General features: G+C 50.0%; 134 protein-coding genes (1 of these 134 cut by a window edge). 47 read left to right on the plus strand and 87 right to left on the minus strand.

The genetic code is table 11. The annotated features are described in order from the left end of the window. Positions 1-272: 272 nt before the first annotated feature. From DXD78_RS21090 to DXD78_RS14875, 8 genes are all read right to left on the minus strand, one after another. Positions 273-500, minus strand: coding sequence for a hypothetical protein (locus DXD78_RS21090; protein ID WP_158561372.1), 228 nt, complete (start codon positions 498-500; stop codon positions 273-275). A gap of 305 nt (positions 501-805) precedes the next feature. Beyond that, a complete protein-coding gene (locus DXD78_RS14845; protein WP_005831100.1) occupies positions 806-1,279 on the minus strand; it encodes an N-acetylmuramoyl-L-alanine amidase in 474 nt (157 codons plus the stop codon). Between the two features lie 46 nt (positions 1,280-1,325). Beyond that, positions 1,326-1,427, minus strand: coding sequence for a smalltalk protein (locus tag DXD78_RS21095; protein WP_005837396.1), 102 nt, complete (start codon positions 1,425-1,427; stop codon positions 1,326-1,328). Between the two features lie 184 nt (positions 1,428-1,611). Further along, positions 1,612-2,124 carry an HU family DNA-binding protein gene (locus tag DXD78_RS14850; protein ID WP_005837397.1) on the minus strand — a complete coding sequence of 171 codons (513 nt, stop codon included), beginning with the start codon at positions 2,122-2,124 and terminating at the stop codon, positions 1,612-1,614. Between the two features lie 252 nt (positions 2,125-2,376). After that, positions 2,377-3,756, minus strand: coding sequence for a replicative DNA helicase (gene dnaB / locus DXD78_RS14855; RefSeq protein ID WP_005837398.1), 1,380 nt, complete (start codon positions 3,754-3,756; stop codon positions 2,377-2,379). Beyond that, positions 3,746-4,402, minus strand: a complete 657-nt coding sequence (locus DXD78_RS14860; RefSeq protein WP_005831106.1) for a hypothetical protein — start codon at positions 4,400-4,402, stop codon at positions 3,746-3,748. The genes dnaB and DXD78_RS14860 overlap by 11 nt, the downstream gene beginning before the upstream one ends. Before the next feature lie 187 nt (positions 4,403-4,589). Continuing rightward, positions 4,590-4,892, minus strand: coding sequence for a DUF4248 domain-containing protein (locus DXD78_RS14865; protein ID WP_005831107.1), 303 nt, complete (start codon positions 4,890-4,892; stop codon positions 4,590-4,592). Positions 4,893-5,212: 320 nt separating this feature from the next. Continuing rightward, a complete protein-coding gene (locus tag DXD78_RS14875; RefSeq protein ID WP_005837401.1) occupies positions 5,213-5,650 on the minus strand; it encodes a hypothetical protein in 438 nt (145 codons plus the stop codon). Positions 5,651-6,120: 470 nt separating this feature from the next. Between DXD78_RS14875 and DXD78_RS14880 the strand changes: the two genes are divergently transcribed. After that, a complete protein-coding gene (locus DXD78_RS14880; RefSeq protein ID WP_101602827.1) occupies positions 6,121-7,404 on the plus strand; it encodes a phage integrase SAM-like domain-containing protein in 1,284 nt (427 codons plus the stop codon). Positions 7,405-7,737: 333 nt separating this feature from the next. Further along, positions 7,738-8,223: a dihydrofolate reductase family protein gene (locus DXD78_RS14885; protein ID WP_057279686.1), complete on the plus strand. Its 486-nt coding sequence runs from the start codon at positions 7,738-7,740 to the stop codon at positions 8,221-8,223. A gap of 228 nt (positions 8,224-8,451) precedes the next feature. Here the strand turns inward: DXD78_RS14885 and DXD78_RS14890 are convergent, their stop codons facing one another. The 50 genes from DXD78_RS14890 to DXD78_RS15135 form a co-directional block, all read right to left on the minus strand. Beyond that, positions 8,452-8,655: a hypothetical protein gene (locus DXD78_RS14890; protein WP_101602826.1), complete on the minus strand. Its 204-nt coding sequence runs from the start codon at positions 8,653-8,655 to the stop codon at positions 8,452-8,454. A 17-nt stretch (positions 8,656-8,672) separates the two neighbouring features. After that, a complete protein-coding gene (locus DXD78_RS14895) occupies positions 8,673-9,071 on the minus strand; it encodes a ribonuclease H (RefSeq protein WP_032532837.1) in 399 nt (132 codons plus the stop codon). After that, entirely contained in the window at positions 9,068-9,598 is a 531-nt protein-coding gene (locus DXD78_RS14900) for a hypothetical protein (protein ID WP_057279688.1), read from the minus strand. Before DXD78_RS14900 ends, DXD78_RS14895 begins: the two co-directional genes overlap by 4 nt. A 160-nt stretch (positions 9,599-9,758) precedes the next feature. Further along, the gene (locus DXD78_RS14905; RefSeq protein ID WP_101602825.1) at positions 9,759-10,415 is read right to left on the minus strand and encodes a hypothetical protein; all 657 of its coding nucleotides are present in this window, start codon (positions 10,413-10,415) and stop codon (positions 9,759-9,761) included. Next, entirely contained in the window at positions 10,412-10,711 is a 300-nt protein-coding gene (locus DXD78_RS14910; protein WP_057279731.1) for a hypothetical protein, read from the minus strand. The genes DXD78_RS14905 and DXD78_RS14910 overlap by 4 nt, the downstream gene beginning before the upstream one ends. Before the next feature lie 222 nt (positions 10,712-10,933). Next, positions 10,934-11,278 carry a hypothetical protein gene (locus DXD78_RS14915; protein WP_229093117.1) on the minus strand — a complete coding sequence of 115 codons (345 nt, stop codon included), beginning with the start codon at positions 11,276-11,278 and terminating at the stop codon, positions 10,934-10,936. Positions 11,279-11,282: 4 nt separating this feature from the next. Beyond that, positions 11,283-11,591, minus strand: a complete 309-nt coding sequence (locus DXD78_RS14920; protein WP_101602824.1) for an LPD28 domain-containing protein — start codon at positions 11,589-11,591, stop codon at positions 11,283-11,285. A gap of 20 nt (positions 11,592-11,611) precedes the next feature. Beyond that, positions 11,612-12,268, minus strand: coding sequence for a hypothetical protein (locus DXD78_RS14925; RefSeq protein WP_101602823.1), 657 nt, complete (start codon positions 12,266-12,268; stop codon positions 11,612-11,614). After that, positions 12,265-12,606, minus strand: a complete 342-nt coding sequence (locus tag DXD78_RS14930) for a hypothetical protein (RefSeq protein WP_101602822.1) — start codon at positions 12,604-12,606, stop codon at positions 12,265-12,267. Before DXD78_RS14930 ends, DXD78_RS14925 begins: the two co-directional genes overlap by 4 nt. Positions 12,607-12,665: 59 nt before the next feature. Beyond that, a complete protein-coding gene (locus tag DXD78_RS14935) occupies positions 12,666-13,022 on the minus strand; it encodes a hypothetical protein (protein WP_101602821.1) in 357 nt (118 codons plus the stop codon). A gap of 19 nt (positions 13,023-13,041) precedes the next feature. Beyond that, positions 13,042-13,344 (minus strand): hypothetical protein, encoded by a 303-nt coding sequence (locus tag DXD78_RS14940; RefSeq protein ID WP_101602820.1) that lies wholly within the window; start codon positions 13,342-13,344, stop codon positions 13,042-13,044. Between the two features lie 147 nt (positions 13,345-13,491). Continuing rightward, positions 13,492-13,716, minus strand: coding sequence for a sulfate transporter (locus tag DXD78_RS14945; RefSeq protein WP_101602819.1), 225 nt, complete (start codon positions 13,714-13,716; stop codon positions 13,492-13,494). Positions 13,717-13,738: 22 nt separating this feature from the next. Then, positions 13,739-14,206 (minus strand): hypothetical protein, encoded by a 468-nt coding sequence (locus DXD78_RS14950; protein ID WP_101602818.1) that lies wholly within the window; start codon positions 14,204-14,206, stop codon positions 13,739-13,741. Between the two features lie 18 nt (positions 14,207-14,224). Further along, positions 14,225-14,680: a hypothetical protein gene (locus DXD78_RS14955; protein ID WP_101602817.1), complete on the minus strand. Its 456-nt coding sequence runs from the start codon at positions 14,678-14,680 to the stop codon at positions 14,225-14,227. 22 nt (positions 14,681-14,702) lie between these two features. Further along, on the minus strand, positions 14,703-15,407 hold the full coding sequence (locus tag DXD78_RS14960; RefSeq protein WP_101602816.1) for a radical SAM protein: 705 nt from the start codon (positions 15,405-15,407) through the stop codon (positions 14,703-14,705). Positions 15,408-15,415: 8 nt separating this feature from the next. Next, positions 15,416-15,898 (minus strand): hypothetical protein, encoded by a 483-nt coding sequence (locus DXD78_RS14965; RefSeq protein WP_101602815.1) that lies wholly within the window; start codon positions 15,896-15,898, stop codon positions 15,416-15,418. A 37-nt stretch (positions 15,899-15,935) separates the two neighbouring features. After that, positions 15,936-16,151 carry a hypothetical protein gene (locus DXD78_RS14970; protein ID WP_101602814.1) on the minus strand — a complete coding sequence of 72 codons (216 nt, stop codon included), beginning with the start codon at positions 16,149-16,151 and terminating at the stop codon, positions 15,936-15,938. Between the two features lie 12 nt (positions 16,152-16,163). Then, positions 16,164-16,538 carry a hypothetical protein gene (locus DXD78_RS14975; RefSeq protein ID WP_117652803.1) on the minus strand — a complete coding sequence of 125 codons (375 nt, stop codon included), beginning with the start codon at positions 16,536-16,538 and terminating at the stop codon, positions 16,164-16,166. Further along, positions 16,525-16,791: a hypothetical protein gene (locus DXD78_RS14980; RefSeq protein WP_317126586.1), complete on the minus strand. Its 267-nt coding sequence runs from the start codon at positions 16,789-16,791 to the stop codon at positions 16,525-16,527. Before DXD78_RS14980 ends, DXD78_RS14975 begins: the two co-directional genes overlap by 14 nt. Further along, a complete protein-coding gene (locus DXD78_RS14985; protein WP_101602811.1) occupies positions 16,772-16,951 on the minus strand; it encodes a hypothetical protein in 180 nt (59 codons plus the stop codon). The genes DXD78_RS14980 and DXD78_RS14985 overlap by 20 nt, the downstream gene beginning before the upstream one ends. A gap of 33 nt (positions 16,952-16,984) precedes the next feature. Further along, positions 16,985-17,503: a hypothetical protein gene (locus tag DXD78_RS14990; RefSeq protein WP_101602810.1), complete on the minus strand. Its 519-nt coding sequence runs from the start codon at positions 17,501-17,503 to the stop codon at positions 16,985-16,987. Between the two features lie 33 nt (positions 17,504-17,536). Then, entirely contained in the window at positions 17,537-17,953 is a 417-nt protein-coding gene (locus DXD78_RS14995; RefSeq protein WP_229093118.1) for a hypothetical protein, read from the minus strand. Positions 17,954-17,972: 19 nt separating this feature from the next. Then, positions 17,973-18,293: a hypothetical protein gene (locus DXD78_RS15000; protein WP_101602808.1), complete on the minus strand. Its 321-nt coding sequence runs from the start codon at positions 18,291-18,293 to the stop codon at positions 17,973-17,975. Then, the gene (locus DXD78_RS15005; protein WP_101602807.1) at positions 18,294-18,644 is read right to left on the minus strand and encodes a thrombopoietin receptor; all 351 of its coding nucleotides are present in this window, start codon (positions 18,642-18,644) and stop codon (positions 18,294-18,296) included. Beyond that, complete coding sequence (locus DXD78_RS15010) at positions 18,641-19,312, minus strand: tyrosine protein kinase (protein ID WP_101602806.1); 672 nt, start codon at positions 19,310-19,312, stop codon at positions 18,641-18,643. The genes DXD78_RS15005 and DXD78_RS15010 overlap by 4 nt, the downstream gene beginning before the upstream one ends. Positions 19,313-19,452: 140 nt before the next feature. After that, positions 19,453-20,325 (minus strand): DpnD/PcfM family protein, encoded by an 873-nt coding sequence (locus tag DXD78_RS15015; protein WP_117652805.1) that lies wholly within the window; start codon positions 20,323-20,325, stop codon positions 19,453-19,455. Between the two features lies 1 nt (position 20,326). Next, positions 20,327-22,228, minus strand: a complete 1,902-nt coding sequence (locus tag DXD78_RS15020; protein ID WP_101602804.1) for a hypothetical protein — start codon at positions 22,226-22,228, stop codon at positions 20,327-20,329. Further along, complete coding sequence (locus tag DXD78_RS15025) at positions 22,215-22,802, minus strand: hypothetical protein (protein WP_101602803.1); 588 nt, start codon at positions 22,800-22,802, stop codon at positions 22,215-22,217. The genes DXD78_RS15020 and DXD78_RS15025 overlap by 14 nt, the downstream gene beginning before the upstream one ends. A gap of 162 nt (positions 22,803-22,964) precedes the next feature. Then, positions 22,965-23,621 (minus strand): hypothetical protein, encoded by a 657-nt coding sequence (locus tag DXD78_RS15030; RefSeq protein ID WP_101602802.1) that lies wholly within the window; start codon positions 23,619-23,621, stop codon positions 22,965-22,967. An 87-nt stretch (positions 23,622-23,708) separates the two neighbouring features. Continuing rightward, positions 23,709-24,299, minus strand: a complete 591-nt coding sequence (locus DXD78_RS15035) for a tyrosine-type recombinase/integrase (RefSeq protein ID WP_101602801.1) — start codon at positions 24,297-24,299, stop codon at positions 23,709-23,711. A gap of 2 nt (positions 24,300-24,301) precedes the next feature. Further along, complete coding sequence (locus DXD78_RS15040; RefSeq protein WP_101602800.1) at positions 24,302-25,201, minus strand: DUF932 domain-containing protein; 900 nt, start codon at positions 25,199-25,201, stop codon at positions 24,302-24,304. A gap of 67 nt (positions 25,202-25,268) precedes the next feature. Continuing rightward, a complete protein-coding gene (locus tag DXD78_RS15045; protein ID WP_229093119.1) occupies positions 25,269-26,027 on the minus strand; it encodes a hypothetical protein in 759 nt (252 codons plus the stop codon). A gap of 15 nt (positions 26,028-26,042) precedes the next feature. After that, on the minus strand, positions 26,043-26,855 hold the full coding sequence (locus DXD78_RS15050; RefSeq protein ID WP_101602798.1) for a hypothetical protein: 813 nt from the start codon (positions 26,853-26,855) through the stop codon (positions 26,043-26,045). Positions 26,856-26,876: 21 nt separating this feature from the next. Then, entirely contained in the window at positions 26,877-27,092 is a 216-nt protein-coding gene (locus DXD78_RS15055; protein WP_101602797.1) for a hypothetical protein, read from the minus strand. Between the two features lie 14 nt (positions 27,093-27,106). Beyond that, positions 27,107-27,643: a hypothetical protein gene (locus tag DXD78_RS15060; protein ID WP_101602796.1), complete on the minus strand. Its 537-nt coding sequence runs from the start codon at positions 27,641-27,643 to the stop codon at positions 27,107-27,109. 3 nt (positions 27,644-27,646) lie between these two features. Then, positions 27,647-28,651, minus strand: coding sequence for a hypothetical protein (locus DXD78_RS15065; protein WP_101602795.1), 1,005 nt, complete (start codon positions 28,649-28,651; stop codon positions 27,647-27,649). A 58-nt stretch (positions 28,652-28,709) separates the two neighbouring features. Beyond that, a complete protein-coding gene (locus tag DXD78_RS15070; RefSeq protein ID WP_057279715.1) occupies positions 28,710-28,919 on the minus strand; it encodes a hypothetical protein in 210 nt (69 codons plus the stop codon). Beyond that, the gene (locus tag DXD78_RS15075) at positions 28,916-29,230 is read right to left on the minus strand and encodes a hypothetical protein (protein ID WP_101602794.1); all 315 of its coding nucleotides are present in this window, start codon (positions 29,228-29,230) and stop codon (positions 28,916-28,918) included. The genes DXD78_RS15070 and DXD78_RS15075 overlap by 4 nt, the downstream gene beginning before the upstream one ends. 8 nt (positions 29,231-29,238) lie before the next feature. Continuing rightward, positions 29,239-29,460 carry a hypothetical protein gene (locus DXD78_RS15080; RefSeq protein ID WP_057279717.1) on the minus strand — a complete coding sequence of 74 codons (222 nt, stop codon included), beginning with the start codon at positions 29,458-29,460 and terminating at the stop codon, positions 29,239-29,241. Between the two features lie 11 nt (positions 29,461-29,471). Next, the gene (locus tag DXD78_RS15085) at positions 29,472-29,735 is read right to left on the minus strand and encodes a hypothetical protein (protein WP_101602793.1); all 264 of its coding nucleotides are present in this window, start codon (positions 29,733-29,735) and stop codon (positions 29,472-29,474) included. Positions 29,736-29,743: 8 nt separating this feature from the next. Beyond that, positions 29,744-30,685 (minus strand): hypothetical protein, encoded by a 942-nt coding sequence (locus DXD78_RS15090; RefSeq protein ID WP_229093120.1) that lies wholly within the window; start codon positions 30,683-30,685, stop codon positions 29,744-29,746. Beyond that, the gene (locus DXD78_RS15095; protein WP_101602792.1) at positions 30,682-31,527 is read right to left on the minus strand and encodes a DUF4313 domain-containing protein; all 846 of its coding nucleotides are present in this window, start codon (positions 31,525-31,527) and stop codon (positions 30,682-30,684) included. Before DXD78_RS15095 ends, DXD78_RS15090 begins: the two co-directional genes overlap by 4 nt. Positions 31,528-31,575: 48 nt before the next feature. Further along, positions 31,576-32,484 carry a hypothetical protein gene (locus DXD78_RS15100; RefSeq protein ID WP_101604281.1) on the minus strand — a complete coding sequence of 303 codons (909 nt, stop codon included), beginning with the start codon at positions 32,482-32,484 and terminating at the stop codon, positions 31,576-31,578. A gap of 19 nt (positions 32,485-32,503) precedes the next feature. Next, positions 32,504-33,088 carry a hypothetical protein gene (locus DXD78_RS15105; RefSeq protein WP_048697822.1) on the minus strand — a complete coding sequence of 195 codons (585 nt, stop codon included), beginning with the start codon at positions 33,086-33,088 and terminating at the stop codon, positions 32,504-32,506. After that, positions 33,075-33,593 carry a hypothetical protein gene (locus DXD78_RS15110; protein ID WP_101602791.1) on the minus strand — a complete coding sequence of 173 codons (519 nt, stop codon included), beginning with the start codon at positions 33,591-33,593 and terminating at the stop codon, positions 33,075-33,077. The genes DXD78_RS15105 and DXD78_RS15110 overlap by 14 nt, the downstream gene beginning before the upstream one ends. 1 nt (position 33,594) lies before the next feature. Continuing rightward, entirely contained in the window at positions 33,595-34,320 is a 726-nt protein-coding gene (locus DXD78_RS15115) for a hypothetical protein (RefSeq protein ID WP_101602790.1), read from the minus strand. 13 nt (positions 34,321-34,333) lie between these two features. Beyond that, positions 34,334-34,621, minus strand: coding sequence for a hypothetical protein (locus DXD78_RS15120; protein WP_101602789.1), 288 nt, complete (start codon positions 34,619-34,621; stop codon positions 34,334-34,336). A gap of 12 nt (positions 34,622-34,633) precedes the next feature. Next, the gene (locus tag DXD78_RS21205; RefSeq protein ID WP_162838072.1) at positions 34,634-34,786 is read right to left on the minus strand and encodes a hypothetical protein; all 153 of its coding nucleotides are present in this window, start codon (positions 34,784-34,786) and stop codon (positions 34,634-34,636) included. Positions 34,787-35,175: 389 nt separating this feature from the next. Next, entirely contained in the window at positions 35,176-36,264 is a 1,089-nt protein-coding gene (locus DXD78_RS15130; protein WP_101602787.1) for a ubiquitin carboxyl-hydrolase, read from the minus strand. After that, entirely contained in the window at positions 36,261-36,740 is a 480-nt protein-coding gene (locus DXD78_RS15135; RefSeq protein ID WP_101602786.1) for a hypothetical protein, read from the minus strand. The genes DXD78_RS15130 and DXD78_RS15135 overlap by 4 nt, the downstream gene beginning before the upstream one ends. Before the next feature lie 257 nt (positions 36,741-36,997). Between DXD78_RS15135 and DXD78_RS21210 the strand changes: the two genes are divergently transcribed. Then, a complete protein-coding gene (locus tag DXD78_RS21210; protein ID WP_182424289.1) occupies positions 36,998-37,264 on the plus strand; it encodes a hypothetical protein in 267 nt (88 codons plus the stop codon). 345 nt (positions 37,265-37,609) lie between these two features. Here DXD78_RS21210 and DXD78_RS15145 read toward each other — a convergent pair whose 3' ends face one another. From DXD78_RS15145 to DXD78_RS15220, 16 genes are all read right to left on the minus strand, one after another. Continuing rightward, positions 37,610-38,875 (minus strand): reverse transcriptase domain-containing protein, encoded by a 1,266-nt coding sequence (locus DXD78_RS15145; protein ID WP_101602784.1) that lies wholly within the window; start codon positions 38,873-38,875, stop codon positions 37,610-37,612. Between the two features lie 17 nt (positions 38,876-38,892). Then, positions 38,893-39,519, minus strand: a complete 627-nt coding sequence (locus tag DXD78_RS15150; protein ID WP_101602783.1) for a hypothetical protein — start codon at positions 39,517-39,519, stop codon at positions 38,893-38,895. Between the two features lie 43 nt (positions 39,520-39,562). Beyond that, the gene (locus tag DXD78_RS15155) at positions 39,563-40,219 is read right to left on the minus strand and encodes a hypothetical protein (RefSeq protein ID WP_117652806.1); all 657 of its coding nucleotides are present in this window, start codon (positions 40,217-40,219) and stop codon (positions 39,563-39,565) included. Between the two features lie 30 nt (positions 40,220-40,249). Then, positions 40,250-40,495: a hypothetical protein gene (locus DXD78_RS15160; protein WP_057279729.1), complete on the minus strand. Its 246-nt coding sequence runs from the start codon at positions 40,493-40,495 to the stop codon at positions 40,250-40,252. A gap of 12 nt (positions 40,496-40,507) precedes the next feature. Further along, entirely contained in the window at positions 40,508-40,687 is a 180-nt protein-coding gene (locus tag DXD78_RS15165) for a hypothetical protein (RefSeq protein WP_032534373.1), read from the minus strand. A 13-nt stretch (positions 40,688-40,700) separates the two neighbouring features. Then, complete coding sequence (locus tag DXD78_RS15170; protein ID WP_230372782.1) at positions 40,701-40,919, minus strand: hypothetical protein; 219 nt, start codon at positions 40,917-40,919, stop codon at positions 40,701-40,703. Between the two features lie 105 nt (positions 40,920-41,024). Then, entirely contained in the window at positions 41,025-41,504 is a 480-nt protein-coding gene (locus DXD78_RS15175; RefSeq protein WP_101602781.1) for a hypothetical protein, read from the minus strand. A gap of 5 nt (positions 41,505-41,509) precedes the next feature. Next, positions 41,510-41,785 (minus strand): DUF3846 domain-containing protein, encoded by a 276-nt coding sequence (locus DXD78_RS15180; RefSeq protein WP_055205401.1) that lies wholly within the window; start codon positions 41,783-41,785, stop codon positions 41,510-41,512. 15 nt (positions 41,786-41,800) lie between these two features. Continuing rightward, positions 41,801-42,259, minus strand: coding sequence for a hypothetical protein (locus DXD78_RS15185; RefSeq protein ID WP_101602780.1), 459 nt, complete (start codon positions 42,257-42,259; stop codon positions 41,801-41,803). Between the two features lie 20 nt (positions 42,260-42,279). Beyond that, complete coding sequence (locus tag DXD78_RS15190) at positions 42,280-43,146, minus strand: hypothetical protein (RefSeq protein WP_101602779.1); 867 nt, start codon at positions 43,144-43,146, stop codon at positions 42,280-42,282. A 12-nt stretch (positions 43,147-43,158) separates the two neighbouring features. Then, positions 43,159-44,256, minus strand: a complete 1,098-nt coding sequence (locus DXD78_RS15195; RefSeq protein WP_101602778.1) for a hypothetical protein — start codon at positions 44,254-44,256, stop codon at positions 43,159-43,161. A 35-nt stretch (positions 44,257-44,291) separates the two neighbouring features. Further along, positions 44,292-44,819, minus strand: coding sequence for a hypothetical protein (locus tag DXD78_RS15200; RefSeq protein WP_101602777.1), 528 nt, complete (start codon positions 44,817-44,819; stop codon positions 44,292-44,294). Beyond that, the gene (locus DXD78_RS15205; RefSeq protein ID WP_032534429.1) at positions 44,816-45,064 is read right to left on the minus strand and encodes a hypothetical protein; all 249 of its coding nucleotides are present in this window, start codon (positions 45,062-45,064) and stop codon (positions 44,816-44,818) included. Before DXD78_RS15205 ends, DXD78_RS15200 begins: the two co-directional genes overlap by 4 nt. A 101-nt stretch (positions 45,065-45,165) precedes the next feature. Continuing rightward, positions 45,166-45,447, minus strand: a complete 282-nt coding sequence (locus DXD78_RS15210) for a hypothetical protein (protein WP_032534365.1) — start codon at positions 45,445-45,447, stop codon at positions 45,166-45,168. A 28-nt stretch (positions 45,448-45,475) separates the two neighbouring features. Continuing rightward, complete coding sequence (locus DXD78_RS15215) at positions 45,476-45,871, minus strand: hypothetical protein (RefSeq protein ID WP_101602776.1); 396 nt, start codon at positions 45,869-45,871, stop codon at positions 45,476-45,478. A gap of 523 nt (positions 45,872-46,394) precedes the next feature. After that, positions 46,395-47,120 (minus strand): molecular chaperone DnaJ, encoded by a 726-nt coding sequence (locus tag DXD78_RS15220; protein WP_101602775.1) that lies wholly within the window; start codon positions 47,118-47,120, stop codon positions 46,395-46,397. 1,880 nt (positions 47,121-49,000) lie between these two features. Between DXD78_RS15220 and DXD78_RS15235 the strand changes: the two genes are divergently transcribed. Then, on the plus strand, positions 49,001-49,780 hold the full coding sequence (locus DXD78_RS15235; RefSeq protein WP_101602773.1) for a hypothetical protein: 780 nt from the start codon (positions 49,001-49,003) through the stop codon (positions 49,778-49,780). A 427-nt stretch (positions 49,781-50,207) separates the two neighbouring features. Here the strand turns inward: DXD78_RS15235 and DXD78_RS15240 are convergent, their stop codons facing one another. The 6 genes from DXD78_RS15240 to DXD78_RS15265 form a co-directional block, all read right to left on the minus strand. Continuing rightward, positions 50,208-50,666 (minus strand): hypothetical protein, encoded by a 459-nt coding sequence (locus DXD78_RS15240; RefSeq protein WP_101602772.1) that lies wholly within the window; start codon positions 50,664-50,666, stop codon positions 50,208-50,210. A gap of 6 nt (positions 50,667-50,672) precedes the next feature. Further along, positions 50,673-50,894, minus strand: coding sequence for a hypothetical protein (locus tag DXD78_RS15245; RefSeq protein ID WP_101604280.1), 222 nt, complete (start codon positions 50,892-50,894; stop codon positions 50,673-50,675). A gap of 151 nt (positions 50,895-51,045) precedes the next feature. Continuing rightward, positions 51,046-51,483 carry a hypothetical protein gene (locus DXD78_RS15250; protein WP_101602771.1) on the minus strand — a complete coding sequence of 146 codons (438 nt, stop codon included), beginning with the start codon at positions 51,481-51,483 and terminating at the stop codon, positions 51,046-51,048. 2 nt (positions 51,484-51,485) lie between these two features. Next, a complete protein-coding gene (locus DXD78_RS15255; protein WP_101604279.1) occupies positions 51,486-52,622 on the minus strand; it encodes a phage antirepressor KilAC domain-containing protein in 1,137 nt (378 codons plus the stop codon). Beyond that, positions 52,609-52,947 (minus strand): hypothetical protein, encoded by a 339-nt coding sequence (locus DXD78_RS15260; protein WP_032534423.1) that lies wholly within the window; start codon positions 52,945-52,947, stop codon positions 52,609-52,611. The genes DXD78_RS15255 and DXD78_RS15260 overlap by 14 nt, the downstream gene beginning before the upstream one ends. A 19-nt stretch (positions 52,948-52,966) precedes the next feature. After that, the gene (locus DXD78_RS15265) at positions 52,967-53,410 is read right to left on the minus strand and encodes a hypothetical protein (RefSeq protein WP_178285200.1); all 444 of its coding nucleotides are present in this window, start codon (positions 53,408-53,410) and stop codon (positions 52,967-52,969) included. A gap of 287 nt (positions 53,411-53,697) precedes the next feature. On the opposite strand from DXD78_RS15265, the gene DXD78_RS15270 reads away from it, so the two are divergent. The 10 genes from DXD78_RS15270 (at position 53,698) to DXD78_RS15315 (ending at position 62,549) form a co-directional block, all read left to right on the plus strand. Then, positions 53,698-55,020 carry a DUF935 family protein gene (locus DXD78_RS15270; RefSeq protein ID WP_117652808.1) on the plus strand — a complete coding sequence of 441 codons (1,323 nt, stop codon included), beginning with the start codon at positions 53,698-53,700 and terminating at the stop codon, positions 55,018-55,020. Positions 55,021-55,244: 224 nt separating this feature from the next. Beyond that, positions 55,245-55,880, plus strand: coding sequence for a phage minor head protein (locus DXD78_RS15275; RefSeq protein ID WP_101604278.1), 636 nt, complete (start codon positions 55,245-55,247; stop codon positions 55,878-55,880). Then, positions 55,858-56,442 carry a hypothetical protein gene (locus DXD78_RS15280; RefSeq protein WP_101602769.1) on the plus strand — a complete coding sequence of 195 codons (585 nt, stop codon included), beginning with the start codon at positions 55,858-55,860 and terminating at the stop codon, positions 56,440-56,442. Before DXD78_RS15275 ends, DXD78_RS15280 begins: the two co-directional genes overlap by 23 nt. Continuing rightward, positions 56,439-57,179, plus strand: coding sequence for a hypothetical protein (locus DXD78_RS15285; RefSeq protein WP_101602768.1), 741 nt, complete (start codon positions 56,439-56,441; stop codon positions 57,177-57,179). Before DXD78_RS15280 ends, DXD78_RS15285 begins: the two co-directional genes overlap by 4 nt. A 245-nt stretch (positions 57,180-57,424) precedes the next feature. Further along, positions 57,425-58,663, plus strand: coding sequence for an ATP-dependent Clp protease proteolytic subunit (locus tag DXD78_RS15290; protein ID WP_101602767.1), 1,239 nt, complete (start codon positions 57,425-57,427; stop codon positions 58,661-58,663). A gap of 114 nt (positions 58,664-58,777) precedes the next feature. Further along, the gene (locus DXD78_RS15295; protein WP_101602766.1) at positions 58,778-59,827 is read left to right on the plus strand and encodes a hypothetical protein; all 1,050 of its coding nucleotides are present in this window, start codon (positions 58,778-58,780) and stop codon (positions 59,825-59,827) included. A gap of 77 nt (positions 59,828-59,904) precedes the next feature. Continuing rightward, positions 59,905-60,240, plus strand: a complete 336-nt coding sequence (locus tag DXD78_RS15300; protein WP_101602765.1) for a hypothetical protein — start codon at positions 59,905-59,907, stop codon at positions 60,238-60,240. Next, a complete protein-coding gene (locus DXD78_RS15305) occupies positions 60,240-61,592 on the plus strand; it encodes a DUF2586 family protein (RefSeq protein ID WP_101602764.1) in 1,353 nt (450 codons plus the stop codon). The genes DXD78_RS15300 and DXD78_RS15305 overlap by 1 nt, the downstream gene beginning before the upstream one ends. A gap of 3 nt (positions 61,593-61,595) precedes the next feature. Then, entirely contained in the window at positions 61,596-62,051 is a 456-nt protein-coding gene (locus DXD78_RS15310) for a hypothetical protein (RefSeq protein ID WP_032534349.1), read from the plus strand. Positions 62,052-62,057: 6 nt separating this feature from the next. After that, a complete protein-coding gene (locus tag DXD78_RS15315) occupies positions 62,058-62,549 on the plus strand; it encodes a DNA N-6-adenine-methyltransferase (protein ID WP_101602763.1) in 492 nt (163 codons plus the stop codon). A 98-nt stretch (positions 62,550-62,647) separates the two neighbouring features. Here the strand turns inward: DXD78_RS15315 and DXD78_RS15320 are convergent, their stop codons facing one another. Genes DXD78_RS15320 through DXD78_RS15330 form a run of 3 tightly spaced genes read right to left on the minus strand, consistent with a single transcriptional unit; the run spans position 62,648 to position 65,159 of the window. Next, positions 62,648-63,412, minus strand: coding sequence for a metallophosphoesterase (locus DXD78_RS15320; RefSeq protein ID WP_101604277.1), 765 nt, complete (start codon positions 63,410-63,412; stop codon positions 62,648-62,650). After that, positions 63,412-64,191, minus strand: a complete 780-nt coding sequence (locus DXD78_RS15325; protein ID WP_101602762.1) for a hypothetical protein — start codon at positions 64,189-64,191, stop codon at positions 63,412-63,414. Before DXD78_RS15325 ends, DXD78_RS15320 begins: the two co-directional genes overlap by 1 nt. Beyond that, positions 64,185-65,159, minus strand: coding sequence for a hypothetical protein (locus DXD78_RS15330; protein ID WP_178285199.1), 975 nt, complete (start codon positions 65,157-65,159; stop codon positions 64,185-64,187). The genes DXD78_RS15325 and DXD78_RS15330 overlap by 7 nt, the downstream gene beginning before the upstream one ends. Positions 65,160-65,428: 269 nt before the next feature. Between DXD78_RS15330 and DXD78_RS15335 the strand changes: the two genes are divergently transcribed. From DXD78_RS15335 to DXD78_RS15355, 5 genes are all read left to right on the plus strand, one after another. Continuing rightward, positions 65,429-65,785, plus strand: coding sequence for a hypothetical protein (locus DXD78_RS15335; protein ID WP_032534345.1), 357 nt, complete (start codon positions 65,429-65,431; stop codon positions 65,783-65,785). A gap of 8 nt (positions 65,786-65,793) precedes the next feature. Next, the gene (locus DXD78_RS15340) at positions 65,794-65,982 is read left to right on the plus strand and encodes a hypothetical protein (protein ID WP_226789690.1); all 189 of its coding nucleotides are present in this window, start codon (positions 65,794-65,796) and stop codon (positions 65,980-65,982) included. A 95-nt stretch (positions 65,983-66,077) separates the two neighbouring features. Next, positions 66,078-69,920, plus strand: coding sequence for a phage tail tape measure protein (locus tag DXD78_RS15345; RefSeq protein WP_101602761.1), 3,843 nt, complete (start codon positions 66,078-66,080; stop codon positions 69,918-69,920). Between the two features lie 14 nt (positions 69,921-69,934). Continuing rightward, positions 69,935-70,912 (plus strand): DUF6046 domain-containing protein, encoded by a 978-nt coding sequence (locus DXD78_RS15350; protein ID WP_117652809.1) that lies wholly within the window; start codon positions 69,935-69,937, stop codon positions 70,910-70,912. Beyond that, the gene (locus DXD78_RS15355; RefSeq protein WP_101602760.1) at positions 70,903-72,228 is read left to right on the plus strand and encodes a hypothetical protein; all 1,326 of its coding nucleotides are present in this window, start codon (positions 70,903-70,905) and stop codon (positions 72,226-72,228) included. The genes DXD78_RS15350 and DXD78_RS15355 overlap by 10 nt, the downstream gene beginning before the upstream one ends. Before the next feature lie 207 nt (positions 72,229-72,435). On the opposite strand, the gene DXD78_RS15360 is transcribed toward DXD78_RS15355, so the two are convergent. Continuing rightward, positions 72,436-74,178 (minus strand): DUF262 domain-containing protein, encoded by a 1,743-nt coding sequence (locus DXD78_RS15360; protein WP_101602759.1) that lies wholly within the window; start codon positions 74,176-74,178, stop codon positions 72,436-72,438. A gap of 120 nt (positions 74,179-74,298) precedes the next feature. Here DXD78_RS15360 and DXD78_RS15365 point away from each other — a divergent pair, with 120 nt between their 5' ends. The 20 genes from DXD78_RS15365 (at position 74,299) to DXD78_RS15460 (ending at position 100,518) form a co-directional block, all read left to right on the plus strand. Continuing rightward, positions 74,299-75,189 carry a hypothetical protein gene (locus DXD78_RS15365; RefSeq protein WP_101602758.1) on the plus strand — a complete coding sequence of 297 codons (891 nt, stop codon included), beginning with the start codon at positions 74,299-74,301 and terminating at the stop codon, positions 75,187-75,189. Further along, entirely contained in the window at positions 75,186-76,874 is a 1,689-nt protein-coding gene (locus DXD78_RS15370; RefSeq protein WP_101602757.1) for a hypothetical protein, read from the plus strand. The genes DXD78_RS15365 and DXD78_RS15370 overlap by 4 nt, the downstream gene beginning before the upstream one ends. A 3-nt stretch (positions 76,875-76,877) precedes the next feature. Then, a complete protein-coding gene (locus tag DXD78_RS15375) occupies positions 76,878-79,148 on the plus strand; it encodes a hypothetical protein (protein WP_101602756.1) in 2,271 nt (756 codons plus the stop codon). Between the two features lie 4 nt (positions 79,149-79,152). After that, on the plus strand, positions 79,153-80,463 hold the full coding sequence (locus tag DXD78_RS15380; protein ID WP_032577743.1) for a hypothetical protein: 1,311 nt from the start codon (positions 79,153-79,155) through the stop codon (positions 80,461-80,463). Between the two features lie 138 nt (positions 80,464-80,601). Continuing rightward, positions 80,602-85,368, plus strand: a complete 4,767-nt coding sequence (locus DXD78_RS15385) for a hypothetical protein (protein WP_117652810.1) — start codon at positions 80,602-80,604, stop codon at positions 85,366-85,368. A gap of 49 nt (positions 85,369-85,417) precedes the next feature. Beyond that, entirely contained in the window at positions 85,418-85,711 is a 294-nt protein-coding gene (locus DXD78_RS15390) for a hypothetical protein (RefSeq protein ID WP_101602755.1), read from the plus strand. Then, complete coding sequence (locus DXD78_RS15395; protein WP_101602754.1) at positions 85,711-86,037, plus strand: RNA-binding protein; 327 nt, start codon at positions 85,711-85,713, stop codon at positions 86,035-86,037. Before DXD78_RS15390 ends, DXD78_RS15395 begins: the two co-directional genes overlap by 1 nt. Before the next feature lie 86 nt (positions 86,038-86,123). Then, positions 86,124-86,825, plus strand: coding sequence for a hypothetical protein (locus tag DXD78_RS15400; RefSeq protein WP_229093123.1), 702 nt, complete (start codon positions 86,124-86,126; stop codon positions 86,823-86,825). Continuing rightward, positions 86,818-87,747 (plus strand): hypothetical protein, encoded by a 930-nt coding sequence (locus DXD78_RS15405; protein WP_101602753.1) that lies wholly within the window; start codon positions 86,818-86,820, stop codon positions 87,745-87,747. The genes DXD78_RS15400 and DXD78_RS15405 overlap by 8 nt, the downstream gene beginning before the upstream one ends. Beyond that, positions 87,747-88,640 (plus strand): hypothetical protein, encoded by an 894-nt coding sequence (locus DXD78_RS15410; protein WP_117652811.1) that lies wholly within the window; start codon positions 87,747-87,749, stop codon positions 88,638-88,640. The genes DXD78_RS15405 and DXD78_RS15410 overlap by 1 nt, the downstream gene beginning before the upstream one ends. Then, entirely contained in the window at positions 88,630-89,196 is a 567-nt protein-coding gene (locus tag DXD78_RS15415; protein WP_101602752.1) for a hypothetical protein, read from the plus strand. The genes DXD78_RS15410 and DXD78_RS15415 overlap by 11 nt, the downstream gene beginning before the upstream one ends. Continuing rightward, on the plus strand, positions 89,193-91,775 hold the full coding sequence (locus tag DXD78_RS15420) for a hypothetical protein (protein WP_101602751.1): 2,583 nt from the start codon (positions 89,193-89,195) through the stop codon (positions 91,773-91,775). Before DXD78_RS15415 ends, DXD78_RS15420 begins: the two co-directional genes overlap by 4 nt. Positions 91,776-91,889: 114 nt before the next feature. Next, entirely contained in the window at positions 91,890-92,384 is a 495-nt protein-coding gene (locus DXD78_RS15425; protein WP_101602750.1) for a hypothetical protein, read from the plus strand. 278 nt (positions 92,385-92,662) lie between these two features. Further along, positions 92,663-93,922 carry a hypothetical protein gene (locus DXD78_RS15430; protein ID WP_101602749.1) on the plus strand — a complete coding sequence of 420 codons (1,260 nt, stop codon included), beginning with the start codon at positions 92,663-92,665 and terminating at the stop codon, positions 93,920-93,922. A 72-nt stretch (positions 93,923-93,994) separates the two neighbouring features. Further along, a complete protein-coding gene (locus tag DXD78_RS15435) occupies positions 93,995-95,062 on the plus strand; it encodes a metallophosphoesterase (protein ID WP_032577333.1) in 1,068 nt (355 codons plus the stop codon). After that, positions 95,050-97,374, plus strand: a complete 2,325-nt coding sequence (locus tag DXD78_RS15440) for an AAA family ATPase (RefSeq protein ID WP_101602748.1) — start codon at positions 95,050-95,052, stop codon at positions 97,372-97,374. Before DXD78_RS15435 ends, DXD78_RS15440 begins: the two co-directional genes overlap by 13 nt. Beyond that, a complete protein-coding gene (locus tag DXD78_RS15445; protein ID WP_101602747.1) occupies positions 97,349-97,834 on the plus strand; it encodes a crossover junction endodeoxyribonuclease RuvC in 486 nt (161 codons plus the stop codon). The genes DXD78_RS15440 and DXD78_RS15445 overlap by 26 nt, the downstream gene beginning before the upstream one ends. A gap of 83 nt (positions 97,835-97,917) precedes the next feature. After that, positions 97,918-98,574, plus strand: a complete 657-nt coding sequence (locus DXD78_RS15450; protein ID WP_229093126.1) for an RNA polymerase sigma factor — start codon at positions 97,918-97,920, stop codon at positions 98,572-98,574. Then, positions 98,552-99,169 (plus strand): hypothetical protein, encoded by a 618-nt coding sequence (locus tag DXD78_RS15455; protein ID WP_101602746.1) that lies wholly within the window; start codon positions 98,552-98,554, stop codon positions 99,167-99,169. The genes DXD78_RS15450 and DXD78_RS15455 overlap by 23 nt, the downstream gene beginning before the upstream one ends. Next, positions 99,166-100,518, plus strand: a complete 1,353-nt coding sequence (locus tag DXD78_RS15460) for a DnaB-like helicase C-terminal domain-containing protein (RefSeq protein WP_101602745.1) — start codon at positions 99,166-99,168, stop codon at positions 100,516-100,518. Before DXD78_RS15455 ends, DXD78_RS15460 begins: the two co-directional genes overlap by 4 nt. Here the strand turns inward: DXD78_RS15460 and DXD78_RS15465 are convergent. The 3 genes from DXD78_RS15465 to DXD78_RS15475 form a co-directional block, all read right to left on the minus strand. Beyond that, positions 100,510-101,829, minus strand: coding sequence for a hypothetical protein (locus DXD78_RS15465; RefSeq protein ID WP_147328005.1), 1,320 nt, complete (start codon positions 101,827-101,829; stop codon positions 100,510-100,512). The genes DXD78_RS15460 and DXD78_RS15465 overlap by 9 nt on opposite strands. Positions 101,830-101,939: 110 nt before the next feature. Next, a complete protein-coding gene (locus tag DXD78_RS15470) occupies positions 101,940-102,902 on the minus strand; it encodes a hypothetical protein (RefSeq protein ID WP_147328006.1) in 963 nt (320 codons plus the stop codon). A gap of 73 nt (positions 102,903-102,975) precedes the next feature. Beyond that, positions 102,976-103,590 carry a hypothetical protein gene (locus tag DXD78_RS15475; protein ID WP_101602743.1) on the minus strand — a complete coding sequence of 205 codons (615 nt, stop codon included), beginning with the start codon at positions 103,588-103,590 and terminating at the stop codon, positions 102,976-102,978. A 297-nt stretch (positions 103,591-103,887) separates the two neighbouring features. Here DXD78_RS15475 and DXD78_RS15480 point away from each other — a divergent pair, with 297 nt between their 5' ends. The 8 genes in view from DXD78_RS15480 to DXD78_RS15515 are tightly spaced (at most 3 nt apart) and all read left to right on the plus strand, a layout consistent with a single transcriptional unit that may run on beyond the window. After that, a complete protein-coding gene (locus DXD78_RS15480; RefSeq protein ID WP_101602742.1) occupies positions 103,888-104,928 on the plus strand; it encodes a toprim domain-containing protein in 1,041 nt (346 codons plus the stop codon). Then, entirely contained in the window at positions 104,925-106,676 is a 1,752-nt protein-coding gene (locus tag DXD78_RS15485; protein ID WP_101602741.1) for a PHP domain-containing protein, read from the plus strand. Before DXD78_RS15480 ends, DXD78_RS15485 begins: the two co-directional genes overlap by 4 nt. Further along, positions 106,642-107,409, plus strand: coding sequence for a site-specific DNA-methyltransferase (locus DXD78_RS15490; protein ID WP_101602740.1), 768 nt, complete (start codon positions 106,642-106,644; stop codon positions 107,407-107,409). Before DXD78_RS15485 ends, DXD78_RS15490 begins: the two co-directional genes overlap by 35 nt. Beyond that, complete coding sequence (locus DXD78_RS15495) at positions 107,402-107,944, plus strand: HNH endonuclease (protein ID WP_101602739.1); 543 nt, start codon at positions 107,402-107,404, stop codon at positions 107,942-107,944. The genes DXD78_RS15490 and DXD78_RS15495 overlap by 8 nt, the downstream gene beginning before the upstream one ends. Then, positions 107,941-110,118 carry a DNA polymerase III subunit alpha gene (locus DXD78_RS15500; RefSeq protein WP_101602738.1) on the plus strand — a complete coding sequence of 726 codons (2,178 nt, stop codon included), beginning with the start codon at positions 107,941-107,943 and terminating at the stop codon, positions 110,116-110,118. Before DXD78_RS15495 ends, DXD78_RS15500 begins: the two co-directional genes overlap by 4 nt. Before the next feature lie 3 nt (positions 110,119-110,121). After that, positions 110,122-110,889, plus strand: a complete 768-nt coding sequence (locus tag DXD78_RS15505) for a PolC-type DNA polymerase III (protein ID WP_101602737.1) — start codon at positions 110,122-110,124, stop codon at positions 110,887-110,889. Beyond that, positions 110,886-111,245, plus strand: coding sequence for a hypothetical protein (locus tag DXD78_RS15510; RefSeq protein ID WP_229093127.1), 360 nt, complete (start codon positions 110,886-110,888; stop codon positions 111,243-111,245). The genes DXD78_RS15505 and DXD78_RS15510 overlap by 4 nt, the downstream gene beginning before the upstream one ends. Beyond that, positions 111,211-111,514: the 5' portion of a hypothetical protein gene (locus tag DXD78_RS15515; protein WP_101602736.1), read on the plus strand. Its footprint extends 221 nt past the window's final position; the window shows 304 of its 525 coding nt (coding positions 1-304); its start codon is at positions 111,211-111,213; the stop codon falls past the right edge of the window. The genes DXD78_RS15510 and DXD78_RS15515 overlap by 35 nt, the downstream gene beginning before the upstream one ends.

Raw genomic sequence — 111,514 nt, forward strand, 5'->3', positions numbered from 1 at the left:
TTCATCCTGAGCCAGGATCAAACTCTTCATTGTAAAAGTATCTTGACTGCGCAAATTAAAAATTAAAGTGCGACAGCTTAATTATCTGTCCAGGACGCTCGAATTCAAAAAGTTTATCTTTACCTAATCTATATAGAATAAGTATTGACGGTTCTTTTGTTTTACCCAGGTACGACGCGCCTTAATCATTAGTTTCCAATTATTAATTTGCGAAGCACCTGCTCTTGTACTACTTGTATTGTTTATGTAAATCTGTTCAAAGATCGCTCGTTTCACGAAAGATCGCTCGTTTCACGATTGCTGTTCTTTTCAGAAAGCGGATGCAAAGGTAAGAACTTTAAAGCATATCTTCCAAATATTTTCGGAAGTTTTTTTTCATTTTTTTCTTTTTCCTGTATTTTCAAATCCTTTAAACAAGGATAAGAAAAGCAAAACAAGAAAAGTTCTTTTTCTTTGCGAGTCGGACTGCAAAGATAAGGAGAATTATTAATAAGTTCCAAATGTTTTTCGAAAAATATTTTTATCTCTTTTTATTTCTCTGTGTCACCTTCCACACTTCTGTTTCAGTATTTCAATCTTACCACTTTCCTTCTCTTGGAAAGCGGGTGCAAAGGTATAGGATTTAACAATACAAGCCAAACATATCTATCATTTTTTTTAATAAAAATGAAACTTTTTTGTAACTTACTGATTCATAAATGCATTTCGCATGAACAATTTTGAAGAAAGGAAAAAGAGAGAAAATAACTATACATTATATATATACGTGCGCGCGAAGAGCACGAAGAAAGAGAATAAAAACATTTTATAAGCATGCCGGATTGGGTGGTGGCGGTTCTGTCAGTATAGTCGCCGCATCAAAGCAGGGACATTGTTTCACCCACTCTTCCGGCTCTATCTCCCCGTTATGGTTCAGGTCGGGGCTCAGGTCGCGGTGACCGCAAAGCCGGGAACCGGGATAATCCTTCAGCAGCAGCAACACAAGCACATGCAGGGAGTGCTTTTGGAAAAGGGTGCGTGTATCGGCAGGGCGACCGCACTCGTCAAGACCGCCTTCGTAACAGACACCGATGCTACCTGCATTCCAACCCCGGACATGGGCACCAGGCAGGGACAAGGGACGCAGGGACTTGATGTCACCGTTCTTGCGGATATAAAAATGATAACCTGCGCCGGAGAAGCCCCGGCGCAGGTGGTCTGTCGTCAAGTCGTGCTCCGTATAGCAGCGGTCGCAGCGGGTGGCGGAACAATGGACGACGATAAGATTGATGAATCTCATGAGAATTAAAAATTAGAAATTAAAAATTAAAAGTGAAGGAAACCCGCTACACTGTCATGGCATGGGCGCTCAGGGCACCAATAAGCGCGGAGGCTACAGCGATTATCACTTTCAGAATCTTATCCCAAACAGATGATTTTGTACTCATAAAATTAAGGATTAATAGTTAAGAATTAATGGTTAAGGATTAGTGATTAAGGATTAGTGATTAAGGATTAGTGATTAAGGATTAAGGGCTAATGATTAATGGTTAATCATTAGGGATTGATTAGCGATAAGCGATTTGCTTGTGTTCATTAACCATTAATCACTAACCCTTAATCATTCCTTCTTTATCCCAGCGGATTTTCGCCCTGGTCGCCGTCGTCGCCGGAGCCGCCTCCGGAACCACCGCCTTGATTGCCGCCGCCGGAGCCGCCCTCCTCGGGCTTGTCGAGCACAAAGCCCACATTCGCCGGGCTGCGGGTCACGGCGGTACTGCCGTTCACCAGCTTCAGCTCCTTGTCGGGGATAAAGCGGATATTCACCTTCGAGATATTGCGCACCGTACATTTGTCCGAGGCCTCCATGCCGGGACAGCGGAACGTCATGTGGAAAGTGCCCAGCTGGTTCAGCTTCACCTTGTCGCCATTGGCAAGGTTGCCTTGAATCTCCTCCACCAGGGCTTCGATGACGTGCTTCACGTCGCCCTTCGTCATGGCACAGTTTTTCTGAATGGAGGCGGCAAGGACATCGATGTCCACGGTGCCGCAGGTCTTGGGTTTCTGACGGAGATAGTACAACATGGGCGAAGCCGGGTTGCTCACGATTTTACGGCGCTGGAAGCGCTCTACAATTACATCCATAAATTTAAAAAGTTAAGGTTTAAGTTAAGAAAAATGAGTTATAAGAGAGAAGTGGGTAAGGGAAGGGATAGGGCGCCCGAATCAATGATTATTCCTTTTCTTAAGCACATTACAAAGATACAACATTAAGAAGCGGAAGTCAAGTGTTTTGCCATTTTTTTTACTACAAAAAACACGGAGACACAGAGTTTTTCAAGCAATAAGAAAAATCTCCGTGTCTTTGTGTCTCTGTATTCTATAAATTTCCATCCATCACTTTGCATTCCTCGTCAGCCACTCCAATGGTGGTATGTAGTCCACCAGTTTTGTCATGCTTTGGTTATGATGGAAATAGACTTCACCGGTTTTGCCATTACGGTGCTTGGCTATGATGACGATACCCAGGCCATCGGTGGGATAAGTACTCTTCTTATCGACGGTCTTGCCGTAGAGGGCAGGGCGGCAAAGCAGCATTACCATATCCGCATCCTGCTCTATGGCGCCGCTCTCGCGCAGGTTGCTCAGGGTGGGGCGATGGTCTATGCTACCGTCGCTCGCCCGGTTCAGCTGACTCAGCAGCAGTACGGGGATATCCAGCTCCTTGGCCAGCAGCTTTGCCTTGCGGCTTGCCTGCGCCACTTCCTGCTCGCGGTTGCGGTTTTTCTGGTCACTCCTCATGTCACATAGTTGCAGATAGTCCACAATCACCATGTCACAGCGATTCTTGCTCTTCAGCAGGCGGGCGGAAGAACGCACGCGGTCCATGCTCGTCATCGGATGGTCGTCTATCAGTATGGGCAACCGCGACAACTCGGCAGACGCCTCATGCACCTGCCTCACCTCGCCGGGTGTGAGCTGGCCGCTACGCAGGTGTTGCGGGTCTACCCCCTCCGTAGCTGCAAGCAGCCAGCGGTCTCCCAGGCGCTCGCCTTGCATTTCGAGGCTGAAGACCACCACATGACGCCCCGCCATGGCAGCGGCACGGGCCAGGTGGAGGGCAAAGGCCGTCTTCCCCACCGACGGACGGGCAGCAAGGATGTTCAAGTCGCCGCGCTGCCAGCCCGCCGTAACGTGGTCCAGAGCGTCAAAACCCGTAGGGATACCCGTAATGCCGTTGCATCCGTGCTCCATACGCTGCTCCACCTCGGCCAGCGTGTCGTCCATCAGCCGGTCTATGGAGCGAAGGTGGTCGGCTACGCCGCTCTCGTCCTCCAGCCCCTCCAGCAGTCGATGGGCTTCCACCAGGATGTCGTCAATATCCATCGACTCGTCGGCACTGAACGCCAGCAGTTGCTGGAATCCCGTACGCATGATACGCCGCGTGTGCAATTGCCTAAGGATGAGCGCATGATACTCCAGATGAGCACTGGAGCTGACCTTCGAGCTGATGCGTAACAGTTCGTAAGGCCCGCCCACGGCATCGAGTTTGCCACGGGCTGCCAGTTCGTTCTTCAGCGTGATGGTGTCTATGGACTTCGCGCTGCGATACATCGATTGCAGGGCGGCAAAAATTTCCAGATTCTTCTCCTCGTAGAACATCTCGGGACGAAGTTTGTCCGCCACCAGAGGCATGGCAGCGCGCTCTATCATGCAGGCACCGATGACAGCTTCTTCGAGGTCACTGTCGTGGGAAAAAGTAGTTTCAGTCATCATATTCATTTTCAAAAGATTTGTCCGCCAGATAGGTGGCGGCTTGTTTACAATATTTTTGGTTGTTCAGATGGTCGTAATATTCGTCGATGTTGTCCAGTGCCCGCTGTTTCTCGCCTGCCGTCAATTTTTTCCATTCGCGACGGGCCCGGCCGATGTTTACCTTGGGATGCTCGGTGATGTCATGAAACTTTTCCCAGAAGATGCAGAAGTCCTCTCCCACCCCAGCCACCGGCGCTGCCTTCTTCTTCCGCGGGGCTGCTTTAGGACGGGCATTGCCAGTAAGGAAATCATAATCGGGGATACGGATGTGCATCACGTAGGGGTTGGCCACCCGCTCCACGATGCCGGCGTCGAACATCTTGTTGAAGAAGTAGCGCGTACGGTTGCGGGGCCACCCCAATATCTCCATCCAGCGGGCCAGGGAAAGTACGGACTCGCCACGTACACAGTCGAAAAGGTGTCCCCTGACGTTGCAGGTCACCGTGCTGTAGTTGACGTGTGTCAGCACAAAGACAAAGGCTTCGAAGGCATCGGCGGCTTTCTCTCCGGTTTTCATATTCATTTGTTCCTCAAACAAGGCTTTGGGGAAGAGGAGATAGCCTTTCTTCAGCATCTCCGTTGTCATGGGTCTCATTTCTTTTTCCATTTTTGTCTATTCTTAATTCGATAATGCGACAAAGGTAAGGGACCAGCCAGGGGGATACAAATAAGCAGTTAGAATCGGCTAAAAATTAATGAAATACATAAGGTGGCGAGAGAGGGGTTCACCTCATCCTCCACCACCCTATATGATAATATACTATTATAATCAGAATGTATTAGAAATACATTCTCTATTTCGCATATTTTTTAGAGACCAGAAGATACGGATTTTTCACGGTCATATCCTTCACGTGGTCGGGCATCCCCCAGTAGCTCAGGAGGATGCCTATCTGTACGGGGGTGAGGTGGGCAGTCCTGGCGGTATAGCCCTGGTCCGTCAGATCCTTCAGCAGGCAAGCGTGTTCCGCAATGGAACGGCGCAGGGCCTTTACGGCCGAGCAGGCATACGCGTAGTTTGGGTAATAGGCCACTGCCACATCTGCAATGCGATGGCATCCCTCGAGCAGCCATTCAAAACTTTGTTCTTTTATCATTTTGCATATATTTATTAATAAAACATGTTGCAAAGTTAGAATGGGAGGGAAAACTGGGAAAGTTCGAGTGGCAATAAGAAAACTTGCTCAAGAAAAATGAATGTGTCAAAACGGTTGATGACACACCCTCACTGTCTTATTGATAAAAGCAACACTTTCATACTATAATAGTAAAGCACACATTTTGTGTATTTCATGCAACTTATCGGTCAGCGATTTTTCTTTAAGAGAGACAGCCATATTATATCTCGCCTGCCTATTAACGAGAAGTTCCGCACTAATCCCTAAGGCTGCTTCTACCATAAGAGCGAAGTCACTGGTTACATCTCCCTCTCCCTCTTGAAGTACCCCAGCACCGTGGCCGGTGTAAGACAGCAGCGTTCTACGCTTTTCAGGCGGCTCTGAAAAGTATATCGGGAGCATAGCACAAGGCAGAACCAAGTATAGTTCAAGCTACGGTGCAAGCGGTGCTGAAGGTGGTCGAAAAAACGGGAAACACGGGCAAAGAAGCTAGCGATACGCTCGCGGGGAACAAAACGGGAAGGCTGTACGGCAGCATTGCGGGAGCGCTTGGCGGCACGTTCCATCTGTGCAAGGGTATACTCCAGTTGCTCGATGTCATTGCGGGTGTTCTCCATGGTTTGTTCCAATTTCTCGCGTCGTGCCTGCTGCTTGGTATATCGTTCTTTTCTGTCAGCGATTCGGTTTTTGAGGTCTTCTGCGGTGAGGTTTATTCCTTTGTTCTGGATTGATTTCATTATAAACGTCTGTTTTATAGTTGTTTGTCTGTATATAAGTTCACGAAAACACATCATCCGTCTGCACCGAATACATAATGCATAAAGGGCAAACGGATGATATATCAGGAGCAAATGTACGATGAATATTGCAGATAAAGTTCTTAATGACCATTAAGTCTTGTTATAAAACATGATATTATCTACTGCAAATTTGGAGATTATCAGAAAACACGTACATTTGCAATGTGTTTTTCATAGTATTAGATTTAAGGTTAACAAAAGATTGGCTGTCTGGGATAGATAGCCTTTTTTTTTGCCCATATATAAAGAGGAAATCTTAACATTCTGATTGTCAAACAATTAATTAAAGGTAGTAGAACGGATAAATAGCCGAAATAAACAAAAATAGCGGGTAACCTCTATTCTTATGTAGGCTGTTATGTAGGCAAAAAATTGGTCTACATGAGTACACGTAAAACCTAATTAAAATGTATTCGATCAACATTAAAGGAAAAGTGACCTCAAAAGACAAAAAACTGGTGAAACTGGAAATGATCTTCTTCCAAACAGGCTACAACAGAGTTTCTAAAGTGCTAAATATCACCGGTCCCATCAAAGACTGGGACAATGCGTCACAATCATTTATTTCCAAATCAAGCGATGCTATCAAAAAGAACAAGATGTTGCTTGATCTGAAATTAAAGTATCAGAAGATTGCGGAAGAATGGGAAGAGGAAGGACGTAAATGGAGTCCGGCCGAACTGGCACTTAGTCTTGATAAAAAGAAAGGGAAGGAAATGAAAGAGGAAGACCGTTCTCTGTCCGTTTCCCAGATGATTGATTATTTGATTAAAAAATTCTCTGAAAAGGAAAAAGAGAAAAACGGCAAGATTGTGAAAAGCCTGGCGAGTGTAAAGGACTATAAAATCATAAAGAAGGCTTTGGAAGAGTTCACACAAAAGAAATACAATAAACCATTATCCGTGTTTTATTTCAGTGACATAACAAAACAGTTCCTCTTGGATTTTGTTCTATATACACAAAAAAAAGGGATTGCCAATGGTAATAAAGCAGGCTTGAACCAGAAGTTGCGTAAACTAAGAGCCATAGTCAACTATGCCAAAGGGCTGAATATGCACGGTGCTGATCCGGAAATATTCGGCTGTGTGGAGGATAAGATGAAATGGCACAAGTTTGAACCGAGAACTGTTTCCAAGAGAGTGATACAGTTAATTGAGAATGTGGATAGAAGCTTGCTTACACTTAAAGAGGAATTTTGCTTGGATTTATTTCTTTTCAGTTATTACACAGGAGGTATGGCCAATGTGGATGTCTGCCATTTGACGTACAATATGATTCAAGGAAACCAGGTTATCTATGAACGGATGAAATTCCCGAAAATTGGAAAACCCTTGTTGATAGAGAAATCAAAACAAATTATTGAGAAATATGAAGGTCAAGGCATTGACAACTATGTATTCCCTGTATTCACAAAAAAACATACCACGGAGGCCAAAATGCGTAATAGAGTCATTCAAATCTCTAATAGAGTCAGCAAAACGTTGACTAAAGTTTGCAATATTCTGGATATAAAAGAGAATATAACTTGGTATTCCGCACGAGGTACATTTATCTCCCGTATGGTAGATGCCGGTTGTTCTCCGGCTGTTACGGCAGAACAAGCAGGAAACAGTGTTGCGGTAATCTTTAAGCACTATTACAAGTTTACCGAAGGCGAAACCTTATTGACAAAAATGAATTCTGTATTCTAAAGTAGCAACCAACAAGTTAGAATTTCCGGATATTTTAATGGATGAAGCCGGATTTGACAGGGCTATTGTTTTATTATTCGGGAAGTTTCGCTATCTTTGTTGCAATGAAGACGACAGGCTGGGTATGATTCCTGCCGTCTTCATACCCAGCCCGAAAATAGACGGGGGGATATACATATTGTACGTTCGCTGAACGTCTTGGTATAGATAAACTTGCACTTTTCAAAAAGGCAAGATGTATACGCAATGTTCATGCTGTGTATGCTTATATAAAATGAGTTCACGCTGTTCTTTTGGGTACAAGGCGAACATAACCATTAAAATATTATTGATATGAAACAAATTACTTTGTACGTGTACCAATCTATCGACGGTTGTCAGGCTTCTTCGGACAAGTATTTCGATACAGCGGTGGATGCCTCCGGTTGCGTGCTGATTGATGAAGAAACTTACCTGCGCATTTATATGAATCATTTGGGCTGGCCAATTACAGCGAAAGAGACTTTGGTTGTAACGAACAATGCTATCAACCTGACTGAGAATGAACGAGTGCAGTTTATTACAGGGGATGTAGTGGCAGAACTGCAGAGAATAAAAGAGGATGGCGACGGTACGGTGGTGGCTTACGGTGAGGAGATTGGAACTCTGCTTTTGGATAACGGGTTGGCGGACGAAATCACGGTAACGACCGTACCGATACTGGTCGGAGGTGATGAGAAAGCACTGAAATGCGGATTGAGTGACGGTGGAACCTGGATTGTGCGGTCGAACAAGATGCTGGTGGATGGTAAAATACGGACAGTGTACGGAAAGGTGTGATGACGAAATACAACAGAAATGTGTCATAATTTACCACAGATTACGCAGATGTACATAGACTAAATTTAACAAACAGATGATACTCTGTAATATTTGTCTGCGTAAATCCGTGTAATCTGTGAATATAATTTTTACACATTCTCTTGGGTTTTCAATAAATAATAAATAAAATAATGGACTATATACAATTATTCCGGTATTGGGAGTATAGTATTGTCCACTTAAAGATTAGGAATATCTCCTTGAAACGGGTTTGATAAGCAAGTCGATGTGCTCGTGTTCAAGAATATGCTTCATAGCCTTGTAGATGGGCATCTTCTCAATGCCAGCAATCTTTAGAGCTTCCATTTTAATGGTATTCTCAACCAGCTGTAAGTAGTCCTCCTCTTTCAGCTCAACATATTTTTGTGACTGGGATTTCAATTTTGCCATATCATTAATTGTCTTTATTATTTATTTCCGAAATCAGCAGGAATCTCGCCCCATAAGTGCTTGTCCCAATACAATACCTCTATATCCACTATCCTTGCTTCCATTACCTTGAGAAATATCTCCGCTTTCTGTAATGCCGGGCATGTGCGTGAGGAAGCGGTCTGTCTATTATTATACCATGTAATACCCGTTATACTGTCGGAATAGATTGTGTGCGGAGTCCCCGGATGCTCTAAAATATACTTGACAGCTGTCACAATACCGAGAAACTCCCCGATATTGTTTGTCCAATTGCCAATTGATTCCGAAAAGAGTTCCATTCCGGAAGAGAGGTCGACAGCCCGGAAGCGTGTCAATCTCTCTTTTGCCTTATGGGTACCATCGGTCGCTATGCCTACCTTTGGTTTTCCTTTCATTTGCTTCTTCCCGAATGTCCGTTTTTCGTGTGGATGAATCCGTCAGATTCCATGCGTCGTACCAAAGCCTGTGCTTGGTTTAGGTAATCGTTGATTACACTCTCCTGATGCCTGATATCCTTGCGCCCTTTGAGAATTTCCAATACACCGTCTATTGTACGGCTCATAGCACTCTTTCCGTCCTTGGGATCGAAGAAAATCTTTTTGTTGCCGAATGTCACAGTTACTTGATACAATGTTTTCGGGACAATTATTGTTTCCACATGCGCTTGAAACAAGACAGGGGTAGCAGCAACCACTACATATCCTTTGGCGTTGTGCATGGGTTTCAACTCTACCGAATAGAGGATGTTTGGCTCAATAGTTCCTTTCAGATCTTCTGAAAGAACACATATTTGTTTGCCAAATCTTGAGTCTTCACGAACTCCCATCAATTTACGTGTTTTGGAGTGGCGCGAAACGAATCCGATCAGTTCGCCTGTCCGCTCCGATTTCGCAAACTTCAGTTGCGATTTTTCCGATGTCATATTACAGGTCTTTCATATTCAATCTATTACTTTCAATTAACAATATGTCTTTAATAACTCACTTTATCATGCAAATATATATCAAATAAGCGTGTTGACAAAGTATTTTAATCATTAGTTTTCAGGTAATTATGTACGAATATATAGAGAAAGACTGCACTCAGTACAGTCTTTCTTCCTCTGTAAAATGGCTGAAACGTTCATCTGTATCAGAGGTTTGCAGAAGATAACGGCATTTCCAATATCGGTAAATCCGCCCACCGTTAGGTATATAGTAATTTATATCGTCAGCGTTCAGATATTGGTTTCCCTGTTCTGTGCCGTGATGCATCCATCTGGCACATCCCGGCAGATTAGGGTTGTCCCGGACATAAAAATCCATCTTCTCTTTCCCTGTCACGAAAATGTTATGTACGCGGATATCCTTGTCAATCGGAAACCTGTAAACATATAGGGCGAAGTCGCAAATATCCGTCTCCAAAAGATTGTTTCCAAAATGTATCGGGGCTTCCTTTTCCAGACTTTCAAAACCATTCCGTACGCTTGTCCGTGTGCATATTTCCGCAAACCGTTCATCTGTTACAGGTTCGGCTGTTGCATATACCACCCGGAAGCCATTGTTCGTACTGTCCCTGACCATGACATGGGCCACTATCTCGGAAGATTTGTTGATACTGTTGTCCATTGGATCAGTCTTATCGGGAATACACATCCGTAACAGCCCTACCACAATGACAAGAAATACCAATATCGCCCGTGGACCGATTGTAGTTGTCATGAAAACAAACTCATCAGCCTGCTTTCTTAACTGTTTCATAGAATTTTGAGGATGTGGCGGCCGGATGCACCCCGGAACTCGGACACGCATACTTCATGTCCTGCATCCAACAACCGGTTTCGACATTCCTCCATGGCAGTATCTGATATCCTGACAGCAGGAATATTCGCCGCCGTCATCTTGAAAAGAGGCGCTACCATGATCCGGGAAATCGTTTCGGCGTCTTCAAAATACGCTTCGTATGAATCACCTACATGGAAAAGGGTAATGGTTTCCACGCCATGCTTTTCTTTCATACCTCCGTAACACTGACGGATAATCTGTTCCTTTTTCATATAATATATGTGTATGGTTTGGTGTCTGCCAAACATAAAAAGTACCTGCAACCAATTCAGTTGTTGGGAGTTCATCCGAAAGGTATATACAGACTTTTTTATTGGACAAATATACAATAAATTGCGGACTCGCCCCACTTTTTATAAGCGGAACTATTCTCTCATTTTCACCTCCTTTTTTCAAACTCCTCACTGATGGTTTTAACGAATTGTTCATATTGTCTATCCTATGGCTTTTACTACAGGCCTTACCATGGAACAGAGGTGTAAAAAGTAGCCCAAGTTCTCGCTTATAGAAAATCCACCAATAAGGACAGCGCCTGCTTTAATACGACAATATTTTCCGTACATAGCGTAATCACCCGTGGTTTTGATAAGGCCATATCTCGGTAACAGTTCCGGTAGCGTGTCAAGTATCGGGCGTATGACCTCTTTTAGAAAGCTCGGACTTTCTTCCGTTCTCTTCCTCCCGCTTCCTTTTCTGTCGGTATTGCTTCCTTCCGTATGATAAAAAGCCTCAAAACGTTTACGGTATTTTTCTGTCAGTTCTTTAACACCTGTTTCCATCGTTTTAATTATACTCTGCAAGCCATTCGTCCAGTGTCATGGAATCTTCAAATCCGTACTCTTCAATCCGCACGTAACCATTTTCTCCCATGACCAGCTTTTCTCTTGTAAGGATTGTTCCGGCACGGTTTACCATTACCTCCGGTTCAATGGTCGCAAAACGCCCGCCGTCATCCGACTCCCGGATATCATACGCATGCAGTCCTTCCGGCACGGCATTGCGGTCAATCTTGAAATTGGTGAACAATGCCGGTATACCGTTGACAGTCATAGAGTCAAAGTTCTCGTCTTGAATATTTCTTTGGGTAATCATATTAAATTGTTTTGTGGTTATTACTTATGCTCGGGAAGTTCAATGGCCCGAACCCAATTATCCTGGTCATTGAACATCTCGTCATTGATTCTTGCCGTGAACTCCAGCGGTGTCATCTTTTCAACCTCTGTATGCGGGTTGTTCTCGTAATCGAAAATGATCTCCTTGTCAGGAGCGTCACGCCCGAAATCATCCATAGGGAAAGAGAACACCCACACCTCTTTGACCTCATCTTTCCCGAGAAATCGTTTCAGGTTGTCCGTGTAAGCCGAACATCTGTCCCAGCCAGAGTCCACGAAAGCGGAGATCTCCGCCTCCGTTTTATCCGTGCTTTCTTTCAGGAAAGCGACGGCGTTCTGTTTCCAGAGTTTCTGCCCGACGCATAGTTCCAGATACCGTTCCCAGACGGTAACCAGCCAGTCGATATTGATTTCGTAAAGATGACGGCAGGGGAAACGCTCCCGGCTGTCGGGATTATAGAGCATGCAGCTCCCGTCCGACCTGATCTCTTCCAGCTTGTACGCGGTATATACCGGTATGCCGTGATGTTCATCGTCCTCGCCTTCCTCCTCGACATAGACCGTGTGGGGCAGCAAGCCCTCCGGCATTTTTGGAATCGCCCTGAGATTGGCGATAATCTCCTGTTCCAGTTCTTTCTGTTTTTCCTGTAATTTCATTTTCTGTCAGTATTTAATTGGATTTTGCCTTCTTTGAATAACTTCTGTTTGTAGCGCCGGTATTCACGGATAATTTCAGTGTGCTTTTTTCGGTCAGGCTTGTACAGCCCCTTCGCTTTGCGCTTATTCAGCAGCTCCCTGTTACGCTTCTCCCTTTCGGGATTCACGATGAACGTAATCAGGCGGCGGCTTACACCGTACTCGCGTGCCAGCTGGCGCTGACTGACATCTTCCGTCATGTAACGGTGGAAAATCTCTGCCCGCTGTTCGGGTGTCAGTTTTTGCCTGCGGTCATACCGTGTCCCGCAAATGGTTATTCCCGTGCTTCTGTATGGCATGGCTGTGTCTGTTTATCGTTTGCATTCCATGAATAAAAGTCGTAATAGCCTGATTTTTTTTACAGTTCATATCTATTTGATTTTGATTTAATTCTTGACCAAACAGCATTTCCGTTGTATATCAACTCATTTACGCTGAATTGCCCATTAGTGTACAGAGGAGTACTTCCAAACGCATCTATATTTCCGTCCATTTTCTTATTACCACAGATGTATATTTGAATTTTACCGGACTTCTTCGCCTCTTTAAGTAAAGCGGAAACACTTTCATCATTAACGCAGTGCCTACATTTTCCGTTTATCCATACAGATATGGAAGTTACTTCTTTTTCATAAGCACATCCCATTCCATCGGAGGCATGTGCTACTAAAACATCTTTATTCATTACTAAATTATTTATATCTTTTTCTTTCATGTCATTTGAGAGTTTCTTGTCACAAACAAGTTATCGTTGGTCCTGAGTCAATGTCAATTCCAATCGAAGCGTACTTTATAGGGAAGTAATATTCAACACCCTTACCATTAGCCATATAATAGTGGAGATTTTCCTCTTTTATCCAACACTCACGTACCGGAGAGTTATTAATACTTACTATCCTGTTGAGATTGATTTTTACCTTTTCTTTCTTGTCCTGAACGGCCAACTTAGTTTCTTCATTTTCGCCTTCGATTGCATCTTGAATTTGTGTGTCAAGGCCAATCGGCGGTAATGTGATTTTTGTAGTTTGTATTTTCATTTTTAATTCTTTTGTTGTGTATTAATCGATAAATGCAACCATTCGGGCAAATAGGATTGGGAATAATCTGTTTCTCCATGATTAAATTCATTCCTGTTTTTAATACTTCTGATTCCATACTTTATCTCCTTTTTGTTCGTATTTAAACTAAAACATTGATATATCGGCAGGCCATTTTTCCACGTCCGTATCTATAAGCATATGCGTGTATTTATCCGACGGGTATTTCTTTTGTGCCTTAAAAGTCGCTTCGATATAATTTTCCGCTTCTACAATCAAGTGTGGCATCTCATCTATATAATCTCTATAAGTATCTCCGTCCTTGTCGGTTATCCACTTATATTTAAAAATCTCAAAGGTATAATGTGCCATTCATTTCTATGTATTAGTGAACTTATACCGTTGAGAAAATTCCCAACAGATCTTCGGCGGTCAGGGGACGGAGGGAAACGGCGTTGAATTCCTGGACGTCGTCCTCGTGTATATCCCGCACCCCTACGGTCGGATTCTCGCTACTCGGCCGTAAGTATATGACTTCAAGCAGCATTTCCTTGCGGTAAGCCGCTGGTCCGTCTCCAAAACTTCGGCGTATCGAACCGACCGTCTCGTCCGTCAGGCGTACGAAATCCCCGGTGCGGAATGATGGTGCCGGACTCGTGACGGGAGCCGGCATCTGCCGGCCCCTATGTCCTTCCAGGTCTTCCACTGCCATTGCGTAGGCCCTATATTCCGCTTCAGTCCCGAATTGCCTGGTTATCACGTGACCGCCGGAGTCGGCGGTATTCTCTTCCGGCGGGATGATCCCGGTTTTCTTGTATATGCTTACGGTGTCCTTACCGGGCAAAAGTGTCACTGTTATCATGATCGTGGCAATCGTTTTTTATGACAAGTGAAAATCCATATCCTTTTCCTCGAAATCGGTCAGGTGTTCTTTATTGTATTCCTCTATGACCGTTGCGGGAATATATGTTTCACCGCTTATCTCGAACTTTCCCCGCGCCAACAGCTGCGCGAGCGTATCCACATGACCTTTCAGTATTTTTTCGATTTCCTCACGCTTGCCTGTTACCGTGGCACCAAGGCGCATCCATACTGACTCTTCACACTGGGTGTCCGTATCTTCCGGTTCGTCCTCATGACGTATGATCTGGTAATCGCTCCAGCCGTCACCGTCATTCAACCCGGCGACATAGGCGTTATATTCTTCAAGAGTTTTGAACTCTTTCTCGTCCACGACACCCCCGTTGTCCATCAGCCATTCCTCGGAAGGCAGTTCCTTGCTCTCGTCATATTTTCTTACGGCATCCTCGCCAAAAATCATGGTTATCTTTATCATATGTCTTTTTGTTTTGAATGGTTTATTTGTATAATCTTTCTTTTCTACGCTCTTTCAGGGTATTCCGGAGATATTTCATGAGCTTTCCGCAAGGACACAGGGCATGTTCCCGCTGGCGGGCATAGCTCAGGTCACCGTTGGAGAGAATCATGCCTTCGGCATTGAGACAGAGATCGCCATAAACGTAGTTCTCCTCCGTAAGGTAAATCCTATGAACGGGATTCGGATGTCCCTCCGTACTGCGACCTTCCCGGAAAAGGAAGATCCGTTCGGCCTGTCCCCTGACTCCGAAAAAGGGATACGGGGAAAGTGCCGCGAGCGTGGCGGCATGCTCTGCCGGATCATGGAAACGGTCGTCGCTCATTTCGAGCATGTGGCCGGAGTCCTGCTCCTTTTCCTCCTGGTACTCGTACAGCGCGGCACAGGCTTCTATGAATTCCTCCGAACGGGATGTGGCAGAGCCGTTGGTTACGATATAAAAGTCATTGACAGTAATGCCGTAGGCGCGTACCCGATCAAGGATATGGCGGATGGCCCGGACGTTAAGCGAAGGCTCGCCGCCCGTGATGTTGAAATGGTGGATATGCCTGACATGCCGCAGCAGGTTGCTTATATGTTTCAAAGGGATATCCACGGGCTCGGCATCTCCTCGCATGCAGTGGGCACAGCACATGTTGCAGCGCCGGGTAATCTCGATACAAAGATTTTTAATATAGAGTTCTTTCATGAGATGTTTTATAGATTTTCGACCAATTCACAGAAAGCCTCAAAGAGTGCCCCGGTGTGTAAATCCTTGGCCGGAACCTTGCGGATATCCCCGCTTTCGTAATCCAGTTCGGCATACAATTCCCCGTTGTCCACCGTAAAACCGTAAACGCAGCAGGGGTCATGGTCCTCGTCGCAAACCTGTACGGAATACCCCTCGACGGAAAACTCCCCGTCATCGAAACGGGAGACGATTTTCCGCATCAGTTCCAGCATGTCTTTTTCCAGCATACGGTAATGTTGGCCCAGTTTGTCAAGCTGCAACCGGTCTTCTTCCGATACCGGACAGGCAATCTCCACGTGTTCCGACGGCAACTCGAAAGTCTCCTTTCCGTCACCTATTTTCACGATATTTTTGACGTAATCTACGGCAAGCACATCGTACTCGCCGGATTTTTCTCGGGCGGGATCGTCCCACCACACTTTTTGTCCTTTTTTGATGGTCGTTGTCATTTGATATTCTATTATTCTTGTTCCTGAAATGAATTCCTTACAGGATTTCAAGTTCGGCTGCGTAGACTTCCGCCTCACTTACCCCGTCACCGATCAGGATGATGCGGTCGTCGAATTCCTCCAGAGCTTCCAAATCTTCGTCTGTGAGGTCCGCATATCTCTCTTCAAAGGCATCATAGACCTTGTATTCCCCGAAAGTTTCACCGGCAGGGTCATTCCAGAAGACTTTTTGTCCTTTTTCAAATTTTCTCATTGCCCCGGTATTTCAATCAAAGTAAACGGAATCCCATTCCGTCCAGTAACACTCTCCGTCCGCTTCGTCCGCGTGGCTCAGGTCTTCGTCCATCTGAGCCTTGTCCCCGTGGTAAAGGGCGAGCGCGCACTCGTCGGAACAGGCGAATTCCCCGCCCAGATAATATCCTTCTTTCATGGGTTTCCCGCAATGGTCGCAGCGGCGGACATTCTCATCGTCAGGTTCAGGTGTTGTCGCCACAATCCCGTCCGCCGTTTCCGCAGCGTTTCCAGGTCCGCGCAGGGCCGGTTCCATAGCTGTAATTTCATCTTTGCCCTGTCCCTTCCGGAAATCAAGGCTGCCTTCATAATGGCCTGCAAGTATTGTCCTTTGGTTATCTTTGTTCATAGTTCTGAATTTTTGCCCGTTTTACAATTCTCATATTGTCATAGCCGGTCTGCCTCAATTCATCCAGCAGGCCGGCATATTCCTTTTCCGTTACCGGTTTGGTCGTGGCGACGACATGGCTGTAATCCGCCGCGCCATGCTGGCCGACGTGCATGTAGGAGGTTGCCTCACCCCGCCGTCCGCTCCACGGTATGTCCGGGAACAGGGCGATGACCTGTCCGTCGGGATAGCGTCTAAAGACCATCCTCGTCATTTCGTCCGCAGATTTCCGTGTCGATTTCATAATCCCCGTATTTTTTGAATTCGTAATCTATTTCGCTGATGATTTCGTCAACCTCTTCGTCAGTTATTTCATCGACTTTCGGGTTGTCGATATCAAGCCGTACAGTCAGGTAAATGGTTCTTGTTGCCATTGTATCGTATATTATTAGTGTAACAAAGCCGGCCTATGACAGGCCGACGGTATATTTCTCTATCAGCCGTTTCCGGTACGCCTTGTCCTTTCCGGCGGCAAGGCTTGCCAGCTTGCGGATATTCCGGTTGGCTTTTTCCGCCACCTGTTCTACTGTCGGTCCGGGAATCATGAAATCACGACATCCGGTACCGCAATACCGCTGCTTCCCCTTGACCGTCCTGCCACAGGCCGGACATCGACGCTTGCCGTCACGTTCCAGTACTTCCAGAATATTGGCATGAATGCCTTCCCACCATTCAATACGGTCTATGTCATAATCGTAGACGGTTATCGTGTTCCCGAAACTACGGGCTTCGACCTCAACGGCAATGCCCTCATCTTCAAGGCAAACCTTCAATACCGGGTCTTCGTTAGGCTCACAGTGCCTGTCATACCAGATGATATAGGTGGGATCCTCCAGTTCGCCGGGTTCTCCCAGACAGAGTTCCGTAAGGCGGTTGCTCGTCAGGATATTGCGGATTGCAGTCTGTAAATTTTCAATGCTGTTCATCGATGCTTGGTTTTATGGTTATTCATTCGATTGTCAATTCATTTGGGAGGCGTAGCCGATAAACTGAAAGATATCGGCATACTGCTCACTGTATATGTAAAAACCGCTCCGTTTCTCACCGGTTTCTGCATCTATTCCGTCGGCATGAAGGTATTGCCCGTTTGTCAGGTATACGTCGGTGAGTTTAATACGGGGCGTGTCGTGCTTCCCGTACAGGGTTGTCGTGACAGGGAAGTTGTTGTCATCGAGTTCCTCCTCTTCCGTGAGGCCGAGCGATACGCGGCCGTATCGTTTTAGAAATTCGAGCATGAATTTCAGCATGGCCTGCCCGGCCTCGTGCAGCCGTTCGTCGATAAAGGCGTACTGGACGGCGAACAGGTGCAGCTCGTCGGCACTCATTTTGTCCGGGGCTTTACCCGGCTCCGCATTGTCTTTCTGTATTTTATCCATATCTGTCATGTTATTGGTTTCATGTTTCCAGCAGGGTAAAGGAGACGGTCAGTATCACTTTCCCGTCACCCAGGCTGAAGACTTCCAGGCAGTCGTTCCGGATAGTCCTTTTCAGGATATTGCCCCGGTATCGGGAATTGCGTACCTTGAAGGTAAAATCATCAATGAACGAGCTGATGCAATGAAGCACGTGGTCGAATTCTTCCTTGCCGTACCGTTCCGTTTCAGGGAAGACGCCTTTCAGATGCGCCCGCAGGCCCAATATATAGCTTGGGGTCTTGTTCGTGATCTTCCTCGAGTATGTAATTCTGTATTTCCTGTCCATGATGTACCGTTCCATTTAACCGTTATCGTCATACCAGCCCCCGATATCATCGAAATAGCCGTTCGAGTCCCATTCTTCCAGCAAGGTGGTCGGATACGTCCATTCAAGGCTGTAAAACAGGTCCTGGCACACCTCTTCATTACCCTTGCACAGGGCGAGCAGTGAGTTATGCGTGAAACAGCCGTTACTGCTCTCCGGTACACGCCAGCCCTCATGGTCTTCTGCCGCGTATTCAGGTATATAGCACACTTCATCGGGGCGGTAGAGAAAGGCATCCTCGTTCTTGTAGATGTTTCCTTCCCCTCCGTATTCCAGTTCATAGAATACACCTTCCGGCGTTTCTATCCTTTTGCCAATTTCTATCATAGCGTTATCGTTTCGTGGGTATATATAATCACCATCCGGGAGGACAGCACCTTGTCGCGTACCGTGGGGTTGGCGATTGCCCAATCGGAATGGAAGCGCATGTCCGGAATGGATGCGGTGTCCACAATATCGCCCTCGTTTTCCAAATGGAGGTAATCCGGCTGGTACAGGTCGCAAAGATATTTACCGTCCGTGTCGCTGACGGCGTATATCCTGCCGTCGAGTGCAGCCGCCATTTCCTCCTCGCTGCGGTAGACCAGCAGGTATTTACAGCCGGCCTTCATCTCTTCCGCAATCCGCTTATGCAGCTCTTCGGGGGATAATTCACGCAGTCTCGACACGACCGCCCCGATACTTTCCACGGCATCGTAGCTGTCCAGGGCATCATGGCAGGTCGTTTCAAACTCCTCTTTCGGGCGACCCGCAAAATTGATGGTACGGACTTCCTGCCTGTGCCCGCCGAGCAGGTAAAAGGGCGTGCCGTTCCATTGTTCCTTTCTGACAGAGAGCGGCCGGGAACACTCCCGTGTCTGCCGGTTCACAGTGGCATACAGTTCCAGACTTTCCCCGCATTCCATATGCAGGATATGCCGGGCGAACTCCGCGAACGTCATGATTTTGATTCCTTCCCCGTTTGCCGTGAAGAAATCCTGTCTTGTCTGTTTCATAAATCCGTTTCTTTAAGAGTAGGTAATCGTTTTGTATAAGGGGTGGAATATTCACCTCGTTGTGAAAAAAAAGACCGCCGCAGCCGTAGCCGCGACGGCCCGTCATCATTATGGCATGTGATGAACAGGTTCTGTTTCCGTTATTCGTCTTCGTAGTATGGTACACCGTGCCTAACCAGTGCTTTTTCCATTTCTTCCCACCAGATTTCACTATGGCGGTCGTTGTTAAAATCGATGGACTCGCCTTCACCGAGCCGCAGCCGGTCGCGGGTCTCCATTTCCGTTTCGTACACAATCTGTTCCATCTGTTCGTCCGTAACATGGCAGGTGTTGAACGGCTCCGGCAGGGATTCCAGCTCCCTGCGTGACAGCTCGGATTGCCCGCAAGTGAAAACCTTGTCATAGAAAGCGTCGTCTTTCGGCGGCAGTTCGGGTTCTTGTTCCGGCAGCACATCCAGATAATCCGACTCGTACAGGTAGTTCCCGTCACGTCCCTGCGTCTGCCGGTTGTTCTCGAACTCTTCCAGGTCACTTTCTGTCAGGCGGAATTCCTTTTTCTTGCGCCGCAGGTACTCCATCATGTTTTCGAGGGAGGAGAACGGGGCTATGAGTTCCATGGAAGAACGGCTGTGCCAGGCGTCGCTCCTGTACAGCAGGTAGACCTGCGGACGGTTCCGGGCCGCCTCCTTGCGGTATTCGCCGAACTCGAATAGGGCATTGTCGAAACTTCCGAACGCCAGCCTGATCTTGTCCTCGATGGATATGGATTCCCGGTATTCCTCGAACCGGCACTGCACATACTCCATGAAATCCGTATTGCCCAGTGCCTCCATGAGCGTGGTGTCATCGGCCGAGAGCGCGATATCGGCCCCAGCGAAATTGTCGGCCGACAGCACGTGTTTCTCTTCATTGTATTCGTCTTCCGCCCGGCAGACGGCCAGTCCGGGCGTTTCCGCTTCAATCTCCACGACCTTGCGGAGTGTCTCTTCGATAGCTATCCGGTATTTTTTCATATCAGATGATGTTTATTTGTTTCAGTTCACGTTTGTAGTTTCTCAATGACGGCTTGTGCCCTTTCTCCCTTACGATCTGGCGCATCTGTGCAAAGGTATACGCCTTCTCCATGTCCAGATCGTAGTCCGTGGCGAATGCCGTCATGCCGACATAGCAGAATCCGAATTTTTGGTGCAGCATGTCGGCCGTATAAGGAGTCATGTCTTCCGCCAGGGTTACGGGGACGGCCATTCCCCGGATCTTGAACTTCAGCCCCTCGATAAGGGTCCCGCAGTTGTCGCTGTGGTAGGTCAGGCTCCCGCGCCGGGCGCAGTAACCGACGGTCTCGCCCATGAAGGTGTTGCGGAAGATTTCCGTACGGTTCAGGTCCTTCAATTTCTCGACACCGTAATAACAGATTGCCTGTACGGCTTTCAGCGACTTGTCCACTCGGGGCTTGACGAAACGCGGGTCATTCTCCGCCACGTTCTTTTCCAGCCACGTGCGGTGGAAGGTTCCGACAGGCACGTCGAACACCTTCTCCGGCGTGCAGTATTTTGAATCCGACCGGGTCATCATCAGGTGTGCCGAGGACGGCTCGTATCGTTCTTTCAGGTAAAAAGCCAGACAGGTATTGCCGATTTTGCAGTAAGTATAGTCGTCACGGCTGTTTTTCAGCGACAGCATCGTGGTTTCCCTGCCGTAAAACTTCTCGGGCAGTCCGGTCTGTCGGCAGAACTCCGTGAGGAAATGTCCGGGGATGGCATGTGCATAACTGCGCTCCCGGTAGCACTCTTTCGCCATTTGCGGGGTGATGAACCGTTTGGCAAAGTCACAGATATGGTAATGACCGTAATCATACGCCGCCTGTGTGTTCGCGGAGGTCTGGAACTTTTTGGGCATCTGGCGGAACCAGCGGAAACACGTCCCGTGCTCCATGCAGTAGTCGACAAATTCCCGCGTCCATACATTTTCAGGAAATTCGGGACAGTTGCCGTTTCTTCGGACGAACGCCTTGCATACTTCCGTCGTGAGCAGGGATTGTTCAGTTTCCCCATCGATATAGCAGTTTGTCTCCCGTTTGCTGTTATCGATGGCGATGACCAGTCTTTCCGGTGTCTTGAACCGCTTCGGCAGCTCCCCGAACATGTAAGGGTGTTTCTCCATCAGCCGGTCCGCCAGCATGTCATCCAGATATGCCGACAACGGCTTGAAAAACTGGGGGTCTGTGATGAAGTTTTTCCCTTCGGTCGAGCAGACAGCCGCATGGAGAATCCCATAGGAATAGAACCGGGCGGGAACAAGCGAGAGGTCATGTTCCGCCATCTTGCGGTAATACGCCGCGTTTTTGAAGCGCGGCGGCACAACGGCGTCGGTAACCGTGCTTAATATTTTCATCTCGTCGAGCATCCCGTAATAGAACCCTTGAGTCTTTACCCCAACGGGGACATATCCGAGGATAAGACCCGTTTTCATGACGGCGTCTGTCCTGCTGTCCGTGTAATACGGATCGTAAATATAGCTGCGCAAGGCCGAGTATGCCAGCTGTGCGTCCCAGAGGCGTTCAGGTATGAAAGCGAGAATGTCAAAATCACCGCGTCCGTTTCGTATGACCGCTTCCGCCATCCCACGGGTAACCATTGCCTCGGGAACGGCGGTGATGTTCTTCGGTTTTTTGCGCGTGGCATAGTCACAGACTGCCCCCGAACGGCACGCCTCCGGGATATTGCGCAGCTCGAAGCTGTGCCAGTTGTCCGTACTGCCCGCGATGATGCGTTCAATACGTTCGGGTGTGAGGAAGCGTCCCGGAATATGGCTCAGCACCTCTATTTCCTTGCTCTCGACGGCTGCCTCCACGATCTCTTCCGTGAACAGGCAGTCCGGCAGCCATTCTATGGCCGATACGATGTTATTGTGTAGCATACAGTTTCTTTTTAAGTTTGGATGATCGTACGATTCTCACAAGACGGCTACCGCGGTAGACATAGAGTATCCGGGATTCCCGTTCGGCAAGCTCCTGAAGCTCCTGCCAATGCGGCGTTTCGATCTTCTCGAGTCTGGCACGGTTATTTACATAAACAGTTATCGGCTTCATGCTGTCATGGGAGGGCGTGTCTTCAACGGAAAGCTGCAGTTCACGTCGTTCGCCCTTGTCTATGATATACCATTTACCACTATCGAACAGGAGGCACGTGTTCTCCATGCGGCTGAAAATGTCCGTGTTGTCCGCGATGCGTGATACGGATTGCTGCCGGGTCTCCCGTCCGTCACGGATCTTTGAAAAGCAATGGACAACGTCACCGGCCCCTGTCCATTTCCCATAGGGTGACGGTCCCAGTTTATGTATGTCGCCCAGCGAAAGCAGGGCGTCCACCCGGCAGTCGTTAGGATAGAACACCCGGAGTTTCCTCACAAGGTCTTTCGAAAGCGTCTCATGGAGCGCCTTGATGTGCCGGACTCTGCCGTCCGGCAACAGTTTCCCGATTTGTATGCTCATTGTCTTGTTTTTTATTAAAGTATAATCTGGCTGCTTTCTTTCTACCTGCAGCTTTGGCTGGAAATTGATATCTGCCGGATTACTTGCATGCGGTCGCCTGAAAAGGGTTGTTTGACCGGCATGACGATGGCCGGAGAGTGCATGGCAAACGGTTCCTTCCCGTCATTTCTTTGCTTTGTCTGGCAGGATTTCCCTGTCGGTTGCCGTACGGCAGAGCATCAGTTTTCCTGAACCGGTATGCTTGTACCCTTCCACGAGCTTCCCTTCGGCCAGCATCTTTTCGTAGATCTCACGGATATAGCGCCACGCCGGGGAGGTGCTTGAATAGACGGAACTCTCACGGAACGTCTTGACCCGGAGTTTTTCGACAAGTATCTCCTGCACCTGCTCACGGCTCTTGTACAAGTTCCGGCGTCTGGTACGGAAGGCTTCGCTGAATATCCCCTCAATGCCCATGGCATGGACTTCGCGGTAATACGCCAGTTCTTCCTCTTCCGTCAGGTCGAGGACTTCCCCGTAGGTGTCGGTACGCAGGTATTGGAATGTCGTACCTTGCGTCAGAATCTTCTCGATGCGTCCGATAAGTTCTTTCCTTACGGGACCGGAGAGTTCTTGCGGGTGGCAGTAGAGCCGTGTCTTATCCAGCACGACATCCGGACAACCGCCGTATTTGCGCTCCTCGATTGTGAAGCCGTTTTGCGAGAACAGGCTTCTGATTTCGGCGAAAAATGTCTCTGTCTTTTCCTCTGACATACCACGTCCCCATTCGTAACCGGATTCGATGCGGAAGTAGGTGTCTGTATATATCGGTTTATCCATTTTTACAGTGTTGTTTTTTAGATGTTGTCATATTAAGCATAGCCCGGAAACCAACCATCCGGTTTCCGGGCGTCCTTGAAATTGTTGTCAGATATGTATGGAATTGAATACCTTGTCGATGTCCTCCTGCGCCAGCCCGATGTAGCGTCGTGTGGTCTCCAGATTGGAATGGCGGAATATCTGGTTGAGCAGGATCAGGGCTTCCGCCGAACGCCCCATCATCTCGTAGACATAGCGCCCGAAGGTCTTGCGGAAGGTATGTGTGGAAAAAGCGCGTATGGGAATCCGGTATCTGACCCGGAACACCTTAAGCAACCGGTTGATGTATTCCAGAGAGTACGGATTGCCGGTTTGCGGGTTCATGAAAATCAGGTTTTCCACATCGGGGCTGCCCTGCAGCCCGTACAGATGCCGCGTCTTTTCCTGTACATATCGGCTGAACTTCACCATGCGGCTCTTGCGGGTTTTCTTCTCCGTCTTTACCAGCTGGTTGCGGCCGAGCACGTCTTTCCATCGGAGTGTACGTACGTCCGAAGCCCGGAATGCCGTACAGAATGACAGCCAGCAGTAGGTCGCCCACAGGTATTCACCGTCTTTTTCCAATGCATCGAGCAATTTTCGGAACATATCCATGGGAAGGTAGTCCGCTGTTGTCAGTTGTCCTCTGATGCGGGTCATGGTCAGGCTTCAGGCAGGTTTTCCGAGAGCATCAGCTCGGCCAATGCCCCGTTCTGGGGAATCATGGCTGGGATGTCCGTGCGACCGGGTTTGTAGATTTCGGTTGCCACGTTATAGATGTCCCACGCTGTAAGTGTTTTCTTCTCCTCGGCAAGTTTGAGCAGATCCTCGGTAAAAATTGAAATTTGGGACTGGTTGAGCGGGTAGGTTTCCACCTTGGACGAGAGGCGTTTGTCGGAACTGTCATGTGATACGCGCAAGGCGGTCAGCAGGCCGATGTAGGCGTACATTTCCACGGGGGTAATCACTTTCGCTTTCAGACGGCGGATACGTTCCCGGTCCTCATTCATCTGCACTTCGAAGTTAGACAACCATTCATCCACGCGCTCGAAAAGCTGTTCGGTGGAGGCCTTTTCTTTCCCATAGTTCGAAACGCTGCGTTCGGGAGAGAGGATGCACTGGTTGTGGCACACTTTAACGCAGGGGCCTATTGCAGCCTGTATGCCGTCCTGATGGAACGCAACGACCAGCGTGGTGGTCAACTCGTCCGTTTCCCATTCTTTGATGCGGATGGTCGTGTAGACACGGCGCAGAATATGTGCCTCGACAGCCGATGTTCCGAACTTCTGTTCCACCTGGGGCAGGACGACCACGCCGGGCTGGGCCTTGTTCTTGTTCTGGGCGGCGAAGATTTCCTCCACCTCGTAGTTCAGGTTGTGTTTCTGGCAGAGACCCGCCATGCGCTCTATCACCTCGTAATGGTAAATTCCCTTGAGCGGGTTGCCGTAGATGTCATTCTCCTTGTGTGTGCGTCGGAGCGTGTCGAGTGTCATCACCTCGACGTTGTTGTTCTGAAAATCGAACTGCACGGGGGCAGCCGTTGTTGCTAATGCTGTTGCCATAATGATTGGTGTTAAAAAGTTATACAATAAGAAAGGCGGTGGAGCGTCGTCCACCGCCTTCCGGAATTTATTCTGTCGCGTCGGGAAGATAGCGCCGGCATATCATGTCCGTGACGCTCGGATAGTAGGAGTTCCCGTAGGTGCCGTACGGGCCGTAACGGGCCAGGAAGCGGAAGTAAAAGTCCGCCGGACGGTTGTAGCTGGTGTGTATCCGGGTCTTCCTCAGCCGGTAGGCGTAGTCCATGGACGGCACCACCGTGACTTTCCGCCCGTTGAAATAGAAGTTGCCCTCCCTGTCCGAGGAGAACAGCACCTCCTGTCTTGCCGGACGGTCGTCGGCGACCACCCGGAAGAATTCGCCGAGGGAACGGCAGTTCTGGTATTCTATCGGGATCGCATCGCCCTCTCTCAGTTTCCGGTCCAGCTTGTCAAGCAGGCTGTTGATGGCCGGCGTGTACAGGTTCTCGGACTGGAAGCAGCACGTTTCCTGCCAGTGCTTCTCGAAAAGGGAGCTGATTTCAAGGATCAGCGAGAGGGTCTCACGCGCTGTCTGCGGTCTGTCGGCCAGATAATGGATGTATTCCGTCGCCAGCGTGGAGAGCGACAGGTATTCCTCCGGTGTGGGGGCGACCTTCTGGTGCAGGTTGCAGTGCCGTCCGACCAGTCCGTCGATGTCGGTCTCCTGCAATGCGTCGTCCGTCCATGCGAGGGTCCCTTCCGAACGGCAGGCGGGACATTTGTCCGCGCCGTGCGGAAGGAGCATCACTTTGCCGCAATCGGAACAGGTGACAAAATCACCACTGATTGCATATACGTCTACTGTCATTGTTTTCTCCATCCCTTAATCCTCCACGTAAGGCCATTCAAGGTGGCAGCCGTTGCATACAGCCACGCCCTCGTCACTAAGAATGTCAATATCGGTGCCCCCGCATTCGGGGCATACCGGTGCCATTTTCTTGTCCATTCGTCGACCTGCCGCTTCTTCCGTCAGAAGTATCGGCACCCAGTATGCCGATGTGCCGAAATCCCGTATCCCGTTTTCATCCTGTATGGGGTCACAGCCCTTCGTCCCCATGTATTTCTGGGAGTCCGGCCAGCATACGGCCCGGTAACACTTGTCCCGCTCGGGAGATTTGCCGGTATGGCGGACATAGTCTTCCTCGGACACGTAAAGCGCCCCGTTGTCCCCGCTTTCCCATGCCGGGTAACCGGTTCCTTCTTCCTCGAAAGGGGCACTGTCCCCGGGAAATTCCACGAGCACATACAGTTTGTCATCCCATGCCTGAAAACACTTGTCGCAGTGGAACCGGCTTTCGTGAATATCATAACGGATATTTTCCGAATTGCATTTCGGACAGATAATGTCTTTTGTTTTTACTTTCGGGAAACCCAGGATTTCTCCGGCGATAATTTCCATGCTGAGCCAGAACAACTGTTCATAGTAATCGTTCGCCATCTTTTTCGCCAGGTTCTGCATGTCGTCATCGCTGATCTTTTTCACATCGAAACCTTTCCCTTCCAGGTCATCGCGATGGACGGACGTGATGGGGAAATACCCGGCGTTCAGCTTCCGGATAAATTGTTTTTCCTCTTCTGTCGGTTCGGGTAAGTTGTTGAAATATTCCCTGAGCCGTTGATAAAGTTCTCTTACCATAATATTATTTTTGTGTTTAATCTAATACCCACCTGCCGAGGACCAGTAGTTCCGGTCCATGGTTTTCTCAAGTTCGAGGTCGGAATGTTCTTTCCAGAGGTCGAAGTCGTCAAGCAGCTCCGTTCCATCCTCCAGAGAAAGCACCGTATCCTTATTGTCCGACAGATAGTCTTGTATGTCATATCCGGACGGATAACGGTTTTCCCGGATGATTTCTTCTGCAGTTTCCTTGTCCATTCGGTTACCATTTTTCAGTCCGCCGACATTGCGGCCGGATTCATTTGTTTTGCCTTTTTCCTGTAAAACCCGTCGATGGCAAGGAAGTAGTCCCCCGCATCCCAATCAGTGCCCGCATGTTCAGTCTCGAATTCCTCCGCCCACCGGACGATCTCGGCATTGACGGCACGGGAATCCATATCTTCCCATAGGTTGTCCGCTCCGGCATTGTAGGCAAGGTCCACGACTGCCTCCTGCAACTTGTTGTAGCCGTTACACTCCCTGCCGTTGGAACGCAGCCATAAGTCCACATCGATGGCATCCTCTTCCGTCGTCCCGTTATGCAGGCACAGGCACTGCCCGTTGCCGTCATGGCATACGAGGACCGGATGTTTGGTGTCGGGACATATCCGTACCAGCAGTTCATTGGGGGCAAGTGTTTCGGTCTCACGCCCATTGAGCATTGTAGGAAGCGCCTGGTTGACCAGACTTAGGAGTTCCAATTCCTCCTTTGTTCCGGAAGGCTTGGAAACCAACAGGTTCTGTATGCGTTTAAGAAGATTGTAAACCATGAGTCAATAATTGTTATGTTCTTTCCAGATTTTACGTTTCTCGTCGTAGTTCTTGTTGCCCCACCATATATTGCAGGCTTTTACAAATGCCTGACGCTTGTTCTGACGGTAGCCTGTAATCTTCTCCATCTGATTTGAATCCAGCGAATCCCACCATTCCTGCATACGTCCCTTAAATTCTTTAAGCGTGGTAAAGGGCAGATGATCCTCGCATTCGTCACACCAGTTGTCATCACGGTCAATGCCCGTAGTGCCAATGAATATGCGGGTATTCGGGTCCACCCATGCCTGTGTCTGGATATTGTCTGAACCGCACTCGTCGCATACGGTAATCTCGTCGTCATCAGTATCATCAGGGATAAACCCGTATTCTTCCAGCCAGTGGGTGATATTGAGCAGTCCTTCGGTCTGTACGTTTTCGGCAGGCTCATCAAAATCCTCGCCGGCCTCACCGTTGAGCGTGCAGAGCAGTTTGCCGTTCCCGTTGATGAAAAGTTCATAAACTGTCGCACCTTCGTAACCGCCGTATCCGTAAAAAACGGGATTATGGACCACCACTATCGGGGAGGTTTCATACTCCGGTGATTCCGACTCCCGGTAATGCACGCCACGGTTACGGTAAAACGTGCCGATAATATTGTTCTCTTTTTCCACGGCACGGCGAATTTTCCCCAAAAGTGATTCTCTAATGGAGATGACACTGAGTTGCATATAATCCTTACGGATACGCCTGTACACTTCCAGCTCGAAGTTGTCTTGGACGGAATCGAAAGGGGATACGCCGGCGTTTTCTTGGATATATTTGTCCTCGTCGAAGTTATAGTGCCGGCAGACAATGTTCCTGATGCGGCGAAATTCCTCCCCGGCAAATTCGTGGATGCCATCCTCGCTTAGCGAAGTCGGGAAATAACAACCGGGCATGTGCGCTGTCATTTCGCGGTAAAGCGCGTCATCATCTTCCGGAAAAATTCTGTCTGTTTCCGGTACTGTGGGATTTTCTTGTTTCATGTTGATTGTTTTTATCTGTAGTTGAACAATTTCCGGTTTGCCGCCCGTTGCGTGGCGGTCACCATATTCTTATGTCATAGTCCTTGAAACAGTCCTCCAGCTCTTTGAGGCCTTCCAGGCTGTGCAGCCCTTCCTGGGAGCTTATCTCTATGTCCACGGACATGCCGTAATCCTCCTTTACTTTCACTTCCGAGTCGGGGAATACCTCCCTGACAGCTTCCGCTATGCGGGTGTTTTCTGTTCCGTTCTTAACGATGTTGAGTATCATATGTCTTTCTTTTTCTTATGCAGTACGGTATCGCTTCGATTCTGCGGATGTTGCTTTTGACTTCTTGTTTCATAAATTCCCAGGCTCTCGTTTTTCCGTTTCCGGTACCTTTCCCTGATACTGTCGATATTGTCGATGAAAGACCGGTAGTCTTCCATTTTACCGCAGTACATGCTGAACGGGCGTTCTCCGTAAAAGACCGCTCCCGTACAAAGCGTGAATCCCAAAGGTTTCAACAGGGATCCAATCCTTTTGTATTCCTCGTTGGATTTTCTTATCCGCTCCAACAGTTCGGGCCTTATTTTATTCATTGCAGTATTTATTTGTCTGATTCTGTCTTGTTTTTACTGCGCCGGTAAACCGGGCATCGTGTCCGGTATTTGCATTCGCCCCGGGCCGCGTCGGTATGCGCCCGGTGCCATTCATCCCAGCTTTTCACTCCATTGTCCGTAAGGAATGTGATCAGTTGCATGCAGCAGAAACCGCTTTCCTCACGGTTCCGGTCGTGAAGGTTGGCCAGTCCGTTGTCCTTGAATCTCATTTGGAGGATTATTACAAGGAAATCATTTCCACGATGGCACGGATCGTGTCATCCTCGAAATATCCCAGCGGGATTACCGCACACGGAGTACAGTCTTTTGAAAGCATGATATCTGGAATATACACGTTCTTTTCCGTATCAAAGATGACGGGCTTGCCCGCATCATCGGTCAGGTCCCATTTACCACCGTTGTGTTTCAGCTGCCCCATGATATAGCCGAGCATCTCGGATGCTTCGGCATTTTCTTCTGGTTTAATAGTTTTACTTGTTTCCATATCAATATTTATTGTTTTTTCGCTTTTAGCATTTGTTTTCTCATGGCAAGCAGTATTGCCTCGATGCCTCGGACACTCACCTCGTTCTCTTTCAGTTTGTAATAGTAGGTGTTCGCCCCGTTGTAGTCTTCCCTTGCCTTGCGCAACCTGCATTCCTTGGCGTCACGGACTTGTTCATAGGACAAGTCGTAACCGATGAACTCGTCCATGAAGTAGGACATGGCAGAGTGGCCCTTCCTGTAGCGGGTCTCCACCACGGTGCTGCCGATGTCCTCGCACCGTTTGCCGAGCGTCCGGAGCACGTCGCTAATATGCCGGTCATGGAACTCGTAACCGAAAAAATGGGTGTGTCCGTAATATATTCCCTGTACTTTCCTCGCATAATATTCGTACCACCGGGCGTCGCATTCGGTATGTTTCTGGGTGACCCGGCAGATGGCGTACTTCTCACCGATCCATGTAAAATGTGCCAAAGTCTCGCTTGCCACCGTTTCATGCCGACAATATTGCCAGTTGGCCTCTTCAGTCCCGTTGAGCGGGCGGAACGATTGCTTGAGAATCCATTCCTTGAAACCGTTCCGTGTCACTCCCGGATAGTTGCCGGCAATCTTCCTCCACTCTTCGGTGTAGGTATCTTCCAATGTCGCAAAACTTTTCGCGTAACGTCTGCGGTTATTGCTGTCCCGCGTGATTTCCCGCCAGCTTTGGTCGCACACTGTTATAGCGATGTCGTTATTGATTGCGTAATCGCGTTCGCAACAGCCGGATGGGGCGTCACATAGCCAGTACCAGCAATTCTCACCGTAAGTATCGCGGCAGACGTAGCGTTTTGGTTTGCCTTCGGGTGTCTGTAGTTGCCAGACTTCCATACACTCCCCGTGTCTGATATGGTTCAAGCGTACCCTGATGCCTTTATTTTCCTGCTTTACTTCCATGGTAGTCGGTATCATTCTTCCACAAGGCTTTTTTCGTAATCGGGAAAAGTGTCCGGCGCGAGCAGCGCGAGCCGTTCCCTGTCGAACAGGTAGGCGTGCATCGTGACGAATCCGTTCTGGATATCGGGTATGACATGGGAGCGGCAGGCGATGCCGTTCCGGGTGAGAAACTCGCCCATTCCCTCGTTCTCGCTGTACTCCTTGACGAAGGCATAATACGGAGGAAGGGGGCGCATGTTTACCGTCACGTCGGTGAAGGATCCCCATGATGTCACGTTGTCATTCTCCGGTGAGAGAAGTCCCACGTAAAGGTTTCCGGGAGAATCGTAGGAAAATACTTCCAGCCGTACCGGAATGCCGTCAGGGTATGTCCTGTTTACATACCGCAGTTGCCCGGCGGGAGGGGTTTCCCATCCGGGAAGATCGAAACGGCAGCTGCCTTCCATGATTTGCTCGCCGTCAACCCTGACCGTGCTCCCGTCATTATGTGCGAGTACGAACGTGGGACAGTCGCCGATGCGGCAGTTTTTCTCCTTCAGTGTCAGGGGATTGTCCATGTCCTTCCCGTGAAGACAGGTACAGTGGATGGTGCTCCCGGGTTCCAACAGGCATAGCTCGTCAAGAAGCTGGAAGGGAGACCGGATTACCCTGGCGGCGCTTTTTTTATTCTCCTTTTCGAGAAGGCGGTAGATCTCTTCAAGGTCATATTCGTTGTCTATCGGTTGCCCGTACTCCGTATCCACGATGACCACACCGGTATTGGCCAGGTGGCATTCCGCTATTGTCTTGTCATAATCGCTCCATTCAGGATTGATTTCTGTTACCGTATTGAATTCAAGTCCGTATGATGTTCTCATTATATATGTTTTTTATATTGTAGTTATACTTTTGAATTGTATTTTTAGTTATTGTGACTGTTTTTCCTGTTCTGTGTTCTGTGGGATACCGTTCCCATTCTTTTCCAGCCAATGATAATAGGCGAGCGCCTCATCATAGTCTTCCCGTGCCTTTCGTAACCTGCATTCCTTGGCGTCACGGACTTGTTCATGGGACAGGTCGTAACCGATGATCTCGTCCATGAAATAGGAAACCGTGCGCCCGTAGTAGTGGTCCGTGCGGGTTTCCACCACAGTACGGAAGATGTCGTCACACCGCCTGCCGAGTGTTCCGATTACGTCGCTGACATGTCGGTCATGGAACTCGTATCCGAAAAAACGGACGTAACTTTCGTGTTCCTGCCGGTTTGTCTTGCCCGCGTAATACTCGTACCACCGTGCATCGCATTTGGTGTGCCGCCGGGTGACCTTGAAGATGGCGTACTCTTCACTGATCCATGTAAAACGCGAGAGAATCTCGCTTGCCTCTTCCTCACAGTAGCAATCCCGCCAGTTCAGCTCCTCGGTCTGGCTGAGCGGAAGGAATGACTGTTTGGTAATCCACTGCCCGAAACCTTTGCGTGTGACATGCGGAAGCCCTTTCACGACCTTGTCCCATGCCTCGTTGCATGCCTCGTCCAATGAAGGGAAACTTTCGGGAAAGCGTTCCCTGTCCATTCCGTCACGCAGTACCTCGTTCCATTTCTTGTCACATATGACAAGGATGAGGTCCGTCCTTACGTGGCAGTCCCTCTCGCAATATCCGTAGGGGGCATCGCAGAGCGTGTACCACTCCTTCGGACCATAACCGTCATCACGTCCCAGATAGCGCCCGGGCTTGCCTTCCTCCGTCTGTACTTCCCAGACTTCCGTGCAGTTCCCGCGATCTATATGATGCAGGCGTACCTTAATCTCCTTATAATCTTGTTTTTCTTCCATGTCAATCATTTTTTCTATTTTATGCTGCCGCCTTGTCCAGTCCGTCGATGATATGCCTGCATTCGGCTTCCATCTCTTTCAGACTGTCCGTTCCGTAGAATCCCCAACAGCTGTCCAGTTCGTTGGAGTCGTCATCCTCCGGTGTTATGCAATATCCGAAGACCTCTCCGGTGTAGTAGTCGTCAAGGGTTTTGATTTCACCTTGCAGGTATTCCTCGATCCGCTTCCTGCGTTCCACGGTGATGTTCTTCCACCCGTATTCCCGGCGCACCTTGTCCAACGGTACCGCGATGATGCCGAAAAATCCGGAATCCCACGGGCAGCTGAACGGCGAGGTGGATACCGTAGTGCCGCTATGCTCGTAGAGATAGACCGGCAAGGCGATATACTCCTTCAGGAACGATCCCCGGAAATTTCCGATGCGCCCGTCAAAAACCTTGTCGATATCAAAGTGCTCATCGAACTCCTTCTCCGGGCGGTAGCGACGGTGTGCCGTGTAGAGCGTACCGAGGTTGTCGAACATTTTTCGCGGGCTTCCGGCATCGTCATCATAGTAGATGTTGATGTGGTATCCGTTATATTTGATTTGATTATACAGGTTCATCCGCTTGGCTTTTAAGTTCCACTCTTTGTCCATTTACTTTTGCAACCAGTGTGTCCACACTCTCCACGGGGGCGCAGACATTGTTCATGCCGTTGATATCACCGAGCGTACCCGGAGCGAATCGGCGTGTGACTTCCCCGGTGTCATAACTGAGGACACCGCCGTCAAACGTGAAAGTCAGGCCGACGGTCCCGCCGTTTTGTGCTTCCCCGTAAACAGAACATGCTGCCCTCAGCCCATGGGTGTACAGGTTTTCGGCACTCCATGCCACCTCCGGGGTGAGGCGTGCCACTTCCCGCATGAGGGGAGCCACGATTTCCTTCGTCCACCACGGCCTTTCGATACGTTTCTGCTGTTCTGACAGCCTGATGATCCGCTTTTCATGCCAGGCAATTTTCCGGCGGGTCGCATCAATCCTTCCTTGCAGTTCATCCCGTTGCTGCCTGTACCTGTCTATCTTGTGCAGATAGTCCGCAATACATTTTCTTACTATGTCCGTTTCCATTTCAAGTTCTGTTACAGAGTTGTACAAATTGTTCCGTAATCTCATCCCGCTCGAACTCGTCGCAGTTCAGGTCGAAAAATATGCCTGAAGCCGCAAGCATGTCACGGGCTTCCCCGTAGGTGATGTCATTCCTGTACCGGTATCTCTCCACCATGTCCTGATGTTCGGCTTCCGCCCGGTCATGCAGTCTCTTTTTATACTGCCTGTACCATGTGGGGAACTGTTCCCTGAAAACCATATGTTCCAGCTGCAAGTCCCGGTATCTGCCCGGTGCCAGCAGGATGTGCCTGTCAATATAGGACTTCGCCTCGGCTATGATTCCCTCCCTGGTGAAGGGACGGTGGGAACGTGCCGTGAAATCTACCCATCCTTTGTGCAGGGGATGCTCGATTTCAATCCGCACGCCCTGCCGCCTGACGTGTACCACGATATAGGCGGTCCGGTGGGGGAACATATCGTCCTTAAGACTCACTTCCCGGCAGGTCAGCGGGTCAATATGGATGTAATGATCCTGCCTTGCGCCCCCGAGGAACCTTTCAAGCTGCCGCATTGACTGGCAGTAGATGAATGTTCCCACGCGGCACTGGCCGCGGCGAATATCGCCGTAATAGTACTTTCTTGCCTTTGCCCCGGTGATGCGGGACTCGTCCGATACTTCGAAATAGCTCCGATAGGTGTCATCCGTACGACAGAAGTCGTATATTTCCTGAAAGGTTCTTGCTCTCATACTGGTGTCTTTTTTAGTGTTCCCGTTTTTTGTCCGGAGGAAATTCCCCCGTCTTGTAAAATATCTCTCCGAGACGGTCCGCCTGTTCCGCCAGGCCTCTCTTCCAGACAGCCGACACGGCCTCGCGTGCGGCCTTCTCGTACATGCCCAGCAGCACCGCCTCGGGCAGGCGTTTCGTCCGCCACACCTCCTGTGCGGTGGCGAGCATCTCCACCCTGCAGCCCAGATGGCTGGCCGTGAGGATAATGACGGCATTACCGATGAAGTTCGGTACGCGTTCTTCCTGTTGTTCTCCTTTCATTGTTCCGTACCTTTAATCCGTTTCGAACTCGTCTTCATAGACCTCGATTTCCTTCCCGCTCTCACAGATGCGTACCAGCCAGGTGTATTGGAGCCGTTCCAGCAGCTCTATGCGGCGATAGCCCTTGTAGGGCACTTTCAATGTTGCAATGTCTCCCGGTTGCATGTCAGGCGGATATTTCAAATTGGACCAGGAAATGGAACTCGCTTATCAGGCTGCGGATGTACGGTACTGATTTCGGATCCTCCCCGTAAGGATAGAAGATGGTCCGGCAGCGCGTCAGGCATCGGATACCCTGTTTTCGTAACCGGTACAGCAGGTAAGCCCTGCGTCGTAGTTGTTTCTTGCTCATCGTATAAAGGATTATGTCGTTTTGATTAGAATAGTGGTGTGGTCGTCAAACGGGGGCATCTCTTTACGTTTTCGATGTAATGCCTCCATTGAAAGAAGCTCATCTTGTGTTAACAGGGATGAGCATCATTTCAATGGAGGGAGTACTGATTTATTCTGACCCGCCACACCGTGCCGCCTACCGGGCGGATGGAGATGACGGCCTACTTCTTACGCCATGCCGCCATCTTCTTCTTGATGTTGATATTGTTGTCCGCCAGCATTTTTTTCAGGACTGCCAGCAACCGCCATCCTTCTCCGTTTTTATACTCTTCCGCTTTTGCTGACAGGAACGCCAGTGACTGGTACTTGTCCAGCCTGCGCCCCGAATCGTCAATGGCTGTGCAGCCGTGGAAACGGATCAGGTTCTGCATGGTAAAGAACGCCCCGGCGCCCTTATAGGCGTCCATCCATGCCTTGCTTTGAGGAGTATCCCATGGCAGCCGGATACGGCGGTCATTGAACTGTCTGACCGCGTTGTAAAGCTGTGCGGCGTCCAGCGCGTGCCTGATGTGGGTTATCGCGATGGAAAGCGGGTAGTACAGTTTGGATTGCAGGTCCTCCACGAAAATATTACGGCCGTATACACGCTTGTAGGGAACTCCCTTGCATTTTCTTGTTTCCAGGTTACCCACGTGTTTTTTCAGCGCGCTGACATAGTCGCTCGCGATGGCCAGAACCACATCACGGTTGAACCAGCGGTTTCTCTCTACAAAACCTGTGATGTCCTTGTGTTCCATCTTCATCTGGGCGTGTAGCTCGTTCAGGAGCATTTTCCACTGGTAATCATAGCCTTTCCTGTGGATCATCTCGGTCACCCCTGCCGGCTCTTTCCGGCAGTGATGCGTATATGACATCATGTGGAACATCTGCGCCATGACCCACCGGCGGAAGAGGCGGTTGTTGGGAACGGTACCCTGTGCCATGATGCAGCCGAATATCGGGTCGTTGTCATCCAGGATGGTAAGTTTCCCGTCCTTGTTGGAGGCGACGTACTCGCCACCCCCGGCTCCCTGCATGGCGAACAGGCAGCTCACGTCCACACCGGCGCCTCGGAGCGCCTCGATACGCTCGCGCGCCCCTTTGGGAAGTCCGGCAGGGGGATTATGACCGGCCACCGCCGGATAGACCGTGCCCAAACCCGAATTCTTGCCGATAACGATGCCCGTGGCGGTAAATTCCTTGTCCGCGATGGCGAATTCCGTGCCGCATCCGGGGCACAGGATTTTTGTTTCTTGTTTCTTTCTGCTCATTGTGAATTTGTTAATAGTTGATTACTTCCGGGCTCCACCCATTCTCTGAGTATCACCAGGTCCTTGTCTTTTTCGCTTTGCCAGAACCATTTGCCCATCGTTTCGGGATTCCATGTGAACCCGCCCATAATCCGGCAGAGGATATAGAATTCCAGCTCGAATTGAGCGGTGTCCCGGTGTTGCCCATACAGCATGTCCCCGTCCTCGAGGTCACTTTCGGGCAATGCCATGAAATACCGGCGGGACTTGCTCTGGCTGCGCTCCGATGGTATCGAATGTTTATAGCGGCGGTACAGATCCTCCACATCCGTGAAAAAATCCCCGCAGCCGTACTTCGGCAACCACGGAGCGCCATCATGCCTGCCGTTCCGTATCATGTGTCTCCCGTTTACTTTTAAACTTCTGGACTGGAAATCAATCCGGAAATTTGCGCCGTTCTCTATGGCGGTGACGGTTTCTCGGTAAATATCTTCCATTTTCTCACCTGTTTACAATTAATGGCACTCAAACCCCTGGCGCGTATCTTTATAGTCCTGATAAATACAGTAGGACTTCGGTCCTGAACCAGGTAGTAGCCTGGCTCAGGACCAAGCTTGAATACTGTATTTTGAATTTGGGTCTCTCGTGCATATGCGGTCGCGCTACCTTCTGTTCAGGGGGCTCATCCGGACGGCACATCCCTTTAAAAACCTGATACGGGCCGCGAGTACGGCTGGACCCTGTGTCATCTGTCGTGTTAGCAGGAGATGACAAAGGTTCCAGCCGTGTAAATCGCGGCTCTGTTGAAATCCCGGCCTTGCCCCCTTTGTCCTGTGCTGTTCTTTTTGCGGTTCCCGGAATGCCGGCACGTTCCTTTACAGGTCCGATGTCTGCTGTGGCGGAAGCCGGAATGGCGCCGTCGTATGACGCTAGGGATACGACGGCGCGATACGGGCTTATCGGAGACAGCGGGCTGAATCCATTCCCCCGAACCGCACGTTCCCGTGCTGGAAAAGACTGAAAGTTCTCATAATACCGGCACATGGCTTTATGCTTCCGATGTATCCCGCGTATGGGTCTTCTGCGGAGTCCGAAGGCGACGGTCAGCCGCCTTCAGACTCGGAAAGAAGACGTCGGTACGCGGGATGCCCAAACCTATTCCTTGAACTTTCCCGGTGTGCTCCGGTAACGGGTGCGGGACAGACGGCACATGACTCTAATTTCCCGATACATTACAGGCGCAGCCAGAATCAAGGTGGGATTAACCGGCTGTTAGACCGGTTAATTCCTATATGGATTCTGGTTATAAGCCTGTAACGTTGAATAACCTGCCCGTTCACCCGTTCTGCCGTGTGCCCGGCATGCCCTATAACGATGCTACCAGCGTATTGTACACCGCCCGGCTCGTCAATAAGGCGCCGCGCATGCATCCTATGGTCAGGTAGCCCGGAATGATTCCCGGGGTCTTGCCCCGGTTCGCCTTCACGTTGCGCCCTTTGCCCCGGACAATGCAGCCGTCCTGCCCGGTACTGACATATCCCAGACCGCCTACCTTCCGCTTGCCCGTACTTACGGCCCGCAGGCAGTCCATCACGAACTTGTTCAGTTCGTCAAGGTCTCTGCGGACATTGCATACCGGAAGCACCTGGGTCGCCCAGCTGAACTCCCCGTTGCCCTTATACAGGTAGCGGTTGACTGCATTGACCGCTTTTGCCGGGGTAGTGCGGGGATTGCGGATCGTGCGGCGTTCAATCTCTTTCTGAAAAGTCTTGATACGGCTTGCCGAAGGGGAGATCATGTCCCCCTTGATGCTGAACCCGAGAAACTTGAACCAGCGGTCGGACATCAGGTATTCCACCTTCTTCGGGTTGAGCTTCATGCTTTTCTCGCCGAGCCTTTGTTCCAGCACTTGCATTGCTTTCCCGTAGTCTTTCCCGATGAACAGCATGTCGTCCGAGTATCGGATGTAGTAGCCTGTCATTCCTGAGAGTTCCCCGTCGAGATCATGGAGCAGCACGTCGGCCAGCCAGCTTGCCACGGGACAGCCCTGTTTGAGGGACTGGTACTTGGCTTGAAGGCGGTTGTCTTCATCGAAGTAAAGATCGTTGTGGTAGTACTTCCTGAGCACGTCAATTAAGGAGGAGCGTCCGTGTCTGGCCTCGACCTTGTCGAACGCCTCGTCAATGTACCGTATCGGCACACTATCGAAATATTTGCTCAGGTCCGACTTCCAGCCCAGAATGCCGCCGCCTCTCGTTTCCGCTATCCGGCGGCTGGCCTCGGTGACTACGCTGCCACAGCCGATACCGCTTTGGTAGGACTTACACGAGGGGTGTACCATTTCCGGCATGAGTTCAAAGAGCAGGTCGTTGGCAATGCCCAGCACTACCCGGTCGACGGGCTCGTTGATGTATACCGTACGGAACTCGCCGTTCTCCTTCGGTATCTGTGCGGTATGCGGGGGAGCGATTTCGTACTTCCCCTGTATCATGGCATCGGCCATGGCCATACGGGTATGCTCGTCGGTCAGCCGGATAAGCTGGTCTTTCCGGATGTCTTTCAGCACGCCTTTCTCAATGGCCTTTTTCCACCGGCCGATGTCGAAGAACATCTGTAATATCTTGTCTGACATGGTTCGTATATTTTTTATTATTTTTCCTGACAATACCGTTCAAAGTGTTGGAGGTTATAACTTTCTGTCTGCAGGTTCTCCCAGCAGTCCCGGATAAACTCCTCCCGTACCTCAACTTTTGCCTGCGGGAATTCTTCCTCCAGCATTCTTCGGGCAAATTCTTTCCAGTTCCCGTTTTCTGCCAGTTCCTTGCGGATTTCAGGCAACAGCCGTTCGTATTCTTCTACCGTTCCGCACAAGGACAGCAGGTCGTCATTTGAGAGGTACTCTTCCGCGTCGTGGATTTTTCCGGCCTCGTCGGTAGGGATGAGAATTTTTCCTTCCGCAGTCAGCTCTACCGATACGGCACTGCTGCAGGCTGCAAAACCGTACTTGTCGTATATGGTCACCGAACAGGGATAGAATCCCTTCCCGTCCAGCAGGTCACCGGCCGGATCACCCGTCGGAAGGATGAAGCGGACTTTCCGCCCGTATTTTTGCCCAAGGTATTCCTTGAGCAGGCGCATAAGTTTTTCACGGGTAGCGGCCATATATTCTTTGCCGGCATCTTTTTCCTTGACAAGTCTCGGCAGGATGTCGTCCGGCATGGGAATGCCGGTATCCGATATGCCGTTTTCTTGCGTTTTACTCGGTTCTTTTTTCATTTTCAATTGTCTTTATCTGTGTATATCGTATCATTTCCCTGTCTCATCCCCTTTCTACAAATGCGGTGAGGCCTTCTTGCGGGAGGAGGAACTCCTTTTCCTGTTCACAGTAATAATAAATACCTTCATCGATCCTTTCTGCGGCTTTTGAAACGGGTGCGCCGCTCCTGCGTCCGATGAGCTTCCTCTGCAATGCGGTGACCGATACGGTTGTTTCCATTTCCTGTTCCGTCCCCCGGAACAGTGTCAGCTTCCTTATGGGGTACTCCTTTCCCTGCCACTCAATGACGTCGAGCAGGCTTCCCTCTTCGGGATATACCCTGCAGAATGCAGCGTGCACGCTTGCCGACACCTTGCCACAAAGCAGGCATATCTGTTCTCCCAGGCCCAGACAGCTGTTTCTGATCATCGCTTCGAGCAGGTCCGTGCCTGCCCCATTGTCCGCTGCCTGTGTGAGAGCCTCCCAGTATCCCCTGCCGAAGTGGCTTATGAAGGGCACGAGCTGCGAGGCCCTGACCGTCTTTTCCGACCCGCCTCCCGATTGCAGCGCCTCTATTCCGGCGGATACCAGCTGTACCCTTGTGTCGCCCTGCACGGGAGGATATACGGGGCAGCACACCTGCATGGTTTCCATCAGGTCTTCACTTTCGTTGTACCAGCGTACCTGTTCCCCGAATCTTATGAAATCATATCTGTCCATTTTTCTTTGTCTTCATTGTTCTGTTGTTGTTTACAATTCTTCCGGTTCTCCATCGTTGATACTTCGGTAGAAACGGTCTCCGTCCGCCCATTTCTTGGCGGCGATAGCCAGCCCGAACGCTTCCTCTATGGAAAGTCCGTCGGCGGGAAGGGCATCAAGGAGTTCTCCCATGCATACATCGTTCCCGCCATACTCTTCCTGCACCTTCCCGAGTGTCATTCTGCCTTTGTCCGTCTTTTTACGGCACAAAAGCATCTGTTGTATCCAATTTATCATGCGGTTCTTTTATTAAAGGAAATTTTTGGCATAACTGCGGGCTTCATTGAAAGTGTTGAAACCGATTCCACTCACGCAAGAGATTGCCCAGTATCTCAATTTCCTGCTTTCGGCACGGGCAAGATAGATTTGCCCGATACAAATCCCGTCTTTGAGGATGCCATGCCACTTGTCTTTTTTAATCCGTATCATGTTCCGGCATTCATTAGTCCATTTTCCAAAATCCGTAATCGGAGCCGTTACCGGGGTGGGCGCCGAAATAGTAATCCTCCGGGGAGCAGCTGTCAAGCGTGTCGAACAGCGATTCCAGCAATCCGGCCGCGTCATCGCTGTTCCACCATTCAGCATCCTTGTCTTCCATGGCATGGGCGGGGACGGCATCCATCACCTGCACGTACTCCGGTGTGTCACGGATAACATCCATGAACACCGGGATCAGGTCTTGCGTACGCATCGTGCTATGGGAAATGCTCTCGCCGGGGATGGCATGGATCCGGTTCTGTGTCCTCTCGTCTATGAACATGTCCTTTTAGATGAATGGAAGTCTGGTATCCTGTAACATGGGGGCCAGCATCCGGCACATTTCGTAAGAAGCCTCGTTGCGCCCGTCGATACGGCGCGGGTCACGCTCCGCCATGGCGAGAATACCGGCTTTTACAGTTCTGAAGAATGTCTGTTCCAGTGTCTTGTGGAAATAAGGAAGCGCCTGGGCGAAACGTTCGGACTTGAATCCCAAATCGTTCATGGCGTATTCCAGCTGTTTGGCCGCCTTGTACTCGCGGCTGTTCTCCAGGCTTTCCGGAATATCACCGAACTGTGCAGCCCGAAGCTGGCGTTCCAGTTCGATGACGGCCACTGAAAGCAGGAGCTTGATGGCAGCGGCATTGCCGATACCGTGTTTCTTCCCGTCAGCGGTATGAAATTCGATCAGGTTTACACTGTCGTTCTCTTGTAATTCTTTGTAGCGCGCGAGAATTTCGCTGAGCGCTTTTGCTTTTTCTTTATCCATAATTTTTATCTGATTTGATTGTTGTTGCACACAAGTACGTCCCCGACGATGAAGTCTTTCGACGCCGGGTGATGAGCACGGAATATCCTGCTCGCTTCAAGATTGAGGGACAGAGGGATAAGTTTGCCTTCCTCGTTGACGACCATTGTCGTGTTCCCGTCCAGTTCCACCAGTTCGATGTAGCCGCCGACAATCGCCTGCATCTCCTTCAGCGTGAAGTCCGAGCCATTGGCAGGCTGCACGGGTTGGCGTGTTCCGTCCGTTTTGATGATTTCTGTCATGGCTGCTTTGAAATTTTAAGATTCATGACTCGCCAGTATATCCAAAATCTGTTGCAAAGGGAATTTTTCAGTCCAGAATCGCTCGTCGGTATGTTTGCCGTACGCCCGGTATCTGGCTTCCCCGTTTGCAAATACCGCCAAGATATGGCTGTCCAGCACATTGTCCGGCGGAACCAACCTTTCCAGTTCCGTTTCGGTAAGTTCCACGAAGCACCAGCTATTGTCTTCCGGCAAGTCCTCGCTGCCCAGTATCCCGTCCTCGTCCGGCTGGTAAAAACCAACCGATATGTCATAAAAGTTTAAAGACTGGAAACTGATGTCATCCTTGAATGGCTTGACGGCTTCCAGCCTGCCGGACTGTGTCTGTTTCCACTCTTTTGACAGGTACACGATTGCAAAGTCGCAGCAATCCCATGCACTGTAAGTTCCTGCCTTGAGCAAAAGGTATGGGGTAGGTTCATTTGAGATTTTCATCGTGTTTCCCTCCTTTTATGTCACGCGTGATACCGTTTCACGGTGCGTAGCTGGTTAATGATATGGCTGAAAAGCTCGCGTGAATAGATGCGGTAATGGAACACGGCCGAATACTCACGCACGTTGCCGTGAAAGTCCACATAGGAACGGTCCGGAGCGAAGTCGAACAAGTCGCCCTGGACTTCCAGCGTGTATTTGTTCTGCCGCAGCCAGTCGAAGAACTCGAAGAGGTCCTTCTTTTGGGAGTAGAAAGCGCAGTATTCATAATCGTTCCCGCGCAGGTTCCGGAGCAATGCCGCCAGTTCATTCCGATTACTGCGATCGTAGAATTCAACCCCCGTCCGTGTGGCGAGATTCCGGAAGAACCGTTTTTTCCCGTCCAGTATGAACGAGTACGGGATATAGGCCACGTCCGACCGATACCATGCCATGTAGCGTACCTCCGGCGTGCCCTTAACGAGGGCGGGACGGCGGTTCAGCCTCTCCGCATGTTCCCTGATCTGGCGGGAGAGTTCCCCGTCGGAAAGACGTATGGAACGTTCCGCCATGAAGAACCGCTCCTGCGAGCGGAAGCAGAACGGATACAGGTCACCGTAATAAGGTTCTCCAACGAAGAAATAACCGTTTTTCCAGCGTGCCGGAGGCAGGCATTCCCACAGGTCGTAGTAGCGTTCCTCCGTAATTTCACGGAAGGGCTTGCATAGTGCCCGGGTATAACGTTTCACAAGCTGTGTCATGCGTCCCGGTGATACGGCGACCAGATGCGGGTTCTTCTCCCTTTCGCGTAGTGCTTCCAGCGTCTCGCCGCCGTAGTCGCTGTGCATGTCATCGGACATCGACGTGAGGCATGTCCCGTCGAAATAACGTGAATCTATGATGTATTTCATGATGCCGGTATGTTAGAAGTCGATACGCAATACGTGCCGTGCGGCGGATTCTGCCGCCAGTGTCAGTTGCCGCTGCCATGCCTGGTGGCTCGGCGCCCATTTGAATGCGGTCTTTTTCAACAGTGTCCGGGTCTGCTCGTCCGGTTTCCCGTCGAAAAGTATCTGCAGTCGGTTCTCCTCGTAATTCCATACCAGTCTGCCGCCGTCAAACAGTATTTCACGGTTCTCACGACCGGCCTGTTCCTGCTGTTTCTCCCGCACCTTGCGGGCGATCTCGGGGTATTTGAAGATGGAATGACGCTCCGTGACGACGGGTTTCCCGCCCTTGCCGTTCCACTCGCGGAGGCGGGCGACGGCACGGTCGATTATTTCGACATTGCCATGGTTGGCATATGTGGAGAGCCGTCCGGCAAGATTGCTGACGAAAAGGGAGCGGCTATAACCGCGTGATGTGCCCGTATCAATGCCACGGATGGTGGCGGCCGTGTCGTCGATATCAGCCTTGACCCTCTGCCATTCCTCTTCGGCACGCTGTTCTTCGGGCTTGGCGGCTTCGAGGGCCTTGCGTATCGCTTCGAGGGCACGTTCGCGCCACTCTCTGAATGCCGTAACGCTCTTGTTGTGGCTGTTGCAGGCCTTTTCGTTACGGGCGGTGTTGAATCTCGCAGGTCCCGTGATCATCGCGCTGGCACAGCGGCTGTTGGCGGCAATCATTGCCGAGAAATAGCGTTTGTAGTTTTCCATGTAACGTTCCCGCTGCTGTTCGGGCATAGACTGCAAATCCTCGTGCAGTTCCTTTTCGTGCGAGGCGATGTCCGTTTCGCCCCGCTCTTCGGGTGAGAACGAGGTGAGGTTATAGGAGTCGCACGCCCGGCGGAAGTATTCTTCCAGATAACCCGGATGCGCCACTTCCACAACCTCCCAGTCCTTGAAATTCGCCGGGGCGAGGATTTCTTCCCCGCCCGGATTCCCGACAAGGTGGGAATAGCTGCAATACCCGTATCTCTTTCCCCTGAAAAGAAACGCCACCGGCTCGCTTTCCGGGGCATCCACACGCCGCACCATGGTCACACGGTGGGCATTTTCCTTTGTCAACAATGTTGTTTCCATACCTTTCTTCTTGATTATTTGATTGTTTCCGATTTTTATTGTTGCTTTATCCGGGCAGCATGGCCCATTACGGAGGCGAACCCCACCTCGATACCTATCTGGTATCCGCCCTCGATGGTCGATTCCAAATCCGCCTCGCTTTCGATCAGGGATTCCGAATCATCGGCATAAAGCCTGTACAGGGCAAAGACATCCGCCTCCCATAGCTTCCGGGCATTTTCCGCCGGTACAAGCAGCCACACGAAACCGTCTTCACGGGTTACCTTGACGGCGGCTTCGCCATGGCGCAGGGTCCGCCGTTCCCTTATGTCCAGTGCCGCCGTCCACACGATATACATCAGAGCGTCGTGGCGGCTTTTAACATCGGGGGAATCGCACAGATGGCTGGCCGCGTCTTTGAGGGTCCGGAAAGAGTCCGCCATGAACTGCTCCACGACATACGGCTTCCCGGCAATGGCGGAACAGGCTTCGTCCGCCCTGCCTGATTCCGGCACGGCCTGAATATCCTCCTCTTCAAGGAAGATTTCACGGTGCAGGCAGTCCATGTAGTAATATGATTTCATTCCGGTTGTTCTTTAGGGGTAAAAGTGATTCTCGTATGTCCGTCATAACCGAACTTGACCTGCAGCCCGAAGGCTTCGGCATCGCTCGATATGGCACAGATATCCCAGATACTGAGTTCCGCACCACAGGTTATGACGGTATTGTCTTCTGAAATCTGCGGTGACTTGTCTTTCAATGCGGCTCCGCCGCAGATACCGCGCAGGATCACACCACGCCGGTGGGTGGACAAGTTGTTTGTTCCCATGGTTCTCCTATTTGTTTTTCCGTTATTTTTGCCATTCTTTTTTTTCTCCTGTTTGTAAAAGCATAGGGGCATTCCGCCCCCATGGTTGTTATTAATTCATATTATTTTGTACTGACTGTCTGTGGCGCCTGTTCCACAAGGGTGTACCGAAGTGCCGGCTTCCCGTTTCGGAATATGGTAAACGAGTTGCCTTGTACCTGCACGTCCTTTGCTTTTGGCCACCAGAGCCACGAGAGTTTCCCACCGCTGAGGAAAGCCACGGCATTGCCCTGTACTTTGCCGACCTCACGTACGCCCATATCCTCGTTGCCTCCGGACAGCCTGACGCAGTGCCAGTTGGAACCGAGTTCCATTTTTCTTTTTACATCTGCTAATGTTCTCATGTGATTATGTCTTGTTTTGATTATTGCATTATACCGCATGTATCCGGCATTTCCGGTTGCAACTTCTGAGATTGTCGGCATATGGCACCGGGTATGACCTGTTCATCCAGTCAGGAAACCCTTCACGGAAGCAGTGTTCCGGAGTCGGGTATTCTTTGCGCAAACGTTTCCTGTGGCGTCTTTTTGTCCTGTTTTCGACGGCATGGGGAACTTTGGGTATCCGTGGCGTATGCCATTTCCCGCCGGAATAAGTTGCGACATATTCCTGTTGCGGTTCGTCATTCTTGTAGCTGCACACCATGACAGCCGGTTTTTCGCTGAGTATCCCGGCATCGGCAAGCCCGCTGAGTGTACCTTTGGCAGCCTTGAAATTTACAAAGCAGCCCAGACTCATGGTACGGTCTGTGGAAAATATCTCTACCATGTTGAAATATATTATAAGTTATCTGTTTTTCGGTGTTTCCTTTTACCTCACGTTCCAAACTGGGGATAACAGCGGGACGTAGCTCACCCAGTGAAGGGTGATTTGAAGGCAGCCCTGCTGCACTACGTCAACCGTGTTATGTCGGGGGTGGGAACGGCATCTCACGACGCAAAGAAGTAAATTGTGGAAGTTAAATTGGAAGTGTGGGTGTACGGGAATCGAACCCGTTTTCAGCCAAGACCTGAAGCACCCGTGAATTTAATCCGGCATCTCCCTGTAAAACGGGAGTTATGCTGATGGCGGCATTTTGACCGCAAGTGTTTGCCCGGATGTGCCACGCTGTATAACAATGGCGGTGATACGGCAAATAGCAACATCTTTACTCTCACAAACCACTTTGTTGCAGGATATACCATTGGCATACAGTGATATGTAGACAGTTGGACGGAAAAAGCCCGCAAAGTCGGCACACTGCCATACAATGCGGGCATGTTACCTGCAATTCACCGGAAATTCCAATGAATCAGGCGGCAGTTTTCATATCAGTGGCAGGTTGTTGTCCTGCCGCCTGTTCGGAAACAGCTCCGGCGGTTGTTTCAGCGGTTACTTCAGCAGGCTGTTCTTGGGACTGTCCGGCAGCCGGTTGTTCGGTTGCTTTGTTTCTGCCTTTGCCCTTGCTTTTGGCGCCCGCCTGTTCCGCCACGGTTCCGGCAGTCGTTTCTACGGTCACTGCTGCCGGGATTTCGGCAGGTTGTGGTACCGGTTGTTCCGCTTCTCTTGGCAGCGCCACACGGAAACCAAGCGCATCAAAGGACGCTTTTGCGGCGGCGTGGATAGCTTTCTTGTAGTCACGTGCCGTACGTTCAAAGTCCTTTTTGGTCGGTACAAGACCGATTTTTGCCCATACGGACTCTTCCAAGTCGAAGCGTTTCACCGTTTCACCCTTTTGGGTGCGGAAGATGACGGCACACGGAGTTGTGGCACGGAGTTTCGAGCGGATGCCGTCGTTCGCCTCACGCAATTTGATTTCTTCGGCTTTGACAGCCCAGAAAGTCATCACCACATTTTTCCACACACGGAAAATTTCATCCTGCGTCTTGTCTTTCGGTTCATAATCCGCACCGAAGAACTGTTGGGCGGTTTCTTTTTCATTGCCGTCACGGTCTGTACTTTTGTACACAAGGATCACGCCTTTCAACCCGTTCACCAAATTTACAAACTGTTCTGAATTTAATCTGCTTGTTGCCATAATGATAAAGTATTAGTTACTACGCAAAAGTGCGTATTGCGAGCACTTCCGGAATCGAACCGGAAATCTCACATTGCTGCGAAATGTGGCAGCCATTGCCACGTGCCCATAACCCGCCCATGTATTTCACCCTACATGCGCGGGTTTTAATTCATTTCCGCAACTTTCTTAACGTGCCCTATAGTTTGCTCGCAAAAAAATACTATATTTGCAATGTTAAATGACAAATACCTGTAACTTCGCATCATGGCAAACGCTCGCTTACTCCAATTTCGACAAGACGTTTCTTTGGCACGTCCCGGATCTTTTCCAATCCGGCAGATAACTTTAAGGTGAGGCATTTAGGCGTTTTGCCGAGCCGGGTATTGCGCATAGCATTGGCATATACATTTACCGGCGTCCCCTATACGGATAGTTTTTACCGCTATCGTGCATTTTATTCCGAGCGCACTGGGCGCAATTATGGCATTATTCTTACACGTCCTTTTTCATACAACTTGCACTCCCAAATTTGCGTGCTTTGTGTATGCGGTCTAAAAACACGTTTTTAGCCGTTCCAACTTGCTACATTGGTTTGTAGTCCTGCTCGGTGTGGTTATTTAACACCCTATTTAATCGCTCCAAAGCGAACAAGCGAATTTTTGATTTTCCAAGCCTCAAAAATAGGTTTCCCACAAAAAGGGCTTTTTGTTTCTCGCTCTTGGCGGTCTTTGTTTTTCTGTTTTTTAAATCTGTTTTTTAGTTATCTATTTTTTTTCTTTTTTTCTCCGTACTTGTTTGCCGTTTGTTTGGCTTTCGAGTACATGACTATTATAAAACTGTTTTTCAGAACTGCAAAACTTTTTGAGAATTTTTTTTAGATTGTTTCAAAAACACCCCTTTTGCGAATATGGTACGCATACGCGCGAAGAGAATTATTAATTCATTGAATATCAACAATATATAAAATAATAGCTTTTGCGAAAAAAAAATTTTTCATTGCAAAAAACGAAAAAAGCCCGTTTCTATATGTATATTAAAATGAAAGTTTTACTATATATTTAATTATCAATGGTATAGGTCTGAATAAATATCCAAATTAGATAAAAACAGAATGAAAAAATATATATTGCTTTCATTTTGTAACTAATAATAATAACAAAGTCTGTTTTATGTTTACTTTATATAAAAGTAAAACAAGTAACTTATTGTAAATTAATATAGTAACAATTTTAAAAAGAACCGGGTGGGTGTACTCCAAGGTGCGGATTCGATTTCTATCCTCGGGGCATTTTTCCAAATCCCGTTTTTTAAAACGATCCAATATGGGGTCCTGCCATAAAATTGTAAGCGGACGTCAAAAAATATATAATAACGGGGACATGGACTTACAGCGGTTTTAAATACAATCATAACTGTTATTCCGGCATTTATAAGACATTCCCAAGCCACAGATACACATACTTCCGGTTTTCATGGATATACAGACTTTCAGAAGATTTTCGTTTCTTGCGGGTAAGGCCGGTTTTGGGGAACATCGGAAATGTGGGCATAAATATATAGTGCCAAAGTATCCGGCTCTTGGTATATATTCTTGATTGTACCGGTAAGAAACGGCTTGTTGGATTCTGTAAAACAGCATGTTCAAATGGAATTTTCATCGGTAGGGATTACGCTGTAATAGTCTATTTATTAACCATATAGAATATATATGGAAATGCATGTGTATGATTCTTGACTTTTTTGTATGTTTTTTGTGATTTTGTATAAGAATCCTGAGAATTGGTGTTTAAACGCCTGTCTTTTTGCTGAATAATGTGTATATTTGCCATAATGTTTCTCTTGTGTATGAAACATGGCTTTTGAATGTTACAGGAAGGAAGCGAAGAAAAGGATGAATAATGAAACCATATCGTAGAAAGGATATCAGGAATATTCCGGGCGAACTCTCCATAAGCAAGGGGCTGGCCGTGTTCAATGAGGCAACATTGGAGACGGGACTTGTGGGTGATGTTTCCGGCGAGTGTATTTCAGTCCCGGTCAGGGTGACTGCGGACAAACAACTTCTTACGGACGATGTCGTAATGCCCTTGAAAGATTGCCGGGAGGCGGATACGGAACAGAAGATTGCGTTACAGCGTCTGTTGAACAAACGGCATCTGGTATGGGACAGGCGCAAAGGCGCATTGTCGGAATCGATGTACATACCCAAAGACGGGCAGCAGGTGAAAGTGAGCCTTTTGGACGAGCATGTCATATTGGGGGCGTTCAAGGAGATTGACAGGAAAGGGAATCTTGTGTTGTATTGCCTGATGGAGGAGGACGGCACCCTGCGTCATTCACTGCATGAGGAAATCGGCGTTGCGGAGAATTGGCAGATTACCCCGATAGGAACCAGTGCCCGCAGCCGGTTTGCCGATGCGCTGCACCGGGAAGGGATTGTATGGAACGGACGGCTGAAACGCCTTGAACCGCTGGAAATACATATCAATCGTGGAGGAAAATACTATTACCTGAATGATGTCCTGGAAATCTGTGAATGCAGGGACAGCAGCCGGCCGTCAGACAGAAAGCGCCTGGAATGCGGAAACTATTTCAGGGAGCATAAGGATGCCGAACTGGTGTGTGACTGTGTGCGCTCCATCGTCAAGCTGAACCGGGGCAAGGATGTCAGGCGATAACACGACAATAGGGGGAGAATATTATTCTATCGTTCTCTCTTTTAGGAATCTGAAGGGGAAGTGGCCTTTCTTTTTTTTGCTCTTTCCCTTATAAAAACAAAAACAGACGGCGATGCCGTCTGCTATCTATCTGTTTCTTTTTTGGTATCTTTTTTCTTTGCTCCAAAGAAAAAAGTACATCTACCATCTTCTTCTTGTATGATACTACTTATAGTATTGTTGCTACATTTGTAACACCCCTCGTCTCAGTTATCCGGTACATTTGTATCATCTTCAAGGTAAAAAAAACGGGGCGTCCGGGGCTTCTCCCCCTGGCGCCATATTTTGTTTCAATTTAGACATCTGTTGTTTGTCGCATATGGCTACGGATATAAAAAAACAGACGGCATGCAATGATACCGTCTGTTATTCTTCCATGTGCCTCTTTTCAGGGCGGACATGTTCCGTGCTTTTGCCCGTTCTCCTTCCAGTGGTAAACCTCCTTGTCGGAGACGGACATCACTGTTCTTTTTTCCACATCAAACACCTGCCGGCAGAATGCCTTGACACAAAAGGATGTTTTCAGTTCCGCCAGTATTCTCACGAGCCTGTCATAAGCATGCATGTCCCAGAGATAATCATACATTCCGCCAAGCGGCACCCGTTTAAGCAGCCCCATGCATGTTGCCTTCTTCACGCATTTATCAAAAAGGCGCGAACCGATCTCCATGCTCTCCATATGATACCGTTTGCTACGCAAAGTGTCATATCCCTTCTCCCGCAGACGTGTGCGGTCCGCCATGTACATCATGAATATGACCTCTTCCGGTGGAAATGCTCCCACCAGTCCGCTGAAGCATTTCAGAAACGGTATCACGGCCGCTTTTTTTTCATTATTTTCTTTCATGGCGCGCTATTTCCCGGAAACGTCCGTTTGTGAATTTCCCGCTTCATCATCCCTTATTGCGGGATTGACATAGAAGTGGCATATTTTGCCATTTCGCATCGGTTTATACACGGAGTAACCCAGTTTCCTGGCATAACGTCCCACGGAAACCCGGTTGGCGAACTTGCCGGTATGTTCCGTCAGGTGTGCCGCCATCTCCTCGACGGTCATTCTGCTTTTTAATTCCATATCATTGCTTTTATTTGGTTTCATGGTAAGGATAGCCATGACTGGTGCAAATTGTTTTCAATTGATATGAATTAATAAGAGACGGCCATGAAATCGGCACGGAGGAATTAACGGGTTATATTTTAGCCTCATTCACGGAGCCGTCTCCCGACTATTTCTCCATCAGCCGGCAGATCTCCCGTATCGTACCGGCATTCCGTTCGTCCAGCCACTCCCTGGCCACGTTCCAGGAGAGCGATTTGCTGAATTTCAGGTTCTCCTTTGTGATGGTGTGATATGACAGTCTTCCTTCCGTAGGTTTGAGTCCGATGGAGTGCAGCCCGCATAAGCCGTCCCGGAAAAATGTACATCTTCCGGCTTCCTGCCTGGCCTGTACCATTGGTACAATGCCCGGAACTTTTCCATGCAACAATCCCACAGCCCATCCGGTGGGTGCCAGCCTCTCCTTATATCCGGCTTTCAGTAGCCGCAGGATATCTTCCGGCGTACCAAGGCACGGGGTGTGGCATTGCCGCCTGCATAGCGGACAGCGGCATTCCACCGGACGCCTTCCTGTCTTGCGGATTATCCGCTGTAATGCTGTCTCCATCGTTATGCGCCCGGTAAATGGTATTCCGGATTCTTTTTCCGCCATAACTCTATGATACATTCACGGCCGGCCTGCGTCCAACGTTTTGTCGAACCGAAGGTATATACCTTTCCCCGGCTGTTTTCCCATGTGTAGGGGACATCACATTGCCATGCCCGGCAGGAGGGGAAGACCACCCACTGCCGTTTTTCGTACTTGCAGATTCCTTCCTCGGCAAGAAACTGATGCAGCTGTCGCGGGGAGATACCGAGCTCGTCGGCGATACGTGTGCTCTTGAACCAGTCCCTGTTCTCGATGAACTCCTCGTAGAAGACAATTTTGGGCATGGAGTCGCGCACCACTTTCCGTAGTTCCCGGATCAGTTCCTTTGCCGCCTCCATATCTTGCGGCATGGGACAATCCAGGCAAGGCATATTGGGGGGCGCCGGCTTCGGATGTTCACGAATGGCGGTCGTCGGGCGTTTCATGGACAGCTTTTCGATAGCTTCACCACACCATTCCGCCAGGGACAGGTCTTCCGGTGTGACCCACCGGACCAACGGTATGATAAGGGGGGATTCCAGCCAGGTCGCCCCATGTCCACGTCCACGCGTGGTGAAGATTTGCGACTCATACTTTCCGGTACGTCCGTTACCCGCCATCTCCCTGCGGAGCATATCTGTAGAGGCAATGCGGAGCCACTCGGATGGAATCTTCCCGAAATGCATCGTAATCTGTGTGGCGTTGACCATCAGCTTGTCACCGATGCGCCGGAATGTGACAGGAAACCCTTCCATGAAATGAAGGATTGTGTCATTCTGGACCGCGGAGTGCAGATCATCAGACTCCAGTTCCAGAAGCTGGTTGCCCCATGCCTCCAGCTCGTCAAGCATGTCGCGGGGTATAATAGTCTCCTTGCGCACCGTCCGCAAAAGCCTGCGCATATCGATGGGCCGGAAACTCCACTGCTCCCGTCCGTTCTTCCGGAAACTGATCCTCAATGCCGTCGGGCAGATACGGGCGATGGCCCCGTCTTCAAGCAGCTCGCTCCGTTTAAGTATGTTACATACGTCCATGGCACAGATGTGCAGATGGCCGCTGTGGTTTCGGGAAACCCGTATGTTCCAGTCCCGAAACGGAATGTTCCTATTCTCTCTCATAATCATTTCCTCCTTTCTTTTTGTTGTCAGATTTATGTTTATTCTCAAGCAAGGCCCGCTTGTGGGCCATTTTGCGCACCGGATAGTATGTACGTTTCTCACCGCAAAGGGCATCATAATCCTTCAGCATCAGCGTGCCAAGGTCGGACAGTTCGATCTCGACATCCGGATGCAGATGTCTGAAATAGAGCCCGCCGCTGCATACGTACTTGCCCGTGCAACAAAATGAAATGGCCTGCAAGTTGCCTTTTGTCAGTTCCGCCGCACTATGTAGCGAGCGCGTAATGGCGACAAGAACCTGTGCCCCGTTGAAAATGAGCACCATTTTTGGCCGTTTAAATGTACTACGTCTCATGTTGTCCTAATATTTGCGTTAATTCCTCCTTTGTAAATCTAAGGCCGGCAGTCTGTACCAGCCAAGTGTCTGAAACGGTAAATCCACCGGACAGCAATTCGGACATGCGCTCCAGAAGGTAGGCACCGAATGCAGGATCGATGTAAACGACAAATAATAGAGCCAGACATTCATCAATTAACAGATGTCCCGACGCCTCGTCACGGATAACCATGTTTTCCTTGTCTATTCCGTAAACATCCGTCAGCGCTGTTATCCAATGATGGAAAGAGGCGCGGAAGTCACGGACGTTGTGCCGGTGTGCGTCTCCTCGGGCCCGGATAAAATGTGTTGCGTCGAAATAGACCGGTCCGTCCTCCTGTGACGTTCCAAAAAGCAAATCGGGGAATTCCCTGTACCGGACTGTCCGGCAGGGAATCTTTTCTTCTTTCATGTTCTTTTTTCCATTGTTTTCAAATTTGTATTTAACATTGTGCAAATATATATCTTTTTACGGTGAAATATCACAAAAAACAAGACTGATTTTTCGTTTTTATTTAATTGATTATCGTTGATAATAAGCGATTTACAGAAAATTCAAATCGAAATATCTATATATTTGGTTGTATTATTTCGTTTTGCAAATCAAGCATTAAGAAGCCTGTTTTTCATATACTTTTTTTTGTACAAAACTTCTCTCCCGCCTGCTCTCTACTCTTTAGGTAAAAAAGCAAAAAAAATATGGTGACATCGGACAATTCATTCAACGGGGAGCTTTTGGAGAGCATATTCAGGACTTCCAAGAAAACCATTCAGGAGTATGTCCGCGAAATCGAACGCAACAACCGCTACCGTTCATGCCGCCAGGATATAAGTTCAGGATACATCCTTGATGACCGTGCCAGGCTCATTGACCTGTACGAGGCCTGCCTGCAGCAGGATGCGCATATACGGTCGGTGGTTGAAACTTTGGAGAGCCAGATACTCGGCGACCGTTATATGCTTGCGCATGTGAACGGGAAAGGGAAATATACCAAAGACGTGGTGAACTCGCAAAAGATACAGGGCTCGCAATTTGACAAGATAATCAAGGGTATCGTGGAAGCCAAGCTTTACGGGTATACTTTACTCGAAATCATGCCGTATGTTGATTCCGGAACAGGCAGGTTGGCGGAAGTCAACATCATCGAACGGCGCAATGTATTGTCGGACCAGAGAGTTGTACTGAAAAGGCAGGGTCTATGGGAGCCGCATTGGGATTTGCGCAATCCGGCCTACCGCCGTTGTTATGTGCTGGTAACCTCGGGTGACCTTGGGCTTTTTTCTGCCACAACGCCATTGATACTCGCCAAAAAGTTCACGGTGGCCAATTATGTTAACTTCTCCCACACCTACGGACAACCGATCATTCATGGAAAGACGGTCAGTGAGAGCAATGCCGACCGCAAACGGCTGGCCGGTGAAATAGCCAATGCGGCGCAGAACAAGGTCGTGGTCACCGGCATCGAGGATGAGGTGGACATCAAGACCTTCACCATGTCCAATTCGGAAAAGATATATACCGGACTGATTGACTTTGTCAACAAGGAGGTTGCCAACCTTGTGCTCGGTTCCGAGTCCATGGCCGGAGGGATGCAGTCGTATGTGGGTTCTACAAAGGCGCATCAGGATATTTTCCGTGACCGTATCGAGGTTTACCGCAGATATATCGAGAATGTCATGAATGAGGAGATAATCCCCCGGCTGGTAGCCATCGGATATATTCCTGCAGGACTGGAATTCAGGTATTCAAACCGGATAGAGATGAATAACGAGGACCGTATCAGGCTCTATTCGCTCATTACAGAAAAATACGAGGTTGCGGCTGACGAAATCGAGAAGGAGTTCGGAATCAATGTGGGCAAGCAGCTTAATGCCATCCCGGTTATGGGGCTTGAAGCGGATGGCGGCCGGTACATTCCCGGCCATAACGACCGCGGTATCATGTCAGACGAAGAGTATTTCCGACGTTACGGGCATCCCCGGGGGAGTAAGGTTGAAAATTTTTTGCGGGGAACGGAGTGATGGCCCGGCTTCCGTTCCCAAACGGTGTTCCATATGGAGCCGTCAGGGCGTCCGCTTTTCAGGAATCCGGTACGGAAAAGGAGTACCGTGTCATATTTGAGGCATTCCGCAGGTTCATTCTCCACTATGAAAACAGTGCCGAACGTCTCGATATTATGGAGGACATCATCACTTTGCGTGCTTCTTTCCTGATAGACAAAGCGTTGACAGGTTTACGTATTGACCTGGACCGTGCATTGGAGATTCTGAGAAACCATAATAGCTTTACGACGGAGAGAGAGAGGCTGCAGCGTGACATTCTCATCGCTGCCATAGACAACCTGGTTGATTTTGCGGCGGCCGAAGAGTATGCGATGTTCAAGGATATGCCTGAGACAGTGGATGAACGGGATATGGAGACATACGGGGAGATATGCCGCCGGTATAACTTTATTTATGCGGAGAGAGAGAACAGCCAGGTGCTTTTCGCCGCTTCGATGGCGGCATGGTGGCTCACGGTGGATACGGACACGGTGCTGACCTATATGACGCAGGGAGACGAACGGGTGCGGGCGTGGCATCTGTCCCTCGAGGGGCTCTCGTACCGCAAATCGGAATTCCCGCCGGAGTTGATACCGCCCATTGAGTGGGGATGCCGTTGTTTTCTGGTAGCGGACGGGTTCGCCGCGGTACGGGCTGCACTGCCCGTTCCGGAAAATTACAGGAAGAGGATCGATCCTGTCTTCCGGGAGAGTCTGGCCACGGGTGGACGCATTTTTTCCAGGGCACACCGCTATTTCGACATGCCGCTGCCGGAGCACATGACCAAAATTGTAAAACGGATAAAAGAAAAATTTCATGCAAAAGATAACACTCGATGAATTTTGCACCCATTGGGTGAGGGAAAGGGGAAAGGGAGGCTGGGATCCGTTCCTGCCCAGCCGTCTGGCGGGTAACACGTTTGATTTTGCCACCGAGGCCGGACAGTACAGCCGGCAGCAGTTTCTTGCCTCCTTTCCCTCGGGAGGTTTCTGCGGCGGCACATGGACGCCACGTACCTCCCGTTGGGGGCGGAAGTTTACACATCCGGTCATGAATGACACGGGAGCTCTTGCCGCAGGTATCAAGGGAGAAGCGGACAGGACCGATATCAGGGGGCGGCGCAGCGACGGCAGCCGGATATTCCGTAAAGGGGCCCGCTACTCAATATGGACTACCGAGAAGAGCATTCCGATTAAGGGCAAACGGGGACGCAGCAAGAACCGCTACGGGCACTATGCCGCCGTACACAATACCGACCCGAAATTTGGTCTGTACACCGTAAACCAGCATTCTTCACGGCGTCCCGTACACCGCCAGTTCATAGGTTTCTCCCCGAAGATAGAGGATTACATCGCTGATAATTTTATGGATATGATTTTTAAAGGATTCCCGGGCGTATGATAAAGGACAAGCATTCCGTAGGACAACCGCATCAACCGGCTCCCGTGCAGGAAAGCCTGCCGGAAGAAGTGTCCGAAAATCCGTTTGTGAACATGTATCAGGCGGTGAAGCGGGCCATACAGACCATAAAAGAGGACCCGGACGATCCGCTCTCACCTCCCTTTTTCAAGACCATAGCCATTGACAACGGACAGTTCGCCCGTATCGTACGTGGGGAAAACACGGAATATGAGACCGTTTTTCCGGCCGTCTTTATCCATTTCGTCAACGTGAGGTACCTGGTGCAACAGCAGAGAATCGGCGAGGGGCGCGCCACCATGCGTGTACGCTTCATTCTTAATACGCTCAACAACGGGGACGAGGATAGGGAATGCGAGTCATTCATCGTATTCCAGAGGCTGAACGTGGCCATTCAGGATGCCAAGAACAGGGAACCCGCCCTTAACGAACGGTGTAACCTGACCTATTTTGACATGCCGACCACCACTAATATGCTCCAGGCGTATTGGGTGGACTATGAGGTATGGTTCCGGGAGTCTTCCGCATGGAAATACAGGGACTGGGTAAAGCGCTATCTGGTCATGCCGCCTTTCACGCAGCATGGCGATGCGCCGCAGCATGACGGCGGCGGGCACGGCTATCACCCTGAACCGGGCTATGATAAGGCGACAGGATTCAGTCAGGCGGTGGAAACAGGCGTACATGGCGGAAACAAGGATGAGATTTCCGGCATTTGATGGTGGGGCCTTGCACATTCACGGCATGGGTATCTGAAAGGGTGGTCCGGCGCTTCGTCCGTTCAAACAATGCATGGTCATTTTTCGATTAAATGTCATTATTCCGGGAAGTAAGTCCCGCTACCATATCCAAATGTCTTGTAAAATGATCTTAAAGTTGCGTGGCGTGCAGGTGGACAGCCCGTCCGGAACTGTTTTTAACCCATAATCTTGTCTAACGCCTACTCTTCCATAAAAAGAAAAACATGAGTACAGAAGAATTGCAATATGTGGTGGGTGAAGCAAAAACGGGTGAACCTGCCGTTATCCGTTTCTTCGGCCGCGTAACGGAAGAAACCACCTCCCGGTTCAATGACGAGTTCGACTTTCTTGAAAATATTATCCGTCCATCCTGTATCCGCGTGTTAATCAATTCGGAAGGTGGCAGTGTCCTTTACGGCATGTCCACTTATTCCACCATCGCCAATGCCAAAGTGGACACAGAATGTGTCATCGAGGGCGTGGCGGCGTCAATGGCTTCCATTATCTGGGCTGCGGGCAAACGTTCCCTTATGCGGGACTACGCCATTTTAATGATCCATAATCCTATACTGCCGGACAATGACGGGGAAGAGCCTTCGGACATGCTGTTGGCTTTCACCAGGCAGATAGAAACGATTTATCGGAAAAGGTTCGGTTTGACCAAGGAGCATGTGCGCGCCATTATGGACGGGCAGGCCGGCAAGGACGGGACTTATTTTGATGCGCAGGCTGCCGTAAAAGCGGGCATCATTCCATCAGAGAACATTATTCGTACATCGAAGCAGCTCTGTCGCAAAGTACATGACGAGATTGCCGGACTGGCGGACACGGCGGCCATTCAGGAGTTGATGGACCGCGTCAGTGAGGGGAATAAACCTTTTGAGGATATTTTTCCTACTCTTACAGAAACAGAAAACGATATGGCAAACGAAAACAAGACACAAGGTTTTGAGTACGGGGCGATTGCCGCCTCGCTGGGCATGAAGGACGGAGAAGTCAAGGACGTGATGGCCCGTATCTCCGAACTGGCAGCGATGGAACCTAAATACAAAGAGGTGCAGAAAGCCCTGAGTGACGCACAAACGGTCATAGCCGGTAAGGATGCTGCAATCCGGAACTTGCAGAAGGATCTGTCCGCTGCTACGGCACGTCTCTCCACTTACGAACAAAAGGAGAAGGACGAGAGGACATCCCGCATCGAAACGCTGGTGGAGAACGCCATTGGCGAAGGCAAGATTGACCGTGAGGCAAAAGCGCAATGGGTGGAGATGGCGGAGGCCAACTTCGAGTTGGCGGAAAAAACACTGGCTTCCATCCCCGCGCGTGAGATCATCTCCAAAGAAATCGCCAATGACCCGGCCAACATCCAGGCCACGGCGGAGGCGACCAAGACGGCCGAGCAGATGATGGCCGAGAAGGTGGCCGAGGTAGTCGGTGCGGATTTCAAGTTCCGCAAACTCTGACAGGCAGACATCCGATCTTAATTGACATGCCGGAGGCCGCAGGCCTCGCGCGGAAACACAAGTATCCGCCAGTCGGCCGAGTTTCACATTTCAACGGAAAAACTTAAAACGACAATGGCCGATACAGTAAATTTTCTTCAAAATGGATATAGCGGCGAGGTTCTTGAGGACCTGCTGACCTATACCGTGCAGGGTAATGATACGGTTCGTGAAGGACTGATCCATATCAAGACGGGCATCCAGCACCGTTATACACTCCCTGCCATCAAGCTGGGCAATATCATTCAGGACAATGTGCCGACCCCACAGCCCATTCACGGTTCCAAAGGGGATGACGGCTCGAACGAGTACCAGTTCACCGAACGGTATCTTGAGCCCTCCGATTTTATGGTTTACCTTGAATTCAATCCCAGGGACTATGAAAAGTACTGGCGTTTCGCACAACCGGAGGGCAGTCTTGTATTCCGGGAACTTGACCCGAAAATCCAAGCCACGATGCTTCGCTTGCTCATGGACAAAAAAAACGAATACATCGGTAATGCCATATGGACCTCCGCACGTGGCGGAGATACGGTGGCAAAAATCACCGCACCGGAAGGCTGTACGAAAATTGGTGCCAACAAGGAGAAGTATTTTGATGGTGTTGTCAAACGCATCCTCGACAATGTAAACTCTACGGACACGCAGGTAGTTGCCGGCGGACAGTGTATCGTTTCGGGAACGACCGAGTTGACGGACGGTGCGGCGGTGGAAGCGGCTCTTTATGCGATGTGGAAAAAATGTCCCAAACAAATCCGCAAGAAGACATCCTTGGCCTTTGTGGTAGGATGGGATGCTTGGGACGCGTATGACCAGTATATCTCGGACAAACAGGTCAAATACTCCGAAAATACCGAGGTCAACCGCTATCGCTTTAAAGGCAAGAGGATTATCCCGATCGTGGGAATTCCCGAACATACGATGGTGCTCGGCGAGTTTTCCACCGGGATGGACTCCAATCTTTGGATGGGGGTGGATTATGCCAACGATACGGATATTCTGAAAATTGACCGGTTGCAGGCCAACTCCGAACTGTTCTTTTTCCAGATGCGCATGAAAATGGACGTGAACATTGTCCGTCCCGCGGAGATCGTGGTGCATACCGCCTACAAAAAGAGCGAATAACACACCTTTCTTCATTTTTCAATATCCACCCGGGGAGCGGAGGTCAGAGCCCCGTTCCCCATTTTTATTCCACTGTTATGGCAAAAAAAATAAATACGGAGGAGGAACCTCAAAAAGAAGGCAACAAGGTTGCCGCACCGGAACTTCCGGCGGAAGCAATACCGGAAACGTCCGAGAAAATATCCGCTACGGTTGAAGACAAACGGCCCGTCCCGGCTGAGAATACAGGGAATACGGAGGACGAGGCGGCAGACCCGTATATACTGGCCCTTTTGGAAAAATTCCCTGCATATCCGTCCCTGTATATCGACAGGCATGGTGGAACCTACACTCCGGACACGGCGGCAACTGTCAGAGGCGGGGCTGTACTTTACAAAAACCCTTTTTATAACGAACTTAAAACAAAACCATAATGGCACTCGGCAATGTCTTTATCAAGGATGTGGACGGCAATATCCCTTACGAGACCGGTTCTTCCAACGAGAAGGTGACGGGATTATTGTTTGATATTTCCCTCCAACCCACACTCTTTACGGAAGGGTATGGCAAAACCAATGAAACGAAGCTTAAACCGGGGGATGTATGCTACATCACCTCATTCAAGTCCGCCGTTAAGGATTTCGGTATTGTTGAGCGTGTGGAGGCTACCGACGAGGAGGAGATGAACGTCAATTTTCTGCATGGTATTCCTGCCTACCATATTCGTGAGTTTTTCCGGATGTCAGGCAATCTGAACGGTTCAGGAAAACTCTATGTGATGTTTGCTGACTGTTCTGCAAACTGGGACGCACTCGAAATCATGCAGCGTGCCGCCGGAGGCATGATCAACCAGATGGGAATTTGGACGGAACAGCCGCTGTGGAAAGCGAACGGGACTTCCGGAGAGTACAATCTCAACCTGGTAAAGGGACTTAATGATGTGGCTGTAGGGCTTGCCGGACAGAACCAGCCCCTGTCACTCATACTCTCCGCCAATCCATCCAATACAGGGGCGGACACGACTGAGGGGCGTCAGATTGACTTGAATAGAATACCGTCATGTATCTGTGAGTCAAGTCGTATCAGCTGTATATTCGGCCAGGCGCATCACGAAAAGATCTCCACGATGCAGATGCGCAACAAGAATCACACACCGGTAGGATTCTTGGGCGCGGTCATGGGTGCCATTGCCAAGGCGAACGTCCATGAATCCATAGCATGGGTCAAACAGTTCAACCTCTTCACGGATGATTTTCAGGAGATAGAGCTGGGGTTCGGTGATATCAGCCTTGACGAGGCGGAGGAACATTTTATCAGCCTGAACCGGTATGAGTCGTTGTCCCCGTCACTGCTTGACGAACTTGATGACAAGGGCTATATTTTCCCCATCAAGTACGCCGGCCGTGAGAACGGTATTTATATTTCAAAGGACCAGACCTGCTCAACGGGTGATTTCCGCACCATCGCAAGAAACCGTACTATCAACAAGAGTCGCCGCGCCGTGCGTGCCGCACTGTTGCCATATGTGAATTCCCCGTTGATGGTCAATCCTTCAACCGGGTTCCTTGCCCCGTCGAAGATCACCGCATTCAAAACACTCATCGGGGATATATTGGCCAAGATGCAGGCGGCACAGGAAATTTCAGGATATGCTGTCACTATCGATCCGAACCAGAATGTACTGGTGGACGATACGCTCCGCATCTCCTATGTCCTTGTGCCTGTCGGGGTGGCTGTGGAGATTTATGTAGAGGAAGGACTTTCATTAACCGCAAACAAATCATAGAAAATGGCAATAATTAATAATGTGGCATATTCATGGTCTATGATAACCCTGTCATCGACCGCCCTGGGAATTGACGAGGGATCCACGACCCTTGAAGGTGTGTCCGCTATCAAATGGTCGAAAAAACGTAAGGTGGAAAGTAACTATGGCATGGGTGGAAAACCTGTCAGCCGCGGATTCGGAAACATTACCTATACGGCGAGTATCACAATGGACTATGCCACGCAACAATTGTTGCGTTCAGTCTATGGCTCGTTGCTCGAAATCGGTGAGTTCGACCTGATCATCAGCTTTGCCAACCCCATGGCCAGTGATGACTGGACGACCACAACGGTGACACTCAAAGGATGTATCTTTACGGAGGACTGTCTTGAGTCGCAGCAGGATGATACCAACATCACGCATGAGTTCGACTTGAATCCGTTTGATATTCAGATAGGTAACGGCGATACAATCTGACTTGTCATGAATGTGACCTTTGAAGGAAAATCTTCCACCGGAAAAAATGAATGGCTTACACCTCCTTGTTTGCTTGACAGGTTGGGAGAATTCGATTTGGACCCGTGTTCACCGGTAAACCGTCCATGGGATACGGCGAGGCATCACTACACCGTCGAGGATGACGGGTTACGGCAGCCATGGTTCGGGCGGGTGTTTTGTAATCCGCCCTATGACACGCCGCTGATTGTCCGCTTTATCCGTAAATGTGTGGAGCACCGGAATGCTATTGCGCTCACTTTTGCCCGCACGGACACCCGGCTGTTTCATGAACTGATATTCCCTTATGCGGACACAATACTTTTCATCAGGGGGCGGCTCAGGTTCTATCATGTCACCGGAGAGCAGGGAGGCACTGCCGGGGCGCCATCCTGCCTGATCTCCTTTAACAGGGAAAATACCGCCGCCCTGAAAATGTGCGGTATCGAAGGGAAATTGGTAGCTCCCCGATTTTTATGATCATTCCTTGGTCGGGTATGCTGAAATTGGCCTGTCTGTCGGAAACGTAATTCCGGCGGACAGGCCGTCTGGTATATCAGGAACGTTACAAGCCCGGGCTATATGGAAATATGCGCTTCCCTGTCAAAGGACAGGTGCTCATTGCCGGACACATATCCCAATTGGTTGCAGATACATCGGGTATGGCCGATAACCTTGTTTATATTACGGTGGGAATGACCGTAAATCCAGTATTCAATCGGACTGTCTGCAATAAAGTCCCCCAGCTCGACAGTAAAGGCCCCGTTTAGCGGACTTCCCCTGAATTCTGCAGCCATCAACTCGAATGACGGCACATGGTGCGTGGCGACAATGATATGTCCGGCCGTACTCTGCATTACGCCCTGTTTTAAAAAACGAAGACAACGTGAATGCTCGTCGTTGAATCTTGTATAGTCCAACGGCTCACTGCCATGGCGTATCCTGCGGAAATCGGTGATGGCACTTTCCGTCGCATAGGCATCCTGCAACGGAATATGGGACCAGAGTGTGGTAGCAATCAGGTCGGTATCTTCATCCAATGAAATAACGGAGTTGTAGTGGCAGGTGATGTTTTCCCTGATTTTGAGCGACCAGCCGTTATACAGTTTGTCAATGTCGAACATTTTATAAAACTCGTGGTTGCCGGGGATCACTATGACCTCCCTGTAATTTTCGGAAGCCCAGTCCCAAAACGGATGTCTGGAATAGTTCTCGTCACCGATATATCCAATGTCACCGGCAAGCACAAGCACTTCTCCGGCAACAGACAACGGATCGTCCCTCAAGAGGCAACTGTTCTCCCTGAATTCAAGATGAAGGTCGGAAGCATATTGAATTTTCATCATTGCGTTGTAAAATTATCCTTGAGTTGTTTCAACAATTGTTCCGCCGTAACGTCTTTCAGTCCGGCTGATTTGAAAAAGTCCGCATTGGGCAGTTCGTCCTTAACACTCCCGCAGAATCCGTCAATGTCTTTCTTGAGAGTGTCGGGTACCGTATGGATATCTGCCGGAGAAAGCATTGCAGCCAGTCTGAACACATCTTTCTTATGTTTGGCAATATGCCTGCTGTCCACCTGCTCTCCATTGTCCTTTCGTCCGAGCATTTCCAGATAAGCCTTGCATTTCAGACAGATAAGGCTTTCAATATTGGCAATATGCACCCCGTATTCCAGTCTGCTGTGGGCAATTGTAAAATTGTAATAATCATCATCCATCAGAATGGCGGACAGGCTTGACAAGTCCTCGTCAACCGGAACCGGTGTGATATGGGCATCCTCCGGAAAATTGACAAGTCCGGGATTTCTGGAAAAAAGTTCCACCTGATAGGGGAATTCCGGGGCTGAGGGCTCCTTGAACCTGTAATATTCATGCCGCTGTTCCCCTTCGCCCGTTCCTTTGTTCCGACTCACATATCCGGCGACTTTTACGAACTCCCAAAATTTAGCGACAAAATCTGAAGACAGGGCTTCCACTATCAGAATAATGTCTATGTCCTTGGTCGCCCTCGGATTCTGTGCATATATTTCCTCATGCACTTCGCAGGCGGTACCTCCGATAATGACATAGTTGTCTTCGTAACCTACAAAAAATTCTTTGAATTTCTCTATACCTCTTACCATTGTATATTATTTATCATGTTCTCCAATTCTATTTGAATCCGTTCGTCCCCGATATCTTTCATGGACAGGAATAAAGACAGCTTGTCCACTATTCCATTGTCCTGCAACAGTTTCGGATTGTAACGCCATATTTCAATACGGTTCTCTCCATATTCCTTGTCTGTCCGGAACTGCAACCTGCGGAACTCTTCTTTCGAAACCGCATAGCTGCCGTTCCTTTCCCTGTTGAGCATCGAATATTCCGACAGGGCATTCACGCCGCTTATGGAAAGAGTGTCATCCGGGCGGATATCCGTATACACCACCCGTTCGACGGGGTTCGCCAAAAACGGCAGCGCCCTGTCCCATAGTTCATGTTTTGCGGATTTGAATTCCAGACTCTTTGTCTTAATCCCGGACAAAGTTACGATTTCTTTTTCCTCCAACCATCTGACCGCCCGGTTTGCATTGGCATAAGAGACTTTAAACAGGTCTGCAATCTCATAAGTACCCTTGCCGGCAAGGGAATTTACTTCCAGATGATAAAGGATGGCACATTGGGCTATCGCCGGAATTTGTGTCCCTTTTTCCTCTTTGGGGGCCTTTTGAGGTTTCAGGTCAATCAGTAAATCCGGTATGAACATCTGTCTTGGCGGTATAATGAAATTTACGCGTTGTCTGACAAGGCGTTGTATGTTATAAGACGCCATCATGTCAAATACAAATATTACCGGATGCCGGACCTTCCGCTCGACCAGTTCTTTCTGCCTCTGTATTTGCCCCGGCGTATATGCGGAACTGTCCGTACTGCATAAAAGAAAGACTTCCCGGCCCAGCAGGTTTGCCGTATAAAAATGGTATCCGGCGGTTATATTGACCGGGAACATATTCAAGACCTCTCTTCCAATGGGCGCAATATCAACCTTCAAATCAAACGTTTCGTTGATATATTGGCTTGTTTTATGTATATAATCATTTGATTTGCACATAATCATTCGTATTTGATAATGTGCAAATATAGTGATTATATCTTGTTTTACAAATAAATATAATGTATTATCTGCTTTTATTTCCTGAAGATTTGTTTTAAACGGGCTCTTGCCCGGAAATGCAGTGTTACGATCAGCCGGTAGCTTCATCATATTATATATGGATAATAAAACCCTATGTTTGGTCCATACCGGATAAAATGTATGCCCATATAATCTTTTCACCGTTCTTTGCCCTACTCTTTCGATGAATCAAAACAATATTCGACATGGACGAAAAAATGCTTTCACTGGAACAGGAAACTAAAATCAAGGAAAAAGCTCTCAAATTGAAAGAAGAGAAGAAGCTCCGTAAAATTTATCCGATGGTGGTCTTCGGAGACACGTCCAACGGCGAGAAAGAGACTTATGTGGCTTATATGTCCGAACCGAACTTTCCACAATTCAGCAAATTCATGGCCGCATCAAAAAAAGACGAGGTCATGGCCATGCGCACACTTGCCCGGGACTGTTTTGTGGATGGCGACAAGGAACTTGTGGATGACGAGTCACTCTTCCTTTTCGGACTTATGGGACAACTTTCCGAACTTATCACCACGCGGCAGAGTCTCCTGGTAAACTTATAGGCCGGTGGGTGGTGACGGACGATCAGCGTATCCGCCAGCGGACTGTCTATATCCGCCACTACTTCCCCGGCGTCAACCTTGACACGATCTCTGACGAGGAGTTCGCCATGCTCTCCGAAGAGGCGCTGTGGCTGCACGAGCAGATGCTTGCCAGCCGCATGCCGTTGCCGGTTTCCATGCCGGAGAGGATACCCTGAACGGCCGCTGTAATCCTCCGGGGTTACGGCGGCTTCGCTTTAAACCCCGTCCTTTCCGGTGACACTACTCTTTTAATGCGACATTCCCTTCAATCATGGCTCAGGAACAAAACTATCAGGTCAATTATACCATCAACGTCGACGCCTCGCAAGGCACTAAACAGGTCATAGCTTTCGGTGAGGCTGTGGGCAAGCTGGTGCAGGCGAAAGCCTCGCTGTCCCCTGCGGTAAACAACATCAAGACAATGATGAACGAAGTTGACCGTGTCTTCCGTACCAAAAATGGGAAGAAGCGTAGTTTTGACTATCGGTTGACCATTGACACGAGGAGCAGTGAGGAGAAGCTGGAACGTGTCAAAAACCTGCTTACGGACATTGCGGCCCTTTCCAAAGGCATCAGCCTGACCATTAATGCGGGACAGGTGCTCGACAGCAGGAAAATCAAAACCGCCGCTAAAAATCTTTACGAGAAGAAAGCTGCGGAGATTCGCAAGGCCGAAATTGAGAAAAATGCGGCCTCTTCAGTAGGTACGATGGTCGACGCCCAGAAGCGCATAACCAAGGCCATCGGCAAAATCAATTCCGCCCTGGTTTCCGTGGAGCGCGGCAGGGAGCTGCAAATCAGGACCGATACGGCGGAAAACCGGCTGCAACGTGTGCTTTCCCTGCTGGAACGTATCAAGGGGGAATCCCGCCCGGGCCTGGGCATGCAGGGTGGAATGTCCGTGGGGAGCTTGTTTCCTTCCGTTCCCGTTCCTTATGCCCCGGGAACATTCGTCATGCCGGAAAAGGCACAGCAGAAACTGATGGAGCGTCTTTATGCCCGGCAACAGCTGCATCGCCAGAAACTTGCACATGCCGAGGATGTTTTTGCTGCCGACCAGCGTCGCAAGGAGGAATCGGCCCGGGCCTCCGCAGAGGAGAAACGGCGTACCGACGAAGCCCGTACCAGGGAACGGGAACGTAAGGATGCCGCCCGCGAAGCGGAAAAGTTACGCCGGCAGACAGAACAGGCACGCCGGAAAGCCGAGACGGAACAGCGCAAGGCGGAACAGGCGGCAAGAAAACAGGAACAGCGTAACGCTATGCAGTCCGTACGGCTGATGCAACGGGAACATACCGCTGCCGGGACACTTTACCGTAGCAAGCGACGTGCGGCCATCAACCGTATCCAATATTCGAAGGCACCCTCGCTGAGGAATCTGCCTTTCGCTTCCATGCTGAACGCCTACATGGGCTACAGCCTGGTACGTTCGGAACTGTCCGACGCTGTCGAATATGCCAATATCATGAAGTCGGCCAGATCCATCCTGCGCGTGGCCGACATGGATCTGGGATCTTTTGAGACCCGCTTCGACAACATGGCCCGCCATGTCCGCAAGATAGGAATCGATACGAAATATACTGCTGTGGAGATCGCCGGCGCCGTCAAGTTCCTTTCCATGGCCGGCATGGATATCGAGACAATCCACAAATCCATCCGGCCGGTCACGAACCTGGCGCTCATCGGGGACAATGACGTGTCCTATATTGCCGACCTGGCCACGAACATCATGGCTGGCTATGATATCCATAACGACAGTATGGATAGTGTGGCGGACATTATTGCGTCGACCATCTCCCGCTCGAATGTCAATATCGTCGAAATAGCGGAATCCTATAAAATGGCTGCCGGTTACCTGCGTATGGCCGGTGTGGAGTTCACGGAAGCCAGTGCCGCCATAGGCCTGCTGGGCAATATGGGGTTGAAAGGAACACTGGCGGGTACCTCGCTGCGGGCCATGTCCACCCGTTTTGCCAAGCCTACGAAAGAGGCCCGGGAGGTTTTGGACCGCCTGGGCGTCAAATTCACGGAAAAGCGTGACGTGGAGGGGGTACGGGTGGAGAAGTTGCGCCCCATAGCGGACATCTTCGAGGAGCTGAACAGGAAAGGCGCCTCAATGGCGGACATGCAGGCGATTTTTGGAAAAATCGGGGGGAATGCAGCTATGATGTTTGTCCGTAATTACGACCAGCTGCGTGCACTCAGCTCCCATAATAGAGGTTCCCAGGGAATATCGGCGGAACTGGCACTTGTAAAGCAGGATACCACTAAGGGATTGTGGGCGCAGGTTACCTCCCAGCTGAGCGAGGGGTTCATGCGCGCGTTCGAGGTGATGGAACCCTCGGTACGTGCCGTTCTGCGTTCCTTTCTGGATAAATTCAAGGCTCCGGAATTTACCCGCGGACTGCTTTCTGTCGGGAACGCCCTGTTGGACATATTTACCGTCATAGGTAATATCGGGGCTTGGGTGGCACGCAACTTTCATTGGATAGAACCGCTTGCTTTTACGGGAGCGGTGGCTGTCCGGCTGTTCAAGGTGGCCGGTGCCCTGACCAATATCGGTATCGCCATGGGCTTTATCGGCAGACAATCGGCGGCGACGGCGGCCGTCGGATCTGTACAGGGATTGTTGGATATGGGGAGTCCCGGCAAGATGTCTTTCGGACAAAAGAGGGCCATTGTCTCGGCCATGCAGTCCGCAGGCGTGGCAGGACGGGGAGCTATGACGCGTACCTTGATGTCCGGAGGCGGTGTTGTCGGGGCGAAGGGTGTGCTGCAGTCGCTGTTCGCAACACAGGTGGCCACAGGTGGCAGCCTGACAGGCGCAGCCGCCTCCCTGAGTGCCATGGGCACGGGAGCGGTGGCTGCCACGGCGGGAATCGCTGCATTGGCCGGTGCTCTGGGATGGGTGGCATATAAGACCTGGAAGATAAAGGAGGCGAAGGATGCCGTACTGGAAGAAATCGCCTCGAACCGCAAGTACCGTTATCCGTCCATAGAGGCCCTCCATTCCTCTTTGAGTGAGACCTACAATATGGCGCTCAAGACAAAACGTGCCGTGGACGAGGTTGTGGCGGGGAAGAGCATCGAAGAGGCTTCGGGACGTAAGATAGGTGCGTTCACATCCAACTGGTGGACGGGATTTCTGGGAGAGTTTGCCATTGCCTCCTCAGAAGGCATGGTGTCGCGCGAGCATATATACAATATGGACAAGGCACGTCAGGACGACATAAGGGAGGCGCTTGTGACCCTCGCCAAGCGGGACAGCCAGACACGTATTGACGCTGCCTACGCCGAATTCGGCAAGATGGGTACGGCACTGGACGTCGACGCCTTCCTTAAAACGGTACAGGAACGTTTCGGCCAGCAGGACAAGGATCTGGACAAGTCACTATGGAACGTAAGGGACGGTAAAATCGTCTATGTGGATGATATTGGTGACAAGCCGGAAGCGGTGGCCGCCCGGACATACGATTACGCCCGGTACATGAACACGCAGACCGTACCGGAGATTATACGGGCCGCAACAGCCTACCGTAACGCCATCTCGAGCGCCGCAGACGCGCAGGAGTTTATGCGTAAGGGCGGTTTCGATTTTAACAGGCTCAGGAGCTGGGGGTTCGAACAGGATGAGAAAGGCCGGTGGAAACAGCGGACATTGGGACAGGATGCCACGGACGAGCAGCGTATAGACAATATTGCCAACCGTAAACTGGCACACAATGTCCTTGTCAAATTCTTTTCATCACTCCGGCAAACGTTTGGCGGGTCAGCGGAGGCGGCCGAGAATATCCTTCGTACAGCAGGATTTACACCCGGACAGTACAGCAACGAACCGGACTCCAACGATACCCGTCCGTTCGACACGAATCCGATCACCAATTCACACCTGGATGACGGAGGTGCCGGCGGAAACTACTCGGGCACGGGCAAACTGTCATCCGCAGCCCCCAAACAAGTTATCGTAAACATCGACAGCCTGCTGAGTGTAAGGACTATCGACCTGATGAAATCAAAGGAGGGACAGACGGAAGAGATACAGAACCTGAAGGAACAACTGGCACAGGCGCTTATTGATGTTGTCCACGACTTTGACGCATCATGGAACGCATAAAAAAACTATAAAAAATGGGAAGACTGATACAAATTGCATCCTCGACCTTGTTAAGCGGGGGGATACTTGGAAACGGTTCGATTGGCAGCTATATCAGCAACTCAGCCCGTCTTGCCATGGGCATGGGGCTGGCCGAATTGCAGGACGGGCAGGTGCATTATTTCTCCAAACATCATGACCTGCTCAAACGGGCAGCGGTACAAATAACCTCACAAACGGCCTACGGATTGTTGCGTTCATATCCCAGATACCTTAAATATTGGGAACAACAGGTACGGGATAAATACCTTCAGACACAATCACAATCCAGCCTGGCCAACAAGACCGGACAGTACTACCGTCTTATCAGCGAGCAGCAGGCCGTGGCACAGAAGAAAAGCCATACCGATTCCATTGTCGGACGGACGGTAGCGGATTTTCTGGAACTCTCCATATCCAAAGAGGGCAAATATTACGACAACAGTGAGTGCAAGGTGCTGCCCAACAGCCAATACGGCCTGGTTACATTCGTGGACCTGGGACCACAGATACAAATCGGCAGCCGGAACAATATCCTGTTGACACAAGTGCAGGGGCGTGATTATACCCGTAAGGAATATATATCCGGCGGTGACCTTGAGATCACCATCAACGGTAAAATCACATCCAAATATCCGGATGTGTATCCGGAAGCGGAAGTTTCCAAATTTATTAAACTGGTACAATACAAGGGGGTTGTCGATTGTGACAATACGGTATTGCGCCAGTTCAATATCTCACAGCTGATTATACAGGGGTATACGCTTCATCCGACGGACTGCAGGAACGTGCAGCCATATTCACTCAATTGTGTCGCCGTTGAGCCGTCCGAAGCGGTGGAGCTCAAACTGGCCGGGCAGGAAAAGGCAGATACGGCTATCAGGCACACGAACAAATGGATCAAATATGTCAAATTCGGTACGGAGATCGTCGATCCCGCCTCATTGCTTAAACTGACACGCCTATGGGTGTAGCCGCAATGGATGTTCTCTGCTGTCGTATTACCATTGGAGATGCCGATCCGTCCAATCCGATGAAGATTCGCAGCGGAGTGGAGATAACGGAGGTTCATACGCTTGAGATTAACGAGAGCTACAAGAAGCTGATCGGGACGGCCAAAGTCACGTTCCCGAAAGGTACCGTATGCCGTTCGACGATTATAGGCAATATGACACTGGAAGGGAAAGACGTGTCCCGGATAACGACAGAGGTCATGCAGGATGGTGTGATTATCGAAAAGCGCAGCACACAACACCTGGTTGATGAGACGACTTTTAAAGTTGGGCAACGCATCAATATCAAGCTGGGGTATAACGGTGTATTGAAAAATATGTTTGACGGTTACATTACCGGCTACAACTCGGACAGTACATTGGAAATACAATGTGAGAATATGGCCTACAAACTTAAATTGAAACAGGCGCCCCATTTCGAAACTCCGGCAAAGGGGACAACCGTGAATGATGTGCTGGATGGGAAATACAACATCTTGAAAGATACCGGTTTCAAGATACATTCCGATACAAAACGGTTTGATATCCATATCGGCAAGATCAAGGTGACGGATAACTTTACGGTGGCGGACATTCTTTCCGAATGGTCGAAATATAAGATTTATTGTTTTTTGAAATACGACGCTGAGGACGAAGGCGTCATGCCTTCCATTGCTGTCGGACGTCCTTATTCGTCCAGCAAGGCGCAGCCGGTATTTCCGGAAGACGGCCCGGCCGGGCCGTTCAAGATATATTTTAACGAACATGTGGCGCAAAGCAACCTGAAAGTGGTCAAGACCGACCCGAAGTTTCTGGCGGTGACGGGCAAGGCGCTTGGAACGGACGAGAAGTTCTTTGAAGTGACGGTACGCATGAATCCGGAATATGATCCGGCAGTACCGGGCAGCAAGGAGTTCCAAACGGTAAATGCCACCCAAATTTCAAAAAAGACACATAAGGTGACCGGAAACACGACGGCTTCGGGGGCAAAAACCAAAACAAAGGTGGATTTGTCCACTTATACCATCGTACCGTATATGTCACCGCACGTAGGCATCAATTCAGACCGGCTTGTGGAAGAGACAACTGAATACTTCCGGAATTACAACCTGAATGGAATCACCGGCAACGTGACCATATTCGGAGATTTCGGGCTGTCTCCTGCCGTACAGGTGGAACTGATCGATTTCCGTAACCCGTCCAAGAACGGCGTGTATCTCGTGGAGGAGGTCACGACTACGTTCGGGATCGGAGGGTACAGGCAGCAGCTGAGTATTCCGTACAGGATTCGCAAATAACACTATTGTCCACCAATGTACATCCTTCCCTTCCAGGAAATTTCCTGGAAGGGTAAAACTGCATTCCGTTCCGCTCCAAGGAGCATCATTATTTTCATTCATAATCAAAATTCATTGTCTCCAACAAATTTCTGCCTTAAAAAATATTTTCGTAACCGGAGTGTTTCCGGCAAGAAGAACAATATCCGCAAATACCTTTGATATCAATCAGTTAATCATCTTTCTGATTCTCTGAACCAGCATAGCCTTTCGTTTTTCTATAAAATCAGAAAAATTGGACAATGAAAGATCCGTATCCGGGATAAGATGGTCCTCCATGAATTTCCGCATATCCTTGTTCCGGGTCTGTTCACTGACCCACTTCTCCAATGGTTTGGCGTTTTTAGACTCGTTCTCATTGGCATCGAGCATCTGCAGGTTCAGGATGGAATTGTAGACCTGCCAGCCGTATTTTTCCTTGTCTTTCTCTTCCAGATCATTGTATGCAGAGGCTGGGTGCAGGTGGTCCTGATGGAAGTTATTGTTTCTGTAATCAAGATCCGGATACAGCATGGCCAATATTGGAAAACTGTATCGTGAATCTTTCTGGCTGTAAAGCAGGTCTTCTATAAAATCGTCACCTACATCCGACAGTTTCCTGATTTCCGAGTTTATTTCCGTTGCCGGGAACAAGGTCACGGTTTCTTTTATATAGCTGCCGGTGATGTCTGTTGTGTATGCCCTTCTTGACTGTGCAAGCACGGAATCCGCGCTTGCTCCGAATGCCCTGCGGAGCAGAATTGAGAACAACCATTTTTTTATGATTTCACAATCCTCCCTATTTCCTATCTTTTTGTAAAAATCCTGATATATGCCCTTGTGATAAAGATAATATAGTATGGGCATGGCGGCATTATATGAGGTCATTGTGAAATCCGTCAGTCCGAAAGATCTCAGCAAGTCGAACAGGTTTGAAATGGTATCCCTGATCCTCGTCCAATTATTTTCCACCAGTTCAATAAAGCCCAGATTGAAACTTGTTATAAGGGAACGCACATCTTTATGATACAGGTACAGGAACGATTTTAATATGAAATCGTGAGATATATTAAATCCTTTTGAACGTACATGCTCGACCAGATTATTGATTTCTGTCTTCGCGTCCATCTGTTTGCAATTGGCAATGGCAATGGACATCAGGATATCAGAAAAACTTAATGCGGTTCCCCCGGAATTGATCCGGATAAAAATATTCACGGCTTTGTCCGGTTTCTGTTCATCCTCCTCGTAAAAATTTATATTGAGCTTGGTGTGGATGACATTGTCCAACAGTCTCAGCAGTCTTTTGGATTCCTTGTCTATGTTATTGTCCTCGGCAAATTCATCGATGCCATAATTGTAATCCTGGTGCAAAGCCAGAATCTTACCTACACGGAACCATTTTTCATTAGACTTGTCAATAAATAAATCATTTTCCTTGGAGATATTCTTGTCAACAAAGGAAAAGATAAACTCCCTGTCGCTTTCCTCCTGTGTGTATTTACGGGATATATTGAAATATAGATGCCGGGTAGGGAAATTATATTCAGAATAATCCCAACGTTTCCTATAATCCTTGTACGCATAACTGCCGCACAGACCGATATACAATGACGTCAATCTCTGTTGTCCGTCCAATACCGCATAAAAATCGTTGATATTGTCTGTAGGAATCGGATCGTTGCATATCCGATGATACTGTATGAAAGCTGATAGAAACTTATAAAACCGGAAATCAGTCTTTGTTCCTCCTTTTACCTTCCAAAACAGCATGGAACTGATCGGGTAGCCTTTCATCAGAGAATCGAACAACTTTTCTATCTGTTCTGCCGACCATACAAAATCTCTCTGAAAAGCCGGTAACAGGTATTCATTCCGGTGGATATGTTCTATTGCCTGCGCTATTGTTATTGGTGATTGGAAACCTGCCATAATTACATAATTAAGTGTTTTTCGCAAAGATAGAAAATTCTATTTTTATGTTTTATTTTCGAGGAGGAAAAATGAAAACCTGAATATATTCCAACTACCTATTCTTCTATAAAAAGATCAATGTCTTCAGATAAGTCGAATCAGTTGCTTATTCGTGAGGCTATCCGTAAAATAGCTCTCGGCCGTAGCATGGAACGCATCAGTCTGGCTCCGGGAGGTATGTCGGGCATTGGCACGGCCCGTATGATACATGGATATGTCGCCAAAATACATGATGACCCGTCGGACGAGGAATTTTCCGAGTATGGCGGTACCGTTGATGTCGGCGAGTACCCGGACGAGACAGCCTCTGCAGAACCCGTCATCCACAAAGGCGTATTGCTTTCAGCGGCAACAAGCAGCGAGGGCGGTTTTTTGATTGTACCTGCACTTTTTTCCGATGTAACGATTTTTATGGATGCCGCCACCCGGTACGCCTATGTGGTGAACTTCTCACATGTGGATATCCTGCGGCTGAATGCCCGTAAGGAAACCGTTGTCGGTGTAACGGAAATGGAGGAACTGGATCCGGAGAGTGACTCTGCTCCGGACTACGACGAGCTGGAGGCTACGGGAAATATGGCTTTCACACATTATACGCCGACAACCGTTACCGCCACTGTCAGGAACAAAAAGGGTAAGGAAGCCTCTACGGGGATTGAGGCGGAGAGCATTACCCACATTGTAGACAAGTCGGAGGTCAGGCAGACAACGGACAAGATAATTCAAAAGGTGAACTCCACGACCGTAACGGTTGCCGACAACAAAGTGGCGCTCGGTGACGAGAATGCCACCGAACCGTTGGTATTAGGCAATGAACTTGCCGGGCTTATGCTCGACTTCCTGACCGAGTGCAGCAAGGTGATGACCCCCACCTTGATGGGTACAATGTCACCTGTCAATTTCCCTAATTTCATTTCTTTGACCTCGCGCATTCAAAGGTTCCTCTCCAAAACCAGCTATACCAAATGAACGTACAACTGCATCCGGACATAGACAGCCTTGATAAGGAGAGCCTGTGTTATTCCATCTATTCGCAGCTCTACCATAACTTTTTCAATGCCCAGCAGAAAAAGGATGATGACCATCCTTACGGTGTCGAGGAAGGGGACGAGACCAGCATAAGGTTAAAAAATACGGCCTACGGGTTTGCTTCGGCCATTGCGGGGGCGGTTGCCGGTGAAGGTGCCCCGGGTGATGGAGGGTTGTTGCTGGAATACCTCAAGAAGTCGGGCGGTGACATGACCGGGGCACTCCGTGCGAATTACGGTTTCGAGGCGGGTGTCGCCAATAACCGTATTCTGGAGATCTGTTCGCAGGACATTACCGATGCGGATGGGGCGGTGACTGCCGTTGAATACGGTGTCAAAATTACCGGCAGTCTGAAAATAGGCGGCAGCAGCCTCCATATAGGCGGACAACAATTATTGGGTTACGATACGGACAGGAACACGGCGACGCTCAATGCCTCCCGCATTGATTTTCAGGATGCCTCCATACACTCGGGCGGAGAATGGATTATCGGGAACAGGGAAACGGGAGTGTTCATTTCTCCGTCACGGCTGACTGTGGGGGGACATGGCGTATACCACCGGGGCAACGCCAATCTGGCGGCAGTGGACTGGACCATGCGGGACGGAACGGTGCAGCGTCATCTGGTGGTCTGCGGGAATACGGCTCTGAGCGGTGGTCTGGATGCCTTGTATGGGGTAAGGCTGGGTGACAAGGGAAAGTGCCTGCTTTCATTTTCCGGTGAGGAAGTCGCCCTCGGAGGCTTTCTTTCATTTCTGGACGGTTACGGGCTTCGTATTGGTGGTATGCCCGTACTCCAGAGGACTGATAATGACAAGATACAACTGGGCGGTATCGGAAGCGATCTGTTGCTGGGTAGCGGGCATACCACCAGAATACGCCTGCTGTCCGGCATTTCGGATGTGGACGGTGACTGTCTGATGCTCTCGTCCTACGGCAGGGCCTGCTTTCCGGGTTCGCTCACTGTCCGTCACAACTATGGTGCCGATCTGCTGTCTTCGTACCGGGTGGACAACTCGGATGAAGGCATAATTATTCACAAGCGGCTGCGTATGGGTATGGCTGGCGGATTTTTGATTACCGGAGATAAGGAAACCCTTTCACTGACCTCCATGGTTGTATACGAAAAGGAAGGCGTGCGGACAACCGTCCCCCATACCACAGTATTGGGACACCGTCCGTCCATAAGTGCCCATGCCCCTCAAAACCGTTACAGTGAGTCTTTCCATATCCAAACCGATGCCGATTTCATCTCCTCCGGGGTTCCGGTGGAGGCTGCCGGGCATGTCGGAATCTGCGCGTCGTCAACCCGGTTGGCAGACAAAATCCTATACTTGACAGAGTCGTTGAGGTTACAGGCTGTTTCCGGCGGTATCAGGCATTACGGTGACAGCTGTTTTCTCGGCTCCGTCTCTTCGGAATTCTTTTCTTCGGGCTTTGCCGGAAGCGGCTGGGCCATCCGGAAGAACCGTACCACGGGAAATGTCATCGCCACATTCGACGAGGTTGTCGCCCGGCGCAAGTTACGCGCCTACGAATTCGAGGTAAAGAAGGTTTCCGCGACCAACGGCTCTTTCTGGATCAGCGACAGCTGCTCGGGAGATTCCGTTGAAAAAATATCATAGCCCATGTCCGTATTCCGTTATTCAAAATACAAGGTCCGTATCGACCCCGACTCGCAGAAAACACAGGGGCTGCATGTCGGGGATATCGTCCGCAGACAATATGCCGGGCGGGAACGGGTGGTCTATTCCCTGATGTGCGTGACGGAAACCGGAACGGAGCTTGTCGGCGACAAGGAGGCGCCTTATTTTATCGGGGCTTTGCTGGACGGCGATGAACCGCAGAGCGGGGAGCTTCTGGACTTCGTACGGAGTACCAACCTGTTCGATACGACGCGTAGCGGGGCACTGTACCTGACGGCTTCGGACAGCGAAGCCCCCTATATGGATGTCATCGACGGCATGGCAACGGAGCGTTCCCTTTGCTATCCGGTCATGAACGGAGGGGTGGCGGGGGTGCCTGACAAATCCAAGTATGCCGTATGTGGCCATGTACTTCAATCCGGATACAGGGAAAACGATGCGGAGGCGACACGCATTGTCCGGATAGTCCGCAATGCGGAACCGGCGGGAGAATCCCTTTTCGGACTGATGCAGACTCTGGAGGAGTCGGTCGGGCATCCGGAACGTCTGCTGGTATCCTTCAAAATCAGGGCTTTCAGGGATTTGTCCTCCGTCCCCCTCTCATTCGGCTATACCAACCGGGAGAAATCAGATGCCGAGGATATATTGTCCGCCGGGCAGGAATGGGAGTACAAATTGTGGGTTATCACTGTGGACTATCCTGCGCAATATAGCCGGAGCCTGTTTCTCGATCTGACGGAAAGCCTGACCGCAGAGGGTGACTGGTGTGAATTGGCGGACCTGAATATCCTGCGGCTTTCTTCCGTGTCCGCTTTCGGCGATGCGGCCAAAGCCCGTGTGGGAAAGGTCTGCGGCATCATCGATCCGGTATTCGGCATACTGGACGGTTACGGGGCCTATTTTCAGAATCTCTACGCAACACGGAATGTCAACATCGCCGGAACATTGACCGCCGGAGATGAAAACGGTTTTTCCTCAACTTTCTATGTGGGCAAAATTCACAAAAATGTCATTCCGGACAGCCTTTCCTGTGCTTTCAGCGGATCTATGGTTGTCAGTACTGCCACTCCCGCCGGTATCGGAAAGAGTGTACGTGTCATTTCAGACAGCCGTCTTACATTACAGGATGCCGGTTGGCGCAAAGCCCGTGCCGGCAACTATTATTGTTTTTCCATCTGGATAAAGGCGGAAGAAACAACGGTTGTCCGTTTTTATCAGGACGAGCATCTTGTCGGCGAACAGGCTGTGGATGCCGGCAGGGGATGGACACGTCATAAGGTATCCTTTCCAGTCCGGGAATCCGGGGCTCCTGAAATGACACTGGGTATCGCAACCCCGGTACCGGTCCTTCTGTCCGCCCCGCAATTGGAGCCGGGCAAGACGGCGACACCTTACCAGGCGACGGATGGCGTGTTGTCTTACACGGAAGATTACGGGGCATGGTTCTCGAAAGGAGGTATTGGCGGAACTATCCAGAATCCGCTGCTCAGGTTGGGTGAGGACGGTTCGATAACCTCGCGTGACGGTTCTTTCGTCATTAATCCCGACGGTACGGGGCATTTCGCGTCAGGGCGCTTCAAATGGAGCAAGGACACCATCGAACTGCGGGACGTGACCATCCGCTGGGAAGATTTTGACGAGGAGGCACAGGAACAGCTCAAGCCCCGTTCCGTATCCCTGACGGGCGGTACGGCCTTCCATTTCACGGATGAGTTCTCCGGCATATGTGAGCCGGAAAGCATCCCTCTTGTCCCCACCGAATATAACTTTAATCCGGAAAGCCGCTTATGGGAATATCTTGCATCGGACGGAATATGGAAAGAAACAGGCTGCAATGCCGCCGTGTTTGAAATGACACCGGCGTTTCACGGCTGGGAAGGGCGTGACGTATTAACCCTCCGTTACACCGCTGTATTCCGGAATGAAAATATTGGAGCCACCCATACTTTCTTCAAACTTTATGACGGTGCGCCATCCTATACTGTTCATGTGGAGTCGAAAAATGGCACGATATTCCGTAACGGCATTGTTTCCACGGTTCTGCGGGCCAGAGTGTACAGGGGCGGTGAAGATATTACCGCACTCATTCCCGATGGTAATTTCCGCTGGCTGCGGACAAGCAGGGATACCGATGGCGACAGGATATGGAATGACCTGCCGCATTATGGCAGGGAGATTGAGATAACCGGCAGGGATGTATGGCATAAGGCCGTTTTTGACTGTGAAGTGGACATATCAACAACAGAACAATAAGCATATGGCAATAAAAGTAGCACGCGGACAGGTAACCATCATTGACCAGAATGATGCTGTCTCCTTACAGGCGTTCATCGGTTCTTCGCAACCGCTCACCCAGGTATTCAACAAGGATACGGGCGTTTATGCACCTTCATGGGCGGCATCGCCGTTTTTGGTGCTCACTCCTTCGCTGTTCGTCAGCGGCAAGGCCGCCACCGACCAGATTTCATCTGTCGGTAATGCGGCTACGCTGACAGCCGGTGTTAAAAGCGGCTCCGCCAAGTGGTATAAGAACGGTTCGGCCATAACTTCGGGCCAGGACAGCTGTACTGTCGGTGCGGCGTCCGCCAAGTATGCCCTGACCATCAAGGCCAACCATATGACCGTTTCCACGCCGCAGGTACGGTATGCCTTCGAGGCGGTTTATATCGATGCCAACGGGCTGGAGGTGCCTTTCCGTTCCGAGATACAGTTTACCCAGCATCTGAATGCCGGGGCGATGATAGCCGCCGTGGCATATGCTCCCGACGGTGTTGTCTTCAAAAATGACGAGGTACCCACACTCAAGGCGCATTGCGACCTGTGGCGTGGCGCCACCATCGATACCACCAATGTCACCTATGCCTGGGGAATCAAGGATTCCTCCGTTTTTGCCAATACCACACTGGCTGCCGCCGCTACTGCCGGTGCGACCACCGTCACGGTGGCCTCCACCAATAACATGGAAGCCGGCGGAAAGATTACAATAAATTCCGTGCAGTACACCATATCGGCGGTGAACACCTCCACCAAGGTCATAACGCTGACATCGGCCCTCACTGCGGCGGCCAATTCAGGGGCTTCGGTTTCCTGTCCGTATTACAATTCCATGCTCGGTGCCGGATGGTCCTGTCTGACTTCCACCAATCCGCGTGGCGTGACGGCAGGATGGACTACGAACGAAATAACCATTACTGCGGATGCCGTACTGAATTTCGAGACCTTCAAATGTGCCATCAAGGACACGGACACATCGGCCGGCAACGCCTCGGCCAACAAGGTTGTATGCGATATCATTTCTTTCACGGATATGTCCGACCCCATTACGGTGGACCTTGTCAGCCAGAAAGGGTTCACCATCAAAAATAACGGGAATGATGTCGATGCCAAAGCGGTGCTGTATCGTAACGGTGAGGTACTGGACGATGACGGGACTGCCTATACCTACACATGGAAACTGTGGAACTCGGCCGGAACATCCGTCATAAAGACTTATACGGGCAAATCCATCACCGTATCGAAAGCCGATGTGACAGGCAAGGGCGTACTGATGTGTGAAGTGTCGAAATAGTAATGAAGGAACGGGGCTTCTACGGATGGCAAGCGGTGTGAACCGGTCTCATCCCATCCGTGCGACAAAACGGGAGCCTTGCCATTTGGCGGCAACCTGCCGCCTTTTTTTTGTCCTATACTTTTCTTAAAAGAGCATATGGCAAAGATACTGGTCGCCCGCGGTCAGGCGACAATCAACATACAAAAGGACGGTTATACGCTTAGCCAGTCACCCGGTGAATACATCTTCCCTGCGGATGCCGACGGGAAGATAGTTTCTGCCGTATCCGTCACCTCCTCTGTCAAGGTCACGCTTGGCGATTCCGGTTTTACCGGATTTTCCATCGGCAACATTACCAGACCGGCAGGATTCTCCTCCATATCCGTCAACAACAGCAACAAGACCATAACTTATACGGTCGCAGCAGGAACGACCACACTGGCCGATCATGGCACTGTGGTTATTCCCGTCATTATATCCGGAATCACCTACACCCTGTCATTTGTCTGGTCAAAGGCCAAGTCAGGGGCACCCGGCAAGGATGGAAACGACACAGCGATGCTTGACTGGGTCAAGGAGTGGAATACCAACAAGACACTTATCGGCAGCAGCACGGTCATCACTCCAAAAATTTTTACAGGGATCAAAAACAGTGACGGCACGATAACCGGTGTGGCAATCGGGCAGTTCCCCCTCTCTGTCAGGACAGCTTCCGGTACCGTTACCTCTGAAACGGTTAACGGCATCTATGGTTTCAAGAACGGTTACAAGACCTTTTTTGTAGATAACGGCGGCAATGTCCAGTTCGGTCATGGCGACCAGGTTGTCAAATACAATGCGGCTACCGGCAAGGTGGAGTTCGGAAATGGTGTCAGCCTGAACTGGATAGGTGCAACCTTTATTGACAAAGACGGTGTCTTTACCGGTAAACTTTCAGCGGGTACGGTAAAGGCGGCGCAGCTTGACGCCTCACAGATAACTTCAGGTACGGTCTCCGCCTCACGTATCGATGTGGCTTCCCTGAAAGCCTCTCTTATTACTGCCGGGAATATCGAAGCGCTGACACTCAATGTCACGAAAGGGAAAATTGGCGGCTGGTCCGTCGACGGTGACAGCATCTGCCGGGGAACGAAGAACAACACTTCCGGGGCGATGACCGCCGCCTCCGGCTCCATGACTTTGGGGTCAAACGGCATCCGCGGTTTTAAATGGCGTCTGGATGCCTCGGGGGCGGGGGCTGTTGCGGGAGGCAATATATCCTGGGATGCCTCGGGCAATGTCACCTTTGCCTCTTCCGTCTCTTTGCAATGGACAAATCCGATCAATACTATCGTTACCGCTTTGGGCGGAAACGGCTCTCCGAAACTGACAAAAATCACTGCGGCCGGTATTTATACCGGCACTGTCACCGCCTCACAGATTACGGCAGGCACTATTTCTGCCGACCGTATTGCCGCCGGAAGTATCACCGCCTCCAAACTGGACATCGCCAATGTGAAGGCTTCTCTCATTACGGCCGGAAATATCGAGTCCCTGACGCTGAATGTCACGAAAGGGAAAATCGGTGGCTGGTCAATCGGCGCAACCGCGTTGAGCGGCAACCACATCCTGCTTGACTGCGGAAACAGGCGTGTGGTGGTTTACGGACTTAATTCCGGCGCGACAACCGGACAACGGGTACAATTGTATTATAACAGCGACAGTGATTTCGGGTTGTATGCCACGAACAGCACAGGCACATGTGTCGCACGTTTTGGGTCCCAGAACAATATTGCCGGCTGGACGGTGGATGCCTCCTCCATCCGTAAGGGAAACATTGTACTGGGGAGTGACGGTTCAATAACCAATGGTACGAAATGGAAATTGAACAATGACGGAAGCGGGCAGATTGCTTCGGGGAACATATCATGGGATACCGCGGGGAAAGTCTCGTTCTCCCCTGCCGTTTCCCTGCTATGGAAAAATGACATAGAGGCCGCAAAAACAACCAATTACGGCTATCCGTATTATTACAGGCTTGTCATCAACGGGGAAGAGAACAAATACTATCCTGTCATCCTCAAGGGCGGTGAACAGAATTTCAAGCGGGACATTCTTGTGCGTCGTGCCTACAGCGAGCAGGCTCCGGCAAGTTGGAACACGTCCACGCATAAGGGTGGCCTGGTACTGCTGCTGAAGGCCAATTTCGGTGGCTGGGGCGGCATCAGCTATTCATGGGACATTTATGAACTCTCCGAATCCTATTGCCGCATGTTCGCAGGTGCGGCCCTATGTGGGAACAACTGTATGTTCGCCGTGTTCTTACGCGGTGGCGGAACGACCGGAGCGGTCTATCATATCTATTCCGACCAGCCGATTGTCAGTAACGCGATGAGTCCGTCCCCCATACCGGCAGCACCGCAGATCGCTTACAACTCGGATTTGATTTTTCAAAGCGGTTCCACCAAGGCGAATGCACCGGCTCCCCGCACGCTGACAGCTTCGGTCGAGGAAGAAATACGCCGTAAACGTTTTATTGCACTGGCACAGGGAAGTGACAGCACTCTTGCCGCACATCCGCTGACCTATATCGGCTCTACAGGCATCTATACCGGTACGTTGACGGCCGCACAGGTCAACGCTGTCGATATCAGTGCATCCAGTATCAAATCCGGGACGCTTTCGGCCGACCGTATAGCGGCAGGCAGTATCAACGCCTCCAAACTGGATGCGGCCAGTATAAAGTCCTCCATCATCAATACCGGTTATATCAACGGCTTGAGCTGTACCTTCACCAAGGGAAAAATCGGTGGGTTTACAATCGGCAGCGACAATATAACAACAGGCAGTATCGGTGCAACCGGTGCAATACCATTACAGGTCCGCTCCGCATCTGCCGGTAGCGGGTATTGGTACACGGGGGCCTACAAACCGTTGGGCATCACGCTGACCTGGCATCAGAACAGCAATGCGGGGCATATTGTCTTCGGCCAGGTGGCTGCAAGTGGAAATTCTGTCAAGACCGGATTTATCGGTATCCAGATGATGTCATGGGACCATCTGGAATATTTCTGTCTTTCGGCCAACTATACAAAAAGCGGTGGAAAGGAGGTTTATAACCGGATTGCCGGCTGGGCGTTCGACCATAACCATATTTGGAAAAACAACATCTCGTTGGGCTCCGACGGTTCGATTACGAACGGCAGCAAATGGAAACTGAACAATGACGGCAGCGGACAAATCGCAGGCGGTAATATTTCATGGAACGCTTCCGGAACCGTCACCTTCGCCTCTTCCGTGTCTGTACAATGGACAACCGGCATCACGACCGCCCAGGAACTTGCCTCTGCCATGGCATTCGGCAAGATGCTCTACAGGGACCCGACCTTCTGGAAGGGGAACAACAGTACCGGTGTCTATAACAATTCCGGCAACGGCATGGTGACAGTCACCCGCCAGCAGGATACGTCGGCGCCCAATGACAGCAAGTATGTCCTGAAGATACAGACTAATGGAACCGCCAGTCCTGGCAACGGAGGATTCTATTTCGGAACGGCCTGCAGTTCGCGCAAGGTGCTGGTCGCCCGTATCATCGCCAAAATTCCCGCCGGACGCAATATCTGTTGGGCCTCCAACAACATTGGTACGGGCGGTTCGAGCCGCTGGCTTACCTCCACGGCAGGAACCGGAGACTGGAAAGAGTATGTATACAAGGTCGTATGCGGCACCTCAAACTTCTCCAGTACCCATTTTTTCTATATTGACGGGGCACAGGGGACATCTGCCGCACCATTGGTCTGGTATGTGGCTTATGCCACGGTTTTTGACCTTACTTCCACAGAAAAGTATACCACGACCATCGACGCCAACGGTGTTTATACCGGTACGGTGAAGGCAAACCAGATTATTGTGGACAGCGCCCTGGTTGTAGGAGGCAGCTCTTATAACGGCAGTATTTCAGTCAAGGATGCGGGCAACGCGGTCAAAGTGACGCTCGACAGGACGGGTATCACTGCCGTAGCCGGCAAGATCGGAGGATGGACGTTGGGCACCAGCTCGCTTGCGGCGTCCGCGCCAAGTTCCGGGCATAGGATTGTAATGGCGGCCTCCGGATATATCTATCATGACAACCCTTCCACAGGAAAAGAGTATTGGGCTTTGAAAACCGACGGTTCCGCTGTTTTCGGATATGGGAAAATTTCGTTTGCGGCGGACGGTTCCGGATATCTTGCGAACCAGAATATCAAATGGGATACCGGCGGCAACGTGACGATGACCGGCACGATCAATGCCAATGCCGGCACGATAGGCGGCTTTTCCATCGGCCAGGGACGCATTGGATCTACGGCCACGGGAAGTGGTTCCGGTGGCGGTCTGGCCATCTACAACGATTTGTTCCGCGTGGGAAACACCACTTCCTACGTTCTGTTTGGGGCCAACACTTTTCCCGCCACCTCGGGTGGGACCTGTGCGGCGGGGCGCATCGTCAACAACAAGGTAAATTCATATATGAACAACTACGGGTTGTATATCGATGTGAAGAACGGTTACCGGAACTATGGGGTGTGGTCCAATGCCTCATTGGTCGCATCGGCCGCCATCGGTATCAAAATGAAGAATATCTATTTTACAGGTTCCGGCTATACCATTGACTTTTCCGCCAGTAATGTCTTTTGTGTCTATGCCAACTCCACCTACAATGTCAATCTTCCGAGCGCGTCGTCGGTTGCAAGCATGTTCGGATATTCGAGCCTTCCCTCCGATTTTGCCTATATGTTTACCCTGTTTTACAGCTACAACTGGGGAGGGCATATCAATATCATGAATGTGCGGAATCAGAATGGGGGCACGTCAAATTACGGTATGGAAAGAGGGGACTCGCTGACGCTCCTTTGTTGCAATTACCCGTCTTTTCATTACCAGGTATTAAATTATAATGGTTAATAACCGGAACAGAAACTTTTACCCTATACTTATTTAAAATTCAAATTATATGAATATCACCAATGTCACTATTACCAGGACAGCAGAAGAGAAGACGGAAAATGCCTTTTATATGCTGGAGTATTCCGTTGTCAATGACGAGCTGAGCCGTCTGCATGTTTCTGTCAATGAAAAAGAAGCCGATGAGGAAGGCAACATAAAGCCTGTTGGAATTATCTATATGGAACAAGGGGTCCTTTCCTGCAACTTTCCGATGGAGAGGGAGCTTGGCCCCATATTCCAGGATTTCGACAGGATGCAACAGGATATTCGCGAAAAATCAATCCTAAATAAAGAATCATAATGGAACTGAGCGTCAAAGACCGCCTTTACCTGCCGACTTTCCTGCCGGCACGCGGCAATTTCAAGGAGTTCAACCTTAAAAAAGAGATTCTGCGCAAAATCGCAATTGGCGACGAGGAACGCAAGGGTATCAATCTCCGCGAAAATGCGGAGGACAAGCGTATCGAATGGGATGTGGAAAAAGAACAGCCGTTGCCGGTGGAGTTTTCCCCTGATGAGATGGCCTACTTGCAGGCCGCGTGTGAGAAAATCTCGGACGAAGAGTTGCCTGACGATATGTGGGGGACTGTGGAAGCGATTTACAATGAAATCTCCAAGGAGGCATAAACCGATTTTTCTATCTGCCGCTACTCTTTATGTAAAGAGTGCCCCGGCCGTACTCTTGGTATGGCCGGGGATTTTTGTATCAGCACATGCCCAGACAAGATATCATAATGGATGCCGAATATGGAGAAGTGGAGACTTCCGGACAGATTGCCGGAAAAACCTTCTACGACTTCCACCTGTTTGACAGTGTGGAGGGTGCCGGCAATGCGGCCTGCCGTTACGGGGAGATAGCCGTACCGGTAGATTTCCTTGCATCATACAGTGATGCAAGGGGTATCCATATCCACATTCCCTATGTAGCAGACATACGCCTGCTGAAAGTGCGTATCGCCATGAAAAGCGGTTCGGGGGGTGTCGAATATGTACGTGGTGCAGTTGACGGCAGGCATTGGTTTCCCGTCATGAGAGAGAACGAAAACGGGACAAGGGAGACGGTCACCCCCGCCTCGCTTTATGCCTTGAACGATGAGGGGATCTATAACCTGCTGCTCGAGGAGGACTGCCTGGTCATTTACAGCGGGGAAGAGACGGATTTTGGTATTGGCGCCTCTAAGGTGCAGAACGAAACTTTCCTTTTGAAAGCCGCCGCCGGAAACTTGTACCAGCATCCGACCACCGGTGTGGGGCTGATTGACTTCCTGCATTCCAATATGGAGAACAACGGGCTCGCCGCCAAACTGCAGGCTGAATTTACTTCCGACAAAATCATCATCAGGAATGCCTATATAGATTCGGTGACAGGAGAACTGTTCCTGGAAACCGAGGAGAAGGAGGACAGCCATGGGTAGTTACCGCGTCGTTGCAGGACAGAACATCTATGATGTAGCCCTGCACCTGTATGGAAGTGTCGAGGGAATCGTGGACCTGCTGGTCAACAATCCTGCCCTCTCGCTGGAAACAGAACTCTGTTCCGGACAGGAACTGGCATATACCGACGGCTTTGTCATCAATGCCGACGTGGTCGCCTATAACGAAATGCACGGCATCGTCCCCTCCAACGGGGAGCGGCACGTCTATCCCAAATATTTCACCGGTCCGTTCACGGCAGCCTTCCTGCTCCCGCCGGCATTGGTCTCCGCAGAGTGCAAGGTGTCAGGAACGGGGACGCTGGAAGTTGACTGGGGGGACGACAGTGCTGTGGAGACCGTCATTCTTGGCCATACGCCATGCACGCTGCGCCATACTTTTGACAGGCGGGTGCGCCGGAGCCGCAAGATCCGCTGGTTTACCGATGCCGAATTCCGGTATATGGATTGGAGCGGACTGCAACCTTCGTCCGTTGTTTTACTCCGTCCGCTGCACGTGGAGGAGCTGATCCTCCGGGACTGCACACCCGCATTGGACAGCTTCGGGATTCTGTCCGGAACTTACCGGATCGATCTCTCGGGGATAATGACGGACAACCTCGTTCCGCTTGCCGGGTGCCATAACCTGATGGAGCTCGACCTGTCCGGAGCGCGGATAAAGCCGGCCGTCATAGACAAATACCTGACAAGCATTGTGGAGCATTACGGAAACAGACGTAATTGCCGCATGACATTGCCGACAGCCCCGACGGGAACCTATAAGGAACCCGGGCGGGATGAAACGACCGGACGTTACCGTATCACATCGGGCATGGAGGCGGTATGGGTCATTCTGCATGAGGAAAGCTGGAACGAAGGTGGAGCGTGGGAATTTATCATCAACAATAAAATCTATACAGTGTAATGAGCCGTACAATAAAGGAAATATACAACGAGGCCGTAGCGGAACGGAACCGGCGGCTGGAACTGACAGAGTTCGCCAGTGATTCCAAGATGTCCGTCATGAACGGAATCCTGTGGGTAGTGGCCGCTGTCATATACAGTTTCGAATCCCTGCTGGATGTCTTTGCCGTGGATATTTCCGAAGCCATTAACGGACGCATCAACGGTACTCCCGCCTATTATGCCAACGCCCTGTTGCAGTATCAGCAGGGAGATGAGCTGACGGTACGGGAAGACGGCCTGGCCTTCGGCTATGCCAATATCGACGAGACCAAACGCATCGTCACGCAAGTTTCCTATATGGAGAGCACAGACGACCAGAACCTGGACAGTAAACTTATCCTGAAAGTGGCCACCGGTGCAAAAGGCAGCCTTTCTGCCATACCCCCGAAAGAACTGGCGCCTATCAACGCCTATATCAACAAATTGAAATTCGCCGGTACACGCGTGGAGGTCATCTCAACCAAGGGCGACGTGCTGATTCCCCACCTTACGGTCTTTCATGACGGGGCCGTACCCGAATCAGAAGTGTACGACTCCATTGAAGAGCAGTTGAATGCCTACATGATGGATATCGATTTCGATGCCGCCGTCTACGTTTCCCGCCTGACGGATGCCATACGGCGGGCAAAGCATGTGACCGATGTCCATATCGACGGGCATGCCGTTCCCGAACAAGGGGTTTTCATCGCCAGCCATGACACCGACGGCCATATACAGCCGCCACAACGCATTGCCCGTATGGCTTATACCGCATCAGGATATCTGAAGGAGTCCTCCGGGAAGGATGAGGAGGACGGGCTGCCAAATTTCCGTGAAGCCATCATTTTAAAAATAGAAAACCATGAGATATAAGCTGTCCATAGACCGTACCGTGAACCGCCTGGTTCCGCATTACCTGTCGGGACGCAGGTTCATCCTGTTCGTGCAGAGCTGCCTTTATCCGTTGCAATGCACCAATGAGCGGTTCCGTGATTTCACGAAAGAGATGCATATCCGGGCACGGATGACTTCCCAGGTAATCTACTTCGAATGGTTTCTGAACTACAAGTTCGGCAAATACATCAGGGACGGCAAGGACCGTATCCTTATCAGGGACAGTGAGAGTGTCGGTGTGGACCTCTACCATGAGGGTGCGGAATACCAGCGTCCCTGTACCATCTGGTACAATGGGGAACAGATCATATCAGATAATGATGCGGAGCGGCCCCGTCCGTTCTACCTGCTGATAGAGGAGAAACTTATCAACAAGGTCAGCTTTGTGGTCTGTGTCCCGCCCGTCACCATATCACCGCACGAGCTGGTCTATATGCTCTCCTATGTGGTGAATACTTACAAGACGGCCGGCAAGACCTATCTGATCAGGATTGACGAAGAAGAATATACACCTAACAAGAATACAGGACAATGAAAGAATATATCGCAGAGACCGGCGGACGGTACACTTATTCCGATGACATCCTGAACCTGCAGGAACTTGCCCTCAGCATGAGCGCCGTTTTTGACAGCTGTTCGGATTTCATCATCTCGGGCTGCGAGCCGGACGGTCCCCGTATCTCACCGGGATATGTGTGGCTCGGCGGTAAGGTCCGCCGTTTTGAGGGAGCCGCTGATGCCGTCTATCCTTATTATATTTACGAGGCCAACAGGCATGAGTCGGTGGTCTATGCCAATGATGTCAACAAACGCGGACGTACTTGCTACCTGTGTGCCGGAGCGAAGGCCATACCTGAAACGACCGATCCTGTTACGGGTAAATTGCCTGTAAGCATTGAAGTTACAGAAAATTATGCCCCCCGTTTTATTGATAAATTCTTCGGGCGTTATGCCGTACTGCTGGACACGCCTTTCACCCGGCAGACCGTCAAGAAGGACCTGGTACTGGCCGGCACCCTTACCGGACAGAAAGAAATCAATTCCAGAACCGCCGTTTCTGTCAGCGGGGAAAACGGCTATATGCTCAAAGGTGTCGTCAAAACTGACGGCGGCATCTCGCTTGGCGCTTATCTGCACGGATTGCCGGTCAGTGAAATTATCATCCGCACAGACGGCGGCTTCAGTTTCATGAAGCAGGGCAAGGAACTGGTACGTATAACGGAAGACGGGATCTCTTACGGTACCTCACTGGGTGATAGCGCCCGTATCGGGGCAATCCGTATCAAAGGTTCCGATATCTATAACACTTCGGATACGACAGATGAGGGCTGTGTCCGTATCAATTATTACGGTGCGCAGGGAGGCGGAACAAGATACCGCAACTTTGCCGTACATGACGGGAAATCCGGAAGCAGCCCGGTCCTGGAAGTAACCGGCCGTACCGCCACCGTACGGGCGGGCGGGCTGTTCGTCGTGCAGAATGCCGGACGTGGGATCGACCTTCAGAATACCGCCTATACGAAAGACAATGCCAGGCTCACCAATCTGGTCACCTGGCGGGACAGTGCCGCCTCCGTACTCGCAATGGCAGGTTTTGATACCACGGACGATTACCGCTTTATCCTGCGGAACACATTGGGGGATATTGTGCTTGCCCCTTCCGGCTCGGTGGATGTGCTCGGCACGCTTAAGATCAACGGGAAATCCGTATCGGACACCTATGTGAGCGTCACGGCCTTTGCCGGGGAGATGTCGAAGAAGGTGGATGCCGTCAAGGGAAAGCAGCTTTCCACCGAGGATTTCACCACCGAATACAAAAAGAAACTTGCGGCCATCACCACCGGGGAGCTTACGGGAGGCGGTGACGGCTATGTTACGGCGGGGGCTGTCCGTGCCGCACTGAAAATGAAGCTTTCAGCCGATGAGAACCTGTCCGATATCATGGACAAATCCGCCGCCCGGAAGAATCTCGACGTCTATTCCAAAACGGAAGCCGGTGAAGTCTTCCTGAAGACCTCCGAAGGGTTGAAAGAACTGGTACGTCTGACCGCTGAAGAGATCAACAGGCTTCCGGCAGAAGAGGCCGCCGCTTTGAAAGCGGAAAAGCAGGCAGCCGTGAGGGACACCCTTGATGCCGAAAGGAAAGGTACCGGAGATTTGAAACTTGCCAAGCTGTCGAATCTTTCAGACCTTTCTGACAAGAACAAGGCCCGGAAAAATCTTGAAGTCTATTCCAAGACAGAGATAGACACGATGATGGCCGGCAAGCTCGGTACGGACTCTGCCTATCAAGGCATTGTCTTCACGGCCGGGCTTCGGGATAAATTACAGGCCATTACCACCGGTTCTTTTGCATATACCGACAGTAACGGCACCTCACACGCACAGGTCGAGGGGTATGTGATGACCTCACAGGTAGTGGGGGAACTCAAAAAGAAGGCTGACCGGCTGTTGGGAGGCTACAGCGCTTCCGAAAAGGAGACCGTCGCCACGAACCTGAACCTCTATACAAAGGCGGGTGCCGACGCCCGTTTCGCCACCCTTGAGAATCTGTTCCAGGATTATATCAATTTTTTAGTCCGGCAGGGAAAGAGCACCTCGGAGGCACAACAGTTCCTGCAGGGCAAGTTGAACGTACTCTCCAAGAATGAGATTGTCAGGGATTACCTGCGCCGGGACAGCAAGCTGTCCGACCTTCTGCTGCCAACGGCGGAGGCCAGACGGCAGGCCTGCCGTGCTCTCGGAGCCGCTTATGCCGAGGAGTATCAGCCGTTGCTTGCGGATACAGGATGGGTACAGATGGAGAACAGCGGATCGGGTACCAACACACAGTCGCTCTTCGTCCGCCAAATCGGGAACATCGTTTCCATACAGGGTGCCGTCAATACGGCCAACAGGGACGGAAACAACTGGGGAGGTATCGTGGCGGTCATCCCCAACAAAATACAACCACCCCGGTACAGTGTGCGCTGCACCGCCACTGACTGGAATGATGACCATAAGTACAACCGTGGGGTATCGTTCACCATTTACGGCGGCTCGCGAAGGATACAGCTTTATGAGCGCGGTATGTACAATGCCAATGTGGAACTCAACTTTACATATTTCGTATAGCCATGAAACAGAAGATTAATGTAAACGGTGACATCGAAAGTCGCCGCAGAATTGCGGAACGCAGGTCCGTTCCCGCCCGAGAGAATATTTCACCCGACAACAGCCAACAGTATCATGAAACAGAAAAGGATCCGGCGGCAGCCGCAGAAGAAACCGTCTTTCCGGGGAACGAATCCCCGAAAGCGAGAAGACGGAAGACCGCAGGGGACGTTTAAACGTTTCCCCTTCGACCAGACCCGGATAGGGTTCATGCTCCGTTATGAGATGCCGGTGGTTTACCATCTGCTCCGCAGGCTGTATGACCGGCAACAGCCTTTCGAACCGGACTGGCATGTCATCGAACTGGTTGCGGAGGCGTCGAAAGACCCTTCGTTCAGAAAGGCGAAATTCAGCCGCTATCTGGATGAATACCGCCGGAACGGGGTTTACTGCCGGCGGGGCAAACGGCTTACGCCCGGACGTAAAACCTATTACGAGGGCATACGCCGTCGCAAGACGGAAGAGTATATCCGTCAAAACCGCAGGAAGCTGCTCTTTGAAAGACGGAATGGGCCGGGCAGTGACAAACTGCCCGGGGAGATTAAAAACATACTTAAAATGAAATGGTAATGCATTGACGGACAATGGCTGGCGCAAACATTCATATGCATGTATGGCTGTTCGGGAGCATTTGTCTAACTTTGTATTCCACAGTCGCTGCAAGACCTTTCCATATTGTAAAATGAGTATCCGGCCAGGATACGGTCGGCGGGATATCCTCTCCCTATATTGTCAAGTGAATACGGACGGTGCAACCGAACCCGTCTGTCCTGTAACCAGTTTCTTTGCGATACGGGCCTGCCGTGTCGCACTCTTCGGGCATTTTTAATCCATAAAACCAAGCGTTTATGCAAGAAGAAGAAAAGAACAACGGCATGGAAGGCATGTCTGTCGAGGAGATGTTCCTCGGTGTCCAGGAATCGTATCAGGAGGCACAGCAGCGTGCCCAGGAAGAGAACAGGGCGTTCGCCCGCACGGAATTCTTCCGCATGGACAAATTCGGGACCTATCGTCTGCGTGTCCTTCCCATCGCCCCCAATCCGGACGGTTCACCGGCCCGGCCCGGTTATGAGTATCCGGTTCACCAGTTGCTGCTGGAACTGGAAAAGCCCACAACCGGAAACAAGCCCCAGAAGATGTATGTCACCGTCACCCGCGCCACCGATGCCGGATACAGTGTCGATCCCATCGAAACTTACCGGCGTCTGGCCGTAGAAGCCGCAAAAGAGGCCGGGGATGAGAAACTGGCAGAAAAAATCGCCGGCGGTTCGTTCGGTGGCGGCTTGAAGTACAACTACGGGCACTGCCTCTATATCTTTGACCTGGGCGAGCGTGCCAAGGGAGTACAGATGATGACCCTCTCGCACGCCCAGTTCAAGGATCTGGACGAGCGGAAGTTCAAACTCTGGAGCAAGAAGCTGGCCAAGAACCCGTCTTATCCGTGTCCGGTTTCATCGGTGTACGACGCCTATCCCGTGGAAATAGAAAAACGGCGTAACGGGGCCAAAACCGAATACCTGTTTTCCATCGACAATGAATCCGACCCTGAACCTCTGACCAGGGAGGAGCTGACCGCCTTGCTGGGAGCGCCCCGTATTCCGGAAATCATTTACCGCTATACCCGTTATCATCTGGGTGCCACCGTTGAATTCCTTAAACAGTGCGACGGCATTTACGGCATGCGGCTTATGGAGACGGACGAGATGAAAGAGGTCATACAACAGTTGTCCGACGAACTGCCGAAAGAAGATACCTCCTCCTTCTCGTTCGACCGCCGTACGAAGGACAACAAGGACAATGTCCAGGACGGGACAGGAATTTCCCTGGACGATCTTCTTGAATATTATGACGAGCTCAGGAGGCAGGACCTCGGTGACAAGACCGAGGAGGGACAGGAGCTGCGTGCAATGATACGCAGCTACATTGAACAGGAAGCGTTGTCCGTCCGTGTCACCCGCTCGACAAGCAATCGGGAACTGCTCGAACTGATTGAGAGTGAGATGGAAGGTCCGAAACCCACAGACACACCGGAGGACGCTCCCGGGGAGGAGGAACACCGGCCTGCGGAAACGGAGGAGCGTGCCGAACGTCCCCGCCGTCGCAGATAACCCCTTTTATAAGTCTTTGAGTTTTAACCCGGCGGGAGGCATCCATGCCTCCCGTCTTAATCACACACATTCATGGAAGAGAGCAAACCTTGCATATTGTTGTTGAATGATATCCATGTCTCAAAAGACAACATCCCTGCATTTCAGGCCAACTGGCAGGAGGCCGTGGAGATCTGCAGGAAATGGGGTATCAGCGAAATCGCCGTCGGAGGCGACCTGTTCTTTTCACGTGCGGCACAGACACTTGACGTGCTGCTGGCAGTACATGACGCCCTGCTGGAAACCTCACGTGCGGGCATCCATGTCACGCTCGCCGAGGGGAATCATGACCTCGTGAACCAGGAAGCCGTCAGAGGTTACTGCCATGTCTTTGACTGCCATCCGGATGTGACGGTAGTGGATGACTTCCTGACCCTGTCGCGTCCCGGCTGGGAGTTCGCGCTTCATCTGATGAGTTATTTTCCGGAGGACGGATCGTTTGTCGAAAGGCTCGGACAGTTGGAAGAGAAAGCGCTTTCAGAGGAAAAGAAACATTTTCTTTATATACACGAAGGTATAAACGGGGCATTGGCGCAACCATCGGAGAAAGAATTGCCCGCCAGGATTTTTCTCCCGTTTGATAAGGTTTTTGTCGGCCATTACCATAACCGGACCGTCATTCCACAAACCCGTATCGAATACATCGGGGCCTCCCGTCAGCACAACTTCGGCGAGGATGAGGAAAAAGGATATACGGTGCTTTATACCGACGGCACACACGAGTTTGTCAAAAACCGGGTGAACATGCGCTACCGTGTGGTGGATGTGCCGGTGGAACGTGCCGGGCTGCACCTTATGGACGAGTTGCGCGAGACGGAGGCTGACGGCCGCTACAAGGTCAAGGTACGTGTCCATGCGCCGGCAGCTGCGATGAAGTCGGTTGACAAGGCCGCGCTGCTGGAAGCCGGGGCGGCGAAGGTGGAACTGATAGCTGATGACGAGGAACTGTTGGAGGCCGCATCCTCTTCGCTCTTTGAAAAGTATGACAGCTGCCGTATCCGGGAAACTTACGAGGATTTCTGCCGGGAAAAACAGATTGAGGATGTCTCAATCGGATTAGAGTATTTATCCAAAATAGATAACAGGACATGTGGAAATTAAAGAAAATAGAAGCTGAGAATCTCTGTGCCTTCCGCTCGCTGTCATACACGTTACGGCAAGGGGTTACGACACTGATATTCGGCGACAACCGGGACAATGAGTCCCAAAGGTCGAACGGTGCGGGCAAATCCGCCCTGCTGGAGTGTATCGCTGTCGGTATCACAGGCAGCCCGCTCCGTAAGATAAGGTCGGAAGAAATTATAAACGATGCGTCCGGGGAGTGCCGTATCGGATTACATTTCAGCAACGGCAACTCAGCGGAGGAACTGGTTGTCAACCGCTGCATTCCACGCAAAGGGGCATCCACGGTCAGTTGCACACTTTTCCGTAACGGTGCGCAGGTGACGACGGACGAGGCTGTCCAGCCTTCGGTCGATGCCTATAACCGCTATATCCTTGAAAAGTTAGGGATCACGCGCGAGGAGCTGCTCAACAACTTCATTCTCTCCAAATACCGGTATGAGGATTTTCTTTCGTCATCGGACAAGGAGAAAAAGGAGATAATCAACCGCTTTTCCAACGGTATCCTGGTGGACGAGGCCATTGCCATACTTGAGGAGGATATCGTGCCGCTCTCAGAAAAGAAGCAACAGGCGGCATTGGAACTTGCGGGACTGGACGGGCGTGTCGAGATGTTACAGGAGCAGATCCGCAAGGAAGAGGAAACCGGAGCGGAACGGGGACGTACCCGTGCGGAGCGCATCGCCTCCCTGGAAGCGGCCATCGCAGCCAAAAGGGAACAGATACGCATCGGACACGAGACGGTGGCCGGATATGAAACACGGCTTGTGGCGGTTCAGCAGGCGGATGAGGCACTGCAGTTGCTGGAATCGGGGGATACGGCACTGGACGAGTGTCTGGAAAAGATACGGGAGATGATGCCCCTCTTCCCCGATGCGAGACAGACGGACTGGAACGGGATTATCACCGGGACAAAAGAGAAGCTGCAGACGGCCGTTTCCGGGCTGTCGGATTGTGACACCTCCTTGAAACAGGCGGAACGGGAACTGGAAGAGGAGACTGAAAACTGGGAACAGTTCAAAAATAAGTATGCCGCCTTCTGTGAGGAATACAACGAGCAGTCCGGTACGGCAGCGGAGAAACTGAGGGAAACAGACATCCGCCTGCGCAATCTTGCAGGATGCATCGAAGAATTGCGTCACAAACGGCGTATTGTCTCGGCCGGTATTGACGAGCTCTCAAACAAGCTGGCCGGTTCCGTCACCTGCCCTGCCTGCGGACATAATTTCCTAATAGCGGAGCCGCAGTTTGACATTGAGGCGGGAATGAGGGAACTGAAACTACGACAGCGGCAACTCACGGAAATTAATGGCCGTATCGAAGACAAACAGGAGGAGACCGGTTCTGTGGAGCTGCAGCAGAGCCGCCTGAACCACGGCCGCCGTACCTTGGAGGCCAGACGTACCGAATGGGAACAGCAGCTGGCCGGATATGAACGTGCCGTCAGGAACGCTACCCGGAACGTGGAAGAGACGGAAAACAAACACCGGCGTATTGCAGCCGGGATTACCGCGCTGCAAAATGAGATTGAGAGCATCCGCCGTAAGGTATTCGATGAAACATTCGGATTTGTAGACGAGCGTAATGCCTCACTGAGCCGCAGCATACGGACGGAAAAGGAGGATATACAGGCGGCAGCCTGTGCCATTGACACTTTGCAAGGCACTATCAGGGAATTGAACGAGGCGGTGCCGTCCGATCTGATATCCACGCTCCGGAGCACGCTCCGGGAGGTGAGGGAAAAATCCCGCGAAGCGGCGGGACGGAAGACCGCCGTAGATGCGGAACTCCGAACATTGGAGATGCAAAGAGAACGGTTCATACAGTTCAAGACCTATCTGGCCAATACAAAAATCGAGGCACTCAGCCGTATAACAAACGAGTTCCTGCAGAATATCGGCAGTGACATACGCATCCGTTTTGACGGTTATACCGTCCTCAAAAGCGGTAAGGTCCGGGAGAAGATTTCCATTTCGCTGTTGCGTGACGGCATTGACTGCGGATCGTTCGGCAAGTTCTCGGCAGGCGAAGCGGCACGGGTGAACCTCGCAACCATCCTTGCCATGCAAAAACTCGTGAACAGTAACTGTGATGATGGCAAGGGACTGGACCTTCTGGTTCTGGATGAGATACTCGAGGCGGTTGACGAGGCGGGACTGGCTTCCATGTTCGAGGCATTGAACTCGCTCGGAGGTACCGTACTGGTTGTCTCCCACGGTAATGTTGCGGAAGGTTATCCCCATAAACTGGTAATTATGAAAGAGAATGGCGAATCAAGGATTGGAGAATAGTACCCCGGACAGGAAAGAGGTGCTTGCATTGGATATAGCTACGCATACCGGGTATTTTTCCGTGCATGAGGCCGGAACATGGAACTTTACCGAAAGCAGACGGCGCAACGGCAACAAGATGCACGGCGCATTCCGTACCGTCCTTGTCTCGTTTATCCGCGCGTATGGTATCCGGCGGGTCGTAGCGGAGGATGTGAGTGTGAACCGTTATTTCTATGACATGCGCCGGCTCTCGGAACTTCGGGGGATCCTGCTCGAAGTATGTGACAGCCTGGGACTTCCCGAACCGGAGTTTGTGAATCCGGCGGTGCTCAAGAAATGGGCGACGGGGGACGGGCACGCCACCAAGGCACAGATGGTGGTGGCATGCAAGGAAAGATACGGCATCATTCCGGTGGATGACAATGCGGCGGACGCCTGCCATCTCTTCCATTATTACATCCGCAGGCACAGGTTGTAGAACGGCACTTGCCAAGATTCGGGCGGCCTTCTCTCCGCCCGCTTTTTTTAATTGATGCTCAATGGCAGCTGACAGATTAGGACATGAGATTCATTATCAACCTTTTTTCGGTCAGTGAAAACGTGGAAAAGAAAGATGTGTTTATTGCGGTTGTACCCTCTGACGATGAATCCGCAAGACGGAGGGCGGAACTTCTCAGAAAGTATGTGATGCCGCACAAGAATCTGATATACAGCATTTGTATCAAATATACCTATAACCAGGAGGACATAGAGGATAACTATCTTGAAGCGCTGGTTAATTTCTTCAAGTACATGGACAGTTATGATCCGGCGCGTCCGGTGAAAACATGGATCTATGCCGTGACCAAGCGGCTTGTGGCGGACCTCAACAACCGCAATAAAAGCCGCATGCCCCCGGATGACAATATCGACATCTCGGAAATATCCTCCTCCCTGCCGGGCGAGGAGGAACCGTCGGAGAACTGCATGGGAATGGATAATTATCACAAGTATTACAATGATGATATCCTTTGGGCATTGGACAGGCTCAAGCCGATTTACAAAGAGGCCCTGCTTTTACAGCAGGCCGGCTATAAGATCGGAGAAATCATGGAGATAACTTACCGCAACGGAACATTGCAGACCAGAAATGTGGAGACGGTCAAGAGCCGTCTCTTTCTGGCCAAGACACAACTGCGCAAACTTTTGACACGTGATGGAGAAAAAAGAGTGGATTGACGGATGCCGGAGGCTTTTTACACGCTTGCTCCGTGCGGCAGTGTGGCCGGATTTCCAGTTCCCGTCCGGAGGAAAGGCGGACAGACAGCTTTCGGCATGTTTCGACCTGTTGTGCCGGGAAGCCGGATCTGTCAGTCCGGAACGCCTGTCCGATTTCTGCATATGCCAGGTGTATGCCCTTTCCGGATATGCCCCCTCTTATCGTGGAAAGTGGAACATTTCCCATTCGTTTGGCCGGAAGGCAGCTGACCGGTATCTTCATTCCGGAAAGGAACGCCGTTATTGGGAAGACCGGTGGCTGAAAGGTTTCGGACTGTCACGTGACAGTCTGACACAGGCAATGGAGAACCGCCGCGGGCATCCTTTCGGACGTTTCATTTACCCGGAATATGAGGAGATTACCAAACGGCGTCTGCTCTCCAGCGAGGCCGGCTATCTCGTCTGTGCGCTCTCCACATTGATGTGGACACCCTTCTCGCCGTCATGTTCCAAATGTACGAAAGCGAATCCGTGCCGCCGTAGAACAGAGGCGCGTTATCCGGAACTTTACCGGATTCGTTGTGAGGCATGGTGGAAAGAGGAGGTGAAGCCATGAGTTCCGTCAATCCGCTCAGCGCCGAGTTCCTGTATGAGCTCTATGCCACGGCGCTGTGCCAGGAGCAGCTGTGCGCTGTCCTTTCCCGCCACATGCGCAAGGAATACCTTCCGGACCGCTCATTCCAACGGGTGCAGGAGGCTATTGCCGCACATTTCAGAACCTACAAGACACCGCCGTCATATGCCGTACTGGCACAGACTTTCCATGAGGATTACGATGCCATTGAGTTGATAGATACCTTCCGGGAGTATGACGAGGGCCAGAGTCCCGAAGTGATGATCGACATGCTGGAGTCCTACATCAAGGGGGTCCGGTTACAGTCGGTCTATGCGGAAGTGGGAAAACTGTATAACGAGAACAAGCAGGACAAGGCGGAAAAGGCATTGCGCGGGTATGCCGAATGGCTGGCGGGCTTTACACTGAAGAGTACCTCGTTCATTGATGTGGCGGAGACCTTTACGGAGCGCTTCCAGCGGAACCGCCGCCGTGAGGAGGAAGAGGAACGCTCGGCATCACCACGTGTGTCCCGGTTCTATATCCCGTTTCTGGACGCGCTCAATGCCGGACGCAACCTGCGGGGGCAGCTGACCTGCTTTCTTGCCAGTACCGGTGTGGGGAAATCCCATATCGCCAAATGGATAGGTGTCAGGGCGGATATCGACGACGGGCTGCATGTGCTGCACTTCCAGCTGGAGGGGTCCGAGGAGGAAGCATTGAACGCCTATTCGGGAGGGCTGGTTTCCAAGAACGCCTATTATTACGAACGGGGAAAGATCTCGGATACGGAGATGCGCCATCTGGAAAAGCTGGTGGCATCGTATGCCGGCAGCATCACGGTACGCAGTTATCCGCGTTTCAACGCCCAGGTATCGACGCTTGACATCAAGAACGGAATCTCGGAATACCGCAAACTCAAAGGTCACAATCCGGACATCGTCATCGTCGATTCGATGGATCTGCTGACAGACGCCAACCGCCGTTCATGGGGTGCCGACCATGAACGCGCAAAGCGTATCGCCGTGGCCAATGACCTCAAGGACCTGGCGGCGGACGAAAAGGTATGGATGGTCGTGACATATCAATCGACCATTGAAGACCGCGAGTGGCTGAATGACGAAAGGAATGTACTGACAGAGTACAACTGTTCGGAGGCCAAGGGGCTGGCACGCCCATGCACGCACCTTATTTCACTCAACCAGTCATCGGCCGAACGCAAGGAGAACGTGATGCGCCTGCATGTGGCCAAGAGCCGCTTTTTCAAAAAGGGCGATACCATCAAAATAGCGACGGACTATGACAACGAGGTGTTCTATGACGGGCAGAGGACACTTTCATTACTACGGTAAAGAATCCACTATTCCTTTTTTGGAAGAAAGAGTGGTGTCTGAAGAGGCATTGGTAGACTTCTTGTCGATTTGTTTTTGTATATGGTACACATGTTGAGAAGACGAATCTTCGTAAACTTCAATGTCTGTTTTTCTTGCTTTTTGAATTGTCTCGAGTGGTATATGGTTTGTATTTGCCTTTGATGGTCGAATACAAACCAATATTGCCATTGCCAAGATTAATAAAAGTAATGTTATAAAGTAAGGATTTTTAAAGTTTTGCAATTTCCACACACTTTCTTTATCTGGATTTGCAATATTATATACGCAAAACACAAACACCAATATCCCGGTCATAAATGTTATAGAAAATAACATAAAATCAAAAATATCTATTGCAACTTTCTGCGTACCAACCAAAGAAGATACAAAAGCGATGAACGTTCCTAATAATCCGACTAATTGTAGCGTCCGCCCCCGTTCTTCTTTTATTGTTGCTATAGCACCTGTAATCTTTCCGGATAATTCTTCAGATTTTTTTATAGAATCCTCTATCGCGTCTCCTTCAAATGTCCTAAATTCCCTATTATATTTTAAGAAAAAGTTTTCCAGAAATTGCATATTTACAGGAGAATACCCTTGTGATGCAAAGAATATATATTGCTTGGTTTGTTCTCTGTCATAATTCTGCAATTCTGCCGGAGAAAGATACACTTTAATCACTTTCTTGTCTTCTACCGAGCAATATGAATACTCAAAATATGAACGAAATCTTCTCGGGGCATCTTTTTCATTTTTATATGCTATGATGAAAAGCCTTAAGCAGTTAAGTAATTTTCCATAAGTATATATTACTCTATGTTCCCTATTTACACTGTTCTTGAGATAGTTATATAACCATAATATCGATTTTACCAATGTAGAAGGTGATACACACTTAAATGCCGTAATATCTGAATGTTCTTGAACAAAACTTTCAATTCCTTGGATTATACTTTGGGGATCAGCATTGTTCTTTATAAGGTAATAAAGCCTATTATTTGTAATATAAGCCGAAACCCCTTCATCTATATTTTCGTTATACTTTTTAATAAGACTACACTCAGGATAGCGGCTATTATCTTTACGGCAATTTTTTAAATCATCTTGGAATTTATCCTGTGTTGAAATATCATTTTTAGAATCATGTTTATATAATACATAGAATATATCTTTAGTATAGTCTTTTGCATATTGGGAATATTGCTCAATAATTGAATTAATTTCAGGATTGGTAAGAGGGCTATAGCCAAAACATATTTTAGGACCTGCCGGCGCTTGCTGTTCCATCATTTGTTTTGACAATACACAGGCCTTGAAAATTAATGCCTCTATTACATTGTTTAATATTTCCAAGGCATTAACATCAAATGCTTGTTCAAGAAATATGGATGTTCTGCGAGCTAAAGTTGCTTTTGTTGGCGATAAACTTTTTTTAGTTTGTCAAATGCATAAATAAAATTTATCAACTTAGACAGGTTACTTTCTGATGCGATGTATCGAATATCTATAACGGTGATATCAAAAAGCAATTGTGTCAATTTTATCAATGGTTGTAAATGTTCTGTTTTGACATATTTACCAGGAATTGAATCTATGATCAGATCTTGGTCCAGTTCAAAATGGACTTCGTAAAGCCCACCGTTGTTCTTTGGATTTATTCTATTTACAAATGTTGCTATTGCCGAAGAAATATCAGAATAGCAATTAATAAAGGCTGGTAGTATTCTTTCATCAAGATCATCTTTTTTGTCTTCCCATGCCCTAATTATATCCTTATAACCGGAAACAATATAAAATTCTCCAACCGCAACGGATTTCCATAAATAAGTAAAAAACAAAAAAGTTATAGCGTCACAATAGCTGTAAAAATCAGTTTTATTATGCATATATGTGTAAGCAACACAAAATTCTCCAAATGAACGTTTAAGCAGTGCTGCCAAATCTTCATCGGAGAAGGTATCTTTTTGGAGCTCTTGCCCTTCAACTTTATTTTGTTTCTTTTTTTCTTCCCAAATCCTTAATGCTGCAATTATACTATACTGCCCAGGGATATTGGTCATTTCTTGCTCAAATCTTTGATCCTGAGATAAATCTACAAAAAAACTTTTTTTCTCCTTGTCGTATTTCTTGGATTTGCCATCGTCCTTAAAGGAAAAGTCAAAGTCTTTATTCTCAGGAAAACTAAATTGTAATATTGAAGATTCATTTACGCTTAAAACCCTTTTCAGTATACTTAATTGTTCTATGTTTTTGATACCATAACCATTCAATGTTTGCAATACAAAAAATTTGTATGATTCTATCTTGCAACCAACAATATTATTATATACTTCCTGAGCTTCTTCTATGTAAGTCTTTTTCATATAATATTTGTGTTTTATAAAAAAAGGTGTCATAAGACACCTATTATTAACCTATATTGGGCATAGTATGATTTTACATTGCTGATCTTAATAAAACATATTGTTCATATTCCCGTTGAAGATCTTGCAGCGTAGTACTCATTTCCTTATTAGCCTCATACATGAATGTTTCTTTCCACAATGGGAGATTGTGGGTTAAATCCACAAGCTTATCCCTATCCATGAAAAGTTCTTTTTTCATATTTTGTTGTAATCCCAAAACAGCATTGTCAATCAAATGAATAATCTTTTCATATCTATCTCTGTATTTGGGCGGAATCAAGCATTGGGTCTCTGACATTTGTTCTTGAAAATGCCCTTCTTCATATCTAAATCCGGGAATAATGTCTAATGCATTATAAATATGAAGGAGTACAGGTCCGTTGGGCAATGCACTGAAAGCGCCAAAAAACTCAAATAGATTATTCTGATTTATGCGTATATTTTCTCCTTGCGGTTCTTCTAAATTAGTCAAACTCTCTAAGCATAAACAATAGAGCAATTTCATAATTCTTGTATTAGAGAATGATTGTAATATTTCTTTTGAAGGCATCGCATTGCCATTGGAAACAGTCATCTCTCGATGAATTTCTACAAACCTCCCTAAAATATAGCTAAACAGAAATAGCTTATCATTTGCTTTACACATAGTTTTAAACTACCAACAAAGCAGGCACATACTTTATTGGTTTTTAAGTCGTTACACAATAATCCAATGTGCCAATGGACAAAACAGTTCGCAAAGATAGGAATTTTCTTTGAAATTCCAAAACTTTATAAAGATTATTTGTTTGATTATCATAATTTTAGCATCACTAATGTATTTGTCTTAATTAACAAAGTCGACACTATAACATTGTTCGTTGAAGGGCAGAACAATCATTTATAATTAGTCAATTTATAGAATGCTCAAACTTTATTATGACCGGCAGTACTATACCTTAGTATGGAACTGTCTGTACAGGAATATCAATATCTGGTTTCGGAGATAACCCGTGAGACGGGGGCCAAACGGGACGGGAGCGGCAAGAACCTTATCGTTCCGCGCTGTCCGTTCTGCGGCAAGCAGGGCGGTAAGTTCGGTATCTATATCGGTAAGGAAACCGTCCGCCACAGACCGTTCATGGCACACTGTTTCTCCTGCGGGGCGTCCACCCGTACACTTGCGCAGTTATTGGAGGCTATCGGACGCATGGACCTGATGGTTTCCGAAACAACAGATATCTCGGCACCGCTGAACCTGCACCTGCTGGAACCTGACGAGGCGGAAGATATAGACGATGAACTGGTCCCGTCCGGACTGCCGGACTTCTATAAACGGACTTTCCGCCACCCATATCTGAAACAGCGCGGATTCCGCTTCGATGACTATGAATATTTTCCTGCCGGAATAACCGGCAGGCTCAATCCGCGGTATGCCGACTATGTAATTTTCCCGGTCATCGACTGCGGTATGGTTGTCGGATATGTTTCACGCCATACCTGGCCAAAAGAGGAGATAGACACCTACAACCGTAAAACGAAATACAAAGGTGAATACAAGATACTTCGTTATCGGAATTCCACAGAGAACGACTTTTCCAAACTTCTTTATAACTATGATGCCGTCCGCAAGGACGGTACCGATACGGTCATCGTTGCAGAGGGCGTTTTTGACGTCATCGCGCTGACGCGAAAACTTGAGCTTTACGATAACCCGCATATTGCCGCCGTAGCGACTTTCGGAAAGAAAATTTCCGATGTGCAGATTTACAAGCTGCAATCGAAGGGCGTGAGGACCGTGGTTATTGGATATGACGGTGATGCCGTCGAGGCGGTCAAACGGGCTGCGGAACGGCTGAGGCCCTACTTCGAGGTGTTCATCGCAGATATAGCGGATGCCGATAAAGACTGGGATGAACTGGCGGAAACGGAGGTCTACGGCATCTTTGCCTACCGTCTGCTGTCTGTCCTTGAATACAAACTCAAAAAAGTACAGGAAAGATGATACAGGAACTGCTCGCATGGCTTGACACACAACGGATTTCTTATATACCGGTTGACACGGAGGTGGTGGACATACCCGGGTTCGGACGGCTGTTCACGGCTGACCTGTCAGGTGTGGAATCCATTTTCCGCAGTGACGGCGATAAACTTGTCTTCAATCTGATGGAGAATCCGGCAGTATTGATGGAGGAGGGAATCTACCATGTGGCTTTTCCGTTCGGATATAACTGGTACTATTACGACCTTCGGGAAGAATTCCGTTTCAATCTGTTGAAATACATCGGCCGTCCCGGGCCTCCGGTACATGACATTCCGTTTGTGAATCTTGGTGTCCATACTTCTTACGAACTGCTGAACGCCTGTGGTTCCCTGGAGGATTTATGCCGCAAGGCAAAATGGTCAGGACATACGGCGGTCGGCATTTGTGACCGTAATACAATGGCCGCCACACTCAATTTCCAAAAAGAATGTGCCAAAAACGGGCTGAAACACATCTTCGGCTACTCGCTGACAATGATTCATGAAGAAGAAGCCGTAAACCTGAAAATATATGCCTTGAACAATGAGGGGCTCCACAACCTGCTGCGTATCCAGTCCGCCGTGATGGTGGTTTCGGAAAACAATACAATCCGTTATGAACAGCTGCTGATGTATGCCGCAGGGTGTGTGCCGGTCTTTGCCACCCGCTCTGTCTATTGGATGGCCGGACACCCTAAGCAGGTGGAACGGATCCGGAAAGGGGCCGAAGCGGTTTATTACCAGATAGACGCCAACGAATATAAGGCGGACCGTATTGACCGGGAGCAGCTGGAAGCCCTTAAATATTATTTCTGTAATTGCTATGATACCGAAAGGGATCTGTTTACAGTAGAACCGATCCTCCTGCCGGATTGCTATTATATGGACAAAGATGATGCCGCTTCCAAAATTATAGTGAATAAAATTGCTGCAGGAGCCGCACACGAACAGAGCGGGGAGCAATATTTCAAAACGGCGGATGAACTGTATGACACGCTCCGTCCGCTTTTTTCCGAGAAATGGGACTTCGATGCCCTGTTCGGGCGTATGTGCCGCCCTACGGTGGAGATTGCAGAACGGGCGGAAGCCGTGTTCGAGACCGGACGGATGTTCATGCCCGAATACCGTATGCGTCCCGAAGAAGTGGAACGGTACGGCAATCGCCGCACGATGTTCCTCCGGCTGCTTGATGAAGGGTTGAAACGAAAAGTTCCGGATATGGAACGCTACCGGGAACGGCTGGACGAGGAAGTCTATATCATCGAGTCAACCGACAACGTGGATTATTTTCTTGTACAGTGGGACATGGTGCGTGAGGCGCACCGCCGGGGCATTGCAACCGGTATCGGGCGTGGCTCCGCCGGCGGATCGTTGGTCTCCTACCTGTTGGGCATTACCTCCATCGACCCGCTGAAATACGACCTGATTTTCTCACGTTTTCTTGTTCCGGAACGCTGCGGACTGGTTTGGAAAAACGAGATAACGGTACTGGCTCCGGACATTACGCTTAACAAAGGCGAACAATATGTGGAGATACAATCTGAAAATAAGACTTATCGTCTCTGTGCGGATGCCCGTTTGAGGATTCTCCGCGGCGGGGAAGAAAAAACAATATATGCCGATGAATTGATTTGCGGTGACGAAATTCTTTTTGACCGCCGAGATTGTTTGTGGAACTTAAAGGAACTCGAAACCCATGAATCCGACTTACGAACACCGCCGTCCCTATGACGGCTGCGACCTTTACCGGGGTGACGCCCTCGAGGTGCTGCCCCTATTGGCAGGGCAGGGCATCGTTGCCGACATGGTATTGTCAGACCCGCCATATGGTACGACACACTGCCGCTGGGACGCCGTGATAGATATTCGGGGGATGTGGAATGCCATACAAGGCGTTTCTGCCCCCGGAACTCCCATACTGCTGTTCTGCCAGCATCCTTTTACCAGCATATTAGGCTGTTCCAATCTTGAAAAGCTGCGTTATGAATGGATCTGGGAGAAGACACAGGCGACAGGTTTTCTCAATGCCGGGCGTATGCCGATGAAAGCGCACGAGGACATTCTCGTGTTCTATGACAGGCTGCCCAAATACAACCCCGTCAAAACGGACGGGCACCGGTGCAAGATCGTAATGGCCGACCACCGGCGCAAGTGTGACAGCGGGGAGATATATCGGAAGCATGACAATTACCGGGACTACATCTCCACGGAACGCTATCCGCGCAGTGTATTGAGATTCAAGACGGACAAGCAGAGGTCCTGCCTGCACGCAACACAGAAACCGGTTGCCTTGCTGGAATATCTGATACGCACCTATACCGACGAGGAGGACCTCGTCCTTGATTTTGCGATGGGCAGCGGCAGTACTGCTGTCGCCTGCAGGAACATGGGACGGCGCTTCATAGGCGTGGAGATAGACCGGGATATTTTTCAAACAGCATATAACAGAATAGCCAATGACTGACACCCGGGAAATCTGGGTGGATATCAAAAATTATGAAGGGAAGTATAGAATCAGCAACAAGGGGCGCATCAAGAGTCTGGAACGGCAGGTATCGCATGGCGGTATCACCTGGACACAGCCTGAACGGATCATGAGCCATTGGTGCGGGACCACCTCATATTACGACTGTGTGCGGCTTTATAAGGGAGGCGTCGGGACAAAATTCTCCGTACACCGTCTCGTGGCACAGCACTTCCTTCCGGAATGGAATCCAAAGTTGGAAGTGAACCATATTGACGGTGACCGATACAACAACACCGCGGACAATTTGGAAATGTGTACGCACCAACAGAATATGGAACACGCCATTGCGGGCGGGCTCAAACAGGATTATGGAGAGAAAAGTGTGAACGCCAAACTGACGAACGCACAGGCGGAAGAGGTACGGGTGAAGTATTTCTCCGGCAAAGTCTCACAGAATACCTTGGCAAAACAGTACGGCGTCAGCCGCCAGACGGTAAGCGCCATTGTTCGATATAAGAAGTATATAAGATGAAAGTGACTCACATTAAAATCAGGAAAGCGGATACCCCTTTGACTGTCATGGATTCGTTCGTTGACAGAGGGCTGACGGAAGGCGGACACGCGTCCTTGCCCGATATCGATGTCGATTACGCTTCCGACCGACGGCAGGAGATCAAGGACTATCTGGAAGAACGTTACAATGTGGATGGCCGCCAGCGTGTGTTCTCGGCTGGAACCTTTACAACCATGAAGCTCAAGGCAGCATTGAAGGATGTGGCGCGTGTGCACCGCGTGCCGCATGCCATCGTGAACTATATCACAGCCATGATAGATGACGGTACGGACTGGACGGGGCTGTTCATGCAGGCGACGACAAACAGGAAACTGCGTGAGTTTATCCAGACCTATCCGGAAGTCATTGAAGATGTGCGCGGGCTGCTCGGACAGCCCAAGGCCGCATCCATACATGCTTCCGCAATTATAGTGACACCTGATGCCCGGGACGGCAGGCAGGCCGAGTGCTTCGATTACCTGCCTGTCCGAAAGATGGACGGTGCATTGGTGTCGGAATTCGACGGCTACTCGGTCGATGAGATCGGGCTGCTGAAGGAGGATGTGCTGGCGACAAAGGAGCTCGCCAAGCTCAGCGCCGTCATCGCATTGGCCAACAGTCATTTCGGACAGGAACTGTCCATAGAACGTATCACACAGGAGATGCTGGAAGATGACAAGACGTACCGGCTGCTCGCTGAAGGCAACACACAGAATGTTTTCCAGTTCTCTTCACCCGGCATCACCCGCTTCATTCAGGATGTGCGGCCAAAGTGCATAGAGGACCTGATCGCCATCAACGCCCTGTACCGTCCCGCCACGCTCGACATCGGGGCCACGGAGGATTATATCCGTTTCCGGCGGGGGGAAGTGGCGCCGGTCTATGACTACGGCTGTTACGAAGCGACGAAGAACACGTTCGGAATAATGTGCTATCAGGAGCAGTTCATGTCCATAGCCCACACACTCGGCGGCTTTGACCTCGGCAAAACCGACCTGTTGAGAAAAGCCATCGGCAAGAAGAAGGCGGATCTGATGGCTACGCTCAAGGCCGATTTCATCGCGGGGGCTGTCCGCAATGGCTGCCCGGACTATGAAGCGGAAGAAATCTGGCACAAGATAGAGGTGGCCGGAAAATATTCGTTCAACCGTTCCCATGCCGCAGCCTATGCCCTGACCGCCTACTGCGGGGCTTGGCTCAAGGCCAATTACCCGTCGGCATTCTATACCGTAGCATTGCAATGGGCGGATGACAAGGAAATTCCCCCGCTGATGGCGGAGATGGAACGCTGCTCGTCAGCCAAGATCGTGCCGCCGGACATCAACCGCTCGGGAACGGAGTTCTTTACCGACTACGCCACCGATGAAATATTCTGGTCGCTTACCCGTATCAAACAGGTGGGTGTCAAGACGGTGGAACACATCGTTACGGAACGTGACCGAGGCGGGGCGTATACCGGCATTGAGAACTTCATACACCGCATTTTCCGTTACAAGCTCAAAAAGTACAGCTATTGGGATGACCCGGACAACCCGGAGGAGGCGGTGAAAGTGCCCGTGAATGCCCGTCATGTCAAGCACATGGTCCTTGCCGGATGTTTTGACCGCGTGGAAAATGTCGGGGCGGTTACCGAACGCTGCGCCCTGCTCGAACGTGCCGCCAGGGAACTGGGATTTTCTCTTTCCGAAAAAGACTTCCCCCTGGATATGCGTGAGAGGCATTTCTTCTGGTCTCAACAGCAGATTGCCGTATCGGGCATCGGCAATATTGATTACTGGCGCATCTTCGACAACTCGGAAGCCCGCAGGCAGGTCAGGGGAAAAGCCTCTTACCTGCCACTGGACGAGGTGGCACTGGATGAGAACGACGGCCGGAAGGTAACGGTCTGCGTCACGGTTGTGGAGGTTGCGGAGCATACTTATAAGGACAGAGAAACGGGAAGCCGGAAACGTTTCGCCAAGCTCACGCTCTCGCAGAACAACCGCATTACGGAATGTGTCTGCTGGAACGACTACTACATGGAACATCGCACCGAGATACAGGCCCTCAAGGGCCGGGTGGTCATTCTCACGGCTGTCGTCCGTTACAGTGATTATAACGGATGCAATATGCTCCAAACCTATAAGAACTCAATGTTATTCATTCAATCCTAAGACATGACACCAAAAACAGAACAGAAAGTATACGTGGGGATCGGGATGGATTTTGAAACCGGCGGTCTGGACTGCCGTGAATGCGCCTGTACCCAGATCGCCCTGCAAGCCGTCCGTTTCGACACCTGGCAGGTGTTCGACCATTGTCAGGCGTATATCGCCCCCTATGGCAAGGCGGATGCCGGACTGCCCCGTCGCAAAGTGTTACGAACCCGCCACGAACAGGCGAAGGAAGCCGGGGTTGTCCCTATGAAATATGAGCAGACGGCATTGGACTATTCCGCCATCACTATGGAAATGTTACGTACACAAGGGGTGGATATGAAGACGGCGGCCGGAGAAATCATCGCCTTCGCCAAACGTAGCGCCTTGTCGAAAGGCAACCAGTGTAAACCCATACTGATCGGACAGAATGTCACTTTTGATATCGGTTTCTTACAACAATTGATGAACTATGCCGGACTGGTTGCCGAGTTTGAAAAAACTTTTGCCGGAACGAAGGACTATTACGGTAATTTCCAGCCCCACTATATCGATACGCTTACAGTAGGGAGGCTGGCATTTGCAGCCGATCCGGAAGTGACTTCTTACAAATTGGAGCTGATCGCCTCCCGATTGGGAGTGGAATTGAATGATGCACATGATGCGGCTGCCGATGTAACGGCCACACTTGACATACTTGGTATCTATACCTCCCGGTTACGTCATGCGGGCGGGGAAGCAATCACAATACAGGCAAAAGAGAAAACCCGTAAACACTTTAAAATATGATGACGGATATCAATAAAAAAGATGCGGAAGACATTCAGCAGGGCCCGATTCCGGAAACCATCACGTTTCATACTGCAGACCGTATGACATATGGGGCATTAGGCTATGACGGCAATGAACTTATGGCGTTTATATCGGGCTATGACCTTGAAATTAAGTTCAATTTGCGGATTATAAATTCACTGGCGGATGCCGAGGCATGTGCCGACGCGCTGGCACAAGTGTTTTATGAGGCACTGATGGAACAATTAATTAATGAGAAAGCGGATTTTGTAAAACCTCATCACTGGAAACCCGCTACTCTTTCAGAAAAAGAAGGAAATGAAATCAGACAAGATAATGGACATGCTGGATAAACCGGAAGGAAAGCCGCTTACAGAACAGGAACTGCAATTTTGCAACCTCTATGTGAATGGCGGCCTGGAATATGCGGGACGACCGAAGAAATGTTTCGTGGAAGTGTTTGGGGAGAATGCGGTAAAGAATCCTAATGCTTCCGCCAACTACCTGATGAACAAGCCCCATGTATTGGCACACATCAGGACATTGCTGTCTTCGGAGCGCTTTGAAATGGAAACAATGGCCGTGAAACTGCAAGTGACCGAAACCCTCAAAGCCGTCATGG

Origin of the sequence: Bacteroides sp. D20, from assembly GCF_003436255.1 — a bacterium.
Classification (GTDB): Bacteria; Bacteroidota; Bacteroidia; order Bacteroidales; family Bacteroidaceae; genus Bacteroides; species Bacteroides uniformis.

Bases quoted from the DNA above. Each gene is read 5' to 3' on its own strand.
- DXD78_RS14845 (WP_005831100.1), bottom strand. From the start codon at position 1,279: ATGAGATTCATCAATCTTATCGTCGTCCATTGTTCCGCCACCCGCTGC.
- DXD78_RS21095 (WP_005837396.1), bottom strand. From the start codon at position 1,427: ATGAGTACAAAATCATCTGTTTGGGATAAGATTCTGAAAGTGATAATC.
- DXD78_RS14850 (WP_005837397.1), bottom strand. From the start codon at position 2,124: ATGGATGTAATTGTAGAGCGCTTCCAGCGCCGTAAAATCGTGAGCAAC.
- dnaB (WP_005837398.1), bottom strand. From the start codon at position 3,756: ATGATGACTGAAACTACTTTTTCCCACGACAGTGACCTCGAAGAAGCT.
- DXD78_RS14860 (WP_005831106.1), bottom strand. From the start codon at position 4,402: ATGGAAAAAGAAATGAGACCCATGACAACGGAGATGCTGAAGAAAGGC.
- DXD78_RS14865 (WP_005831107.1), bottom strand. From the start codon at position 4,892: ATGATAAAAGAACAAAGTTTTGAATGGCTGCTCGAGGGATGCCATCGC.
- DXD78_RS14875 (WP_005837401.1), bottom strand. From the start codon at position 5,650: ATGAAATCAATCCAGAACAAAGGAATAAACCTCACCGCAGAAGACCTC.
- DXD78_RS14880 (WP_101602827.1), top strand. From the start codon at position 6,121: ATGTATTCGATCAACATTAAAGGAAAAGTGACCTCAAAAGACAAAAAA.
- DXD78_RS14885 (WP_057279686.1), top strand. From the start codon at position 7,738: ATGAAACAAATTACTTTGTACGTGTACCAATCTATCGACGGTTGTCAG.
- DXD78_RS14890 (WP_101602826.1), bottom strand. From the start codon at position 8,655: ATGGCAAAATTGAAATCCCAGTCACAAAAATATGTTGAGCTGAAAGAG.
- DXD78_RS14895 (WP_032532837.1), bottom strand. From the start codon at position 9,071: ATGAAAGGAAAACCAAAGGTAGGCATAGCGACCGATGGTACCCATAAG.
- DXD78_RS14900 (WP_057279688.1), bottom strand. From the start codon at position 9,598: ATGACATCGGAAAAATCGCAACTGAAGTTTGCGAAATCGGAGCGGACA.
- DXD78_RS14905 (WP_101602825.1), bottom strand. From the start codon at position 10,415: ATGAAACAGTTAAGAAAGCAGGCTGATGAGTTTGTTTTCATGACAACT.
- DXD78_RS14910 (WP_057279731.1), bottom strand. From the start codon at position 10,711: ATGAAAAAGGAACAGATTATCCGTCAGTGTTACGGAGGTATGAAAGAA.
- DXD78_RS14915 (WP_229093117.1), bottom strand. From the start codon at position 11,278: ATGGAAACAGGTGTTAAAGAACTGACAGAAAAATACCGTAAACGTTTT.
- DXD78_RS14920 (WP_101602824.1), bottom strand. From the start codon at position 11,591: ATGATTACCCAAAGAAATATTCAAGACGAGAACTTTGACTCTATGACT.
- DXD78_RS14925 (WP_101602823.1), bottom strand. From the start codon at position 12,268: ATGAAATTACAGGAAAAACAGAAAGAACTGGAACAGGAGATTATCGCC.
- DXD78_RS14930 (WP_101602822.1), bottom strand. From the start codon at position 12,606: ATGCCATACAGAAGCACGGGAATAACCATTTGCGGGACACGGTATGAC.
- DXD78_RS14935 (WP_101602821.1), bottom strand. From the start codon at position 13,022: ATGAAAGAAAAAGATATAAATAATTTAGTAATGAATAAAGATGTTTTA.
- DXD78_RS14940 (WP_101602820.1), bottom strand. From the start codon at position 13,344: ATGAAAATACAAACTACAAAAATCACATTACCGCCGATTGGCCTTGAC.
- DXD78_RS14945 (WP_101602819.1), bottom strand. From the start codon at position 13,716: ATGGCACATTATACCTTTGAGATTTTTAAATATAAGTGGATAACCGAC.
- DXD78_RS14950 (WP_101602818.1), bottom strand. From the start codon at position 14,206: ATGATAACAGTGACACTTTTGCCCGGTAAGGACACCGTAAGCATATAC.
- DXD78_RS14955 (WP_101602817.1), bottom strand. From the start codon at position 14,680: ATGATAAAGATAACCATGATTTTTGGCGAGGATGCCGTAAGAAAATAT.
- DXD78_RS14960 (WP_101602816.1), bottom strand. From the start codon at position 15,407: ATGAAAGAACTCTATATTAAAAATCTTTGTATCGAGATTACCCGGCGC.
- DXD78_RS14965 (WP_101602815.1), bottom strand. From the start codon at position 15,898: ATGACAACGACCATCAAAAAAGGACAAAAAGTGTGGTGGGACGATCCC.
- DXD78_RS14970 (WP_101602814.1), bottom strand. From the start codon at position 16,151: ATGAGAAAATTTGAAAAAGGACAAAAAGTCTTCTGGAATGACCCTGCC.
- DXD78_RS14975 (WP_117652803.1), bottom strand. From the start codon at position 16,538: ATGAACAAAGATAACCAAAGGACAATACTTGCAGGCCATTATGAAGGC.
- DXD78_RS14980 (WP_317126586.1), bottom strand. From the start codon at position 16,791: ATGACGAGGATGGTCTTTAGACGCTATCCCGACGGACAGGTCATCGCC.
- DXD78_RS14985 (WP_101602811.1), bottom strand. From the start codon at position 16,951: ATGGCAACAAGAACCATTTACCTGACTGTACGGCTTGATATCGACAAC.
- DXD78_RS14990 (WP_101602810.1), bottom strand. From the start codon at position 17,503: ATGAACAGCATTGAAAATTTACAGACTGCAATCCGCAATATCCTGACG.
- DXD78_RS14995 (WP_229093118.1), bottom strand. From the start codon at position 17,953: ATGGATAAAATACAGAAAGACAATGCGGAGCCGGGTAAAGCCCCGGAC.
- DXD78_RS15000 (WP_101602808.1), bottom strand. From the start codon at position 18,293: ATGGAACGGTACATCATGGACAGGAAATACAGAATTACATACTCGAGG.
- DXD78_RS15005 (WP_101602807.1), bottom strand. From the start codon at position 18,644: ATGATAGAAATTGGCAAAAGGATAGAAACGCCGGAAGGTGTATTCTAT.
- DXD78_RS15010 (WP_101602806.1), bottom strand. From the start codon at position 19,312: ATGAAACAGACAAGACAGGATTTCTTCACGGCAAACGGGGAAGGAATC.
- DXD78_RS15015 (WP_117652805.1), bottom strand. From the start codon at position 20,325: ATGAAAAAATACCGGATAGCTATCGAAGAGACACTCCGCAAGGTCGTG.
- DXD78_RS15020 (WP_101602804.1), bottom strand. From the start codon at position 22,228: ATGCTACACAATAACATCGTATCGGCCATAGAATGGCTGCCGGACTGC.
- DXD78_RS15025 (WP_101602803.1), bottom strand. From the start codon at position 22,802: ATGAGCATACAAATCGGGAAACTGTTGCCGGACGGCAGAGTCCGGCAC.
- DXD78_RS15030 (WP_101602802.1), bottom strand. From the start codon at position 23,621: ATGGATAAACCGATATATACAGACACCTACTTCCGCATCGAATCCGGT.
- DXD78_RS15035 (WP_101602801.1), bottom strand. From the start codon at position 24,299: ATGACCCGCATCAGAGGACAACTGACAACAGCGGACTACCTTCCCATG.
- DXD78_RS15040 (WP_101602800.1), bottom strand. From the start codon at position 25,201: ATGGCAACAGCATTAGCAACAACGGCTGCCCCCGTGCAGTTCGATTTT.
- DXD78_RS15045 (WP_229093119.1), bottom strand. From the start codon at position 26,027: ATGACAGTAGACGTATATGCAATCAGTGGTGATTTTGTCACCTGTTCC.
- DXD78_RS15050 (WP_101602798.1), bottom strand. From the start codon at position 26,855: ATGGTAAGAGAACTTTATCAACGGCTCAGGGAATATTTCAACAACTTA.
- DXD78_RS15055 (WP_101602797.1), bottom strand. From the start codon at position 27,092: ATGGACAAGGAAACTGCAGAAGAAATCATCCGGGAAAACCGTTATCCG.
- DXD78_RS15060 (WP_101602796.1), bottom strand. From the start codon at position 27,643: ATGGTTTACAATCTTCTTAAACGCATACAGAACCTGTTGGTTTCCAAG.
- DXD78_RS15065 (WP_101602795.1), bottom strand. From the start codon at position 28,651: ATGAAACAAGAAAATCCCACAGTACCGGAAACAGACAGAATTTTTCCG.
- DXD78_RS15070 (WP_057279715.1), bottom strand. From the start codon at position 28,919: ATGATACTCAACATCGTTAAGAACGGAACAGAAAACACCCGCATAGCG.
- DXD78_RS15075 (WP_101602794.1), bottom strand. From the start codon at position 29,230: ATGAATAAAATAAGGCCCGAACTGTTGGAGCGGATAAGAAAATCCAAC.
- DXD78_RS15080 (WP_057279717.1), bottom strand. From the start codon at position 29,460: ATGAGATTCAAGGACAACGGACTGGCCAACCTTCACGACCGGAACCGT.
- DXD78_RS15085 (WP_101602793.1), bottom strand. From the start codon at position 29,735: ATGGAAACAAGTAAAACTATTAAACCAGAAGAAAATGCCGAAGCATCC.
- DXD78_RS15090 (WP_229093120.1), bottom strand. From the start codon at position 30,685: ATGATACCGACTACCATGGAAGTAAAGCAGGAAAATAAAGGCATCAGG.
- DXD78_RS15095 (WP_101602792.1), bottom strand. From the start codon at position 31,527: ATGAGAACATCATACGGACTTGAATTCAATACGGTAACAGAAATCAAT.
- DXD78_RS15100 (WP_101604281.1), bottom strand. From the start codon at position 32,484: ATGGAAGAAAAACAAGATTATAAGGAGATTAAGGTACGCCTGCATCAT.
- DXD78_RS15105 (WP_048697822.1), bottom strand. From the start codon at position 33,088: ATGAACCTGTATAATCAAATCAAATATAACGGATACCACATCAACATC.
- DXD78_RS15110 (WP_101602791.1), bottom strand. From the start codon at position 33,593: ATGGAAACGGACATAGTAAGAAAATGTATTGCGGACTATCTGCACAAG.
- DXD78_RS15115 (WP_101602790.1), bottom strand. From the start codon at position 34,320: ATGAGAGCAAGAACCTTTCAGGAAATATACGACTTCTGTCGTACGGAT.
- DXD78_RS15120 (WP_101602789.1), bottom strand. From the start codon at position 34,621: ATGAAAGGAGAACAACAGGAAGAACGCGTACCGAACTTCATCGGTAAT.
- DXD78_RS21205 (WP_162838072.1), bottom strand. From the start codon at position 34,786: ATGCAACCGGGAGACATTGCAACATTGAAAGTGCCCTACAAGGGCTAT.
- DXD78_RS15130 (WP_101602787.1), bottom strand. From the start codon at position 36,264: ATGAGCAGAAAGAAACAAGAAACAAAAATCCTGTGCCCCGGATGCGGC.
- DXD78_RS15135 (WP_101602786.1), bottom strand. From the start codon at position 36,740: ATGGAAGATATTTACCGAGAAACCGTCACCGCCATAGAGAACGGCGCA.
- DXD78_RS15145 (WP_101602784.1), bottom strand. From the start codon at position 38,875: ATGTCAGACAAGATATTACAGATGTTCTTCGACATCGGCCGGTGGAAA.
- DXD78_RS15150 (WP_101602783.1), bottom strand. From the start codon at position 39,519: ATGAAAAAAGAACCGAGTAAAACGCAAGAAAACGGCATATCGGATACC.
- DXD78_RS15155 (WP_117652806.1), bottom strand. From the start codon at position 40,219: ATGGACAGATATGATTTCATAAGATTCGGGGAACAGGTACGCTGGTAC.
- DXD78_RS15160 (WP_057279729.1), bottom strand. From the start codon at position 40,495: ATGATAAATTGGATACAACAGATGCTTTTGTGCCGTAAAAAGACGGAC.
- DXD78_RS15165 (WP_032534373.1), bottom strand. From the start codon at position 40,687: ATGATACGGATTAAAAAAGACAAGTGGCATGGCATCCTCAAAGACGGG.
- DXD78_RS15170 (WP_230372782.1), bottom strand. From the start codon at position 40,919: ATGGATGTTATCCGTGACACACCGGAGTACGTGCAGGTGATGGATGCC.
- DXD78_RS15175 (WP_101602781.1), bottom strand. From the start codon at position 41,504: ATGGATAAAGAAAAAGCAAAAGCGCTCAGCGAAATTCTCGCGCGCTAC.
- DXD78_RS15180 (WP_055205401.1), bottom strand. From the start codon at position 41,785: ATGACAGAAATCATCAAAACGGACGGAACACGCCAACCCGTGCAGCCT.
- DXD78_RS15185 (WP_101602780.1), bottom strand. From the start codon at position 42,259: ATGAAAATCTCAAATGAACCTACCCCATACCTTTTGCTCAAGGCAGGA.
- DXD78_RS15190 (WP_101602779.1), bottom strand. From the start codon at position 43,146: ATGAAATACATCATAGATTCACGTTATTTCGACGGGACATGCCTCACG.
- DXD78_RS15195 (WP_101602778.1), bottom strand. From the start codon at position 44,256: ATGGAAACAACATTGTTGACAAAGGAAAATGCCCACCGTGTGACCATG.
- DXD78_RS15200 (WP_101602777.1), bottom strand. From the start codon at position 44,819: ATGAAATCATATTACTACATGGACTGCCTGCACCGTGAAATCTTCCTT.
- DXD78_RS15205 (WP_032534429.1), bottom strand. From the start codon at position 45,064: ATGGGAACAAACAACTTGTCCACCCACCGGCGTGGTGTGATCCTGCGC.
- DXD78_RS15210 (WP_032534365.1), bottom strand. From the start codon at position 45,447: ATGAGAACATTAGCAGATGTAAAAAGAAAAATGGAACTCGGTTCCAAC.
- DXD78_RS15215 (WP_101602776.1), bottom strand. From the start codon at position 45,871: ATGGTAGAGATATTTTCCACAGACCGTACCATGAGTCTGGGCTGCTTT.
- DXD78_RS15220 (WP_101602775.1), bottom strand. From the start codon at position 47,120: ATGGCAACAAGCAGATTAAATTCAGAACAGTTTGTAAATTTGGTGAAC.
- DXD78_RS15235 (WP_101602773.1), top strand. From the start codon at position 49,001: ATGAAACCATATCGTAGAAAGGATATCAGGAATATTCCGGGCGAACTC.
- DXD78_RS15240 (WP_101602772.1), bottom strand. From the start codon at position 50,666: ATGAAAGAAAATAATGAAAAAAAAGCGGCCGTGATACCGTTTCTGAAA.
- DXD78_RS15245 (WP_101604280.1), bottom strand. From the start codon at position 50,894: ATGGAATTAAAAAGCAGAATGACCGTCGAGGAGATGGCGGCACACCTG.
- DXD78_RS15250 (WP_101602771.1), bottom strand. From the start codon at position 51,483: ATGGAGACAGCATTACAGCGGATAATCCGCAAGACAGGAAGGCGTCCG.
- DXD78_RS15255 (WP_101604279.1), bottom strand. From the start codon at position 52,622: ATGAGAGAGAATAGGAACATTCCGTTTCGGGACTGGAACATACGGGTT.
- DXD78_RS15260 (WP_032534423.1), bottom strand. From the start codon at position 52,947: ATGGTGCTCATTTTCAACGGGGCACAGGTTCTTGTCGCCATTACGCGC.
- DXD78_RS15265 (WP_178285200.1), bottom strand. From the start codon at position 53,410: ATGAAAGAAGAAAAGATTCCCTGCCGGACAGTCCGGTACAGGGAATTC.
- DXD78_RS15270 (WP_117652808.1), top strand. From the start codon at position 53,698: ATGGTGACATCGGACAATTCATTCAACGGGGAGCTTTTGGAGAGCATA.
- DXD78_RS15280 (WP_101602769.1), top strand. From the start codon at position 55,858: ATGCAAAAGATAACACTCGATGAATTTTGCACCCATTGGGTGAGGGAA.
- DXD78_RS15285 (WP_101602768.1), top strand. From the start codon at position 56,439: ATGATAAAGGACAAGCATTCCGTAGGACAACCGCATCAACCGGCTCCC.
- DXD78_RS15290 (WP_101602767.1), top strand. From the start codon at position 57,425: ATGAGTACAGAAGAATTGCAATATGTGGTGGGTGAAGCAAAAACGGGT.
- DXD78_RS15295 (WP_101602766.1), top strand. From the start codon at position 58,778: ATGGCCGATACAGTAAATTTTCTTCAAAATGGATATAGCGGCGAGGTT.
- DXD78_RS15300 (WP_101602765.1), top strand. From the start codon at position 59,905: ATGGCAAAAAAAATAAATACGGAGGAGGAACCTCAAAAAGAAGGCAAC.
- DXD78_RS15305 (WP_101602764.1), top strand. From the start codon at position 60,240: ATGGCACTCGGCAATGTCTTTATCAAGGATGTGGACGGCAATATCCCT.
- DXD78_RS15310 (WP_032534349.1), top strand. From the start codon at position 61,596: ATGGCAATAATTAATAATGTGGCATATTCATGGTCTATGATAACCCTG.
- DXD78_RS15315 (WP_101602763.1), top strand. From the start codon at position 62,058: ATGAATGTGACCTTTGAAGGAAAATCTTCCACCGGAAAAAATGAATGG.
- DXD78_RS15320 (WP_101604277.1), bottom strand. From the start codon at position 63,412: ATGAAAATTCAATATGCTTCCGACCTTCATCTTGAATTCAGGGAGAAC.
- DXD78_RS15325 (WP_101602762.1), bottom strand. From the start codon at position 64,191: ATGGTAAGAGGTATAGAGAAATTCAAAGAATTTTTTGTAGGTTACGAA.
- DXD78_RS15330 (WP_178285199.1), bottom strand. From the start codon at position 65,159: ATGTGCAAATCAAATGATTATATACATAAAACAAGCCAATATATCAAC.
- DXD78_RS15335 (WP_032534345.1), top strand. From the start codon at position 65,429: ATGGACGAAAAAATGCTTTCACTGGAACAGGAAACTAAAATCAAGGAA.
- DXD78_RS15345 (WP_101602761.1), top strand. From the start codon at position 66,078: ATGGCTCAGGAACAAAACTATCAGGTCAATTATACCATCAACGTCGAC.
- DXD78_RS15350 (WP_117652809.1), top strand. From the start codon at position 69,935: ATGGGAAGACTGATACAAATTGCATCCTCGACCTTGTTAAGCGGGGGG.
- DXD78_RS15355 (WP_101602760.1), top strand. From the start codon at position 70,903: ATGGGTGTAGCCGCAATGGATGTTCTCTGCTGTCGTATTACCATTGGA.
- DXD78_RS15360 (WP_101602759.1), bottom strand. From the start codon at position 74,178: ATGGCAGGTTTCCAATCACCAATAACAATAGCGCAGGCAATAGAACAT.
- DXD78_RS15365 (WP_101602758.1), top strand. From the start codon at position 74,299: ATGTCTTCAGATAAGTCGAATCAGTTGCTTATTCGTGAGGCTATCCGT.
- DXD78_RS15370 (WP_101602757.1), top strand. From the start codon at position 75,186: ATGAACGTACAACTGCATCCGGACATAGACAGCCTTGATAAGGAGAGC.
- DXD78_RS15375 (WP_101602756.1), top strand. From the start codon at position 76,878: ATGTCCGTATTCCGTTATTCAAAATACAAGGTCCGTATCGACCCCGAC.
- DXD78_RS15380 (WP_032577743.1), top strand. From the start codon at position 79,153: ATGGCAATAAAAGTAGCACGCGGACAGGTAACCATCATTGACCAGAAT.
- DXD78_RS15385 (WP_117652810.1), top strand. From the start codon at position 80,602: ATGGCAAAGATACTGGTCGCCCGCGGTCAGGCGACAATCAACATACAA.
- DXD78_RS15390 (WP_101602755.1), top strand. From the start codon at position 85,418: ATGAATATCACCAATGTCACTATTACCAGGACAGCAGAAGAGAAGACG.
- DXD78_RS15395 (WP_101602754.1), top strand. From the start codon at position 85,711: ATGGAACTGAGCGTCAAAGACCGCCTTTACCTGCCGACTTTCCTGCCG.
- DXD78_RS15400 (WP_229093123.1), top strand. From the start codon at position 86,124: ATGCCCAGACAAGATATCATAATGGATGCCGAATATGGAGAAGTGGAG.
- DXD78_RS15405 (WP_101602753.1), top strand. From the start codon at position 86,818: ATGGGTAGTTACCGCGTCGTTGCAGGACAGAACATCTATGATGTAGCC.
- DXD78_RS15410 (WP_117652811.1), top strand. From the start codon at position 87,747: ATGAGCCGTACAATAAAGGAAATATACAACGAGGCCGTAGCGGAACGG.
- DXD78_RS15415 (WP_101602752.1), top strand. From the start codon at position 88,630: ATGAGATATAAGCTGTCCATAGACCGTACCGTGAACCGCCTGGTTCCG.
- DXD78_RS15420 (WP_101602751.1), top strand. From the start codon at position 89,193: ATGAAAGAATATATCGCAGAGACCGGCGGACGGTACACTTATTCCGAT.
- DXD78_RS15425 (WP_101602750.1), top strand. From the start codon at position 91,890: ATGAAACAGAAAAGGATCCGGCGGCAGCCGCAGAAGAAACCGTCTTTC.
- DXD78_RS15430 (WP_101602749.1), top strand. From the start codon at position 92,663: ATGCAAGAAGAAGAAAAGAACAACGGCATGGAAGGCATGTCTGTCGAG.
- DXD78_RS15435 (WP_032577333.1), top strand. From the start codon at position 93,995: ATGGAAGAGAGCAAACCTTGCATATTGTTGTTGAATGATATCCATGTC.
- DXD78_RS15440 (WP_101602748.1), top strand. From the start codon at position 95,050: ATGTGGAAATTAAAGAAAATAGAAGCTGAGAATCTCTGTGCCTTCCGC.
- DXD78_RS15445 (WP_101602747.1), top strand. From the start codon at position 97,349: ATGGCGAATCAAGGATTGGAGAATAGTACCCCGGACAGGAAAGAGGTG.
- DXD78_RS15450 (WP_229093126.1), top strand. From the start codon at position 97,918: ATGAGATTCATTATCAACCTTTTTTCGGTCAGTGAAAACGTGGAAAAG.
- DXD78_RS15455 (WP_101602746.1), top strand. From the start codon at position 98,552: ATGGAGAAAAAAGAGTGGATTGACGGATGCCGGAGGCTTTTTACACGC.
- DXD78_RS15460 (WP_101602745.1), top strand. From the start codon at position 99,166: ATGAGTTCCGTCAATCCGCTCAGCGCCGAGTTCCTGTATGAGCTCTAT.
- DXD78_RS15465 (WP_147328005.1), bottom strand. From the start codon at position 101,829: ATGATGGAACAGCAAGCGCCGGCAGGTCCTAAAATATGTTTTGGCTAT.
- DXD78_RS15470 (WP_147328006.1), bottom strand. From the start codon at position 102,902: ATGAAAAAGACTTACATAGAAGAAGCTCAGGAAGTATATAATAATATT.
- DXD78_RS15475 (WP_101602743.1), bottom strand. From the start codon at position 103,590: ATGTGTAAAGCAAATGATAAGCTATTTCTGTTTAGCTATATTTTAGGG.
- DXD78_RS15480 (WP_101602742.1), top strand. From the start codon at position 103,888: ATGGAACTGTCTGTACAGGAATATCAATATCTGGTTTCGGAGATAACC.
- DXD78_RS15485 (WP_101602741.1), top strand. From the start codon at position 104,925: ATGATACAGGAACTGCTCGCATGGCTTGACACACAACGGATTTCTTAT.
- DXD78_RS15490 (WP_101602740.1), top strand. From the start codon at position 106,642: ATGAATCCGACTTACGAACACCGCCGTCCCTATGACGGCTGCGACCTT.
- DXD78_RS15495 (WP_101602739.1), top strand. From the start codon at position 107,402: ATGACTGACACCCGGGAAATCTGGGTGGATATCAAAAATTATGAAGGG.
- DXD78_RS15500 (WP_101602738.1), top strand. From the start codon at position 107,941: ATGAAAGTGACTCACATTAAAATCAGGAAAGCGGATACCCCTTTGACT.
- DXD78_RS15505 (WP_101602737.1), top strand. From the start codon at position 110,122: ATGACACCAAAAACAGAACAGAAAGTATACGTGGGGATCGGGATGGAT.
- DXD78_RS15510 (WP_229093127.1), top strand. From the start codon at position 110,886: ATGATGACGGATATCAATAAAAAAGATGCGGAAGACATTCAGCAGGGC.